The organism is Sphingomonas sp. CFBP 8765, assembly GCF_014841445.1.
In the GTDB taxonomy this organism is placed as follows: domain Bacteria; phylum Pseudomonadota; class Alphaproteobacteria; order Sphingomonadales; family Sphingomonadaceae; genus Sphingomonas; species Sphingomonas aerolata.
Genome location: NZ_JACYTY010000005.1, coordinates 170,940 through 286,282, shown reverse-complemented (window position 1 = coordinate 286,282; position 115,343 = coordinate 170,940). Strand labels below are relative to the sequence as shown.

Sequence of the window (115,343 nt, the reverse complement as noted above, 5' to 3'; positions counted from 1 at the left end):
GAATACGCGGTCTTGCTGAAATAGGCGTTGGCGGTCGTATCGGACCACACGATCGCGATGCGGTGGGAGGGATCGGCGACGACGCCGGTGTCATTGAACACGGTGAACGCGGGGTTCGAATAGCTGCCGGGCAGGAACGCGGTGTCGTTGACGTCGTAGATCGTGTCGATCGCGTTCGGATTGCCGATCGCAGCCTTGGGGACCTTGAATTCGACGGTGGTGCGATCCGCCGACCACGCCGCCTGCAGGCCGCTGGCGATCAGCGTCTGCCCCGCCGCACCGCTATACAGCGAGACCGTGCCGTCGGCGGCGAAATTGACGTTGAATTCGGCACCGCCTGCGAACCCGAACACCTGATAGCCGGTGGCCGTGTTGCGATCGGTGTTGAGCCACGCGGTGGTGTTTGCGCCGATCGCGGTCGGCGCGGTCATCGCAAAGGCAAAATCCGCGCCGTCGCTGCGGGCATAGATAGCATAGCCGGCACCGAGGCCACGGTCGATCCGGTCGCCTGCGGTCCAGTCGTTCAGCGTGCCATCAACGGTCACCGGAGTTGCGTTCGCCATTCTTTGTCCCCGCTTCGGTCTCGGGCTTCATGCGAGCGCCAGGCTGCTCGTCATCAAGCTCGAGCGTCAACTAGCGAAGACCGTCGGTATTTCGAACAACACAGATGAATGGTTAACGCCGAACTTGTATCACCATGGTACGCGATTACTGGTGGTATGCCCGGTCGCCAGGGCGGAGCGGTAATGCGGGCGAACCGGAAGAATGGCAAAGCGGTGTCAATGGTAACGAACATTGATCAGGTGCGCCTATCGGGTCGGGTTAACCCAGTTTAGTCGAGGTGAATTCAATTCGCTGCATGCGAATGACTGGCCACGCCTTGTTGGCCTTGTCCTTGGCCGGCGCGTAGCGATAATGCTTTATCATCGACGAACACGCGCCGGTATCGAATGGCGCAGAGCCGCTCGACGTTATAACCGAACAGCGTCGGATCGCGCCGTCTTCCCCGACCAGATAGGCCAGGGTGACAGCAACGGACTTCTGCCCCGCCGGCAGCTTCGCCACTTCCAGCACGATGTCTGCCGGCACCTTGGGTGTAGGGGTAGAAGCATCGAAGAAGAGCTCCATGTGCCACCGAACCCGCATTCGGTAGACACCGTACATGGGCGACCCGGTCTCGTCCGTAGCCGGCGCATATTTACCCCGCAGCACCCCGGCGGCACACGCCTTCAGGTCCAGATCCTTGGATCCGCTGGTCGAGACAACGCCGCACGTCTGAGGTTTTCCAGTCGGATCGATCAGGATCTCGACCACCGTGTAGCCGCTCTTGCCCGTACCGACTGCGCGCGAGACGTAATCGTCGGACGTGAGCATCTCACTCGCGTTGCGGACGATCACGGGCGTCAGCGTGCCCTGTCCCCCGAGAACGAGCATTACCAGCCAGAACATTCGCCTCTCCCCGTTGCGGATAGTGCTTCTTGGTAGCTGGAACCCCAGGCTGGTGACGCTCGTCTCGCGGGTAGGGTCGCCCACCAGACCCGATGCCCGCAGGTGATATTCTTCCCGGCATCGCACCCAATGGCGATCAGGGTTCTGGCAGCTGAAGCATAATCATCTGACCCTGCCGCGAGCCCGGGGCTCCGCCGGACGAACCGATCGCATTCAAAGGGGTGCCCGTCAGGCGCGGGCGGCATGGTGCGGCGTCCCGTAGCGGCGGAAGACATGGCTCTGTGCGACCCGAGACCGGCGGCTACAGACGCCCCGCTATTGGCGTTTAGGCCCAACGGCACGTCATGGAGCCGGATGACCGTGCGCCATCATGACGTCGAGCTTGCTCTTGGGCATATTGATCAAGAGCCCGTCCTTGTTCTTTGCAAAGGACGGAAAGTCCACCTCCACGCTCCCGATCGCACTCGACACCACTGCAAAGCCTTTACCGACGGCCTCGATCTTGCCGACGAGGAGTCCCTTTGCGTCATGAACTTCCAGCCCCTGAATGATGTCCTTGGGTCCGGCCGGGACCGGCCGCATCGTCAATCGATTGGCGTCGGTAACGCTGACTGCGAAATCCCGGAAATTTTGCTGACGGTTGAATTCCCCCGTACCGCTGTCGTTCGCCCCGACCCCCTGCGCCGAAGGAAATTGTTGTCCCTGGGCTCCGGTTGCCGATGCGAGAACGGATGCGATCATGCCAAGAAAAAGCCCCCGCATTTCATCCTCCCATTATCTTATGTCATCAGTTTATCCTTATTTCATACCGCGGACAATACATCGAGTCAGCTTGGTAGTAATATGCGTCAGGTAATTAAATACAAAACAACTGGCAAATTAACCTGGCAATCAACCATCGAAATAGAGTTGGGATGGCGAAGTATCTGATCTGGCAACCGAACCGGGAATTGCCGAGACGTTCTGGCAGCTGCCGACTTTTGACTTAGCGCCGGTGGCGGGAGAAGAACGCCCACATTGCCTCATTGTCGACGACCGACCAGCTATGCTGCCCGCCGCGCGTCACACGCGCCGCGACGCTCGTGCCGTGCTGACAGCGGGCATAGCCCTGTTCGTAAACCGTCGCGCCGAGGTTGCGGGCATAGGGATCCGAGCAGCCGTTCAGCACGGCCCAGCGTTGCAGCGCGGCGGCCTGTGAATATTGCCAATAGGGCGCGCCGCCGCCGGTGATGGGGTTGGTGGTGTCGGCATCGCCGGCGAAGGCGAGGAGGGGCAGCGGCGCTGTCGAGCGACACGTCGCGGGATCGGCGCGTGACACATCGGATGCGAGGGAGCGTCCGGCACGCAGTCCGACCACCGGCGCGATCGCGGCGAAACGTCGTGCGGCGACGCAGCCCAGCCAGGACGTCATCCGTCCACCACCCGACAAGCCGGTCGCGTACACCCGCGCGCCGTCGACGCAACCGGTTGCGACAAGCCGGTCGATCAGCCCCGACAGATACCGGACATCGTCGCGTGCATCGCGTGCGGGGATGCTGCCCGTGACGGTCGGGACGCCGGGGATGTTCCAGACAAAGCCGCGATCCGCGGCGATACCACCATTGGGCGCTGCGACGATGAAGCCGTGGCGATCCGCCGTCTCGGCGAGGTGGCTGTCGCGCAGCATCTCCGCCCCCGTGCCGGTGCTGCCGTGGAGCAGGATCACGAGCGGTACGGGCCCGGTCATGCCCGCCGCGGGAAGGTGAAGCATCGCGCGTTCAGGCAGGGCCTCGATGCTGCCAGGACGGCACTCGGCGCGCGCGACACCCGCAATGAAGCAGAGGCCGAAGGTAATAAGCAGACGAAAAACCACCATGTGTCCAATCTCCGACATCAGCCGTTCGCGCTGAAAAGTCCCTGTAATAGCAAGGGACGCGTGCCCGACGCGCATCACCTCCTGCGTCGTCGGTGGATCGAAACCCCAGCGCTAGGATTGCGGCAGGTTGGCGAGGCGGCGCTCCACGCCGTTCCAGAACCGCTCGAGCCGATCGAGCGCGTGTCGCTTGATACGGTTGACCTCGTCGTCGGACATGACCTGTACCCCGGTTGCCTGAAGGCTGCCGAAATCCTCCAACATGCGATGCGCCGTAGCCTGACAGGCCCTGACCGGATCAGCGTCGCTGGCGAGCAGCAAGGCATACAGGTTTTCCAGCACGAAGCCCTGTGCGGCCAGTGCGCCGGCCACGGCTTCGGCAAATTCATCGTTCACTGGGTATCTCCGTCCGCCGTGCCGCGGTGTGTAGCGAAGCGCTTGGCGTTCGGAAACGGCGCAGATCGAGTGTGTTGCAGCGATGACGTCGTCGTCACGACCGCCGCGGCGGAATGTGGGAAGTGGAGAAGGGCAGGGGGCTCCTGAACTCGGGCGTTCCGGTGACATCGCGCCGCTAATCATCACCCCCGCAGCTGACCAGCATCCGGCAGAGTGGCTCGACCGTGCGCACGACCCGCGCCACGGGTTCGTCGCAACCCCGCGCTACCCAGTCGCGCGCCACCGCGAGCAGCCCGTGCATGGCGCCGGCACGGCACAGCGGCTCGATCGAGCCGGGAACGTGGGTCGGCACCAGCGTGCCGGCGATCAGGTCGGCGAAGCTGGCCATCGAGCGTTCGAACAGTTCGTCGACCTGCGGGTCGATGCCGGACAATTCCGACAGGAAGACGCGCGCGCTGGCCGGCTCGTCGCTTAGCAGATCGTAATATGCGGTCAGCAGCGCGATCAGCCGATCCCCCGGCGTGCCTCCCGCCGCATCGGCGGCCGCGGCGACCCGCTGCGTCACGAACTGCGTGACCTCGCCGAACGTCGCGAGAAGCAGCGCGTCGCTATTGGCGAAGGCTTCGTAGAAGTAGCGCGGGGTCAGCCCGGCCGCGCGGCAGACCGCGGTCACCGTCGTATGACGATAGCCCTGCTCGCCATAGAGCGCGATCGCGGCGCGGATCAGCCGGCTGCGCCGCTCGACGCGGCGCTCGCTCGCCGATGCACCGCCATAGCGCCGTCCGTCCTGGCTTGCCGCCCCTGATTTCAAGTGATAACTCCTGTTTCCAGATAACGGCGATTGCTGTCGCATCCTTCTATCGGAGCACTCTGGCATGGCAATTGAGACTGCGTCCATCCCCTCCGGCTCGGGCACCGCGGAAGAGCTCGACATCGTGATCGTCGGTGCGGGTCTGTCGGGGATCGACGCGGGCTATCGCTTCCAGACCGAATGCCCGGCCAAGAGCTACGCGATCCTCGAGGCGCGCGATGCGATCGGCGGCACCTGGGACCTGTTCCGCTATCCCGGCATCCGCTCGGATTCGGACATGTATACGCTCGGCTTCCCCTTCCGCCCCTGGCCGAGCGACCAGGCGATCGCCGGCGGCGACGCGATCCGCGACTATATCGCCGCCACGGCGCGTGAATTCGGGATCGATGCACATATCCGCTTCGGCCGTCTTGTCGTTCGCGCCGCCTGGTCGTCCGCCGATGCGCGCTGGACGGTCGAGATCGAGCGGGATGGTGCCGCGTCGGAGCGGATCGTCTGCCGGTTCCTGTACATGGGCAGCGGCTATTATGATTATGACGCCGGCTTCACGCCGCCCTTCGAGGGTGTCGAGGACTACGCGGGGCAGCTCGTCCATCCGCAGCACTGGCCCGCCGACCTCGATTGGACCGGCAAGCGCGTGGTGGTGATCGGCAGCGGTGCGACCGCGGTGACGCTGGTGCCGTCGCTCGCCGAAAAGGCCGCGCACGTCACGATGCTGCAGCGCTCGCCGACCTATATCGTCTCGCGCCCGTCACAGGACGGCTTTGCGCGGTGGACGCACCGGGTGCTGCCCAAAAGCATTGCCGACAGCGCGACCAAATGGAAGAGCGTCGGACTCGGCATCGCCACCTACGCCTATGCGCGCAAGCGCCCCGATCACATGAAGGCGCTGATCCTGAAGGGCGTCCGCGCGCAGTTGCCCGAGAATTACGAGGTCGAGCGCGATTTCGAACCGCGCTACGATCCGTGGGACCAGCGTATCTGCCTCGTCCCCGATGCCGACCTGTTCGAGGCGATGCGCGGCGGCAAGGCGGAGATCGTGACCGATCACGTCGCCCGCTTCACACCGACCGGCATCGCGCTGCGATCGGGCCGCGAACTGCGCGCCGACATCGTCGTCACCGCCACGGGCCTCGTCCTGCGCCTGCTGGGCGGCGTCGAGCTCGTCGTCGACGGGCAGGTCGTGAACCCCGCCGACCGGCTGATCTACAAGGGTATGATGGTGAGCGACGTGCCGAACCTGGCGCTCGCCTTCGGCTATACCAATGCATCCTGGACGCTGAAATGCGATCTGTCGGCCCGCTACGCCTGCCGCCTGCTGCGCCACATGGACGCGAACGGCTATGATAGGTGCACGCCCACGCACGACGATCCGTCGGTGACACCCGAGCCGATGCTCGGCTTCACCTCGGGCTATGTCCAGCGCGCCAACGCCATCCTGCCACATCAGGGGTCCAAGGCGCCGTGGAAGGTGCACCAGAACTATGCGCTGGATCTTGCCGCGCTCAAATTCGGCAAACTGGAGGACGGAACGATGCGGTTCGACAAGGTGCGCGGTGCCGCCACTCCGGTGCCAGTCGAAACATCGCGCTCCGCCGTTTCGATCGGCGCGGTGACGGCCGCGGCGGCGATCGCAGCAGTCGGCGGTCTGGCGCTGTTCGCGAAGTTGAGCCAGCGGCGGACCGAGCGAATGATACCCGCCGACGGCGCCTTCATCGACGTCGATGGCCGCCGGATGCACTATCTCGACCGCGGCACCGGACCGACAATCGTGATGATCCATGGCCTTGCCGGGCAGATGCGCAACTTCAGCTATGCGCTGCTCGACCGCCTCGCGACCGAGTACCGCGTGATCCTGATCGACCGGCCCGGCTCCGGCTATTCGGCGCCCGGGGAAACGGCGAATATCCGCGCGCAAGCCGCCCAGATCGCGCGCTTCATCGCGGCGCTGGAGCTCGAGAAGCCGCTGGTTGTCGGCCATTCGCTTGGCGGCGCGGTGGCGCTCGCGCTGGCGATCGACCACCCGGAAGCGGTCGGTGGCTTGGCGCTGATCGCGCCGCTCACCCAGCCGCAGGACAGCGCGCCGAGCGCGTTCGCGGCGCTCGCGATCGTCTCTCCCGCCGCGCGCAAGGCGGTGGCCTGGACGCTCGCCGCACCCGCCGCCATCCTGGCGGGCGAGAAGGGCGCAGCCGCGGCGTTCGCGCCCGAGGCCGTGCCCGCCGATTTCGCGACGCGCGGCGGCGGCGCGCTGGTGTCGCGGCCGGCAAATTTCGAGGCAGCCTCTGCCGATCTCGTCGCTGCCAATGACGACCTGCCCGACATGGTCGCGCGCTATCACGGCCTCTGGCTCCCGATCGCGATCCTCTACGGCCGCGACGACCAGATTCTCGATCCCGAGGTACATGGCGCCCGCTTCGCCGACATGGTCCCCCACGCCGAGCTGACGCTGATCGACGGCGGCCACATGATCCCGGTGACGCGGCCCGACGAGACTGCTGCGTGGATCAGGACTCAGGCCGATCGTCTCGGCTGATCGAACCAGTCGAGGACTCGCCTCGACCTCAGAACAGACCGTCGCAGTCGTCCGCCTCCTCTGACAGCGCAGCGACCTCGGCTTCGGGCTGGTCCTGGGATGGCGAAAAGCGGGCGTGCACCTGGCGTTCGCGTGCCATCGTGTAGAAAGCGTTTATCGCGTGAAAAAGCTGCTCGCCGGTGGTCGAGATACTCTGGCTCGCTTCGACCAGCGGCATTGCCAGTGCATCGAGTTTCGCATTGATGCGCGCCAGCGGCTCGGCAAAGGCGGTTTCACAGTCCAGCGTGCTGGTCATCGCCGCGACGATGTCGTGGATCGCCCCCGCATCACGGTCGAGGCCGGACATGCCCTGACGCGTGAGCAACGCCCCCGCGCGAATGACCGCGAGCGCCTCGGGCAGCGACCCTGCCGTCGCTTCGTCGCCATCGTGGGGCGAGCCGATCGCGTCGGCGGCGTCGCTCAACTGTTCGAAGGCGCTGGCGATCGATGCCGAGACAGCCTCCAGGGTGTTGACGGCACAGCGGATCTCGGTCGCGATACGGGCCAGCCCGTCGCCCTCGCGGCCCATGCGGAACGAGCGCAGATCGGAATTCCACGCCATGATCCGCACGCCGCTCGTGACCCGGTGGATCGTCGTCAGCCGGTCGCCCAGGCGTCTGACGGTGGCGGAGGCTTCGGATCCCAATTGCGTCGACCGCATGTCGGCGTCGCGCAACTGCGCGGTGACCGCATCGACATCGGCGACGCTTTGCTCGAGCAGCTGCAGGAATGCGCCATCGCTCGTCCGCTCGACGCCGCTCGATTCATGCGGTGCCACCATCGTCGCGACCTGCGTTGCGATCGCGCGGAAATTGCCGCCCAACAGACGCGATTCCTTCTGGAGATCCGCGGCCGCGTCGGCGACCTGTGCCGCGAGCATCGCCATCACCTGGCCTTCGAGCGCGCTGGCGGCAGCCGGATCGCCCGCGCGATTGAGCTCGTCGACCGCCGTACCGAGCAGGCTGCAGGCCTGCGCGACATGTTCGAGCCGCTGCCGGGTGATGTCGCCGATCTGCAATGCGCCGTGCGCCGCGGACAGCTTGCTGCGAATGTCCCGGGCAATCGTCGCGATCGTCTCGGCACGCCGCGCGGCCTCGATCTGGTTCTGCTGGAGTCCGATCGCGTCCGCGGCGAGTTTGTCGGGAACATGCGGGCACAGGCGCGCGCATTCGGACGCCAGCACGCGATTCACCTCGACGACGCAGGGAACCGTCGATGCGAGCTGCCCGACCTCCTTGCTGATCTCGTGGATCTCGCGTTCGCTGACGTCCAGTTCGGCGACCATCGCGTCGGCGAACTCGGCAAAACCGTGCGCACCGGCGGCCGCGACTTTCAGATACTGCCCGCAGATCTTCAGCAGATCGAGCGTCCGGTCGACCCGCCCGATTTCCGTCTGCACCGTTCCGCTCGCCTGCTGAAGGATGTCGAGCGAATGCTGCCGCGTCTTCTGTCGCGCGGGCAGGCTGGCGAGCTGGTCGGCATTGGCCTGCATCGTCGCGACCGCGCGGTCGGCGGCATCCCGGTCGAGCGCATTGGTGACGCTTTCGAGGCTGCCGATCAGGTTTCCGACCGTGTCATAGGCGCGTTCCAGCGAACGCCCGGCATCGACGAAGCGCTGGTCGAGCCCGCTCGCCACGCTCTCGAGCTCGGTTGCCAGCACGCTCCAGGCCGGCATTTCGTCGCCGTCCCGATCGGACTCGACAGCCCTGTGTTCGACCCATGTCATCGTCCTAGCCCCTATTGTGCCGTTGCGTGCAAGACGTCGCGGGCGATGTGATGCAACGGGACGACCCGATCGACGCCGCCCAGCGCGATCGCTTCCTTGGGCATGCCGAAGACGATCGACGTCGCCTCGTCCTGCGCGAAGGTGCGGCCGCCCGCCTGTTTCATCTCGAGCATCCCGCGCGCGCCATCGTCGCCCATGCCCGTCATGATGACGCCGATCGCGTTCGTCCCCGCAGCGGTCGCCGCCGAGCGGAACAGGACGTCGACCGATGGCCGGTGACGCGAGACCAGCGGCCCGTCGCGGACCGCGACGAAATAGCGGGTCCCGCGCCGCTCGATCATCATGTGCTTGCCGCCGGGCGCGATCAGGACGGTGCCCGGCAGGACGGGATCGCCGTCCTCGGCTTCCTTGACGGTCACGACGCACAGCGTGTTCAGCCGATTGGCAAAAGCGCGCGTGAAGTTTTCCGGCATGTGCTGAACCACGACGACACCGGGCGTGGTCGCGGGCAGCGCCGTGAGGACTTCGCGTAGGGCCTCGGTTCCCCCGGTCGATGCGCCGAGGCATACCACGCGCTCGGTCGCGCGGTTCATCACGCGACCGCTCGGGGGCGGCAGGACGGCGTCCGCGGTGAGCTTCTGCTCGAGCCGGCCCGGCCGGCTGCCATTGGACGACCGGAGCGAGACCCGCACGCGCGCCGCCGCCTTGATCACGTCGCGGATCTGGAGATTGTGATCGGCGAGATGCTCGGCGAGACCGGCACGGGGCTTCACGATGACGTCGACCGCGCCCGCCTCCAATGCCTGCAGCATCGCGTCGGAGCCCTTTTCCGTGACCGACGAGCACATCACCACGGGAAGCGGGCATTGTGCCATCAGCTTCTTCAGGAAGGTGATCCCGTCCATGCGCGGCATCTCGACATCGAGCATCATCACGTCGGGCACTTCGTCCTGGATGCGGCGGGCTGCGCTGAACGGGTCGGCGGCAGTGCCCATGACGGTGATCTCTGGATCCTCCTCTAGGATCGCCGCAAGGGCATGCCGCGCGACCGCGGAGTCGTCGACGATGAGCACACGGATCTTTCCGGAGATGGCCATGGATCAGCTCCGCTGGAAAACGGTGTGGGCGACGGGCACGAGCGGGAGGTCGTGCCCCGTGATCGATTCCGAATGCCCCAGAAACAGGTAGCCACCCGGCGCGAGCCTGCTGACGAGCTTCGAGACGACCTCATGCTGGGTCTGCTTGTCGAAATAGATGAGGACGTTGCGGCAGAAGATCAGGTGCATCGGCTCGCCGACCGGATAGACCTCGTCCATCAGGTTCAGCCGGGCGAACGCGATCGCCCGGCGCAACTCGGGTATCACGCGGACTTCGCGGCGCGCCGGATCACGCGATTCCATCAGATATTTGCGCCGCAGCGCCGCCGGAACGGGCTCTGCGAGATCGGCGGGGTAGATGCCGCGCCGGGCGATCTCGAGCACCTCGGTGTCCAGATCGGTCGCCAATATGCTGTAGGCGATGCCGCGGCGCGTGGCGGCAAACTGGTCGAGCAGCATCGCGATCGTGTAGGGCTCGGGCCCGGTCGAGCAGGCGACGCTCCAGGCACGGATCGTCCGCAGATAGGTCGCTTCCAGGCCGGGGAGGGCGACGTCGCGCAGAAAGTCGAAATGGACCGGTTCGCGGAAGAAGTCCGTCTTGTTGGTCGTCACCGCGTTGATTAGGTGGATGCCCTCCTGATCGAGATTATTGTCCGTCAGGACATGGCGACAATAGGCCTCGAGCGTATCGAACCCCAGCGCGCGTTGCCGACGCCGCAACCGCCCTTCGAGCATCGTCCGCTTGCTCGCCGGCATCCGGATCCCGGCATAGTCGAAGATATAGTCGGCGAGCTTCGCGAACTCGCGCGGGCCGATCTGGTCCGAGGCGCTCGGCGTAGATTTGACGATCGGGGAGATGACGGACACGGGAGCCAGCTCCAGAAATGACGAGGGACCGGTCGAGGCGGCACCATGAGGATTGGGTGTCAGGGGTCGCGACGCGACCCCGTCATGCGGCGCTGGCGTGCAGGGCGTTGACCTCGGCGCTGGAGAAGATCTGCGCGACATCGACCAGCACGACGAAACCCTCGGTCCGCTTGACCACCCCCGCAATATAGCGCGACGGCCAGCGGACGCCGATATCGGGCGCCGCGCCGATCTGGCCGCGGTCGAAGGTGCTGACCTCCAGCACCCGGTCGACGACGAGGCCTAGGACCAGGTTGCGCCCATCGACGGGGACATCGATCACGAGGATCCGCGTGCTCGGCGTCGGCGCGACCGGCGGCAGGCCGAGGCGGCGTCGCAGGTCGATCGTCGTTACGCCCTCGCCGCGCAGATCGGTCAGCCCCAGCAGATAATCGGGGCCGTTCGGAATGTGGAAGGTCTCGCTCCAGTCGAGAATCTCGCGGACCAGCGTGACGGGCACCGCAAAGGTCTCGGCACCCAGCCCGAAGGTCACGGCCTGCAGCTCTCCGGCGACGCTCATGCCGCGCACCCAGCACAGGCTGCGGAGCGGGGGCGTGCCGCACCACCTGGCCGGGACCCGCGGGACCGATCAGTGGCCGTCGCCGAGCATCGTTCGATTGACCCGTACATGTCGGTCCTTCCAGCGTCAGAGGAGTGCCGGCGCGAGCACGGCGGGGGTGGCGCGGCCACCGAGCAGCGGGTCGAAGATCCGCGCGATATTGACGAGGACGATGACGCCCTGCGGCGTACGCACCAGTTCGCGGATGAAATCGCGACGCCAGCGCAGGCCGACCGTAGGCGGGGTCTCGCTGGCATCGTGGTGCAAGGTCGCGACCTCGTGCACCTTGTCGGTGCGGATGCCGATCTGCGTCGGGACACCGTCGACGTCGAGCTCGACCACCACGATCCGGCTGTCCATCGTCGATTCCGCCGAGGGCAGGCCGAACGCCAGGCGCAGGTCGGCGATCGGGATGATCTTGCCCCGAAAGTTCGCGACGCTCGCGACCAGCCGGTCCGCACCCGGCACGACCGTTTCGGGCAGCAGGTCCAGGATCTCCCGGACAAGGACCGCCTCGACCGCGAACTTCTCGGCTTGCAGATCGAACGTCAGCACCTCGAGCCGGCCGTCTTCGTCCCACTGGGTTTCCGTCGTGTCTTCCATGGTCATGCAACGGCGCGAAGCCGCTCCTCCTGATGCTGGCCCAGCGCGACGAGCTGGACGACGTCGAGAATCAGCGCGACGCCGCCATCGCCGAGGATTGTCGCGCCGGCGAAGGTCGGGACGTTGCAGTGCACCGCCGACATCGGCTTGATCACGGTCTGGTGGCTGCCGATGATCTGATCGACCACCAGCCCGACCCGCTCGGTGCCGGTCGCGATGATGACGATCTTCTGGTGGACGCTGGGCTTCGTCCCCGTCGCGAACATCTCGCGCAGCCGGACGAACGGAACGAGCCGATCGCGCAGCGTGATGAAGCTCCGCCCGCGCGAACGCAGGTCTTCCTCGAGGCTGAGTTCGATGCATTCCTCGACCACGGCGAGCGGAATGACGTAGCGACCGTCGCCGACCCGGATCAGCAGCCCGTCGATGATCGCGAGGGTCAGCGGGATGCGCAGCGACATCGCCGATCCCTGGCCCGATACGCTCGCCACCTCGATCGTGCCGCGCAGGCTCTCGATCGTGCGTTTGACCACGTCCATCCCGACGCCGCGACCCGACAGGCTGGTGATCTGCGGTGCGGTCGAGAAGCCGGGATGGAAGATCATCTGGAGCAACTCCTGGTCGCTCACGATCTGTCCCGGCTGGAGCAGGCCGTGCGCCTCGGCCTTGGCGCGCACGCGCTCGCGGTCGATCCCGTGGCCGTCGTCGCGGATCGTGATGACGACCTCGCCACCCTCCTGACGCGCGGACAGCCGAACCTGCCCGACCTCGGGCTTCCCTGCGGCAAGGCGCCGCTCGGGCGGTTCGATCCCGTGATCGCAGGCGTTGCGGATCAGGTGGATCAGCGGATCGGCGAGCCGTTCGATCACCGTCTTGTCGACCTCGGTCGTCTCGCCGTCGGTCGACAGCTCGATCGTCTTGCCGGTATCGCGCGCGATGTCGTGGACGAGGCGGCGGAAGCGGCCGAACAGCGTGGCGACGGGCACCATGCGGAGCACCATCACCGTGTCTCGCAATTCGCTCGCCAGCCGCTCGATCTCCTCGGAGATGGAGCGAAGCGCGACGTCCGTCGCGTTGCTGCCGCTGCTATGCGCGAGCTGCGACAGCCGGCTCTGGACGATGACGAGTTCGCCCACCCGGTCCATCAGCAGGTCGAGGCGTTCGGCTGGTACCCGAACGCTTTCGCCGGTCTTGGGCGCGCCCCGGCCGTTCTGGGTGGTGGCCGGGTCGCGATCCTGCACCGGTGGCATCGTGTCGACCCGTGCGGGCGGGAGCGCAGACGGCGTCGTGCCCGCGTCGGACGGCGGCGCGGCGTCATCCACAGCGTCGCACGACGTGTCGCCGATCGCCTTGATCTGAAGGTCCAGGTCGTCGAGCACGAAGATGAAGACGTCCTCGAGGTCATCCCGCGACACCGCGCCGCGCACTTCGATATCCCAGCCGATATGGCATTCGGTCGGCACCAGCTCGGCAAGCGGCGGCACCTGGTCGGTCCGCGCGACGATCCGGCAGTCGCCGAGCGTGCGCAATTCATCGAGCAGCGCGAGCGGGTTGATGCCATTCTGCATCGCTTCGGGGGGCAGGCGGAGCGACAGCTGCCACCCCTGCAAAACGGGCGGCGCCTCCGGCGTCGGCGCGGGTGCGCCGTCCAGCGCCGCCTGCAGCTTTGCCAGGATCGCGTCACCCTCCGCCTTGCGGTCAGTCGCGTCGCCCTCGATCAGCGCGCGCATGTGATCCTGCGCGGACAGAATGACCGCGATCAGCTGTGGCGTGGCGGGGGTCAGGTTCTTGCGGACGCGGTCGAAGGCGGTCTCGCAGTGATGCGTGAAGCTGGCCAGCGCGTCGAAGCCGAACATCGCGCCCGAGCCCTTGAGCGTGTGCAGCCCGCGGAACACTGCGTCGATCAGCTCGTGATCGTTCAGCCGGTGACCGAGATCGAGCAAGCCCTGCTCGACCTGTTCGAGCACTTCGCCCGCCTCGACGCGGAATGCGGCGACGGGGTCGTTCTGGCTCACCGTCCGAGGACCTTGCGCACGACCCGGACCAGCTGTTCAGGAACGAACGGCTTGACCAGCCAGCCGGTCGCGCCGGCGGCCTTGGCCTGCTGCTTCATCGCATCCTCGGATTCGGTGGTGAGGAACAGGATCGGGGTACCGCATTGCGCGGGGTTCTTGCGCAGCGCGCGGATCATCGACAGCCCGTCCATGTTGGGCATGTTGAGATCGGTGATGATCATGTCGAAGCGGCTGCCGCTGGCCTTGCTCAGGCCCTGCGCGCCGTCGGCGGCCTCGCTGACGGTGTAGCCAGCCCCGGTCAGCGCCATGCGGATGGCGACGCGTATGCTGGTGGAATCATCGACGATAAGGATGGATGCGCTCATCGCGGCAAATCTCCGTGAAACCAGAAATTCTGATCGGCTGATGGGATATCGGTGAGGAAGCCCGCGCGCTCGAGCAGCGCCGCCAGCGCGTCGTGCACCGGCATTGCAAGGCGCAGGGACTTGCCGTCGCGTTCGGCCTGACGGCGCGCCGCGCAGACGAGCTGCAAAAGGCTGACATCGGCTTCGGCAACGGCGGAGAGATCGAGTTCGATCGCGTCATGCTGCTCGAGCTGTGACGCGAGGTCCGCGGCGAAGGGCACCACCGAGCTGGTCGTGACGGTGGCCGGTACAAGGATGATTTGCGCCATGCGTTCCCCCATTCTCTCCGACCGGCAGCTTCGCGCGGCCGGGTCCGCTGGTTCATTATAGACGGCGGCCAAGAGGTCCGTTCCGGACCCATCGCTTATTTTCGATCAGGTCGTCATTAACGCCGCAAGGCGATCGCGCCCGACGGCGCGATCGCCTCACCACAGCGTCAGCGGTTGCGTCTGATTACCGGCTAGGCCGCCCGTTGAAGCAATCCGCGCTCAGGCCGCCTGCGCGCCGAAAGCATCGTCGTCGGCGTCGGTGCCACCCTTGATCAGATCGAGCGCGAAGCCGTTCACGCGGGCCTGCTGGTCGGCGATAGAATTGGGCTTTGGCCGCTTGGCCTTGGCGCTTGGCCGTGCGGCGATCGGGCTGCGCGCGCTCACCTTGCGCTGCACCGCCGGGGCCGGCCGGCGATGGCCAAGGTCCGCCCCGCCGCCGGTCCGGAAATAGGCGATGCTGGCCTGGAGTTCCTCGGCCTGCGAGGCGAGCTCCTCCGACGTCGCGGTGATCTGTTCGGACGCACCGGCATTCTGCTGACTGATCAGGTCGAGCTGCTGGATCGCTTCGTTGATCTGTGCCGCGCCGATGTCCTGTTCACGGCATGCCGCGCTGATCTCGGCGACGAGTTCGGCGGTGCGGCTGATGTCGGGCACCAGCTTGGTCAGCATGTCGCCGGCTTCGGTCGCCGCGGCGACGGTCTGCGAGGACACCGATCCGATCTCTGCCGCTGCGACCTGACTGCGTTCCGCGAGCTTGCGGACTTCCGAGGCGACGACGGCAAAACCTCGGCCATGTTCACCGGCGCGCGCCGCCTCGACCGCGGCGTTCAGTGCTAGCAGATCGGTCTGCCGGGCGATCTCCTGGACGATACCGATCTTCTCGGCGATCGTCCGCATCGCGTTGACCGCGCGCTGGACCGCGATCCCGCTGAGTTCGGCGTCCTTCGCCGACTGGCGGGCGATCTTTTCGGTCTGCGCGGCATTGTCCGCGCTCTGCTTGATGTTGGCGGCAATCTCTTCCATCGCCGAAGACGCTTCTTCGGCAGCCGCCGCCTGCTCGGTCGCGCCTTGCGAGACCTGCTCGGAACTGGCCGACAGCTCCTGGCTTCCGGCCGAGACGTTGTCGGCGGCGCCGCTGGCCTTGCCGACGACGTTGCGCAATTGCTCGATCATCCGCACCAGCGCCTGGCCGAGGACATCCTTGTCGGACATGGGCTGGTGCGACACCGCCAGATCGCCATCGGCAATCTTGTCGGCCAGATCGGCACTCACCCGCAGATTGTCGACCATCCGCACGATCGCCTGTCCAAGCGTATCCTGATCGGACAATGGCTGATGTGCAAAGCTCAGATCACCGTCGGCGATCTTGTCGGCGAGACTGGCGCTTACCCGCAGATTGTCGACCAGCGCGTTGATCGAATCCTTCATGCGGCGGTGGTCGCCCTGGCAGGGGATCTCGACCATCTCGCGCAGGTCGCCGACGCTGGCGAGGTTCAGGACGCGATTGCCCTCCTCGATCGGCAGCAGCGTCGCGTCGAGCATCGCGTTGATCCCGCAGACCAGTCCGGCGAAATCGCCAACGAAGCGCGTCTCGTCACCGCGCTGGCCGAGCTCGCCCGCGGTCGATGCCTTGATCAGCCGTTCCACCTCGCCGATGATGTCGCGCAGGTTGCGCCGCAGCGTCTCGACGGTGTCGTTGATGAACGCCTTCTTGCCGGGAAAGGCTTCGAGCGGCGCGTCGAAATTGCCTTCGCCAAACGCCTTGATGCAGGCCATCGCCTTCTTTTTTACGGCGATATGGTTGGCGACCATGGTATTGACGCCGCGCGCCATGGTGCCGAAGTCGCCCTTGAACCGGTCGGCCGCGACGATGACGTCGATGTCGCCCTTGTCGTGCTCGGAGGACATGTGGTTCAGTTCGCTGATCAGGCCCTGCAGATTTGCGCGCAGCGTCTCGATCGTCTCGTTGATGAACGCCTTCTTGCCCGGGAAACGCTCTAGCGGGGCGGCGAAATTACCCTCGCTGAATTCCCTGACGCAGGCCATCGCGGATCTTTTGACCGCGATGTGGCTGCCGACCAGAAGGTTGAGCCGCTTGGCCATGACCGCGAACGTCCCGTGAAACTCGTCGATCGGCAGGATGGCGTCGATATCGCCCTTGTCATGCGCAGCGCTCCAGTCGTCGATCCGGGCGCTCAACTGGCCAACCGGGCGCAGCGCGCGATCGAGCATCTGGTTGATCGCGCAAAGCACCGTCTGGGTCTGGCCGTTGGCGAGCGAAGTATTCGCCCGTTGCGAAAAGTCACCATCGGCAAACATGCTCTCGAGGCGCGCCAATTCGGACGTGAGGACGTCTGACGAGACGCCGCCGAGGATCTTTGCCAACATCAACGGATTCCTTTGTGCTGCATCATGTGAATCGATAGCTCAAACAAACTGGCGGCGATTTGCCGTCGTCTAAATCTCACACGTCACGCCGATCTGGCCGCCAGCCGCGGAATCGGGGGACCGCCCATCAAGGTCAGCTTGATTATAGAGCGGTCAGGGCAGGGACGGTTTGGAGCGCGCGACAATTTTCGAGATTGCGATCCGGTGCGCCAAGAGGCTGCCACCCGCACGTCGATGCGTGCCGGATCATGGACGTGGTCTGCGCCTGTAAATCCTGACCGGTTCTGCTAGTGGACGGCGATGCTCAAAATACGAACCAAGCGCCAGGGGATGGTGACGGCGCGCGCGCTCGATCGGCTTGCGGCCGTCGAGGACTCGGTGAATGCTCTCGGCGACGAGGATCTGCTCGACCTCGCGGACATTTTCGCTGCGGGCGAGGCGACCCCGCTGCGCGAGATGGCGCAGGCCGAGATGCGCCGCCGCGCGCTCAGCCTGTGAAGCGATTCCCGTCGCGCTTCCGGCGCCTCGATGGCGCGCTCGCCGATCTCGCCGTCGAGGAACCGATGTTGCTCATCGAGCTCGACGGCTTCCTCACCGGGCTGCTGATCTCCCCGGAGGCGATCGCGCCGGGCGAGTGGATGACGGTGATCTGGGGAAGCGAGTCCGATGGCACGCCGCCCTTCGAGGATCCGCTCGACGTGCAATGGTTCGCCGATGCGGTGGCGGCGCGACGTGATGAGATCGCGCGCGACCTTGCCCGCGGCAAGCTTCAACCGATCTTCGACGTCGATGAGCGCGATGGTGAAGTTCTGTGGGAATATTGGATCGACGGCCTGACCGATGCGGTCGCGTTGCGCCCCGCGGCCTGGGATGCGCTGGCCGACGACCCCGCAAGGGCGGCCCCGTGGTCGCAGCTGGCAACGCTGATCGCGGTCGCGGGCAATGAGAGCGACCTCGACAGCGTTGAGATCAACGCGCTTCAGGACCGGGCGCCGGCCGAACTGACCGACGCCGTTCAGCGCTTGTACGCAGCGCAGGTGAGCGTCGCCGGCCCGTCGTCACCCGACGCATCGGCGACGACGGCATCGAAAGTCGGCCGCAACGATCCGTGCCCTTGCGGGTCGGGGAAAAAGCACAAGCGCTGCTGTGGCTGATCGGGGACGAGGGCGGCACGATGTGTGCCGGCCCCGCGTCCCCTCGGTCACCTCAGGCGCTCTGCCGCATTACGCGAGCTCGATCTTCCCGTTCATGCCGGGCCAGTCCGAATAGCCGACGGCGCCGCCGCCATACCAATATTGCTTCGGCGCCTCGGCCAGCGGCGCGCCGGTGCGCAGCCGGTCGACGAGATCGGGATTGGCGAGGAAGGGGCGACCGAAGCTGAACAGGTCGGCATTGCCTTCTGCCAGCGTCTTTTCGGCAAGCTCCAGCGTATACTGGTTGTTGGCGATATACGCGCCCGAGAAGCGTTTGCGCAGCGCCTGGAAGTCGACGCCGTCCGGCACGTCGCGCGTCTGCTGGGTCACGCCTTCGATATCGTGGATGTACAGCAGCCCGATCTCCGACAGGGCATCGACGAACGTGTCGAAGGTCCGCCCGACCTGGCTGTCGAGCGGGGTCTTGCCCGGCTCGGTCGTCGCGGGCGAGATGCGGATCCCGACGCGGTTTGCGCCCCAGACATCGACGACGGCGCGAACGACGTCGAGCGGGAAGCGCAACCGGTTCTCGATCGTGCCGCCATAGACGTCGCTGCGCTGGTTGGTGCTGTCGCGGATGAACTGTTCGAGCAGATAGTTGTTCGCGGCATGGACCTCGACGCCGTCAAACCCCGCGGCCTTCGCCTGTTCGGCAGCGCGGCGGTAATCCTCGACGATCGCGGGGATCTCGTCCGTCTCCAGCGCGCGCGGGGTGACGAAATCCTTCATCCCGTCGTTCGTGAAGGCCTGGCCCTCCGCCTTGATCGCGGACGGCGCGACGGGGAGCGCGCCGTCGTGGAGATCGGGATGCGAGATGCGGCCGGTGTGCCACAGCTGCAGGAAGATCGCCCCGCCACGCCGATGGACGGCCTCGACGATCGGCGTCCATGCGGCGACCTGCGCGTCCGACCAGATGCCGGGCGTCATCGCATAGCCGCGCGCCTGCGACGAGATGTTGGTCGCTTCGCTGATGATGAGGCCGGCATCGGCACGCTGCGCATAATAGTCGGCAACAAAGTCGGGCGGTACACCCTCGTCGCTCGAGCGGCTGCGCGTCAGCGGCGCCATGACGATACGGTTCTGCAGTCGCAGTTCGCCGATCGTGACGGGCTGCAGGACGGGGCTGTCGGTCTGGTCGGACATGATCTGATCTTCCGTTGGCGTGGGGGAAAAGGGGGGCAGGAAGCTGTAACGCGCGAGCAGCCGCTAGATCCCGGCACGGCGGTAAGGGGAAGTGTCATCGCGACAGAACAGGACGACCTTCCGTATCCGGTTATGAGACACGGGCGCGGGTGTCGATGCTCGACCCCAACGGGATTTAGGCGATCACGGGCGGCTGTTGCTTCGGGGTCATCCGAAATCGCGTCACGAAGGCGCTCGAGGCCGCAAACGGTTCGCAACGCGGCGGGTGGGGCAGCACAGCGCCGGTCGGCGACCGCCCGACCGGCGCGTGTCGCGCTTCCCCTAAAGGGCCACCCTATAGCAGCTTGTCGAGGGTGATCGGCAGATCGCGGACGCGCTTGCCGGTGGCGTTGTAGACCGCGTTGGCGACCGCCGCCGCGACGCCGGTGATGCCGATCTCGCCGATCCCGTGCGCACCCATCGGTGTGTGGGGATCGGCGATATCGGTCCAGATGACGTCGATTTCCGGAACGTCGAGGTGCACGGGGATGTGGTATTCGGCGAGGCTGGGGTTCATGACCCGGCCGTTGCGCTCGTCGAACTGCGTCTCCTCCATCAGCGCCATGCCGAGCCCCATGATGATCCCGCCGCGGAACTGGCTCTTTGCCGTCTTGGGGTTGAGGATGCGCCCGCAGTCGAACGATCCGAGGATGCGGCTGACCCGTGTCTCACCGGTAATCGCATTGACCCGCACCTCGCAGAAGATCGCGCTGTGCGAGTGCATCGACCAGTGCATCAGTTCGAGCGGTTGCGACGCCGCCGCGGTGACGGTGACGCTGTCGCGCTGCGCACGCGTCAGGATCGAGGCGTAGCTTTCACGCTGCGACGGGTCGTCGATCTTCGCCAGCCCGGCATCCTCGCTGCCAACCGTATCCGCCGACAGCCCCGCGAGGGGCGAGTCGTTGCCGGCCAGCTTGAGCAGCTCGGCGACCAGTGCGTTATGCGCCGCGATGACGGCCGCGCCGATCGCCGCGGTCTGCTGCGATCCCCCCGCCATGATCGCGCCCGGGATCGAAGAGTCGCCATAGCCGACCTGGACCTGATCGAGCGACAGACCCAGTCGTTCCGCGCCGACGATCGCGGTGGTGGTCGAGGTCCCCATGCCCATTTCCGCCGCCGCGACCTCGATCAGCGCGCGCACGGCGTCGCCGTCCCGCGTGAGGGTGATGCGCGCCTGTGCGCCGGGCATCCGGTAATAGGGATAGGTCCCTGTCGCGCAGCCCATGCCGATCTGCCATTCGCCATCGCGGCGCGTGGCCGGTTCGACACTGCGATCCGCCCAGCCGAAATGATCCGCACCGTTGCGCCACGCCTCGACGATATGGCGCGAGGAGAAGGCGAGGCCCGACGTCGGGTCCTTCTCCGGCTCGTTGCGGATTCGCAGCTCGACCGGGTCGATGCCCAGATCGACCGCGAGTTCGTCGACCGCGCATTCCAGCGCGAAGGTACCGACCGCCTCGCCCGGTGCGCGCATGAAGGTGTTGGCCAGCATGTTCATCCGCGCGATATCGACCTGCAGGCTGATATTGGGGCAGGCATAGGCGGCGCGCGTGCCGAGGATGAACGGCTCGGGCATGTTGTTGTGCGGCGTCATGATCGACAGCCCGGTGTGGACCAGCGCATCGAAGCGGCCCTCCGCGGTCGCGCCGATCGCCACCCGCTGCTCGGTGAGGGATCGCCCGCCGACGACGCGGTACACGCCCTCGCGCGACAGCGTGATCCGCACCGGGCGGCCTGCCAGCTTCGCCGCGGCGGCACCGATGATCTGGTGATCCCACAACCCCTTGCAGCCAAAACCGCCGCCGACATAGGGCGAGGTCAACCGGACGTTGTCGGGCTTTAGATCGAAGACCTCGCCGATCGTCTGCGCCTGGGCGGTGACCATCTGGCTCGCGTCGTGGATCACCAGCGCGCCGTCGATCCATGCGATCGTCGCGGCATGCGGTTCGATCGGGTTGTGGTTGTGGCGCGGGGTGCGATAGATCTGATCGACGACATGCGGCGCCGTGGCGAGCGCGGCGTCGGCATCGCCGATCCGGTTGTGCAGCGGCTGGCCCATGAACAGGCCCGGTTCGCGACCGTTCGCCTTCGCGCCCTCGAGGCTGGTCGTCGACGGCTCCGCGGCATAGGTGAAGCCGAGCAGCGAGGCGGCATGGTCGGCCTGTTCCTGAGTCTCGGCGAGGACGCAGGCGATCGGCTGCCCGTTCCAGTGGATGCGGTCGTCCTGCAGGATCGGCAGGTCGGCGGGGCCCACCGCGGTCGGGGACGAGCCGAACACGCCCGGCGTGTTCATCCGTGGCGCGTTGAGGTGGGTCATCACCAGGACGACACCCGGCGCGGCTTCCGCGGCCGCGCTGTCGATCGCCGTGATCCGGCCGCGCGGGATCGTCGCATAGGCGAGTGCCGCATAGGCCAAGTCGTCGAAGCGGAACTCCGCGGCGAAGCCTGCCTCGCCCTTGACCTTCAGCGCGCCGTCGCGCCGCGATACCGGCGTACCGATCAGCCCGTGCTTGTGTGCGATCAGCGGATCGGGCCGGCCGCCGGGAATCCAGCTGTCGGGTGCCAGCGGAACGAGCTTCTCCATCGCGCCCTGCATCAGGCCCTGCGCCGCCTGCTTTGCGCTATCGATGATGCTCATGCCACGTCTCCCTTCGCCAGCTCGGCCAGCACCGCGGCCAGCGTTCGCGTCGCCAGTTCGGGCTTGAACGCATTGTCGCGAAGCGGCCGCGCATCGGCGAACTCCGCGGCTGCGGCCGCCCGGAAGGCGGCCTCGTTGGGCAGCTCGCCGCGCAGCGCGGCCTCTGCCTTGGTCGCGCGCCATGGCTTGTGCGCGACGCCGCCGAACGCGATCCGGACGTCGGCGATCCGGTCGCCGTCCATCTCGATCGCCGCCGCGACCGAGATCAGCGCGAAGGCGTAGCTCGCCCGGTCGCGCACCTTGCGATAGGTCGAGCGCGCCGCGACACCGAGCGGCGGCAGTTCGATCGCCGTGATCAGCTCGCCTGCCGCCAGCACGGTGTCGAGGTCGGGCCGATCGCCGGGCAGGCGGTGCAGCTCGCCAAAGGGCAGCGTCCGCGCGCCGTCGCGTCCCTCGATATGCACGACTGCGTCGAGCGCGGTCAGCGCAATGCACATGTCGGAGGGATGCGTCGCGACGCAGGCATCGGATGCGCCGAGAATCGCGTGGATGCGGTTGAACCCTTCGCGGGCATCGCACCCCGTACCGGGCACGCGCTTGTTGCAGTGCGATCCGTCGGTGTCATAGAAATAGGTACAGCGCGTACGCTGCAGCAGGTTGCCGCCGACCGTCGCCATGTTGCGGATCTGCGCAGACGCCCCCGCCAGGATCGCGCGCGACAGCATGGGATAGCGCGTTCGCACGCCGTGATGCTCGGCGACCGCGGTGTTGGTAGCGGCCGCGCCGATCAGCAGTCCGCCCTCTGCCGTCTCGGTGACCGCAGCGGACAGGCGGGTCACGTCGACCAATGTCTCGTGGCGGGCGACGGTCTCACGCATCAGGTCGACGATATTGGTGCCGCCGCCGAGAAAGGCCGCGGTTTCGCCCGCACCCAGTCGTACGGCATCGTTCACGGTATCGGCACGCAGGTAAGTGAAAGGCGTCATGCCGCCATCTCCGCGCTCGTCTCGGCTGTCGCCTGTGGCGCCATCGTCGCCTGGATCGCATCGATGATGCCGTTATGCGCGCCGCAACGGCACAGATTGCCGCTCATTCGTTCCTGGATCTCGTCGCGGGTCAGGACCACGTCGGCGGCGAGGTCGGCGCTGACATGGCTTGGCACGCCGCGGCGCACCTCCGCGGCCATGCCGATCGCTGAGCAGATCTGCCCGGGTGTGCAATAGCCGCACTGGAACCCGTCATGCTCGATGAACGCCGCCTGCAACGGGTGAAGCGCCGCGGTCTCGGCCAGGCCCTCGATCGTCGTGATCTCACGTCCGTCATACTGGACCGCCAGCGCGAGGCAGGACAGGATCCGCTCGCCATCGACCAGCACCGTGCAGGCCCCGCACGCGCCCTGATTACAGCCTTTCTTGGTGCCGGTCAGGTGGAGCGTCTCCCGGAGGTGGTCGAGCAGCGATACACGGGGATCCGCCGGTCCCGGGACGGCGTTTCCATTGACAACGAACGACATGGCGATCTCTCCTGTGGCGCACCGCGCCTAGGGGCAGCGTACACCAGTTTATGTGTCGTGCTGATGTCTTTCAGGGCTCGGGGTGCAGCGCAAATCTAAAAAGATCAAACAGCGTGCTCGTCCATGCGGTGCGGCGGCGGCCAAGAGAGGCGCCGCTCGATAACCTTGGTCGAGATCGGCCGCCACGTCATCGTGGCGCAGTGCCGCGAGCATCCCCGATCTCCAGCCAATAGCCATCGGGATCCTGCGCATAGATCTGGCGGACGCCGTCGAACCGGAGCTGCATCGTGTGCGGTGTGCCCGCAAGGTCGGTCCAGACGCGTCCGTGCCGGTCGAGCCAGGCAATGACGGTGGCGAGATCGTCGACGTGCAGCGCCAGATGCTCGTTCCGGTTCGAGGGTTTCGGCGTCGTACGGCCGTCGAGGATGTGGAGCGCGAGGCCGTTGCCCAGATCGAGCCAGCGGCGGTTCTTGAGCGGCGTCGGGATGATCCGCAGGCCGAACGCCTCATGATAGAAGGCCGCGCTGCGGTCGATGTCCGCTGCCTGGATCGCGACATGCTCGGCGGTCGCCGCTGGCGCCGCTGTCGTTTGCAACGCTGCAAGCGCGAGTAGAATGGATGGCACGATCATGAGGCCCGATCCCTGAAATATGTGTTCAGCGCGTTCGTGACGATGAAGGCCCGGACCCATGCGGCGCGCCGTCGGCACCGTCGTCAAAGAAAGAACCGGGTGCGCCGCACGTGACGTGCAGCGCACCCGGAGATCGGGTCGACATCGGCAGGGGGGGGCGCGCCGATATCGACCAGAACCATGAAGTCCTCAGAACTGGAAATTGACCGCGAGCGCGTAGGTACGGCCGAAATAGGATGTGTAGAGCGGATCCTGACGCACCGTGTCGACGGTCAGGCGGTTGGTTTCGTCAGTGATGTTAGATACTTCGGCGATCAACTTGATATGCTCGTTGAGATTGTACGAGGCCGAGGCGTCGACGAAGATCGAACTCGCATTGGCGGTCGAATCCGCGTCGACCGAGCCGCTGGGGACGGCGGTCAGGAAGGCCGCGCGATAGTTGACCGTCGAGCGGATGCTGAACTTGTCGTCTTCGTAATAGAGCGTCCCGCTTGCCGTTTCGGGCGACAGCCCGACCAGCGGCGCGGTCCGGGACAATGTCGGCGAGATGACGTAGTTGATGTTCGACCGGACCCGCGTGAAGTTGCCGAGTGCGCCGAAATTGCGCAGCACGCCGGGCAGGAAGGTGAAGGGCAGCTGGACGTTGACCTCGAACCCGCGCAGTGGCCCGCCCTCCGTGTTGTTGCTCCGCTGGACGGTGAACACGTCGGTCGGGCGCAACTGCGTTCCGTTGAGCAGCGTCAGCGGCAGGCCGATATCCTGGAACGCGACCGCCTGGCTGGTCGTCTGGATGTAGCTCTCGATATTCTTGTAGAAATACGCGACCGAGATCAGCGAGCCCTTGGCGAAATACCATTCGAGCGCCGCGTCGAACGTGTTGGCACGGATCGGCTCGAGGAAGGGATTGCTGAAGGTTGCGGTCTGGATGACGAGGTTCGCGGAGCCTGCGGGGATCAGCTGGCCATAGGCTGGCCGTGACATGACGCGGGCGACCGAGGCGCGCGCGATCAGCTCGGGCGTGATGTCGAGCGCGAGGTTCGCCGACGGCAGCCAGTCGTCATAGCTGCGGCCGACCTCCGATATCACGAACCGCGAGGGATAGAGCGACCCGGCAGGCGCGGCCGAGGTGATCGGGCCGTAGGTGTCGAGCTTGGTATGGACGTATCGTACGCCCGCATCGCCGCGCAGTGCGAAGGGCAGCGAGTTGGCGGTGTTGAACTTCACCATCGCATAGCCCGAGGCATATTTCTCATCGACGCCGCCATACGTGCCCTTGGCGCATTCGAGGCTGCAATAGACATAATTGTCGAGCCCGACCGCGTCGCGGAACTTCTCGGGATCGATCGAGACGAAATCCTGCAACAGCCCGTCCAGGTTGCTGCCGATGCCAGTCGTCACGGTGGTGAGGCTGGCGAGCGTCACGCCCGACGGGAGCGCGAGTGGCGTGTTGGTGGCGAGCTGCCGTTCCCGCGCGGTATATTTGTTGGTGCGATACTGGCCGCCGATCTGCAGCGTGAAGTCGGGGGCGGCCTCCCATTCGCCGTTGAGTTCGAAGGTCTTGCTCGTGATCGTGTTACGACGGATGAAGTTCGACAGCTGACCGCGCTGGTCGCCGTTGGCGAGCGGCGGGCCATATTGGAAGAGCGCGGGATTGGTCGTGTCGATTCCGTAGCCGATCTTCGGAATGTCGGGATTGTCGCGGAAGTCGATCGAGAAGTCGCGCGTGTCGTTGGCATCGATTGCGACCTGTAGGCGGTCGACGTCGAGCCGCGACTGGTTGATGCCGGCCAGACCATAGACCCGGACGGTGTCGGAGAAGCGGTGGTCGAGGTTCAGATTGACCTGGCGGTAGGTCGAGGTGAACTTCTCCTGCTGCATCTCCGACCGCAGATCGACGCCGTCGAACAGCCCGTGGATCAGCGACCCATTGTCATCGACCTCGATCTCGCGGACCGACGTCAGCGGCTGGCCGTTGTTCGAGATCGCGCGCCCGAACGAGCGTGCATCGAAATAGGTGTCGAGCCGATCCACCTTGAACCGCGAATACAGCCCGTCGAGCGAGATGTCGGTATTGTCGCCAGGCTTCCATTGCAGCGTCAGGGTGCCCGCGAGACGCTGCTGCTCCTGGTCGCTTTTCGCGGGTCGCGGCAGGCGGGGGAGATAGACGCCGCCGCCCGGACGACCGTTCACCCCGGTCCGGCTCATGACATAATCATAGGCCGCCGCCGTGCTCGTGCGCGGATTTCCAGTGCTGCAATTATTGGCGTCCGCGCCGATCGGCGTACCGTTCGGCTGGGCGTAGCCGGCGGTCGGACTGTTCGTCGCGGCCCCGCGAAAGCTGTAGCCGACCGGGGTGCAGAAGGGGAAGATCACGCCGGCATTCGCGGTGCCCGCAGGCTGCGCCTGGCCATAGACCGTGGTCGGCACGACATCGGCGGCCGAATAGGCATATTCGGCGATATGTCGCTTCGAATAGGCGATGCTGCCGAGGATGCCGAACGTGTCGCCGAACTGCTTGGAGACCAGCGCGGACAGGCGCGGATCGGCCTTCTTGCTGATGTCGTTGTAGATACCGCGCGCAGTGCCGGTGAGCACGAAGCTCTTCTTCTGGTCGAACGGCTTGGGCGCGCGCAGGTCGACCGTCGCACCCAGCGAACCTTCCTCGACATCGGCCGACAGCGTCTTGCGGACCGACAGTGCCGAGAAGATTTCGGTCGGGAAGGTCACGAAGTCGAACGAACGGCCGGTCGCGACGCCGCCGCGAATGTCGGTGCCGCTGACCTGCGACACGCCTTCCATTCCGTTGATGCGCACGCGCGTGAACTGCGCGCCGAGGCCGCGGACCGAGATATTGCGGCCCTCGCCGCCGTCACCGCGCGAGAGCGCGACGCCGGGGATGCGCTGCATAGACTCGGCGAGGTTGGAGTCGGGGAACTTGCCGATATCCTCTGCGACGATGCTGTCGATCGCGGCGGTCTCGTTACGCTTCTGGTTCAGTGCGTTGTTCAGCGAGGCGCGGAACCCGGTCACGACGATATCGGCGTTTTCCGGCTCGGACGTCTGGGTTGGGTCGACAGGATCGGGTGAACTCGTCTGGCTGTCGGCTGGTTGCGGCACCTGGCTGCCCGCGGTTCGCTGGGCCATGGCCGGCGCGGCGACCAACAGACCAATGACGCTCGTCGAGATAAGCAGCATGCGCTTATCGAAGCTCTTGTGGCTCAAGGACCCTCTCCCGATAGGCCGGTCGCGCTGAGTCGGCGCGGCCCGACATTTTGCCGCCCCAGTTTTCTAGGGTCGGCGTAGGTCGTCAGGTATCAGGGCCACAGAAATATGACAATATGGAATCATTTGGTCAGACAATTAGTTTGACCAATATTTTGAGGCGCATCCGTAGCCGCGATTTGACAGCATGCACCTCTAGACGCCGGGGCGGGTCAGACCGAGCGACGGGCCAGGGCACGGCGGCGCTGGACGGTCGCGGCCCGCGCGCGTTCGACCGCTTCGGTCTCGGTGACGTCGAGCAGGTGGTCGATCACACGCGCAAGGTGATCGCGCATCGCGTTGCGCGCGTCGACCGGCGAGCGCGCCTCCAGCGCGGTCAGGATCCGGCCGTGCTCGGCCATGCGGTTCTCCGTGCCGAGGCTTCCCGCCTTCGCCAAGACCTCGCGCGCGAGCGGCGAGCGGAAGCGCATGTCCCAGAAGTCGGCCACCGCGGAGATGATCACCGCATTGCCGGTCGCCTCGGCGATCGCGATGTGGAACCGGCGATCCGCGTCCTCTGCCGCGATCGTGTCGTCCTGATCCATCTGCGCCAGCAGACCGCGTAGCTCGACCAGCTGCTCCTCCGTGATCTCGGTCGCGGCGACCGCGGCGACTTCGCCTTCGAGCAGGCGACGCGCCTCGGTGATCTCGAACGCGCCGATATCGAGTTCCTGCTCCGAGTCGTTCGATGACGATGCCAGCACGAACACGCCCGAGCCCTTGCGGGCCTCGACCATGCCCTTCATCTCGAGTGCGATCATCGCCTCGCGGATCGTCGGGCGACTGACCTGAAACCGCTCCGTCAGATCGCGTTCGGCGGGCAGGCGACCGCCGACCTGGAATACCCCGTCCGCGATGTCCGTCATGATCGCCTGCACGATCTTGCGGTAGAGTTTACCGCCGCCTTCAGCGTCCTGCATTGCATTCCTCGTTCGATAGACGGCAGCCTGAACGTCGGCGCCGTCCCCTACATCGCGCGGACACCGGCATCGTCAAGTCCGGTAAGCCCCGAACCAGCGGAAACATCGATAAAATGCCTTACAATCTGTTTGCATGTGGCCCGACCACAAATTAGGGTCGGTTTTGGAGAGACGTACGGCAGCGACATGTCGGCGGTGAAACGATGCGAGACGACCGGACCTGTCCGGATAGGGCTGCCCAGCCCGTGCTCGCAGAAAAGAGAAAAGGGGAGGCGAATGGTTCGAGCACTCGCAATTCTGACCTTGGCGGCCGCACCGTTGCTGCTGCTGCCGTCGGTCGACGCGGCCCCTGCGTCTCAATCCTCCACAGATCAGGCAAAAGCACCGTGGCGCGACGTGACCCCGCGCGCGGGGCTGGCCGGCTGGCGCGCGACCGGCGGCAACGCGACCTACGCGTTCGAGAATGGCGAGCTGATCGGGCGCGCCGAGCCCGGCAAGACCAATAGCTGGCTCGTGTCCGAGGCGCAGTATGGCGACTTCATCGTCGAGTTCGATGCGAAGACCGACCCTGCGCTCAATTCGGGGATGATGATCCGCGGACAGAGCCGGCCCGATTATCGCAGCGGCGTCGTGCACGGCTATCAGGTCGAGATCGATCCGTCGGCCCGTGCGTGGAGCGCGGGCATGTATGACGAACAGCGCCGGCAATGGCTGTATACGCTCGGCCGCAACGCGCCCGCGCGGCAGACCTTCCGCTCGGGCGACTGGAACCACTACCGTGTCGAGGCGATCGGCACGCGGTTGCGCAGCTGGATCAACGGCGTGCCCGCGACCGATACCGTCGACGATGTCGATGCGCGCGGGTTCATCGCGTTCCAGGTCCATGCGATCCCCGACGCGGACGCCGCGCGGCATCCCGAGGTGCGGTTCCGCAACGTCCGCGTGATCACCGATGCGCCGGCGCGCTACGCGATGCCCGCGACCGCGCTGCCGCAGCAGGGCTGGCTGAGCAATAAGCTGTCCGCAGAGGAGCAGCGCGAAGGCTGGAAACTGCTGTGGGACGGCAAGACCGGTGCCGGCTGGCGCGGCGCGAAGGGGACAGTGTTTCCAACGACGGGCTGGACGATGGCGGGGGGCGTGCTGCGCGTAGACGGCGGCGGCGGCGACATCGTCACGACGCGCGAATATCGCGATTTCGAGCTCTCGGTCGATTTCAAGCTGGCACCCGGCGCGAACAGCGGGATCAAGTATTTCGTCGATGCCGGCCTGCTGAAGCGCAAGGGCGAGGCGCTCGGGCTGGAATATCAGCTGCTCGACGATGCGCGGCATCCCGATGCGAAGATGGGTCGCGACGGCAACCGGACGCTCGGCTCGCTCTACGATCTGATCGCGGCGAAGAACCTGTCCGACCCGGCAAGCCCGGGCAAGCGGATCAATCCGCCGGGCGAATGGAACCGGGCGGTGATCGTGGTGCGCGGCGCGCGTGTCGAGCACTGGCTGAACGGCTTCAAGATGGTCGAATATGACCGCGGGTCGCCGGCGTTCCGCGCGCTGGTGGCACAAAGCAAATATGCCGGGATCGCCGGGTTCGGCGACGCCGTGCAGGGGCCGATCCTGCTGCAGGATCATGGCGACCGGGTCGAGTTCCGGTCGATCAAGCTGCGTACACTCTAAGGGGGATCAAGCGATGGACCGTCGGACGCTGATAAAGGGCGCGGGCGCGACGCTCGGCATGGCGATGACCGCGCGCAGCTATGCACGGATCAAGGGCGCGAACGACCGGCTCAGCGTCGCGATCGTCGGCGTGAACAGCCGCGGCCAGGCGCATATGAGCGCGTTCACCAAGGTCCCGAACGTCGAGGTCACGCATTTCTGCGACGTCGACTCGGCGGTGCTGGCCAAGCGCGCGGCGGCCTTTGCCGCGAAGGGCCATGCCGCGCCGCGGACCGAAGGCGATTATCGAAAGCTGCTCGACAACAAGGCGATCGACATCATCACCGTCGCGACGCCCGATCACTGGCACGCCAAGCTGGCGGTCGACGGGATGAAGTCGGGCCATCACGTCTATTGCGAGAAGCCGATCGGCATCGCGCCCGCCGAGGGCGAGGCGATGATCGCCGCGCAGAAGAACACCGGGCGCCAGCTGCAGGTCGGCAACCAGCAGCGGTCGAGCCCCGAGACGCGGCAGCTGCTCGCGCTGGTCCAGGCGGGCGAGCTGGGCGACGTGTACGAGGCGCAGACCTGGTACGCCAATAATCGCGGATCGATCGGCAAGGGGCAGCAGGTCGCACCGCCCGCGACGCTCGACTGGGACATGTGGCAGGGCCCGCGCCCGCGTGCGGCGTACCGGTCGAACCTGGTGCCGTATAACTGGCACTGGTTCTGGCAATATGGAACGGGCGAGCTGTGCAACAACGCAATGCACGAACTCGATATCGCGCGCTGGCTGATGGGCCTGACCTATCCGACGAAGGTCGAGGCGAAGGGGGCCAAGCGCTTCCACGCGGGCGACGACTGGGAGATGTACGACTCGCTGTCGCTCGACCTGAATTACGACAAGGACCGCGTGATCCGCTGGAACGGGCAGAGCTGCAACGCGATGCAGACTTATGGCCGCGGCCGCGGCGTGCTGCTGCTCGGGACAAAGGGGTCGGCGGTGGTCGATCGCAACGGGTTCGAACTCTATGATCTGGCGGGCAAGTCGATCCGGCAGGTAATGGCCAAGGCGACGTCGGAGACGACCGGCACGGTCGGCGAGGGGGTGCTCGACGTCTATCACGCGAACAATTTCGTCGATGTGATCCGCGGCAAGGCCACCACGCTCAACTCGCCGATCACCGAGGGGCATATCAGCACGACTCTCTGCCATCTGGGCAACATGGCCTATCGCACCAACAGCGTGCTGACCGTCGATCCCGCGACCGGCAGGCCGAGCAGTGCCGAGGCGATGAAGCTGTGGTCGGTCGCCTATGAACCTGGCTGGGAGGTCAAGGCCTGACGTGGGTATCGCCGCGCGGGTCGAGCGCTTCGTCGCGATGGGGACGCGGATCGAGCTTCACGTCTTCGGTTCAGGGTCTGCGGATGTGATGGTCGCGGCGCGGCGCGCGATCGAAAGCGTCGACGACGCGCTGACGATCCACCGGCCGTCGCCGACGACCGCGCTCAACGACGAACTGCTCGCTGGGCACGGCGTCGCGATCGACGATCCGGTATTGATCGACGCGCTGGTCGCGATCGACGAGGCGCATGCGCTGACCCTAGGCCTGTTCGATCCGGCCGCCGATCGGCGGTTCGCCGGGGCGGGCTGGGGCGATCTCGTGTTCGACCGCAGCACCGCGCGGATCGCCGCGACCCGGCCGCTCGCGCTCGATTTCGGCGGATTCGGCAAGGGCTTCGCACTCGACCGCGCGAGCGCCGCGCTGCGCAAGGCGGGCGTCGTCTGCGCGTGCCTGTCCGCGGGTGAAAGCTCGATCGCGGTGATCGGGGAGCATCCGCTGGGCGGCGGGTGGCCGTTCGCGATCCCCGATCCGTCGTGCACTGACGCGGTGCTGGTCGAGGTCGAGCTAGTCGACGAGGCGCTCTCGATCTCGACGACGGTCGGCGCCGGCACGCAGGCGCCCGAGCGCGCGGCGATGATCCGCCCCACCGATGGCGGGATCGTGACCGCGGCGCGCTGTACCGTGGCGATCGATCGCAGCGGCGGCATAGCGGAGGCGATGAGCACCGCGCTGCTCGTCGCCGATGCGGCACGCGCGCGACGCCTGCTCGACGCGGCGCCGGCGCGGCGGTTCCTGTACGATCTTTCCAAGGCGGCGGCGCCGACCGACGACACAGCAAGGATGCAAGCGGCATGACCGACAAGGATTTCGACCTCTCGCGGCGATCGTTCATCGATCGCGTGCTGACGGCGACGGCGGGCGCGGGGATGGCGGCCGCCGCACCCTGGGCGGTGTCCGCAGCCTCCGCCGCGGCGGGCGCCGAGCCGGTCAAGTCGAACCCGGTGCGGCTGGGCGTGATCGGCACGGGCGACCGCGGCCGCGCGCTGATCCAGAACATCGCCAAGTCGCGCAACTGCACGGTCGTCGCGATCTGCGACAGCTATGCGCCGAACCTCGTCAAGGCGCAGCAATGGGCGCCGACCGCGCGGCGCTTTGCCGATCACCGCGCGATGCTCGATGCGCGCGGGATCGACGCGGTGGTCATCGCGACGCCGCTCGACACGCATGCGAAGCTCTGCTTCGACGCGTTCGACGCCGGGCTGCACGTCTGGTGCGAAAAGGCGATGGCGCGGACGATCGCCGATTGCGGCGCGATGATCACGCACGCCAAGGCGGCGGGCAAGATCCTTCAGATCGGGCATCAGCGGATGTTCCACCCGACCTACCTCAACGCACTGAAGCGCGCGCGCGCGGGCGAGATCGGCACGCTGACACAGATCCGCGCGAGCTGGCACCGCAACAATGCCTGGCGCCGCGCGGTGCCTGCCGATGCGAACGACCGGCAGATCAACTGGCGGCTGTACCGCGACCGGTCGGCAGGGCTGATGACCGAGCTCGCGACGCATCAGCTTCAGGTCGGTAACTGGTTTCTCGACGCGGTGCCGACGCGGGTGATCGGGTCGGGCAGCATCTGTTTCTGGAAGGACGGCCGCGAGGTCTATGACCATGTCGCGCTGATCTACGAATATAGCGGCGGGCGGAAACTGATCTACACCTCGCTGCTCAACAATGCGCGTTATGGCTGCGAGGAGCAGATCCAGGGCAGCAAGGGGACGATCGAGCCCGAGCTGGGACGCATCTATCAGGAAGTGCCTGCCAAGGTTCTGGCGTTGCAGCGGATGCACAAGGACGTCGCGCGCGGCCACAAGCGCACGGTGCCGATCGGCGGCGCGACCTGGTTCCCCGAGCTGCCCGTGACGACACCCGGCGAGTCGCTTGGCTGGGGCGAATATGACGAGACGATGCTGCAGTTCGAGGGCTTTGGCGAGGCGGTGCGCGCGGGCAAGCCGCTGCCCGGCCTGTTGCGCCAGGCCTATCAGGCGAGCGTCGCGTCGCTGCTCGGCGAGCAGGCGATGGACAGCAACCAAGCAATGACCTGGCCGACGAACCTGGTCGCGATCTGAAAGGGGATAGAGCTGTGAGCGACACCAACCGCCGGGGACTTCTCGGGCTCGGACTGACCGCCGGACTGGCCGCGGGCTTCGCTGCCGACGCGTTCGCGCAATCCGCCACGCGCGGCGACGCGCCGACCGAGGGGGCGGTGGCCAAGCCCGCGCCCGAAGCCAAATACCGCGTGCCGTTCGCGGTGATCGGGATGGACCACAACCATATCTATGGCATCACCGACGCGGTGATCCGCGGCGGCGGCGTGCTGACCGCCTTCTACGCGACCGATCCCAAGCAGATCGCGATGTTCCGCAAACGCTATGGCGACATCAAGCTGGCACGGTCCGAGCAGGAGATCCTCGACGACCGCGCGATCAAGCTGGTGTGCAGCGCAGCGATCCCCGTGCTGCGCGCGCCGCTGGGCATCCGCGTGATGCGCGCCGGCAAGGATTATCTGAGCGACAAGGCCGCGGTCGTGACGCTCAAGCAGCTCGCCGATGTCCGCCGCGCGATCCGCGAGACGGGACGCAAGTTCGCGATCATGTATTCCGAGCGGCTCGAGGTGCCCGCCGCGGTGATGGCGGGGCAGCTCGTCCATGACGGCGCGATCGGGCGCGTGATCCAGACGATCAACCTCGCGCCGCACCGCCTGTCCGCACCGAGCCGTCCCGACTGGTTCTGGGACCCGGCGCGCAACGGCGGCATTCTGACCGATGTCGGCAGCCACCAGGCGGACCAGTTCGTCTATCTGACGGGCAGCAAGCGCGCGCAGGTGCTCGCGTCGCAGACGGGCAATTTCGGCAATCCCGCGCATCCCAAGTTCGAGGATTTCGGCGACATGATGCTGAGCGGCGATGGCGGTGCGGGCTATGTCCGCGTCGACTGGTTCACGCCCGACGGCCTGTCGACCTGGGGCGACGGCCGCCTCTTCATCCTCGGCACCGAGGGCTATATCGAGCTCCGCAAATACGTCGACATCGCGGGACGTCCGGGCGGCAACCACCTGCTGATCGCGGACAAGAAGGGCACGCGCTATCTCGATTGCTCGAAGGTGCCGCTGCCGTTCGGACCGCAGTTCGTGACCGACCTGGTCGAACGCACGTCGGTCGCGCAGGATCAGGAGGGCGCGCTGCTCGCCGCCGAACTCGTGCTGACCGCGGAGGCGCGTGCGACTCCGGCGAAGCGATGACGGCGCGCCGCGGCGCGGCGGCCTGCACAGTGCTGCGCGCGATCGGCATCGGCGTGGCGCTTGCGGCGGCCGCACCAGCCGCACCGGGGCCGGGTCGCGATCCCCTGCCGCTCAGCGACTATGTCGATCCCCTGATCGGTACCGGGGACGACGACGAGGGCGACACGATCCCGGGGCCGACGCTGCCCGCGGGGTCGATCCACCCCAGCCCGAACACGATCACCGCGGCGACCAGCAATGCAGGCTATGACCGCGCCGCACCGCTGAGCGGGTTCGCGCAGCTGCATACGCAGGGGTCGGGCGGGGTGCCGAGCTATGGCACGTTCCTCGTCTCGCCGCAGACGGGGCCGCTCGCGACGACCGAGGCGGAGCATCTCTCGCCCAAGCGCGACGAACGCGCGCGGGCGGACGGCTACCGCGTGACGCTCGCGCGCTATGACACCGACGTCGAGATCGCGCCCGCGCACCATGCTGCGCTGTACCGCTTCACCTTTCCGGACAGCGGCGACGCGCATCTGCTGTTCGACGTGACGCGCAAGATCATGGGCGAGCTCGGCACCGCGGGATCCGAGGTGACGCTATTTCCCGAGCAGGGCAAGATCGTCGGCCGCGTCCGCACCCGGCATTACTGGTCGCCCGCGGAGGTCGATATTTGGTTCGTCGCCAGGGTCGACGCGAAGCCGACCGCCTGGGGAGTCGAACGCGCCAACGTCCGCACCCCCGGCGCGACGCGCGCGAGCGCGCCCGCCGACCAGCCGCTGCGCGCCTGGTGGACGTTCGGCAGCGCGGGTCGCGAGCCCGTGACGATGAAGATCGCGGTTTCCTTCGCCAGCGCGGCGCGCGCCGAAGCGCTGCTCGCACAGGACCTGCCCGGCTGGGACATGGCCGCGGTTCGCAGCGCGGCGGGCAAGGCGTGGAACGACGCGCTCGGGCGGATCACGATTGACGGGGCCGGCCCGGCGGACCGGCGGCGCTTCTACACCGCGCTCTACCACAGCGTCATCCAGCCACGCGACCGGACGCAGGACCAAGCGGACAGCGAGCGCGCGTCGCCGCTCTATGACGATCACTATACGCTGTGGGACACGTATCACACGCTCTTCCCGCTGATGTCGCTGATCCGGCCCAAGGCCTATGCGGGCGTGATCGGATCGTTCGTGCGGACGTGGGAACGCTATGGCGCGGCGGATACCGCGTTCATCGCCGGGCGCAATTTCCATGTCGGCCAAGCGGGCGACGAGGTCGACAATGTGCTCGGCGAGGGGTTCCTGCGCGGTGTCCCCGGCGTCGACTGGAAGAAGGCGGCGGACGTCGTCCTGTTCAACGCGTTCGAGCGGCGCCGGCCGCGCTATCTGGTCGACGGCTATTTCGCGGTCGACGATCGCAGCCCCGAGGGGACGCCGCAGCGGTCACGCTCGGGGTCGGCGACGATGGGCATGGCGCTCAACGACTATTACGCGGCGAAGGTCGCGGCAGGCACGGGGCATGCGGCCGAAGCCGCGCTGCTCGAGACGCGCGCGCGGAACTGGCGCAACGTCTGGGATCCGCGCGCGGCGAGCGACGGCTATACCGGGTTCGTGGGGCCACGCTTTGCCGACGGACGTTTCCAGCCGAACGATCCCAAGCGCGGCTGGGACGGCAAGACGCACGACAATTTCGGCTTTTACGAGGGGACGGGCTGGATCTACTCCTATGCCGCGGTCCACGACGTTCCGGGCATGGTCGCGATCATGGGCGGGCGCGCGGCGTTCACGCGGCGGTTGCAGCATGCGTTCGATGCGGGGCTGATCGACTTCACCAACGAGCCGTCCTTCTCGACGCCCTGGCTGTTCAGCGAGGTCGGCCGGCCCGATCTGGCGAGCAAATATGCCGATATCGTCTTCCGGCGGTTTACCGCGGACGCCTATCCCGGCGACGAAGACAGCGGCGCGATGAGTTCGCATTACGTGTTCAACCGCCTCGGTCTGTTCCCGAAGCTCGGCAGCGACCTCTATTATCTTCACGCGCCACACCAGCCGCGGAGCCGGATCACGCTCGAGAGCGGTCGGACGTTCACCATAGTCGCGCGCGGACAGGGGACGGGGACGCGCTATATCCGCGCGGCGCAGCTCAACGGGCGACCGCTCGACACGCCGTTCGTGTCGCAGGCCGCGATCCTGCAGGGCGGGACGCTCGAGCTCGATCTGGGTTGCACGCCGAACGACTGGGGTCGCGCGGCGTCGTCGCTGCCCTGAGACCCGATCGGCGTCAGCGCCAATGTGCGCCGGGTTCGCCGGGAACCACGGTCTTTGGTGCCGCGCTCAGCCGGCGGATCAGGTCGGTCTCCGCCTTGCGATACGGCGTGCCGTCGGTGCGGAAGACCTCGTGGAACCAGATCGTCGGCTCCTCCAGCACATAGGGCTTCTTCCAGCTGTCCAAGGGCAGCCGCGTCTGCGTCTTTCCATCGACGAACCCCCAGTTCATCATCGCGACATTGTAGCGCTTGGCGATCGGCAGCGAGCCGTCGAACGTCGATCCGTTGCCGCGCGCCATATATTCGGTGCACAGGATCGGCCGGTTGTACGGCAGCAGCTGACGCACGCGCGCCTCGAACGTCTCTGGCCAGCTGTAGTCGTGTAAGCTGATGACGTCGGACTGGCCGAGCTGGAGCGTCTCCATCGGCGACAGCTTGCCACCGGTCGGGGTCCAGTCGTCATGCTGCCACACGCCCGACGTCAGCGGCTGTGACGGGTCGGCATCGCGCGCCCAGTCGAACGCCTGCGCCAGAAGCGCGCGGACGAGCGGTTCCTTGCCCTCCTGGCCCTTATACTGATCGGCGCCATTGTCGGGTTCGTTCCAGACGTCCCAGCCCAGGATGCGATCGTCTTTCGCGAACGCCCCGACGATCCCCTGCACATAGGCCTTGTACGCGGGGTAGCGGCTCCGGTCGCGCAACCCCGGCAGGCCCGGACCCTGCACCCAGCCCGAATTGTGGACGCCGGGAATCGGCGGATGCTGTGGCCCGAGCTTCGGATCGGGATCCCAGCAGCTGTCGAACAGCACGAACAGCGGGCGGATGCCGTGCGCCTGCGCGATCGTCAGGAACGCGTCGATGCGGCGCTTGAAGCCTTCGGGATCCTGGACCCAGAGCTGGTCGTGGAGGAACACGCGCATCGTGTTCATCCCGATCCCTTGGGCGAGGCCGAGTTCGTGATCGATCCGCTTGGGATCCCAGGTCGCCGCCTGCCACATTTCGAGCTGGTTGATCGCGGAGGCGGGGGTGTAGTTCGCGCCCACCAGCCAGGGCTGCCTCGCGTACCAGGCCCTGGCCTGCGCCTCGGTCCAGCGCGGGCGGGCATCGGCGGTGCCGACGCCTAGCACACTCGTCGTCGCCGCGAGCGCGGCCAGCAATAGCTTGCCCATGTCTTCCTCCCCTGTCGGTCATTCTCGTTGCAGATCAGGTACGTCAGGCCGAATTGAACGTGGGCCAGGCCGGTCCATTGCGAGAACAGCGAGGCAATTGCTTCTTCGTCGCACATAATTATAGGATTAGTAATAGGCGTCGCGCGGATCAGCGTCGGCTGCGAACGGGAGCCCGGTTCTGGAAAAGCGTTTGATTTCGCCCGATCGGGTGATCGCAACGGGTTCGCCATTCGCCCTCAGCCACCTCAGGCGCGGTCGATGAGCTATACCGTCGCTGGCGACTGGGGCACGAGCAACCTGCGGCTCTACCGGATCGAGGACGGTGCGGTCGTCGATCGCGCGGCGGGGCCCGGTATCGGGGACCTTGGCGACCAGACGCCCAAGCAGGTGCTGCGCACCGCGCTCGCACGCTGGCGCGTGATATCGGATCCGCGCGCGATCCATCTCTGCGGCATGGTGGGGTCGCGTAACGGCTGGATCGAGATTCCCTATGTCGACTGTCCTGCGGATCCGGCGATCTGGGCGGCGGGATCGGCGCGTGCGATGGTCGACCGGATCCCCGTCACGATCGGCGCGGGGCTTGCCTGCACGCGCGGGGCTGGCGCACCCGATGTGATGCGCGGCGAGGAAACGCAGATCTTCGGTGCGATGGCGCTTGTGCCCGGTCTTGCGGCCGGACGTCATCTGATCGCGCTGCCCGGTACGCACAGCAAATGGGCGACCGTCGAGGATGGCCGGGTGACCGGGTTCCAGACGTTCGTGACGGGCGAGCTGTTCGCGCTGCTGCGGCGGCATTCGACGTTGACGCGTGCGGCGGCGGATGATGGCGCGCCCGAGGATGAAGCCATCGGTTTCGGTGCGGGCCTCGACCGCATCTCGGAGGGCGGGCATCTGCTCGGCGCGCTGTTCGAGACGCGGGCAGCGCAACTGCGCACGGGCGCCAGCGGCCGCTGGGCGCTGGGGTTCCTGTCCGGGCTGGTCATCGGTGCCGAGATCGCCGAGATCCTGCCCGCGGCCACTGGCACCATCACACTGATCGGTGATCCGGCGCTCGCCGACCGCTACAACCGGGTGCTCGCGGCGCGCGGCCTCGGCGCTACCGTTCATACCGGCGAAGCCTGTGCGCTTGCCGGCCTTGCCTTGCTGGAGACACCATGACCGTCGATGATCTGCTCGCATCGGGCACTGCGCCCATCGTCGCCATCCTGCGCGGTGTGGCACCCGACGAGGTGCTGGCGATCGGCGAGGCTCTGGTCGACGCCGGCATCCGCCTGATCGAGGTGCCGTTCAACTCGCCAGACCCGGCGACGAGCATCCGCATGCTGCAGCAAGCGTTCGGCGATCGGGCCGCGATCGGCGGGGGGACGGTGCTCGACATCGCTGCGGTCGAGGCGCTGGCCGCGACCGGCGGTACGATCATGGTGACGCCCAACACGAACCCCGCCGTCATCGCCCGCGGCGTCGAACTCGGGCTCGAGCCCATGCCCGGGTTCGCCACGCCGACCGAGGCGTTCCAGGCGATCGCCGCGGGTGCACGACGCCTGAAGCTGTTCCCCGCGGTCGCGTTCGGGCCCGCCTATCTGAAGGCGGTGCGCGAGATCCTGCCGAAGACTGTCCGCGTCTGGGCGGTCGGCGGCACCGGGGCGGACAATCTCGCCGATTGGCTGGCGGCGGGTGCCGAGGGGATCGGCGTCGGTGGCGCGCTCTACAAGCCGGGCGACACCGCCGCCGTCGTCGGCACCCGCGCCCGCGCTCTCGTCGCAGCGTGGCAGGCGGCGCGGTCCGTGTAACGCGGGGCTTGGGTAGCGCGGTCGTCCGCAATCCTAGGCCAGGATGGTCCGATCGATATCGGCGATCCGGCGGACGCCCGTCAGCGCCATCGCGACGCGCATCTCGCGTTCGATCAGCGTCAACAGCAGGTCGACCCCGGCCTCGCCCCGCGCGGCCAGCGCATAGACCCAGGCGCGGCCGAGCAGCACGCCCTCCGCGCCGAGTGCAAGCATCCGCACGACGTCTAGCCCCGACCGTACGCCGGAGTCCGCCAGCACCGTGACCTGGCCGCGGACCGCGTCCGCGATCGCCGGCAGTGCGCGTGCAGTCGACAGCACGCCGTCGAGCTGCCGGCCGCCATGGTTCGAGACGATAATGCCGTCCGCGCCGATCTTCACCGCCTCGCGCGCATCCTCGACGTCGAGGATCCCCTTGATGATCAGCGGCCCATCCCAGGCCGAGCGGATCCATTCGAGATCGGCCCAGCCGATCGACGGATCGAAGTTCGCACCGAGCCAGCCCATATAGTCGTTGAGCCCGCTGTTGCTGCCGAGCACGGGTTCGAGGTTGCCGAGCTTGTGCGGCCGCCCGCGCAACCCGACGTCCCACGCCCAGCCGGGCCGGCCCATCGCCTGCAGGACGCGCTTCAGGGGCGCACCCGCGCCGGACATGCCGGAATGCGCGTCGCGGTACCGCGCGCCCGGGACCGGCATGTCGACGGTGAAGACGAGCGCTTCCGCGCCGATCCGTTTCGCCGTGGCGATCAGGTCGCGCATGAACGCCCGGTCGCGGATGACGTAGAGCTGGAACCACAACGCGCCCGTGCCGCTCGCCTGCTTCACCTCCGACAAGGGACAGATCGAAACCGTCGACAGGCAGAAGGGCACGCCCGCGTTGGTCGCGGCACGGGCTGCCTGGGTTTCGCCGCGCCGATGATACATGCCGCTGATCCCGACCGGGCCGAGCGCAACGGGCAGCGCCATCGTCCGCCCGAACAGCGACGTCGTCAGATCGATGTCGGCGACGTCGCGCAGCACGCGCTGGCGCAGCGCAATGTCGGCAAGGTCGTCGACATTGCGCCGCAGCGTCTGCTCCGCATAGGCACCGCCATCCGCATAATCGAACAGGAAGCGCGGCAGCCGCCGTCGGGCGGCCTCGCGAAAGTCGTGCGTCGAGGCGATGATCATGACGCCATCAGTATCGCACTTCCGCCGATACCGCATAAAGTTCGAGCGATGCGGGCTTCATCTCGATCGAATAGCCCGGCTGCGTCGGCGGCATATAGGCGGCATCGCGGATGACGCAGGGATCGACGAAATGCTCGTGCAGATGATCGACATATTCAATCACCCGACCCTCGCGCGTGCCCGAAAAGCACAGATAGTCGATCATCGACAGGTGCTGGACATATTCGCACAGCCCCACGCCACCGGCATGCGGACAGACCGGCAGGTCGTGCTTGGCCGCCATCAGCAGGACCGCGAGCACCTCGTTGACGCCGCCGAGACGGCACGCGTCGATCTGCACGACGTCGATCGCGCCCGCGTCCATGAACTGTTTGAACAGGATGCGGTTCTGGCACATCTCGCCGGTCGCGACCTTGACCGAACCGATCCCGCGGCGGATCTTGGCATGGCCAAGCACGTCGTCGGGGCTGGTCGGCTCCTCGATGAACCACGGGTTCGCGAAGGCGAGCGCGTTGACCCATTCGATCGCCTGGTCGACCTCCCAGATCTGGTTGGCGTCGATCATCAGCTTGGCGTGCGGACCGATCGCCTCGCGCGCGATCCGCAGCCGGCGGATATCGTCGTCCAGATCGCGCCCGACCTTCAGCTTGATATGATCGAACCCGGCATCGACCGCCTCGCGCGCCAGCCGGTAGAGCTTCTCGTCCGAATAGCCGAGCCAGCCCGCCGACGTCGTGTAGCAGGGAAAGCCCTCGGCCTTGAGCGTCGCGACGCGCTCCGCCTTGCCCTCGGCCCGCTTGGTCAGCAGCGCGAGCGCCTCGTCGGGCGTGATGCAGTCGGTGATGTAGCGGAAGTCGATCGTGCGGACGAGTTCCTCGGGCGTCATGTCCGCGACCAGCTGCCAGACCGGCTTGCCGACGCTTTTCGCCCACAGATCCCACACCGCGTTGACGACGGCGCCGGTCGCCAGGTGGATCGCGCCCTTGTCGGGGCCGATCCAGCGCAACTGGCTGTCATTGGTGACGTGGCGCCAGAACCGCCCGGCATCCGCCGCGATCCAGTCGAGGTCGAGCCCGATCACCCGCTCGCGCAGTGCGCCGATCGCGGCGACGCAGATCTCGTTGCCGCGCCCGATCGTGAAGGTCAGGCCGTGTCCTTCGAGCCCGGCCGTGTCCGTTTCCAGCACGACATAGGCGGCCGAGTAATCGGGGTCGGGATTCATCGCGTCCGAGCCGTCGAGCGAAAGGCTGGTCGGGAAGCGGACGTCGCGAATGCGCAGCCCGGTGATCGTCGTCATGCGCGCGCTTCCACGACGCGCTGGGTCTGCTCGCCAAGGCCGTCGATGCCAAGCCGCATGACATTGCCCACCGCCAGATATTTGGGCGGCTTCTGGCCGAGGCCGACGCCGGGGGGCGTGCCGGTCGAGATCACGTCGCCCGACTGGAGGCTCATGAAGCGGCTGAGATAGGACACGATCTCGGCCACCCCGAACACCATCGTCGCGGTCGTGCCGTCCTGATACTTGTGACCATCGACCTCGAGCCACAGACGCAGCGCCTGCGGATCGGGCACCTCGTCGGCCGTGACCAGCCACGGGCCGATCGGGCCGAACGTGTCGCAGCCCTTGCCCTTGTCCCAGGTGCCGCCGCGCTCGAGCTGGTATTCGCGCTCGCTGACGTCGTTGATGACGCAATAGCCGGCGACGTGCGCCATCGCGTCGGCTTCATCGATATAGCGCCCGGGCTTGCCGATCACGACGCCGAGTTCGACTTCCCAGTCGAGCTTGGTCGAGCCGCGGGGCATTTCGACCGCGTCGTCGGGGCCGCAGATCGCGCTGGTCCATTTGTTGAAAATGACCGGCTCCTTGGGCACATCCATCCCGCTTTCGGCGGCGTGATCGCTGTAATTGAGGCCGATGCAGATGAACTTGCCGACCGCGCCGACGCAGGCGCCGTAGCGCGGCGTGCCGTCGACCAGCGGCAACGTCGCCGGGTCGATCACGGCCAGCGTCGCGATCCCCTCGGGCGTCAGCGTGTCGCCGGCAATGTCGCCCACGACCCCCGACAGATCGCGGATCGCACCATCGGCATCGAGCATGCCGGGCTTTTCATGGCCGATCGGGCCGTAGCGTAACAGTTTCATGGAGCGAACGTCCTCTGGTTCTAGGTCGTGGGGAAGGGGGTGGTTAGTTGACCCAGCCGCCGTCGATGACATGGGTCGTGCCGGTGGTGAATGCACTCTCGTCGGACGCAAGGTACAACGCGAGCGCTGCGATCTCCTCGGGGCGGCCAAGGCGGCCGACGGGCTGGCGCGCGACGAAGGCGGCGGTCGCCTCTTCGAGCGGAATACCGGCCGCGCTCGCCTGCTCGGCGACACGCTGGCGCAGCGACGGGGAGTCGATCGTGCCCGGGCAGATCGCGTTGCAGCGGACGCCGCGCAGGACATAATCCGCCGCGATCGCCTTGGTCAGCCCGATCACCGCGGCCTTGGTCGTGCCATAGGCGAAGCGATTGGGAATGCCCTTCACGCTCGATGCGATCGACGCGAGGTTGACGATCGATCCGCTGCCCTGCGCGAGCATGCCCGGCAGGAAGGCCCGGCACAGCCGGTACATCGACGTGACGTTCAGGGACATCGAAAAGGCAAAGGCGTCCTCGTCGCAGGCCAGGATATCGCCCGCATGGACATAGCCTGCACCGTTGACGAGGATGTCGATGTCGCCGATCTGCGCCGGCAGCGCCGCGACCGCTTCTGCATCGGTGACGTCGAGCATGATGGGCGTGACGCCCGGGACCGTCGCGAGCAGTTCGCCGTTCAGGTCGGCGGCGTAGACCGTCGCGCCCTGTGCGACGAACGCCTCCGCGATCGATCGGCCGATGCCCTGTGCCGCAGCGGTCACCAGCGCGCGTTTACCGTTCAGTCTCAATGGATCGTCCTCATGGTAGGGGAAAGGGGGGCGTCGGTCGCGCCGCGCGCGAACAGTGCGACGACCGCGAAACAGATCAGCGGCAATGCCATCGCGACGTGCAGGCCACCCGCTGCGCCGGCGATCAGGCCCATCACCGGGGGCACCAGCGCCCCACCGATGATCGCCATGATGATCAGCGAGGAGCCGATCGTCGCGCGCGGTCCGAGATCGCGGACGCCGAGCGCGAAGATCGTCGGGAACATGATCGACATGAAGAAGCTGGTCAGGCCGAGCGCACCGACCGCGATCCCGCCGCCCGACAGCATCGCGACCGCGCAGAGCGCGATGTTGGCGACCGCGCACCCGAACAGCAACCGGGTCGCCGGCAGCCGGTGCATCAGCGCCGCGCCGATGAACCGCCCCGCCATGAACAACACAAGGCTGAGCGACAACAGATAGGCGGCCGAACGCTCGGGCGTGGCGGGCAGGCTGTCCTTCACGAAATCGACGAAGAAGCTCCAGATGCCGACCTGTGCGCCGACATAGAAAAACTGTGCGACGACCGCGCGCCACAGCCCCGGCGCGTGCAGGACCGTGAACAGCCCGTCATGCGCGCTGTCGTCGGTCTTGGTGTCGAGCGCGGGAAGGCGGACCAGTGCGATGGCGACGCCGACCAGCACAACGATGATCGCCAGCAGCAGATAGGGCACCTGCACCATGCGCGCCTCGGCGACGCGATAGGCAACCAGCTGCGCCTGCGGCATCGTCGTCAGCGTCGCCGCGTCATGCTCGACGCCTGAGAAGATAAACAGACCGCCGATCGTCGGGGCAAGCACCGCGCCGAAGCCGTTGAACGCCTGGGCGAGGTTCAGACGCTGCGAGGCGCGCGCCGGGTCGCCGAACGCGACGATATAGGGGTTGGCGGCAGTTTCCAGGAAGGCAGCACCCGAAGCCAGCACGAACAGCGCGCCGAGAAAGGCGGCATATTCGCGGACTTCGGCGGCGGGCCAGAACAGCAGTGCGCCGATCGCGTACAGCGCCAGTCCGGTCAATATGCCTGCGCGGTATCCGAAGCGGCGCATGACCAGACCCGCGGGCAGCGCCATCACGAAATAGCCGACATAGAAGACGAACTGGATCAGGCCGGCCTGCGCGCGGTTGAGGTCGAGCGCCTTCTGAAACTGGCGAATCAGGATGTCGTTGAAGTTGTTGGCAAGCGCCCAAAGGAAGAACAGGCTGGTGACGAGGATGAAGCCCGTCCGAAATCCCGGCCGGATGAAGCGCCCGGTGCTCGTCGCGGTGTCAGCTATGTCGCCCATGTGGCTCGAGCCCTTCGCAGCGTGTGCCATGACATCCTCTCATCGTCGCCTCTGGTGCGATTGCCGCCATCATAGGCCTTGAGAGAGGTTTGCATATATAAAAAATCATGTCACAGGTGAGCAACAAGTGAAGGGATGCAAAAGCCCGATGGTGAAGAGGATCGATGCGCACCAGCATTTCTGGCGCTATCGCACGGCGGAGTATGACTGGATCCAGCCCGGCAGTGCGCTTGCGCGCGACCGGCTCCCGGTCGACGTCCGGCCCGCGCTGGAGGCCGCCGCGTTCGACGGCTGCATCGCGGTGCAGGCCTGCCACAGCGCGGCGGAGACCGACTGGCTGCTCGCGCTCGCGGACGCGACTCCTTGGATCATGGGTGTCGTCGGCTGGGTCGACCTGACTGCGCCCGACGTCGCAGCCCGGCTCGACCGTCACGCATCGCGGTCGCTTGTGGGCATACGGCACATCGCGCAGGACGAACCCGATCCGCGCTATCTGCTGCGCGAGGATGTCCTGCGCGGCGTGCGGACGATCCTGGCGCGCGGTCTCGCCTATGACATACTCGTCCGCGGGCCGGCACAACTGGGATGCGTTCCCGACATGCTCGCAGCGGCCGGGCCGGGGGCGCTGGTGCTCGATCATGGCGGCAAGCCCGACATCGCGGGTGGCGAATGGGGCCCCTGGGCCCGGACGATCGCAGCCATCGCCGCCTTTCCAGGCGTCACCTGCAAACTATCGGGGCTGGTGACCGAGGCCGATCACGCCGCCTGGTCGCCGACCGACATCGCGCGGTATCTCGACCATCTGCTCGCCTGCTTCGGACCGGACCGGCTGATCTTCGGATCCGACTGGCCGGTGTGCCTGCTTGCCGCCGAGCATGCGGCGGTGGTCGACCTGGTCGAAACCTTCGTCGCGCGCGCCTGCCCGGGGCATCGCGATGCGATCTTTGGCGGCACGGCGGCGTGCGTCTACCGCTTATCAACTATCGAGGATGGACTATCATGAAGCTCGGACTCGACGGTAAACTGGTGATCGTCACCGGCGGTGGCGCCGGGATCGGCGGCGCGATCTCGACCCTGCTAGCGGAGGAGGGGGCGATCCCCGCGATCCTCGGGCGCAGCGCGCTCGACCCTGCGTTCGAGGCGAATATCCGTACGCTTCAGCCCGCAACGATGTTCATCCGTACCGAGATGACCGACGACGCCGCCTGCGCCTCGGCAGTCGCACAGATCGTCGCGGCGGGGCACGGCATCCACGGCCTGGTCAACAATGCGGGCGCCAATGACGGGATCGGGCTGGACGCGGGAACGGCGGCCTTCCTCGCGTCGCTGGTCGCCAATGTCGGCCATTATTACGGCATGGCGCATCATTGCCTGCCGCATCTGAAGGCCAGCCGCGGCGCGATCGTCAACATCTCGTCGAAGACCGCGCTGACCGGGCAGGGGCAGACCAGCGGCTATGTCGCCGCCAAGGCCGCACAGCTTGGCCTGACGCGCGAATGGGCGGCGGCGCTGGTCGGCGACGGCGTCCGCGTCAACGCGGTGCTCCCCGCCGAAGTGATGACGCCGCTCTACCGCGCGTGGATCGACACGTTCGACGATCCGCAGGCCAAGCTCGACGAGATTGCGGGCAACATCCCGCTCGGCCGCCGGTTGACGACCGATCGCGAGATTGCCGATACCGTGGTGTTCCTGCTGTCGGCGCGGTCTTCGCACACGACCGGGCAGTGGATCATCCCCGATGGCGGCTACACGCATCTCGACCGTACGCTGACCTGACCGGTCAGCCCTGCTCGTCGAGCGCGAAGATCCGTTCGGCGGGCAGCCATTTCTCGCCTGGCTGCGCGCTCGGCAACGGACGCTGGAGGCGCGACATCGCGGCTTCCCACGCGACCACGGCGGGATCGGACGCGTCGGCCGCGGCCTTCGCCTCGGGGTCGAAGCCGGGACCGGTCCGCATCATCATCACCAGCCGGTCATCGCGCTGATAGATGTCCATCGCCTCGATCCCCGCCGCCCGGATCGAGGCGAGCACGGCAGGCGGCACCGCACGGTGGCGATCGCGATACGCCGCGATCAGCGCGGCATCGTCGTGAAGGTCGAGGAAGAGGCAGTGCCACATGGTATCGTGTTCCAGTTCGAAAGGGGTAGGCGGCGCGCTTGCAGCGATCAGCCGTCGGATGCCGCGTCCGGCGCGCCATGGTCGACGACCCGCTGATACAGCCCGTCGCGGACTTCGGGGGACAGTTGCTCGGCGATCGTCGCGGCGGCGTGGCGCAGCACCGCCTGCGACGCGTCCAGCGTCACGCGCGCGCCCGGGCCATCGACGAACGGCACGGTCAACGCCGCCCGCGCGGACCCCATCACCAGAATGGGCACCGACATGTCGGTGATCGCATTCAGGACCGGACTTGGGGTGGTGTGCAGACCCTTCGCCGCGATCGCGTCCAGCTCCGCCGCCAGCGCGGCCGTGTCGAAATCCGCACCGGCCAGACGCACGTCGTCGAGCATGGCCTGGCGCACGTCCGCCGACTGGAACGCGAGCAGGACGCGTCCCGACGCCGAGCGATGCAGCGGTCGGCGATAGCCAACCCGGATGGCAAAGCCCGACAGGCTGGGGGCCTCGACGCCGACGATCACGACCATCTCGGCACCCGACGCCACCGCCATGTGACAGCTTTGCCCGGTCCGCCGCGCGACCTCGCTCATCACCGGGAGCGCGATCCCGACGAGGTTGCGGACCGGTGGCTGGCTCATGCCGAGCGCGAACAGCCGGTTGGTCAGGCGGTAACCGTCATCGCCCCGCGCGATATAGCGGTGTTCCTCGAGCACCTGCAGCATGCGGAAGATCTCACTGACCGACCGGCCGAGCGCGGTCGAGATATCCGACATGTTGAGCGGCGCGGTGGCGGCGGCCAGCAGCTCGAGGATCTCAAGCCCCTTTTTGAGCGCGGGCGCCTGATAGCGCGATTTCGTCGTCATGGCTCCCCCGGTGCGCTTTTTGCGGCTTCTACGATCACCCACGCCAAGAACATAGCGGCTCCGTCGCAGGCTAGTAATTCAGGCCCCGCTATGGCGTGCGATCAGACGCATGGCATGCCGTGACAGACCTGCTAAGGCGGCGGCATGTCGAAAAATCTCAGCACTTCCGGTACCATCGACGTCGATGGCACCACCTATGACTGGCGCCTCGAGAGCGAGCCGCAATGGTCGGACGACGACGGGTGGAAGGGGATGGTCCTTTCGCTGCTCGAAAAGGACTGCCAGCGTGAGGCGATGCTCGAATTTCCCGCCCCCAAGCGCCTGCTGAAGGGGTTGCCGCGCGGACGGCTTCAGATCGACGATCCGACCATTTCGCGCGGTATCCGGGCGGCGTTGGGCGCAGGCTGGGAGCCGATGTCGCGCGGCAAGCCCGTGGTGTTCGTTGTCGACGCCGAGGGCAATTAAGCGCGCCTCCGCGCTAGCCCTTCGGTGGGGGCGACACCTGATCCAGGACATAGCGCGTGAAGCGGGGGAGCGGGCAGGGGTCGCCGCAGCCGGGGACCGGGATCGCGACGGTTTCGGGCGGAGTCTGCGCCGATAGCGGGATGCGGTAGCGCATCTGGTCGAGCCCCTGCGCGACATAGCGGACCCGCACGACGCTCTTGCCGGTCGTGCCACGACGCCACAGTTCGAACACCAGTCCGCCGCCGGGGGCGGCTTCGCCGGCGCCGTAATCGGGCAGCGTCCAGTCGAGACCGAGCAGCCCGGCGAGCATCGTTACCGTGCCGTCATGGCCGCTGACGACGACGATCTTCTCCGCGTCGCCGATCGGGTCGGCCAGCGTGGTCGCGCCAGCGCCGCGCTGGAGCGTCGCGAGCAGCCGCATCGCGAGATAGCTGCTCGTCTGGCGGCCGACTTCCGTGGTGCGCGTGCGCAGGTCGATGCCGGCCCCATGGACGGCGAGCGCCTTGCCGATCGTCGCTGCGTCGATCCCGCTCCAGCCGGGGAAGGCGAGCCCGTCTGCATAGGCCATGACGAGGCTCTCGGCGATCCCGGCAACCTGCAGACTGGGCGAGGTGAGGTCGGGCTTGCCCGTCGCGTCGACGCGCATCGTGATCGGGGTATCGCCCAGCCGGCGCTGGACCCGGGTGCGCTCGGTCGACGAGCACGCGATACGGCGGCATTGCAGCATCAGCGCCTCGAACCGATCGCGGCCGGGGGTCTGGCGCGCGTCCCACGCCGCCAGATCGCCGTCGACCCGCGCGGAGATCGCCGCGAGCATCCGCGGGGCATCGAGCGGCGCGAGCGGGGTCTGCGGCGCCTCGAACAGCGGATCGGGCTCTGCCGCGGACTGGTGGATCGGCGCCGCGCATCCCGGCGTCAGGCCGGCGGCGAGCGCGGTCGCGGTCGCCTCGGTGCGCTGCGTGTGGTTCGCCCAGTAATAGACCGCGCAGTCGCCCGCGCCGAGCAGCCCCAGCTGCCGGTACTGCGCCGCGTACCAGCCGCCGAGCATCGTCACGAGCGTCGCGCCATTCGCGGTCAGGTGTCCCGCCGGCACCGCGAAGCGCGGCCAGGCGCGGCGGCTGTAGCGGCCGAGGTCCTCCGGGCTCGACATCGCGCTTCGGACGCCGTGGCGCATGACGATGACGACGCGTTCAAGTTTGTCCTCTCGCGACGGCGGCGTTTGAGCCGGCGCGAGGGACGAGGCGACAAGCGCAAGGCCGGCCGCCAGCGAGGCGATCCGCATCAGAACTTCGCCCTGACGCCGGCCATGAACGTCCGCCCGTAATCGGTATAGCCCGCAAATTGGTTGTCGCGGACATATTGCCACTGGACGCCGCCGGCCATGTTGATCCCCTGCACGACGAAGGTCACGTTCGGCGTCACCTTGTACGACATGTCGAAATCGAGGCTGCCGAACGCGCTGTCGTTGTTGGCGGCGAGCCCCGCGCCGCCGACGTCGCGCAGCACGTTGCCGCGCCAGCTGTAGCTGACGCGCGCGCCGACGCGCTCCTTTTCGTAGAAGGCGGTCAGGTTGAAGCTGTCCTTGGCGACGTCGACCAGCGCATCGCGGAAAATGCCGCCGGTCGCCAGTGCATAGGTGCCGCCGGTCTTGGTGTGCGTGTAGTTGGCCTGCGCGCCGAGGCCATCGAACGGCGCGGGGAGCATCTTGAACAGCTGCTGATACGCGATCTCGACGCCGGCGACATAGGCGTCGCCGCCGTTCTTGGGCGCGGTCAGCCGATAGGTCTGGCCGTCGAGGACGAAGTCGCGCGTCTGCTGGAACACGAAGGTCGTGATGTCCTTGTAGAACACGCCGCCGACCAGCGCGCTGCCCGGCGCGAAATACCATTCGACCGTGCCGTCATATTGCCACGCCTCGAAGGGTTTCAGCTCGGGATTGCCGCCGACCGCGGTGAGGACGGCCGGGCTCGAATTGATCGTCAGCCGCGGCGCCAGATCGGCGAGCGAGGGCCGGGTGATGACCTTCGACGCGGCGAAGCGCATCTGCAGATCGGATGAGACCTCCGCGACCAGATTGAGCGAGGGCAGGATATTGTCATAGGTCTTGTCGTAGCTGACGGGCAGCGCGACCTTGCCGTCATCGGCATAGCCAGACGAGGTCTGGCGAGTCCGGGCATAGCGCACACCGATATCGCCGCGCACTGCGACCCCGCCGATTGGGAACGCGAAATCGGCCATGCTATAGCCTGCGACGATCTCCTCGCCGATCGCATAACTGTTCCGCAGATCGCCGCGCGCAAGCGGTGCGGCGAGCAGCGCCTCCTTGCCGGTGGCGGCGGCGAGGAACTTGGCGGGATCGGGCATTGCCCAGCTGGTCGGCAGGGTGCCGGTCGCGCCCTTCAGAAAATCATCGACCGGGAACGGGACGAAATAGCTCGCGTCGAAATATTTGCCGGCGATGCCGCTGGTGAAGTTGATGTCGCGACGATCATAGGCGCGTGTTCTTTTCTGGTATTTCACCCCCGCACGCAGTGCGCTGACCACGCCGGTCAGGTCGCGCGTGACGTCGAGCTTCGCGGCGCGTTCGCGGTCCTTCGAGTCGTTGACGCGGTATTCGATGCGCCGTCCGGGCAGCAGCGCCGGGTTCGACAGGTCGGCGTTCAGCAGCGTGACGTTGGGCAGCCGGTCGCCCGCCTTGCCGAAATCGAACGTCGTCGGGCCCACCGTACCAAGCAGCCGCGTGCGGTAGATCGGTTCGGGCGTATTCGAATAGGCCTGGCCGATGCTGCCGTCCGCGGCGATCGTCCAGCCGCCCGCCTGCCAGCGGGCATTGGTGCCGACCAGCCAGTTCTTGTACTGGAGCACCGACGTCTCGCGGCCGATCTGCGTGGTCGAGGCGGTCGTCGTCGCGCCGGTCAGCACGCCGTTCTCGATCGCCGCGCTGCCCGGCACGATCCCGCGCGGCAGGTTGGAGCCATCCGCCGCCGAATAGGTCAGCTCGTCATAGGCGACGTTCAGCCGGCTCCAGAGCCCGTCGACGTTCAGCTCGAACCGGTCGTCGGGCTTCCACTGCACCGCGCCGTTGATGCCGATCCGGTCGCGGTTCTCGCGCTCGAGCGTCGGGCGGATCGCGGTGGGGATCAGGATCGTTTCGCTGTCGAGCGAGCCATTGCCGTCGGTGTCGATCTTGCCGTCCGCCCAGCCGACGCCGGTGATCCGGTCCTGCCGCGTGGTGCGCTCGTCATAGACGCCCGCGATCAGCGCGCCGAATGTGCCGTCCGGGCTCGCCCAGCTCGCCATGCCCGACAATCGCGGATCGACCGCGTCGGCGAGGCGCGGCGAACTGGCCGTGGCGGAAAGCGACAGCACGGGCTTTTTCAGGTCGAGCGGCCGGAAGGTGCGCAGGTTGATTGTGCCGCCGATGCCGCCTTCGTCGAGGCTCGCGCGCGGGCTCTTGATCACCTCGACCGCGGACATGAGTTCGGACGGCAGCGTGTCGAACCGGAACTGGCGCCCGCTCTGGCCGCTGTCGCGAACATTCTCGTTCACCGCGACCGAGCGATCGTTGAGCGTCACCACCTGGAAATTGGCGCCGAGCCCGCGGATCCGGACGAACACGCCTTCGCCGCGATCGCGGACGATCGAGACGCCGGGCACGCGCTGGAGCGCTTCGGCGATGTTCTGCGCGGGAAACTTGCCGATATCCTCGGCCTTGACGACGTCGATGACGTTGGTCGCCTTGCGCTTCTGCGCCAGCGCGCCGGTCAGGCTGCTCGCATAGCCCGTCACGACGATCTCGCGGGTCTCGTCGTCCGGCGTGGTCGCTGCGGTCTGCGGCGCTGCGGTCTCGACCGTCGCGGCAACGATCAGCGCGCCATTGGGCTGCTGGCGGACCATCAGCCCGGTGCCGGCGATCAGCCGCTCGACCGCGGCGTGCGGTGCCATCGTGCCGTCGATCGCGGGTGCGGTCCGACCGGCAACCGCAGCGGGCGTGAACAGGATGTCGATGCCGCTTTGGCGGGCGAGCGCTTCGAGCGACCGGCCGAGCGACTGGGCACCCAGATGCACGCGTACCATCTTGGCCTGCGCGATCGCCGCGGCGGGTGCAAAGGCGGTCGACAGCGCGGCGCAGGCTGCGCCCATCACGAACGAACGGCGCAGGCGCCGGCGGTTGGTCGTCACGGTGTTCATCCCCCCAAGGAAGGCGGCGATACTGCCGCACCTCCTCGACGGGCGAGCCGCGATCTACCCCACCCCGCTGACGCGAATTTTTATCCGCCGAGCAGGACGGCACCGTCCATCGTTCGCAACCGCAAACCGAGCAGCGTCGCGAGCGCACGCCCCAGCGCGCCATTGTCGCCCATCCGGTACATGCCGCTCACCTGCAGTCCGGCGGCCGCGGGATCGGCGATCACCAGCCGCGTCGTGCTGTACCGGTTCGCCTCCTCGGCAACCGTCGCGAGCGTATCGTCGTGGAACGCGGCACGACCGCTGGTCCAGGCCCGTGTTGCCGCGAGGTCGGGACGATCGATCACATCGTTTCGTAACCGCGCTCCGTCGGTCAGGAGCTGCGCAACGCCAGTCGACGTCGTGGCAGCGATCGTCGCCCGCCCCTCGATCGCGGTAAAGGCCACCCCGTCGCGCGCGTCGCAGCGCAGGTCGAACCGGCCCGCGCCGGCGGTCATCGCGCGGTCGGCCGCGGTGATCGTGAACGGGGTCGCGGATGGCGCGACCGTCAGGTCGATGCGACCTTGCGTCAGCCAGAGCCGCCGCCGCCGCTCGGTCGCGACCACATGAAGCCGGGTGACCGCGTCGAGCAGCAGGGCCGAGCCGTCGGGCAGCACGATTCGTCGCTGCTCGCCGATCCCTGTCCGATACGGCGTCGCGGCATAGGCTGCCTGGAACACACCGGTTCCCGCGACCGCGGTGACCGCGAGTGCCGCGACCCCGCCCAGCGCGCGGCGGCGCGTCACCACCGGTGCGCGCGACGGTGCGGTTCCCGGGACCATGTCCCAAAGGTCGGTCGCGCGCTCGAACCGTTCGGCATGTTCGGGGTTCGCGGTCAGCCACTGTCGGAAGACCGCCGAGTCCTGTGCGCTGACGTCGTCCGCGTTGAGCCGCGCGATCCATTCCGCCGCGGTGCGTTCGGGCGCCGCCTTGTCCGAAAACATCCGGTCTAGGGATTTGCGGCCATGCATTGCGTGCTCACCAATCCTCCGTCCAATCGACCAGGAAGGTCATCGCCTTGGCCATGTGCTTTTCGACCGCACTCTGGCTGATTCCCAGACGTGCAGCAATCTCGCGATATTTATACCCGTCGAGCCGCTGCATCAGGAAGATCTCGCGGGTCCGCGGGCTGAGACGATCGAGACCCTCGCGCACCCGGTCGAGCCGCGCCTTCGCGATCAGCACTTCGTCCTGGATCGGCGAACAGTCGCGCAGCCATTCGATCGTCCCCGCGTCTTCGCTCGCACCGCGAACCGCCTCGCGCCGGAACGCATCGCGCCCGCGATTGACCGCCGCATGGACGAGGAACGCCTCGCCGTTGCGCGGCGCCGCGGGCAGCGTCGCCAGGCTGACATAGGCGTCGTGGAGCAGATCCTCGCCATCCGCCCGGCGCGTCAGCCGTTCGACCTGCGCGCGCAGACGCGTCCAGCCCGCCCAGAGGCGACCGGGCCCCGTATCGACCACGCTGAGCTCGGACGTCCCCATCGGCCCAGGCGGTATGCGCCCGCCGGTACAGTTTGATGACGTGTCGGGGACGGATCCGTGACATGCGACGATGCCGCGCCGGTGTCAGCCCGCGGGGCGGCCCGGCGCCTGCCATCCCCCGCCGAGCGCACGGAAGAGGTCGACCTGCGCACCCGCGATCCGCGCGTCGGCCGCGGCAAGCTCGGTATCGGTATCCGCCAGCGTCCGCTCGGCATCGAGGACGTCGAGAAAGTCGATCTGGCCTTCCCGCTGGCGCGCGCGGGTGATGCGCGCGGCGGTGGCGGCGTTGTCATGCGCGGACTGCAGCTGCGTTCGGCCATCGAGCTCGCGCGCATAGTTGGACAGCGCAGTCTCGGTCTCCTCGAGCGCGGTCAGCACGCTGCCGTCGAAGCTGGCGAGCGCACCGCGCGTATCGGCCTCGGCACCGGCGATGCGCGCGCGCGCCGCCGATTGATTGACCGACCAGTTGAGCAGCGGACCGAGCAACCAGCGGATCGGCCCGCCGGTGAACACGTCGCCGACGCTCAGCGCGGTCGAACCGATCGACCCGCCGAGCGCAATCTGCGGATAGAGCTGCGACGTCTGCACCCCGATCCGTGCCGTGGCGGCGGCGAGGCGGCGTTCGGCGGCGTGGACGTCGGGGCGCCGTGCGAGCAGACTCGCGCCATCGCCGATCGGGATCGGCCGGTCGAGACGCGGCGTGGTCGTGCGCGCGCCGGCGCTGGCGGGCAGATCCTGCGGGGTGCGGCCGGTGAGGGTGGCGAGGCGGAAGAGCGCGGCCTGACGTTCGGCTTCGATCTGCGGGATGTTCGCGGCGCGCTGATCGCGCAGCGCAGCGATCCGGACCTGATCGAGACGCGCGGCGCGACCCGCGTCGACCCGCTTGCCGGTCAGCGTCTTCGATTTCTCGAGCAGGTCGACGATCCGCCGGGCGACCGCGAGGCGTTCGGCGGACGAGGCGGCGTCTACATAGGCGCGCGTGGTGGCGGCGACGATCGAGACCCGCACCGCATCGGCATCGGCCTGCGCCGCGCCGACGTCGCCGCGCGCGGCCTCGACGTTGCGGCGGACGCGGCCGGCCAGATCGACCTCGTAGCTGACGTCGAGCCCGACATCGTAGGTGGCGCGCTCTCGGTCGAAGCCGGGCAGGTTCTGGAGTTGCGAGGTGCGCGCGTAATTTCCGCTGCCGCTGGCGTTCACCTGCGGCTCGCGATCGGTCTTGGCGCCGCGCAACGACGCGCGCGCGCTGTCGAGCCGGGCGACCGCGACGCGCAGGTCGGTGTTCGCCGCGAGTGCATCCGCGACGAGGCCGTCGAGGACCGGGTCGCGGTACATCCGCCACCAGTCGTTATCGGGCGCGGTCGTGATCGTCGCCGTGCTGACGGTGACGAACGACGCGGTCGCCTTGGGCGGGGTGATCGGCGCGACGTAATCGGGGCCGGCGGCGCACGCGGCGAGCGTCAGCCCCGAGAGGCTCGCGAGAAGCAGGGACTTCATGAGGCTGGTCCTATTCGGCTGGCTGAAGCGTCGGCTGGGCAGCGGCTGGCTTGCGGCGTTCGAACCGCATCGCCAGCGCCCGAGCGACGACATAGAAGGTTGGGGTGAAGAGCAGCCCGAAGCCGGTCACGCCGATCATCCCGAAGAACACCGCGGTGCCGAGCGCCTGGCGCAGTTCGGCGCCGGCCCCATCGGCGATCACCAGCGGCACCGCGCCGAGAATGAATGCGAAGCTCGTCATCAGGATCGGCCGCAACCGGTCCTTCGCCGCGCGCACCGCCGCCTCGACCGGCGACAGCCCGTCCTGCTCCTCGGCCTGCTTGGCGAACTCGACCACGAGGATCGCGTTCTTGGCGGCGAGCGCGATCAGCACGACCAGCCCGATCTGCGTGAGGACGTTGTTGTCCATCCCCCGCAAATTCACCCCGGTCATCGCCGCGAGCAGGCACATCGGCACGATCAGGATGATCGCGAGCGGTAGCGTCAGGCTCTCATATTGCGCGGCGAGGACAAGGAAGACGAACAGCACGGCCATCCCGAAGACGAGCGCAGCGGTGCTGCCGGCCGCCTTTTGCTGATAGGCGATGCCGGTCCATTCATGCGCATAGCCCGCGGGCAGCGACGCATCGGCGAGCTTCTCCATCGCCACCAGCGACTGGCCCGAGGAATAGCCCTTCGCGGTGTCGCCATCGACCTCGACCGCGGGGAAGAGGTTGTAGCGGACGACGCGGTACGGGCCGGTCTTGTCGCGGAACGTCGACACCGAGCCGACCGGGACCATCTGGCCCGAATTGGAGCGCGTCTTGAGGTTGGCGATGTCCGCGGTGGTGTTGCGGAACGGAGCGTCGGCCTGCGCGGTGACGCGGTAGGTGCGGCCCAGCAGGTTGAAGTCGTTGACGAACGCCGAGCCGAGATAGACCTGCAACGCCTCGAACACGCGCTCGGGCGGAACGCCGAGGAGGTTGGCCTTGGCGCGGTCGACATCGGCGAAGATGCGCGGCGTGGCGGTGTCGAAGAAGGTGTAGACCTGCGCCAGGCCCTTGGTCTGGTTCGCCTTGCCGATCAGGTCGTAGCTCGTCTTGCCGAGGTCGCCATAGCCGTGGCCGCCTTGGTCCTGCACCATCAGGCGATAGCCGCCGGCCGAGCCGATGCCCTGGATCAGCGGTGGCGGGACGATCAGCAGGCGCGCTTCGGTGATGTCGCCGGTCGCCTTCTGCGACTCCGCCATGATGCTGGCGAGCGTGACGCCGAGCTTCTTGCGCTCGGCAAAGCTCTTGAGCGGGATATAGGCGGCGGCCGAGTTGGGGGCGAGAGTCTGCGACGGGCCGTCAAACCCGGCGAGCATGACCGCGCCCTTGACGCCGGCGAGCGGCAGGATGCGTTTCGCGACCTTCTGCATCACCGCATCGGTACGCTCGACCGACGAGCCGGGCGGAAGCTGGATGACGGTCAGGAAATAGCCCTGGTCCTGCGCTGGGACGAAGCCCGACGGGGTGACCATGAAGACGCCGACCGTGACCGCGATCAGCGCGGCATAGGCGACCATCATCCGCTTCGGCGCGGCGACGAGGCGCGCGGTGAGGCGGGCATAGCTTTCGCTCATCCGCTCGAACCCGCGGTTGAACGCATCGCCCGCGCGGCGCACCGTGCGGGTCAGGCGATTGCCCGAGCCGGCAGGGGCGGTGGGCTTGAGCAACATCGCGGCGAGCGCTGGCGACAGCGTCAGCGAGATGAGCAGCGAGATGATCGTCGCGGTCGAGATCGTGACCGCGAACTGGCGGTAGAACGCGCCCGACAGTCCGGTGAGGAACACCGTCGGGATGAACACCGCGCACAGCACGAGCACGATCGCGACGAGCGCACCCGACACCTCGTCCATCGACGTGCGCGCGGCCTCCAGCGGCGAGAGCCCGTGTTCGAGGTTGCGCTCGACATTCTCGACCACGACGATCGCGTCGTCGACGACGATCCCGATCGCGAGGACGAGGCCGAACAGCGACAGGTTGTTGAGGCTGTAGCCGAATGCGGCGAGCACCGCGAAGGTGCCGATCAGCGAGACCGGGATCGCCACGATCGGGATGATCGCCGCGCGCCATTTCTGGAGGAAGACGAGGATGACCAGTACCACGAGGATCATCGCCTCGAACAGCGTATGCTTCACCGCGTCGATCGACTGCGCGATGAACTCGGTCGGATTGTAGATGACCTTGTATTCCAGGCCCTTGGGAAAGCGCTTCGACATGGCTTCCATCTCGGCGGTGACGGCCTGCGCGGCGCCGAGCGCGTTCGAGCCGGGACGCTGGAAGACCGCGGCGATGACGGTGGGCTTGCCGCTGAGATAGGTGTTGGCGCCGTAATCCTGCGCACCGAGCTCGACGCGCGCCACGTCCGAGACGCGGACCTGGCGGCCCTGCGCATCGGTGCGGATGACGACGTCCGCGAACTGCTTGGGATCGGTCAGGCGGCCCTGCGTCTCGACATTGAGCTGGAAGGCACTGTTGCCCTTGTCGTACGGCGGCTGGCCGAGCGTGCCGGCGGCGACCTGGACGTTCTGTGCGCGCAGCGCCGCGACGATCTCGCCTGCGGTGAGGTCGAGCGCGGCCGCGCGTCCGGGGTCGATCCAGACGCGCATCGAATAATCGCGCGCGCCGAACAGCTGCACGTCGCCGACGCCGTCGATGCGGCTGAGGCGATCGCGGACCTGCGTCAGCGCGTAGTTGGAGATGTAGCCGCGATCGAGCGAGTTGTCGGGCGAGACGAGGTTCACGACCATCAGGAAGTCGGGCGAGGTCTTGCGCGTGACGACGCCCAATCGCTGGACGTCCTCGGGCAGGCGCGGGACCGCGACCGCGACGCGGTTCTGGACGAGCACCTGCGCGGCATCGAGGTCGGTGCCGATCTTGAAGGTGACGGTGATCGTCACCTTGCCGTCGCCGGTCGATTGCGACGACTGGTAGAGCATGTTGTCGACGCCGTTGATCTCCTGCTCGATCGGCGCGGCGACGGTTTCGGCGACCGTCTCGGCCGACGCGCCCGGATAGGTCGCGCTGACGGTGACGGTGGGGGGGACGATGTCGGGATATTGCGACACCGGCAGCGACATATAGGCGATCGCACCGACGATCGTGATGATCACCGCGATCACGCCCGCAAAGATCGGCCGGGTGATGAAGAAGCGCGAGAAGCGCATGGGAATTTCCTCGGTAGAGGGGGGCGCGACCTCGCGGACGAGACGCGCAACACCAGCCGTTCCCCGGCGGAGGCCGGGGTCCAGTTGGGCGAACCGCAATGATTACATCGAAAAGCTATGCCACCTGGGCCCCGGCCTTCGCCGGGGAACGGTGGTTATCTGGCGAGCGTGGCCTCACCCGAGATGGGCTGGACCGACGCCGGAGCAGGCGCACCGGTCGCGACCGCGATCCGGCCTGCCTTCGGCGCAACCGTGGCACCAGGCATGGCCATCTGGGTCCCCTGGATGATGACCCGGTCGTTCGGCCCGATCCCCGAGCGGACGATCCTGAGGCCATCGACTACCGGCCCGAGTTCGACCGGTTTCTGGCTCACGACGTTCTTCGCATCGATCGTCAGCAGCACTTTCCGCGCCTGATCGGTCTGCACCGCGTCGTCCGGCACCAGCAGAGCCTGCCGCGTCCCCGCACTCGCGAGGCGCATGTTGCCGAACATCCCCGGCGTCAGGAAATAGCCGGGGTTGGCGAGCACCGCTCGGCCGCGGATCGTGCCCGAGCGCTGGTCAAGACCGTTGTCGGTGAAGTCGAGCTTGCCCTTCCAGCGATGTTCCGTCTCGTCCTGCAACTGGATCTCGACCGCCGCCGGGGTCGCGCCGGGCTGCCGTGCGCGCTGCGTCTTGAGGTAGAGCGCCTCCGACCCGTCGAAATTGAAGTAGATCGGATCGAGCGCGTTGATCGTCGTCAGCACGGTGCCGCCGGTGCCTTCGCCGCCCGCGACCTGGTTGCCGGCATCGACGCGGCGATCGGAGATGCGCCCGCCGATCGGCGCGCGAACCTGCGTGAAGCCGACGTCGAGTGCGCGGGCACGTTCGCGCGCCTGCGCGGCGGCGAGTGCGGCGCTGGCGGCTTCGAGCTTGCCACGCAGCGCGTCGACCTCACCCGCCGAGACGGCTTCGTCCGCGACCAGCCGCTGCGCACGGCCGAGGTCGGTCCGCGCAAGCGACAAGGCGCTCTTGGCGCTCGCGACGTTGGCGTGCGCCTCGGCCAGCGCGGCGGCGAACGGGCGCGAGTCGATCGTGAAGAGCAGCTGTCCCTTGCGGACGATATCGCCGTCATGGAAGTGGACGCCGGTGACTTCGCCCGCGACACGCGGCCGGATCTCGACGCTGCGGCTCGGCGCGAACCGGCCGACATAATCGTCCCATTCGCTCACCTGCCGTACCAGCGGGGATGCGAACGTGACCGAGGCGGGCGGGGGCGCCGCCATCGCCGCATCGGGCTGATCGAGCAGCCGGACGCCGATCGCACCTATTAGCGCGACCGGCACGAGCAGCATCGCGCCGCGCTGCCAAACGGGTCTGCGTCGGGGGGCAAGGGCCTCCACCGGCGTGGCGTCGGCCGCCTTGATCGGGGTGAACACGGTCATGCCGCATCGCTCCGTGATCGATCGGCTGACGTGCATGTGAAGCTGGGATATGCCATGGGATTGCCCCCCGTTGTAATGGACATGCGTCACCGATCGTCGGTGCGCGCGGCATCGACAGTCCAGATGACAAGCGTGGACGATATCCGGTCGCCGGCATTACGCCGTAACCGGTCTGAAAACTGCGGAATTCTTGGCGTTCGACTAGGACAGTGTCGGCAACTTCGCTGGCCGGAAGACGATTGACGGACGACAATTTGACCGACCATCGGCCGGGACTGTTTGTCTACCGGCTGGTATATAAAGCGCCGCGGAAACCTGTCAACCAGATTAACATACCGGCTGGTAGTTTAATCGCGACGGCCGGGGATCGGCTATTGGTCGACAAACGCCCAGCGTAATGTTCTCGCCAGATTGCGTGCGCCCGACGTGACGACGGGCCGCATCAAGGCCGGCGACCCCGCCAGCCCATGCATTCGCCGCGCCCATGCGGGCAGCAGGTCGACCGCGGCCTGCATCACGATACGCTGGACGGGCAGGGCGAGCGGGTTCGCGGGCGTCTGCTCCAGCACGAACCGGGCAACCTCGCGCGTCCGGGCATCCGCGACGAGCTGCGGGCGCATGGTCTGCAGATAACGGTCCGTTCCCGCCCGATCCCGCGGCAGCGATGCGGCGCCGAGCAGTTCGCCGACCTCGGCGAACGCGGCATAATAGGCGTCCTGCTCGGCCATGCCGAGCCGGTGCTCGCCGAAACGCTGCCACGCGGCGAGGAAGCACCAGGCCTCCGAGACATGGACCCAGGCGAGCAGCGTGGGATCGTCCGCGCGGTAGGGCGTGCCGTTAGGGAGCGTACCGGCGATGTGCGCGTGCACCGCGCGGACACGCGCGATCACCGCCTCCGCATCGGTGCGCTCGCCATAGGTCGTGACCGCGATGAACCGGGCGGTGCGCCGGAGCCTGCCGAGCATGTCTGTGCGGAAATTCGAATGATCCCAGACGCCCGCCAGAACCGCCGGGTGCAGCATCTGCAGCAGTAGCGCCGCGACGCCGCCGACCATCATGCTGACCACGTCGCCGTGGACCCGGCCGATAACCGCATCGGGCGAAAACATCGCCGCAGTGCTGCGCTCGACCGGCGCCTCGCCCCGCGCCTGGTCGTTGAACAGTGCACGCACCTGCCCGACGATCCGGGCCTTGGCGCCGGAGCTGGCCCGCTCTCGCAGCAGAGTAGGAAGGTCTTTCATCATGGCATGAACGCGCGATCGCCAATTTCGCGCCTGACGACGGAGCGGCGACGGAATTGGCGGTCCGTGATTGCGCTGACGGGATCCGCGCGCGACAAGCACGCATTCGACAGGAGAATGTAATGCGTCTTGCCTTTGCCCTATTGCTGCTGCCCACCGTGCCGATCGTCCTCGCCGCCGCCCCGGCGCCGGTGGAGACCCAGCGCGTCGCGGCGCAGGATGCGGCACTGCTCGCATTCCTCGACAAGGCCTATGACGAACAGCTTGATCTCAGCCCAGAATCGCTGACCCAGCTCGGTCTGAAGACGCATTATGACCGGCTCGACGATTATACCGACGCCGCCGCGGTTCGCGCGCAGGCCCTGTCGGAGCGGCAGCTGAAGGCCATGCGGTCGCGGTTCCGCCCCGACGATCTGGGCGAGAGTGCGCGGGTCAGTTACCGGCTGTTCGAATATGAGGTCGACCGCGGGCGGCAATCGCTGCGGTTCCGCAAGCTGCGCTTCCCCGTCACGACCAATGGCAGCCCCGCGGGCGACATCCCGGTGTTGCTGATCAACAACCATAAGGTCGATACGCTCGCCGACGCGCAGGCCTATATCGCACGGCTGCGCGATACCGAGCGCGTCATGCGCGAGGTCAGCACGACGATGCGCGAGCAGGCGGCGGCGGGAATCATCCCCAACAAAGTCAATTTCGCACCCGCCCGCGCCGATGCACGCGCCGTGCTGGTCGGTGCCCCGTTCGACGCGGGCGCGGATTCGACGGTCATGGCCGATTTCCGCAAGAAGGTGACCGCGTTGGCAGTGCCCGCGGCGACCAAGGCGACGTTGCTGGAGGAGGCGCGCGCGGCGCTGACGGGGCCGTTCCGTGCCGGCTATGACCAGCTGTTCGCGACGCTCGACGCGATCGAGCCGCAATCGAAGGGCAATTTCGGGGCCTGGAATCTGCCCGATGGCGCGGCCTATTATGCCGACCGGCTGAAGATCTCGACCACGACCGCGCTGACCGCCGACCAGATCCACGATCTGGGCCTGAAACAGGTCGCCGCGATCCGGCAGGAGATGGAGGCGATCAAGCGCGAGGTCGGCTTCACCGGCACGCTCGAACAGTTCTTCGACAAGATCCGCACCTATCCCCAGTTCAAATATCCCAACACCAGCGCGGGGCGCGAACAGTATCTCGGCGACGCGCGCGGCGTGATCGCATCGGTAATGGCGGCGGCCCCCCGCTATTTCCGGACCCTGCCCAAGGCGCCGCTCGAGGTGCGCGCGGTCGAGAAATGGCGGGAGGGCACGGCGTCGACCGCTTTCTACAACCCGCCGTCGGCGGACGGATCGCGGCCCGGCATCTATTACGTCAACCTGGTCGACATGAACCAGACGCAGAAGGTCCAGGTCGCCGGCATCGCCGCGCATGAGGGCGCGCCGGGCCATCATTTCCAGATCGCGCGCCAGCAGGAATTGACCGGCATCCCGAAATTCCGCAAGTTCGGCGGCTATGGCGCCTATATCGAGGGCTGGGGGCTGTATTCGGAGCGGCTCGCGAACGAGATGGGGGTCTATAAGGATCCCTATGCGCGGTTCGGCATGCTGTCGCTCCAGGTGTGGCGCGCGATCCGGCTGGTGCTCGACACGGGCATCCATGCCAAGCGCTGGAACCGTGACCAGGCGATCGCCTATTTCAAGGCGAACAGCTCGGTGTCCGACAAGGACATCGCGCGCGAGGTGGACCGGTATTTCAACTGGCCGGGGCAGGCGACCAGCTACATGGTCGGCCAGCTCAAGATCGCCGAACTGCGCGCGCGCGCCGAACGCGAACTGGGGTCGCGGTTCGACATTCGCGATTTCCACGAAGCCGTGCTCGACCAGGGCGCGCTGCCGCTCGACGTGCTCGACGAACAGGTCGGTCGCTACATCGCCTCGCACCGGCAATAAGGGGCGCGACGATGCATCCGGACACGCCGCGCGAAGCGGACCGCCGCGCCCTTCTGAAGGGCGCGCTCGCACTGCCGGCGATCGGCTGGCCGGGCATGGCGCAGGCGGCCGTCGCCGCCGATCCGCTGACCGGGCCGGGGATATCGCTCGCACTGGCGCAGCGGCGGGCGGCACAGATCGCGCGGGTGCGCTACGCAATCTCGCTCGACGTCACCGCCGCCGACCGTGCGGTCGGGTCGGTCGTGATCCGGTTCGACCGGGTCAGGGACAGCGGCGACCTCGTCCTCGATTTCCGCGGAATGATGCTCACCGGGCTGGAGGCCAACGGTGTGGCGATCCCGGCCACTGCGCGACGCGATGGTCATCTCGTGCTGCCCGCGCGCGTGCTGAAGACCGGAGCCAACAGCGTGTTGGCGCGCTTCGAGACCCCGATCGCCAGCGCAGGCGCCGCGATCATTCGTTTCAAGGACCCGGCCGACGGGCGGACCTATCTCTACACATTGCTGGTGCCGTCGGACGCCAATCTGCTGTTTCCGTGCTTCGATCAGCCCGACCTGAAGGCGCGCATCCGCTGGGACGTCGTCGCGCCCGATGGCTGGACGGTGATCGCCAACGGGCCGGTCGCCGCGAAGACCCCGCAAGGCGCCGCGACCCGCTGGCGGTTCGCCGAGACCGCGCCGATCTCCACCTATCTCGCCGCCTTTGCCGCCGGGCCCTGGGTCGGCACGACGTCGGCCCCCGCCGGGGAGCAGCCGATCACGCTCTACGCCCGCCATTCGCGCGCCGCCGAGGTTGATGCCGAGACACAGCTTGCGACCAACCGCGCAGCGGTGCGCTGGCTCGCGGACTGGTTCGGCATCGCCTTTCCCTTCGCCAAGCTCGATCTGGTGCTCGCGCCGGCCTTTCCCTTCGGCGGCATGGAGCATGTCGGCGCGGTCTTCTACAACGAGGACCGCTTCGTCTTCCGCGAGCCGCCGACGCTGCCGCAGCGGCTGGCGCGCGACCAGACCATCTATCACGAGATCAGCCACCAGTGGTTCGGTGACCTCGTCACGATGCGCTGGTTCGACGATCTGTGGCTGAAGGAGGGGTTCTCGACCTTCATGGCCGCGCGGATCCAGGCGGACCTGCAGCCGGACAGCAACGCCTGGACGACGTTCCTTCTGTCGATCAAGACGCCGGCCTATCGCGCCGACGCGACCAGCGGCACGGCACCGCTCTGGCAATCGCTCGACAATCTCGACGCCGCCAAGAGCAATTACGGACCGATCGTCTACAACAAGGCGCCGGCGGTCATCAAGCAGCTGGCGTTCTTCGTCGGCGAGGACGGGTTCCGGCGCGGCCTGCACCTGTTCCTCACCCGGCATGGCTATGCCAATGCGACCTGGCAGGATCTGCTCGGCGCGGTGGGTGAGGCGTCGGGCATCGATCTGGCTGCGTTCGGTCGCAACTATGTCCTGCGCGCAGGGCTGCCGCGGATCGAGACCGCGCTGACGCTCGCGCAGGGGCGTATCGACGCGCTCGTTTTGAAGCAGCGACCGGAGAGCAGGCTGCCGGGTGATCCGGGTGGCGCCTGGCCGATGAAGGTGCGCGTCCGCCTCGGCTACCACGACCGCGAGGACATCGTGCTCGACGCACGCTTCGAGGGGGCGGTCGCGACCGTCGACAAGGCCGCCGGACTGCCCGCGCCCGACTATGTCTGGGCGAATGACGACGACCAGGGTTACGGCCTGTTCATGCCCGACGACCGGACCGTCGCGTGGATCGCGGCGCGGGTCGGCAGCGTGACGGACAGCCTGTTGCGCGCGATGCTGTGGAGCGCGCTCTGGGACGTCGTCCGCGACCGCCGGCTGCCGCCCGAACGCTATCTTGCGGTGCTGTTGCGCGCGCTTCCCGCCGAGCGCGACGAACAGATCTCGCGTGCGATCCTGTCGCGCGGGGCGGCGGCGCTCGACGTCTACCTCACCGAGGCGCGTGGCGCGGGGCTCCGGGCGGGCTGGGAGACCGCGCTGCTCGCGCGGATCGACGATGCGGCGATCGGCTATGGACTGCGCAAAGACGCGCTCGATCGACTGATCGCGACCGCGCGGACGCCGCTCGCGCTCGACCGCCTCCGCGCCCTGCTTGACGGCCGCGCGCGACTGGCCGGCGAGCCGATCCGCCAGCCGACGCGCTGGGCGATCGTCCGGCGGCTGATCACGATCGACGCGCCCGACGCGGGCACGCGCTTCACCGCCGAGCGCACGCGCGACACCTCGACGGAGGCCGCTAAGGATGCGTTCGTCGCCGAGGCTGCATCCCCGCGAGCCACGGTGAAGACCGCCTATTTCAAGCGCTATTTCGACGATGCCGCGCTCAACGAGGCATGGGCGAGCGAAAGCCTCGGCGCGTTCAATGCGGACGGGCAGGCGGCGCTGACGATCGGCTTCCTGCGACCGGCGCTCGATCGGCTGCTGTGGATCCGGCAGAATCGCCGCATCTTCTTCCTGCCCGCCTGGATCGACGCGTTCATCGGCGGGCAAGTGAGCCCGGAGGCGCTGCGGATCGTCGACGATTTTCTTGGCGAGCAGCGGTCGCTGCCGATCGACGTGCGCCGCAAGATCCTGCTGGCGCGCGACGAACTGGCGCGCACCGTCGCCATTCGAAAGACCTAGCCGCCGGGACGATATCGCCGGGCGACATGCCCCTTGAGCTCGTCGGGATGGAAATAGACGGGACGCAGTGTGCCGCCGGCGTAGCGCGCGGTCTGGTCGGCGAAGTGTGGGGACGTGATATCGCCGCTCTGGCCGCCGACCATCACCGCCGTCGCCTTCACGCGCGGTCCGAATTCGACGACCGCGACGAAGCTGTTGCCGCTGGTCCCGTAATAGCGCTTCGTCCCCGGCCAGCGCTTGGCGCCGAACGATGCGAGGCTGCCCCATTGCGCGGACGTGAAGGGGATGGGCGTCGATGCGCGCGCATCGTCGAAATGCGGCTGGATCGCGTCGTCGAGCCGCTGGAAGCGGTTGATCGCCTGCCACGGCGTTCGCCAGTCGCCAAAGTCGCGGGTCAGCTGATCGACCGCGGCCGACAGCGCGGCCAGCTTGGCCTCCGGCGTGACGCGCGTGGCGATGTAGTCGGGCACGTTCATCCGCTCAGCCTGTGCGAACCCGCCAACCTCGCGCCACAGCTGATCGCCCCAGAACACCGCAAGGCTGGTAGCCACCGAGCCATAGCCCCAGCGGTGATCCCAGCGATCGAGCAGCGCGATCGGCGCCGCGAGTTTCGCCCGCCGTGGATCGCTGGCAGGCAGCGTCCGCCAGGCGTCGACCAGACCGGGGAGAAGCCGCGCAAAGGCGGGGAGGTAGGGATCGTATGCCGCCGCACGCAGCGTCTCCGCGGTCCAGCCGCGTTTCCCGGTCAGCAACAGATCCGCATGGACGCCGCGCGCATTGCCGCCGACCTGATCCATGTAGCGAGGATAGTCCGCCGCCCGCGGACTATCGGGTCCGGCCGCGCTCCAGGGCCAGTCATTGGTGTTGTGCACCCAGCCGGTGCGTGGGTTCGCAACGCTCGGCAGCGTGGCGAGCCCGTGCAGCCCTCGCCAGTCGGTCGCCGGGTCACTGCCGTCGACGGGCCGGGTATAGTCGAACCGGTCACTTCTGATCGGCATGAACTGCGGCATCAGGAACGCGATCTCGCCCTTGGCGTCGGCGAACAGCGTGTCGTTTGACGAATTCGCCTTGCGCTGTGCAACCGCCATATAGCCTGCCAGGTCGGTCGCCTTGGTCCGCAGATAGCTTTGCTCGAGCGCAGGCACGGGCTTCCACATCAGCGCGGTCGCGATCCAGCGCCCCGCCTTGCTCGCGACGATCGGGCCGTGATGCGTGCGATAGGTCGTGAAGCGGCGCGTGCCCGACGTCCCGTCGGCGTTGCGGACGCGCAAGGTGACGACCTTCGTGGTGACCGGCCGCAGCGCCTTGCCGTAGCGATAGCGGTAGCCGGTGTCGCCGCGGACGACCCGTTCGGCAAAGTCATCGACATTGTCGACCGTCGACGAGGTGTGCATCCAGCCCGCAGACGGGTTGAACCCCTGATAGACGAAGAATTGGCCCCAGGTACTTGCGCCATAGGCGTTGAGCCCCTGGTCGCTCGTCATCTGCGCCTCGGAGCGGAAATAGAAGCTGGTGTGCGGGTTGATCAGCAGCAGCGCATGACCGTTCGCGGTCAGGCGCGGTGCGATCGCGATCCCGTTCGACCCCGACGGTTCGCGCGGCACCATGCCCAGCTCTTCGGGGCTGGGCGGCGTCGGCGTACCGTAGAAGGTCTTGAGGTCGCTCAGCGATATCCGCTCGATATCGCCGCCGATGCTGCCCTCGGTAAAGCTCAGGGCCATCCACGGCTCGAACCGGGTGAGGACCCTTGGCTTCCGCTGCGGATTGGTCGCCAAATAATAGTTCAGCCCGTCGGCCCAGGCCTGCATCAACGTCCGCAGCCAGCCGGGGCTTGCCGCATAGTCGCGCTGGAGTTCAGCTGGGTCTACGAACAGCCGCTGCCGCAAGTCGGCCCAGACCGCGTCCTCGCCGTCCGCCTCCGCGCTCCGGCCGAGCGCGGTCAGGTAATTCGCCTCGATCCGCGCAAAGTCATCCTCGGCCTGAGCGTAGATCAGCCCGAACACCGCATCCGCGTCGGACCGGCCGCGGACATGCGGGATCCCCCAATCGTCGCGGGAGATCGTCACGCGTGCCGCCTGCGCCGCCCACCGTGCCCGCTCGGTCGGTGGGGCACTGGGCGCCGTCGTCAGCATCGCCAACAGGATCACCGGCATGCGGGCGTGTCGAAGGATCATGGCCATCGCGGCAGCCTAAGCTGCAAACCGGGGAATGACCATGCGTCGCCCCCCGCCGTCACGACGGGGTCGACACGGTGCTCCGCGGTCAGGCGGCCTGGGCGGCCATACGCGCGGCGAGCTTCTCTTCCTCGGTCCACACCTTGCGCTCGCGTGGCGGCTTGGGCGCCTTGACCTGCTTGACCGGGCCACCGCCCAGCACCGGTGCACGCTTGGTCGAGTGACGCGCGACTTCGCAATGCCATTCGTGATCGTCATGCACGGTCAGCGTGCGCCCGATCTCGCGCTCGACGTCGTGGAGCCATGCGCGCTGTTCGGCGTCGCACAGCGTGACCGCGAAACCGCTGCGGCCCGCACGCCCGGTCCGGCCGATGCGGTGGACATAGCTTTCGGGCAGGCTCGGCAGGTCGTGGTTGAAGACGTGGGTCACCGTGTCAACGTCGATCCCGCGCGCCGCGATGTCGGTCGCGACGAGCACCTGGACGGTGCCGGCACGGAACGCGTCGAGCGCGCGCTCGCGCTGGCCTTGCGACTTGTTGCCGTGCAGCGCCTCGGCGGTGATCCCCGCTTCGCCGATGAACGCGCAGACGTCGTTGGCGATGTTCTTCTGGAGCGTGAACACGACCGCCTGACCGATGTCGGGCGTGCGCAGCAGCGCGAGCAGCGCGTCCTTCTTGTTCGCGGCGTCGAGGAACATCACCGATTGCTCGATCCGGTCGACCGTGGTCGAGGGCGGGGCGATCTCGACCTTCGCCGGATCGCGCAACAGGCTGTCGGCCAGCGTCGCGATCGACTTTGGCATCGTCGCCGAGAACAGCAAAGTGTGCCGGTCCGCGGGCAAGGTTGCGACGATCCGCTCGATCGGCTTGGCAAAGCCCATGTCGAGCATCTGGTCGGCCTCGTCGAGCACCAGCGCCTCGAGCGCCGACAGGTCGCAAAGCCCCTGTTCGACCAGATCGAGCAGACGGCCGGGCGCCGCGACGATGATGTCGACGCCCGCCTCGAGCGCCTTGACCTGGTGGAACTGACTGACGCCGCCGAAGATCGTCATCACGCTCGGCTTCAGGTGGCGGCCGAAGCTCTCGAACCCGGCGGCGATCTGCGACACGAGTTCGCGCGTCGGCGCGAGGACGAGGATGCGCGCGCCCCCCTTGGGGGCAGGGCGGGGATCGGCGGCGAGCCGGTGGAGCAGCGGCAGCGCGAACGCGGCGGTCTTGCCCGTGCCGGTCTGCGCCATGCCGAGCATGTCGCGGCCCTGCAGCAGCTGCGGGATCGACTGCGCCTGGATCGGCGTCGGGTGGGCATAGCCCTGTTCGGCGAGCGCCTCGAGCAGGAAGGGCGCCAGGGCGAGGTCGGCGAAGGTCGTGGTCATGGTAAAGCGGCGCCTCCGGCGCTGGGCAAGGCCGCGCCTGGTCGGGCTTAGCATTTCGGGAGCGCGCGCTGGTAGGTTTTATGCTGCACTGCGTCAACGCGGAATAGCGGCAGGGTGCAGGGGCATTAGCTTACCGGCGGCAGCGGGCGACCTTTGAGAACAAAATGCGCCACGGACCGCTCCGATCAGACGTCCTCGCGGTCTCCGGAAAGGCCCTAAGGGATTGGCCAAACCAAAACCGGCTTGACTCGCTAACCAATCATGGCGAGATACCGGTAACATCAGACTGCGTCAGACGGTTTCATGAGGGATAGGATGAGTGACCATGAAAGTGTCCGGCCAATGTCGCGGCCGCCAGATCGGCCGGCAGATGCCCCAGGCGGGCGTGCCGCTACGGCGCTTCCCCTGAGTCAGCTCGGGTAGCCCTGCGCGCCTACCGGCTGATCAAATACGCAAACAGCACCACGTTTTAGCCAAACCGGGACCCGCTTTCCGCGCCCCAGTACCGATTTCGTATGCCGCAACGAACGGCAACGACCCCACAGAGAGGACCCTGATCATGAAGGCATTTCGACAGCCGCGTTTGACGCGCGCAGCCTTGTTATGCGCTACCACCCTGGCCGTGTTGGCGCCGTCGATCGCGCTGGCGCAGACGGTGCCGCCGCCGCAGGAGCAGGTGCCGGACAATGGTCAGGATCCCGCCCCGGCAACGCCGCCCGCGCCGCAGACCGAGGACACGCAGGGCACGCCCAGCGAGGACATCGTCGTCACCGGCTACCGGTCGAGCCTCGCCAAGTCGACCGACGCCAAGCGCGCGTCGACCGGCTTCACCGATTCGATCTTTGCCGAGGATATCGGCAAGTTTCCCGACACCAACATCGCCGAATCCTTCAACCGCATTCCCGGCATCACGATCACCCGCGACGTGACGGGTGAGGGGACCAATGTCGCGATCCGCGGGCTCGGGTCGAATTTCACCAACGTGACGCTCAACGGCGCGACGATCGCGGTCGCGTCATCGGGTGCGACCGACGCGCAGGGCACGGACCGCTCGGTCGACCTGAGCTTCTTCCCGACCGAATTGTTCACCAAGCTGACCGTCAACAAGAGCTATACGGCCGACCTGCTCGAGGGCGGCGCGGCGGGCAATATCGATCTGCGCTCGGCACGTCCGCTCGACCGCGCGACCGGCTTCCTGAACTATAACGTCCAGGGCACGCGCCAGTCGCCCGAGGACCGGATCGGCGCGCGCGGCGCGCTGATCGGCAGCTGGCGGACCGACACGTTCGGAATCCTGGCCGGCGTGTCGGCACAAAGGCTGTTCACCGATACGCGCGGGTTCGAGACGATTGGCTATACCAATCCGGCGCTGACCGCGGCGCAGTGCGGCGCCGCGTCGGGCTGCAACACGACCGGTGGCGGCAACTGGACGATCCCGGCGGTGGTGCCGGCCGGCGCCGGCGCCGGGCTGGTCGCGGGGACGCCGATCGACCGGGCGTTCTTGCTCGCGAACAACCCCGGCGCGACGATCCAGCAGATCGACAATGCGCTGCTCCCGCGGCTCGGTCGCACGACCAGCATCCGCGGCCCGCGCGACCGGCTCAACGCGATCGTCAGTACCGAATGGCAGCCGACCGATGCGCTGCATTTCTACATCGACGGTTTGTACGGATACAAGAAGAACGAACTCACCCGCGAGAACATGGCCTGGATCGTCCGCAACGGCGCGATCATTCCGACCAACCTGACCTTCGACAATCCCGATTGCACGATCGGGTGCGTGGTGACCGGCGGGACATTTGCAAACGCGCAGTTCTTCAACGAATTCCGCCCCTATACCGAGACGACGAAGCTGGTCAGCATCAACCCGGGCGGCGAATGGGAGATCTCGCCGACGCTAAAGGCCTCGCTGCAGGGCAATTATGCGCGGTCGACCTTCCACCGCGAGAGCCCGACCGTGGGCCTCACCACCCCTCTCGGCGTCGGCAATACGGTCACCTACAGCAACACCGGCGGAATCCCGACGATCCAGAGCGGGCTCGACCTGAACGATCCCGCGAATTTCGGCTGGAACGCGGGCAGCCGGGTCGGCATCCAGGACGAGCGGCGTCTCAACAAGAGCAAGGGCGCGCGTGGCGATCTGACCTGGGGCGGCAAGGCGCTCAACCTGAAGATCGGCGGCGCATTCGACGACGTGTCGCGGCGGATCCGCGGGTTCGACAACAGCCAGGCGTGGCAGAATGCCGTTTGCGGCAACAATCCCAACGTGTTCGTCGCATCGCCCAACACCCAGCCGCCCTGCGAAGGCCTCAACGCGCCCGGCGCCGCGCCGGCGGGCTATCCGAGCTATCCCGGCTATGGCACGGGGGCGACCACCGGCCTGGCGGGGCCGGTCAGCTATGGCGGCTCGCTGGTTCCCAATGCGGCGGTGCCCGGCTATCTGAAGCCTGGTCCGGCAGGGTTCGTCACGGTCGACTGGCCGGCCTTTGCCGCCGCCACCAACTATGACAGCTTCCACGACGCGGCGCCCGAAACGGGGGCTGCCAACACCGGCGCCAGCGGCGGTGCGATCCGCGAGGTCGTAAAATCCGCCTTCGCCACGCTCAACGGCGCGCAGCAGATCGGCGACAACACGCTGCGGTTCAATGTCGGTGTACGCTACGTCAACACGATCCAGACGATCACGGGTCGCGTCTCGCTGCCGGATCCGCGCAACACGACCAGCACGGGCGCGAGCCTGCCCGACGGCAGCCGCTACGTGAATATCGTCAGCGAGGTGTCGACGCGCAACGTCTATTCGAAATGGCTGCCCGCCGCGACCTTCGCCTATGACCTTGGCGACCAGGCGGTGGTGCGCGTCGCCGGCTCGCGTACGATGACGCGTCCGGACCCCTCGGCCCAGCTGCCCGGCGTCAACTTCGGTGCGCCGTCGGCGGATCAGGCGAACATCGGCAACCCGGCGCTCAAGCCGTACATGTCGACCAACCTCGACCTCGGTTTCGAATATTATACCGGCCGCGAAGGCGTCGTCAGCTTCAACGCGTTCCGCAAGTCGATCGAGGGGTTCACCAACACCGCGATCAACACCGTGCCGTTCGCGGCGCTCGCGCAATACGGCATCACCTTCGACACGCTCAACGCCAACCAGCAGTTCGCGATCCAGTCGCGCGGCGGCCCCGGCGTCGCGCAGGTCCAGGTCACGTCGCAGGTCAACGTGCCCAACAAGCTGACGATCAACGGCCTCGAATTCCAGTGGGTCCAGCCGCTCGACTTCCTGACCCGGATGATCGGCGTCACGGGCTTCGGCTTCAATGCCAATGCGACGATCGTCGACCAGCGCAGCGATGGCCCGGCAACCGCGTTCGGCGTGTCGCCCTTCACCTACAACATCACCGGCTTCTACGAGAAGAACGGCGTGATGCTCCGGGTGGCGACGACCTCGCGTCAGGGCGCACAGAATAGCGGCGCGGCGCAGAACGGTATCCCGGCGGCGGCGCTGTTCGGGACGGACTATACGACCTACGACTTCTCGTCGTCGTTCGACCTCGACAAGATCTTCGGCCTGGCGGGCGCACCGCAGCTGACGGTCAACGTGTCGAACTTCACCGACGCGACGCTGCGGTCCTATTTCCAGTTCGAAAATGCGACGTTCACGCAGTATAAGCCTGGACGTCAGTTCCTGATCGGCCTGCGCGGCACCTTCTAGGACCGACGGTCGGGACGGTCGCCATCGCGCGATCGTCCCGGCGGCCGCTTAAGGACCCGACGACCAGTCTGTACGCCGCCCGCTCCGGACAAAGGATTCCCCCTCATGCGCATCCTCACCCTCGCTCTCATCGCGCTCGCCGGCACCAGCGTCGCGCAGGGCAGCCCGGCGCAGACCGCCGCTGCGCCGTCCGACGCATCGCCCCGGTTCAGCCGGTTCAGCTATGAGGGGCGGTCGCCCGGTGCGGCACCGTTGCAGCGCAACCAGTATCGCAACCCGATCCTGTCGGGCTATTATCCCGATCCGTCGGTCACGCGGGTCGGCGAGGACTATTATCTCGTCAATTCGTCGTTCGCGCATTTCCCCGGACTGCCGGTCTTCCATTCGCGCGACCTCGTGAACTGGACTCAGATCGGCAACGCGATCGACCGCCCCGATCAGCTCGACTTCACCGGCATGCGGACGTCGCAGGCGGTCTTCGCGCCCGACATCTCCTATCACGATGGCGTCTTCTACATCGTCAACACCTGCGTCGAGTGCAAAGGCAATTTCGTCATCACCGCACGCAATCCGGCCGGCCCCTGGTCCGCGCCGATCTGGCTGCCGTTCGAGGGCATCGACCCCTCGATCTTCTGGGAAGGCGACAAGGCCTATATCGTCAACAACCGCGCCCCCGCCGAACCGCCGCGCTATGACGGGCACCGCGCGATCTGGATCCAGGAATATGACTGGCGCAAGGGGCAGATGGTCGGCGAGAGCACGCAGCTCGTCAATGGCGGCGTCGACCTGTCGAAGAAGCCGGTCTGGATCGAAGGGCCGCACATCTTTCGCAAGGATGGGTGGTATTATCTGACCGCCGCGGAGGGCGGCACGAGCGTCAACCATTCTCAGGTCGTGCTCCGGTCGCGGACCTTGCGCGGCCGCTATGAGCCCTATGCCGGCAACCCCATACTGACGCAGCGTGATCTCGACCCCGCGAGGTCGCGGCCGATTACATCGGCGGGGCATGCCGAACTGGTCCAGACTCAGACGGGCGAGTGGTGGGCGACCTTCCTCGCGGTCCGGCCCTATTCAGGCGACTATTACAATATCGGTCGCGAGACGTTCCTGCTCCCCGTGACCTGGAAGGATGGCTGGCCGATCATCCTGCCCAAGGGGCAGCGCGTCCCCGAAGTCGCGGCGTCGCCCAGACTTCCTTCGCAGCGCCCGGGGCCAGTACCGACGGCCGGCGCCTTTTCCTATGTCGACGAGTTCGACGGCGATCGTCTGGCGATGCAATGGGTCGGTGTCCGCACCCCCAAGGCGCCGTTTTATCGCCTGACCGGGGGCGAGCTCGTACTCGGCCGGGGCGCGCCGATGGGCGATCTCGCGGGCGTTCCCGCCTTCGTCGGCCGGCGCCAGCAGCATCACGACACGACGATCTCGACCACGCTGCGCTTCTCGCCAAAGACCGGCGATCGTGCCGGCCTCGCCGCGATGCAGAGCGACAAAGCGCATCTCTTCTTTGGGCTGACGCGGATTGCGGAGAAGCCCGTCGTTGCCCTCTATACGACGCAGGAGGGCAAAGAGCAGCTCCTGGCCAGCGCGCCGGTCGATCCGGCAGGCCCGGTCACGCTGACGATCGACGCCACCGGGGGTACGATGCGCTTCAGCTACACGACCGGCGCAACGCCTCGCACGCTCGCATCAGATGTCGACGTCCGGTTCTTGAGCACGCGGATGGCGGGCGGTTTCGTCGGTACGCTCATTGGCCCCTATGCCTGGACCCGCTGATTTCGCGCGTTACCGCTACGAAGACAGTGTGGTTCTGGCCACGGCGGGCCAAATGCCGGAATAGGAAAAAGGCGCGGGCCGGCTGATTTGCCGGCCCGCGCCTGAAACTCAGGCCTTCTTGCGCGCGCGCTTCGGGCTTGCGGCTGCGGCGACGTCCTCTTCCTCGTCCGGGCTGTCCTCGCCCGCCTCGGTCAGCGCCTCACCGAGCGCACGCAGCTTGTCCTGCGACGTGTCAGCCTTTTCCGCGATCTTGGTCGTCGCGGCACCAAGCCGGTGCAGCAGCGCATGGACGCGGTCGGCGTCCGGCGTGTCCTTCTCAAGCTGCTTGCGCAGCGATGCCAGGTCGCGAAGAATGCCCTTGGCGCCGGGTGTCTCGATATCGGCGAGTGCGGCTTCCCAATCCTCGACCATGTCGGCGCCCTTGGCGGGCTTCGTCGCGTCGAGACCGCGATTGATTGCGTTCATCGTTCCTGCAAATTTGACGGCCATGTCTGCTCTCTCCTAGCCGGTAGCGGCGAGCATCAACGCGGTCGGGCGGCGCGAATGTCCCGCCATTCCTATCAACCTGCATCAACATGATCGCATTTTGTTCGCGGACCCGCCGCGCGCGTCAGCGCAACCAGTTGCGCAGCAGGGCGGTGACCTCGCCCGGCCGTTCGAGCGGGGCGAGATGGCCGCAGCCCCGCAATTCGTGAAACCGCGCGCCCTCGATCAGCGTGGCCAGCGCACGCGCATCGTCGGGCGTGCAGATTCGGTCGCGATCGCCCACCGCGACGAGCGTCGGCACGTGGATCGCGGCGATCGCATCGCTGATGTCGGGCCGTTCGAGCAGCGCACGTTGCTGGCGTTCGAAGACCGCCTTGCCGACCCGGTCCGCCATCGCCTGCACTGGGCCCGCCACGATCGCGGTCAGCCGCGGATCGGCATGCGGCGCGGTCGCGAGCAGCCCCTGGCCGTCGACCGTCCGCGGACGCATCGTCATCGACGCGCGCGTGCCGAACAGCGCGACACGCAGGACCCGGTCGGGCGCCTGCCGCACCATCTCCATCGCGACATAGCCCCCCAGGCTGACCCCCGACACCGCGAAGCGCGGCGGCGCCTTGGCGAGCACGCGCGCGGCCATCGCCGACAGCGTGTCGTCCTGCGACAGGTCATGAAACTCGGGCTCGGCGAGCGCGGCAAGATCCATGATCTGCCGTGCCCAGAGTCGCCCGTCACACCCCATGGCAGGCAGCAGCACGAGCGGGATCGGCGAACGGGTCATGCGGTGTCTCCGGTGGCGGGAAGCAAGGGGCGGATGGCGGGGGGCATCATCGGGCGGCCGGACCGATCAGGCGACGAACGGGAAGGCGAGCGCGATCATGCCCACCACCGTCATCACCGCGCAGACCAGGATCGCCGGCACCAGCGTGAACCGCTGATGATCCGCCAGATCGATCCCGACCAGGCTGACGAGCAGATAGGTCGACGGCACCAGCGGGCTGAGCAGATGGACCGGCTGGCCCATCAGCGACGCGCGCGCGATCGCCTCGGGTGCGACGCCGTAATGCGCGCCCGCCTCGGCGAGGATCGGCAGCATCCCGAAGTAGAAGGCGTCGTTCGAGATGAAGAAGGTGAAGGGCAGGCTGAGCGCTGCGGTGATCGGCGCCATATAGGGGCCCATCGCCGGCGGGATCACGCCGACCACCGCCTTGCTCATCGCCTCGACCATCCCGGTGCCGCCGAGAATCCCGGTGAAGATGCCCGCCGCGAAGATCAGCGACACGACCGCCAGCACATTGCCGGCATGCGCGGAGATGCGCTCCTTCTGGTCGGCGACGCCGGGATAGTTGACGATCATCGCGATCGCGAAGGCGAGCATCATCAGCACCGACAGCGGCAGGATGCCCCAGACCAGGAGCGTCAGCAGCGTGACAACGAGGGCGGCGTTGAACCAGATCAGCTTGGGCCGGCGCGCTTCGGGATATTGCGACACCGCCATGCCGGTGAACGTGTCGGTCGCGGTGATGCCCGCTTCGCCCATGCGCGCGCGCTCCTTGCGGCCGAAATACACCGCCAGCCCGACGAGGAAGGCGAGCCCTGCGATCATGCCGGGGATGAGCGGCAGGAACAGCGTCGCGGGATCGAGCTTCAGCGCGCTTGCCGCGCGTGCGGTTGGCCCGCCCCACGGCGTCAGGTTCATGATCCCGCTCGTCGTCATCAGCAGGCAGACGAGATACAGGCGGTTCATGTCATAGCGCTTGTACAGCGGCAGCAGCGCGGCGATCGTGATGATGTAGGTCGTCGAGCCGTCGCCATCGAGGCTGACGAGCGCGCACAGCACGACCGTGCCGATCAGGATCCGCATCGGGTCGCCGTGCACCATCCGGATCAGCCGTCCGACCAGCGGATCGAACAGGCCGGTGTCGGTCATCGTCGAGAAGAACAGGATCGCGAACAGCAGCATCACGCCGGTCGGCGCGAGGTTCTTGATACCGTCGATCATCATCGGGCCGAGACCCGCGGCCTCGCCGGCGAAGACGCCGAAGATCGAGGGGATCACGATCAGCGCGACCAGCGGCGTCATCTTCTTGGTCATGATCAACGTCATGAACGTGGCGACCATCAGGAAGCCAAGCAGGGCAAGGTTCATCGCATCGTCCTAGAAAAGGGCGTGAAAAAGGGGGGTGGGGGCAAAACCCCCGTCATCCTGACGAAAGTCAGGATCCAGGGTTACGGAGCGCCATCCTGCCTCGCTCTGGATCCTGACTTTCGTCAGGATGACGGAGCGAGAGATGCCGGAGACGGCGCGCCGCATCAGAACGTCACACCGACGCGCGCGCTGACCGTCTGGCCGCTGTCGTTGCCGACATAGTCGCCCGCACGATTGTCGGTGTTCCACTGGATCGCGTTGACCTGGAACCGGGTGAAGCTGTTGAGATACCAGTTCACCCCGACCGTCGCGGCCCAGCCGTCGCCGCCGGTCAGCAGGTCGCTGTAATCGAGGCTCTCGTACCGCGCGGTCAGTTCGATCGCGCCGACGCCGCCATCGAAGGTGGGTTTGAGCACCTTGGGCTGGCCGAAGCTGCCGAGCCGCGGGTTATAGGGTGGCAGGTCGCCGGTCAGGAACAGACCACCCGACACGCTCCACGCCTTGCTGACGAAGTCGGGCCGTCCACCGTCGAGCCGCGCATTGCGCTGGCCGGCTTCGCCCATCACCCACAAGGGCCCGCGATAGCCCCCGAGCTCGACGCCGTAACCCGTCGTCCCGGTGCCGCCCGTCAGCGGTCCGCTCGACACGCGCAGCGCGCCATTGAAGCGCCCGCCGATCACCGTGTTGCGGGTCAGCGTGCCCGCGACGGACGACAGCGATTCGTCGAACCCCCAGAGCCCGACATGAAGCACGCCGGTGTCGGACTTGATCGGATTCCAGTGCGCGCGGCCGAGCACGGTGCGGCTGTCGCCGACCGTCTGCGTGCCGTCGATCCGGTCGCCGGTGACGGTGACCGACGCGTGGCCGGTCTTCCAGAAGATCCGCGGCATGACGCCGATGCCGTAAAAGCCGCGCTGCGGAATGATCGCGGTGGCGACCGTCGTGCGCTCGAGGAACGGGGTCGAGTCCGACCCGGTCGATCCTTCGAAGCTGCGGTCGTTGAACAGATGGCCTGCGCGCACGTCGTAATCGAGACCGGGCGTGATACGGTTGCGCCAGCCGACGAACGCGGTGACGACGTCGACCTCGTTTTCTGAAAAGTCGCTTTCGAACTGATAGAAGAAATGCGTGCCGACGCCGCCTTCGAGACCGAGGCGCAGCGCGCGCATCCCCGTCGTCGTGATGTTGCGGCCGTCATATTTCGACCCGAAGCTCGAACTCACATCCGTCAGGATCCGGCCGCGCGGCTTGAAGGTATAGACGCCGTCCGCGGAGTGGAAGACCGGCAGGCCCGCGCCCCATTCGGTCGTCAGGCCCGATGGATTGTCGCGTGCCGCCACGGCCTGTGCGACGCTACGGTCGGCGGGGCCGGGGGGCGCGAGCTGCGGTGCGAACGGCACGGTCCGCCGGGGCTCGCCCGTCTGCGCGAGCTGCGGCTGCGGCGCGGCGGCGGTCGGCTGGACGGGGGCCGCGGGCGCAGCCGCCTGTGCGACGACCGCATTGGTCTCGAGCCGGTCGAGCCGGGACTTGAGCGTGGCGATCTCGGCCGCCTGCGCGCGGACCAGTGCGGCGAGGTCGGCGTCGCTGGGCGCCGGTGCCCCGGTCTGGGCGAGCGCGGGTGTCGCGATGATCAGCGCGACGAGAGCGCAGCCGGTACGAAATGGGGTCATCGGGAAGAGGCTCCGTTGGCAAGAAGGGCGGTCCAGTCGCGCAGGAAGCGCTGGCGCTTGAGATGATCGAGCGTGACGAGAAGCTGCGGTCCGACCCGGATCGGCCGGGCCTGCGCGGCGGGAAGGCGGCGCGCGGGGACGTCGGTGCGGACCGGCCAGAGGCTGCGCTTTGCGAGCAGCGACTGGCCTTCGCGCGACAGCAGGAAGTCGAGGAACAGCTTGGCCGCGGCGGGATGCGCGGCCTCGCGGGCGATGAACGCGATCCGCGACGTGACGATCGTATAGTCCTTGAGAAACGCCACGCCGATCCGCGGATCGGTGCTCGCGCGCTCGAGCGCATAGGAGCCGATGACGTTGTAGGCGATCGCCTGCCGGCCCTCGGCGACGCCGCGCAGCATCGGCTCGCTGGTCCGCGACAGGACCGGCTTGGTCGCCGCGATCGCCTCCAGCAACGACCGCGTGTCGCGCGTGATTGCCATGTCCTCCGACAGATAGAGATAGCCGACATTCGAGCGTGACGGATCGAAGGTCGTCACGCGCCCGGTCAGCGCGGTGCGCTGCGTCCGCAGCAGCGCCTCCAGCGCGGCATGCGTCCGCGGCACGCGCGCCGGCGGCAGCAGCCGCTTGTTGTAGACGATCCCGATCGGCTCGGCGGTGACGCCGAAGCCCATGTTTTTCCAGACCGAGACGGCGGGCAGCGCGGGTTTTTCGGGGCTGGCATAGCTTTGCGCGAAGCCGTCGTTGATCAGCTTGACCTGCAGATCCATCGCCGACGACCAGACCAGATCCGCGGACAGGCGCCGCGCGCGCGTCTCGGCGACGAAGCGGCGATACATTTCGGTCGACCCGAGATCGGCGTAGAGGACGGTGATGCCGGGATAGCGTTTGCGAAACGCGGCGACCACCGGCAGCAGCTCGGCGCGATCGGCATTGCCGTAGATCCTGACCTGCCGCTCGGCGCGTGCGCTTTCGATCAGCGTGTCATAGGAGCGGGGATAGCCCGCCGGACGCTGCGCCGACACCGCGGTCGCCGCGAACCCGGTCAGCGTGGCCAGCAATCCGATCGTGAGAACCATTCGTGCCATCGTCACCTCTCCTCGCCTTCCGTCTCTGTGTTCGGATAGGCAGTAGCGGTGGAATACGAATCGAAGCTGTCACCAACCTTTCACGCCCTTTTGAATCAACGAGGTAAGCCGATTTGCGCATTCTGTTGATCGAGGACGACGCCGCCCTCGCGCGCAGCATCGCGGCATTGCTGCGGGCGGGCGGCAATGCGGTCGATCATGTTGCGACCGGCGAGGAGGCGCTCGGCATCGTCGCGGGCGAGCCCTATGCGCTCGTCATCCTCGATGTCGGGCTGCCCGGGATCGACGGTTTCGCGGTGCTCGAGACGCTGCGGCGACGCGGCGAGCGCGTGCCCGTGTTGATGCTGACCGCACGCGATGCGCTGGACGACCGCGTGCGCGGGCTCGATCTGGGTGCCGACGACTATCTGCGCAAACCGTTCGACCCCGAAGAGCTCGAGGCGCGGGTCCGCGCGCTGGGGCGGCGACGCGGCGGCGATCCGCTCCCGGTGCTGAGCGTGGGGACGTTGACGATGAACCGCTCGACGGGCGATGCGGATATCGCCGGCCGGGTCCTCGATCTGCGCCGTCGCGAACGCGCGGTACTCGAGGCGCTGGCGATGCGCGCGGGCCGCGTCGTGCCGCGCGAGCTGCTGATCGGCGAGGTGTTCGGGTTCGACGAACCCGTCGGCGGCAACGCGATCGAGGTCCATGTTACGCGGTTGCGGACCAAGCTTGCCCCCGACGGACCAGGTATCCGCACCGTGCGCGGCGTTGGCTATATGCTCGATGCCGGCTGAGGCGCGTGCCCCCGCGCTGCGGACGCGCCTGCTGGTGGCGGTGCTCGGTCCGCTGCTCGCGGCGGCGATCCTGATCGGCGTGGTCGGCGCGACGCTGATCACCGATGTCGTCCGGCGCACCAGCGACCGCGTGCTCGGCGGCGCGCTCGGCGCGATCGCGGAGACCGTGCAGGTCGAGCGCGGCGAGGTCACGCTCGACCTTCCCGCCGCCGCGTTCGGGATGCTCGAGAACGCCGAACGCGACAATGTCTATTACCGCATCGCGGTCGGCGGGGACCTGCTCACCGGTTATGCCGACCTGCCCGCACCCGATCCCGCCGGGCTCGCGGTCGATGTGCCCGCCTACCGCTTTGCGCGTTATCGCGGTCAGCGGATCCGCATCGCCGAGGTCCGTCGCGACCTGCCGCGGATCAACCGGCCGGTGATCGTGCAGATCGCCGAGACGATCGACAATCGGTCAGCCCTGACCCGCCGTCTGATGATCGCGCTGCTCATCGGCGAGTGCGTCCTGGTCGGTGGTGCCGCGCTGCTGCTCCGCCCGGCGCTGGGGTGGAGTCTGCGCCCGCTGGCCCGGCTGCGCGGCGCGATCGAGGCGCGCGACAAGCGGGCGCGGCCCGACTTCTCGCCGCTCGACACGGGGCCGCTGCCGCGCGAGCTCCGCCCGCTTGCCGGCGCGTTCGACCGACTGCTCGCGCAGCTCGATACCGCGACGGTCGGCGTGCGCCGCTTCACCGCCGACGCGTCTCACCAGATGCGCACGCCGCTCTCGGTCCTCAAGGTTCAGGTGGCGCTCGCGCGGCGCGGTTCGGGCGCCGAACGGCACGAGGCGCTCGACGAGATCGGCGATGCCGTGACGCGGCTCGAACGGCTCGTCACCCAGTTGCTGGCGCTGGCACGGGCGGAGGAGGCGGGGGTGTCCGCCCCGCTCGAAACCGTCGACCTGCGGGAGGTGGCCGCTGCGGTCATCACCCGCCAGATCAACCAGGCGATCGAGGCGGGGATCGACCTCACGCTCGAAACCGACCCGGTCGAAACCTACCAGGTACCCGGCCACCGGACGCTGATCTTCGAAATCCTGTCGAACCTCGTCGACAACGGCATCCGCTATAACCGGCGCGGCGGCACGGTCACGGTCAGCCTCCAGACGTCGCAGGGGGAGACCGCGATCGCGGTGATCGACGACGGACCGGGCATCGCCGACAACCAGCGCGACGTGGCGTTCGACCGCTTCGTCCGTCTCGGCGCACCGGGCAGCCCGGAGGGCAGTGGCCTAGGGCTAGCGATCGTCCGCTCCGCCGTTGCGCGGTTGAACGCGACCGTCGGCTTCGGCGCAGCGGACCGCGGCACGACGATCGTCGTCCGTTTTCCCGGCACCGCCGCAAAGGGGTAACGCCGCGCCCGTCAGTCGCGCAGCTTGCCCGGCGCGAAGGATTTCGGCGCCACCGCCGGGGCCGCATCCCCGGCGCCGCGATCGAACAGATGGTCGAGCATCGCCGCCATCGCCCTGTGGCCGGTATCGGTCAGGCTGACATGCACGCGTCGGTGATCCGCGGGATCGACATGGCGGCGCAGCAGCTCGGCCTGTTGCAGCCGATCGATCCGCCGCATCGTCCCCGCTGCACTGCCCCCCGACATCAGCGTCAGATCCTTCACGCAGAGCGTCTCGCCGGTGGCGGCCGCAATGAACAGGTCGATCATCATGTCCCAGGCCGGATCGACCAGCAGGTCCTGCGGCAGGAACGCGCTCATCGTCGCGCGCAGCTGGCGAGCCTGGCGCGCGCGGGCGAGCAAGGCGGGTGCGATCGGTCGCGGGGCGCCAGCGCCGGGTGTGCGCAGGTTGCGGCGTGCGACATCGGTCATCGTTCGCGCAGCGCCTCCCGCGCCCGGTTGAGGGGTTTGACGAGATACTGGAGCACCGTCTTGCTGCCGGTATGGATATCGACCGTCGCAACCATGCCGGGGGTGATCGCAAACCGTGCGCCGGCCTTGTTCGTCAGCGAATCCGCCTTGGTCCGCACGAACACACGGTAATAGAGGATGTCGGGCTTCACCTCGTCGCGGATCGTGTCGGGCGAGATGCTGACCACGCTGCCCGTCAGGCCGCCATAGATCGAATAAACATAGGCGGTCACCTTGACGCTCGCGGACTGGCCGGGGCGGATGAAGGCGATGTCGCGCGGCTGGATCCGCGCCTCGATCAGCAGCCGGTCGTCGAGCGGGACGATCTCCATCAGCTTGCCATTGGGCGGCACGACGCCGCCGATCGTCGACACCTCGATATTCTTGACGACCCCGCGCACCGGCGAGCGCAGTGTGAGGCGCGAGAGCGTGTCGGACCGCCCCCGAACCACCGGTGCGAGCGAGTCGACCTGTTCGGTGACCTTGGCCAGATCCTGCCGCGCCTCGACCATATATTGCGACCGCAGATCGGCCTTTTTGAGCTCGAGCTCGGCCCGCTGGCGTTGCAGCCGCAACACCTCGACGTTGCTCGCCGCGCCGACCGCGATCAGCGATTCCCCGATCCGCACCTCGCGTCCGATCAGCGCCAGACTCTGGTCGATCAGCTGGATCGACGATTGCAGGCTGCGTCGCCGGGTGTCGTGGAGCCGCGTCTCGGCGGCCTTGAGCTCGGGATAGCGGTCGAGCTCGGACGCGAACGTCAGCGGCGTGCCGTTCGCCTCCGCCTGAAGGCGGGCGACGCTGGCCAGCGCGGCGCGGTATTTGGCGGCGGTTTCGTCGACGGTCGACCCCGCCTGCGTCGGATCAAGCTGTGCGAGCAGCTGACCCGGGGTGACGATATCGTCCTGGCGCACCGGAAGCTTGGTCAGGATCCCGCCCTCGAGCGACTGGATCACCTGTTCGCGGCTGGTCGGGACGACGCGCGCTTCGCCGGTCGCGACCTCGTCGAGTGCCGCGAACCACGCCCAGCCGAGTGCTGCCACGAACAGCGCGGCGAGGATCCAGACGAGCCGCGTCGCGGTCGCGAGCCGGGCGCTGCCTTCGCCGCCGAACAGATGGTCGTCGTCGATCGCCCGCGCGCTCATGCCGCGGCACTCCGCGTCCCGCGCATCTGCGCGAGGATCTGGTCCTTGGGGCCGTCGAGGACGATTGTGCCATTGTCGATCACGATGATCCGGTCGACGATCTCGAGCATCCGCATCCGGTGCGTTGCGACGATCAGCGTACGCGTACGGCTCCACGCCCCGAGCCGCGCGATGAAGTGTCGCTCCGTCCCCTCGTCCATCGCCGCGGTCGGCTCGTCGAGCAGCGCGACGCTCGGCTGACGAAGCAGCAGCCGCGCGAGCAGCAGCCCCTGGATCTGCCCACCCGACAGGCCTCTGCCCCCCTCCTGCACGACATGGCCGAGCCCGTCGCGCAGCCGGCGGACCATGGTGTCCGCGCCGACCATCGCGAGCATCTCGCTGATCTCCCTGTCCGACGCCATCGGCGCGCCGAGCGTCAAATTCTCGCGCAGCGTCCCGTGAAACAGCCGCGAGGTCTGCGTCAGCAGGCCGATGTCGCGGCGGACATCGGCGGGATCGACCTGATGCAGCGCGAGGCCGTCGAGCAGCACCTCCCCCGACACCGGCTGCAGCATCCCCGACAGGCCCTGGAGCAGCGTCGACTTGCCCGCGCCGTTGCGCCCCAGCAACGCGATCCGCTCGCCCGCCGCGATGTCGAGCGTCTGGACCGTCAGGGCAGGGGGGGCGTTGGGGTCGGCATAGGTGAAGACGGCGGACCGCAGCGCGAAGTCGCCCTGGACGACGGGCAGCGGGATGCGGTGATCCGCGTCGGCGGTGTCGACGGGCAGCGCCATGATCTGGTTTAGGCTCCCCATCGCCACCTTGGCATGCTGGAACCGGCTGAGCAGCTGCGTGACCTGGGCCATCGGCGCCATCATCCGCGAGCCGAGGATCGAGGTCGCGACCAGCACGCCGGTGGTGATGTCGCCCGCGATCACGAGCGGGGCGCCGACGAAGATGATCGCGGCATAGACGCCGTTCTGGACGCTCTGGGTCCACACCGACAGGCCGTTGGTCAGCCCGCGCAGCCGCAGCTGCGCCTCACCCGCGACCGCGGTATAGTGGTTCCACTGGTGGTGGAACCGGTCCTCCGCCTGCAGCGCCTTGATGTCCTCGATACCCTGTACCGATTCAACCAGCATCGCGTTGCGCAGCGAGGATTCGCGCATCGATTCGGTCGCGTACATCCGCAGCCGGCGTTGCGCGAGCAGCCCCGGCAGCAGCAGCAGGACCAGCGCCGCGAGCGGCACGAGCGCCAGCGCGCCGCCGACATACCAGAGCACGCCGAGGAACAGCAGGAAGAAGGGCATGTCCGCGACCGTCGCGACGGTCGTCGAGGTCAGCATGTCGCGCACCTGGTCGAGGTCGCGCAGCTGCGAGATGAACGTCCCGGTCGAGGTCGGGCGGGCGCGGTTGCGGACCCGCAGCGCGTGACCGAAGACCCGGTCCGAGATGCGCAGATCGGCCCGCTTGCCAAGCACATCGACGATGTTCGTGCGGAGCCGTCGCAACACGAAATCGAAGCCGATCGCGATCAGCACCCCGACGAACAGGATCGTCAGCGTCGGGATCGAGCCCGCCGGCACGACGCGGTCATAGACCTGCATCGAGAACAGGACCCCTGCGAGCCCCAGGCAGTTGGTCACGACCGACGCGACCATGACATGGCCATAGGAGGGGGCGTCGGCCATCAGGATGTCGCGCAGCCAGTGATCCTGGAACGGCCGGATATAGGCGTCGATACGCGTGTCGGGCGCCGAGCGCGACGGCCGTGGAATGACATAGCCAGTCGCGCCGGCGGTCAGCTGGTCGATCGGCAGGTGCGTCGCTCCACCCCGGTCGCCCGGCACGATCAGCCGGGCCTGGCCCTCCGCGTCGATCCCCTCGATCAGCGCGATCTCACCGTCGCGCAGCCGGACGATCAGCGGCAGCCGCCAGCTCGTCAGCCGCATCCCCGCGGCGGGCACGAACTGCACGCCGAGCCCGGTCGCGCGCGCGAGCGTGCGGACCCGTACCTCGTCGTCGGCGCCCAGCTCCCAATGGGCCGCGAGCCGCGCACGCTGTTCGGACAGCGGCAGGCGATAGTGGCGGGCAACGCGGCCAAGCAGGTCGAGCCACGCGTCGATGCCGCCGCCCGGTCCGCCCGCCGCCACCGCGATCGGCACCCGGTCGGAGGTCACAGCGTCACCCCGCGCACCGTCGCACCGGACAGCGCGAACGCGTCGCGCATCCGTCCCGACAGATACAGGCAATCCACCTGGAGGCTGCGCAGGGTCTGCGCGACGTTCACGGCCTCGAACCGGACCTGCTGGAATTCCTGTTCGGCGTTGAGCAAATCGACCAGCGTGCGTGTGCCCATTTCGAGATACTGAATCCGGTACAGCCGGCCGGTCTCACGCATGTTGGTCTGGCGCGACTGCAGCGTGGCGACGACCTGCGACAGGCTTTCGATCTGCTGGCGGGCCTCGGCCAGCCGCTGGCTGCTCTCGTTGCGGACCCGGCGCGTGGCCGCCTGCGCCGCCTCCAGCTCGAACGCCGCGCCGCGCGCACGCGCGCGCGTGACCCCGCCCGCGAAGATGTTGCTCGAGACGCGCAGGCCGACATTGTAGATGCTGCGATTGCCGAGCGGCGCGGTCACGTCGGTCGAGGCGTCGCCGCCGATCGACAGCGTCGGATAGCGGTCCGCGCGGCTGCGGCGCAGCGCGGCGGCGGCGCGGTCCGCCTGCGCCTCGGCGGCCATGACCAGCGGCACCGTCTCCCAGGCGGGCACCGGACCCGAACAGCTCCGCATCAGCCAGTCCGGAACGTCGGCGGACACCGCGGCGGGCGGGGCGTCGCGACCGAGCAGGAAGGCCAGATTGCTCGCCCAGCGGCGCTCCGCCGCCTCGACCGTCGCGAGGCTCGCCATCGCTGCCTCGACCCGCGCCTGCGCCTGCAGCGCATCCGATCGCGTCGCGGCACCAAAGGCGGTGCGCTTGCCGACAAGCTCGCTGATCTCGCGGATCCGGTCCGCCTGTTCGGCCGCGATGATCCGCTGGGCCGACGCGCGCTGATATTCGATCACGGCATAGGCTGTGTCGCGGATCAGCGTGTCGACCGCGAGCAGCATCTCGGCACGCCCGACCCGCGTCCCGGCGCGCGCGCCCGCGATCTCGCTCGACACCTTGCCGAAATCGAACAGCATCTGCGACGCGCCCAGTTGCGGTCGCGGCCGCAGGGTGCCCGATACGCGACTGTCAAACCCGCTGCCGATCCCGGCGCTGATGGTGGGAAGATAGCCCGCGCGTGCCGCTTTCACCTCCTCGCCGCGCGCCGCCAGCGCGCCCGCTGCCTCGGTCAACGACGGATGCCAGGCAACCGCTTCGCGTGCCGCGGTTTCGAGCGTCACCGGACCCGGCGTTGCGGGGCGAGGGGTGTCGACCGCTTGCCCGGCGTTGCACGGTACAGCCGCCAATAGGACGCCCGCGGCCAGCGATCGCATCGCGCTCATAGTGGAAGTGATCATTGCGTCCCTGTCCTCTGCTGGCACCAGCAAAGGACAGGGGTGCTTAACGAAACGTATAGAGTAAACAGTCTTTAAGTTGCTGAAATGGTTCTAGAAAAGACCAGTTTCGAATGCTTATACAACATGACTGGTGACAAGTCCGTTCTGATCCTGATCCGGGATAGTGGCGAGGTAATCGAACGGATCGACGACGGTGGCGATTTCCGTGACGACGATCGGATCAAACGAAACCGTATCGGGCTCTTCTCCAGTCAATGCTTGTGGTTCCTCTGCAAGATACTGTGACAGCACGTCCTCCAATTCGCCCTGACCCTCGAACAGATCATAGGTGGCGAGCCCGATCACCGGCCCGGCCGCCGCGAACGCGCCCGATTCGACGCTCTGTGCCGTCAGCGCGTCGAGCGGGATGACGTCGAGGTCCCCGGTCTCCACCAGCGCCGTCAGCTCCGCGAACCCGTTTGCGTCCGATGCGACCGACGCGAAGCCTGCCGCGGCGGCGGGTCCGTCGCCGGGAACGTCGATCGTCACGGTCAGCGTCGCGGTGGACAGCACGCCATTGGGCTGGACGAGCTGATAGGTGAAGCTGTCGGTGAGATCGACTGCGGAGAAGCCGAGCGTCGCGCTGGGCTGATAGGCATAGCCGCCGGTCTCATCGATTTGCAGCGTGCCATATCGGCCGGTCAGCGTGACCGGAGTGTCGCCGATCTCGGCAAACCCGCTGCCGCGATCAACGCGGATCGCCGCGAAGCTGGTATTGGTCGTGTCATTGTCGAGCAGATTGCCCGTCGCGGTCTCACGCGTCGCCAGCGTGTAATCGTTGAGGAACAAGGTGCTTGAGCCGAGCGAGACCGTGGTGCCGTAACTCCCGACGCTAAGCGGCGCGTTGCTGCTGACCTGGTAGGAATAGCTGCCGCTGGGCAGGTCGTCGAAGGTGAAGGTCGCGACGCCGCCGAGCCCCAGGTTCAACGCCGTATTGATGGTGCCGGTGCGAACGACGACTCCCTCGGCGTTCCGCACGCTGACGGTGTAGGCCGGCAGTACGGAGAGCAGCCCGCCCGTTCGCGCGGCGACGATCGTGATATCCGACACCGCGGCGGGGGCGACGGTGAAACTGCCGGTGCCCGTGCCGGTGACCTGCCCCGTCAGGATGGTCCCGGTCGACGGGAAGTCGAACGTCCGTGCGGGCGGCAGCGTCGTGACGACGTTCTGGAACGTCACGTCGGCAAACGCCTGGTCGGCGACCGCAAGCGGTGCGCCGGTGATGTCCGGGCTGCCGATCGCGATCGTCAACGTCGCGGTTTCACGCTCGCCATCGGTCGGGTCGACCAGCGTGTAGGTAAAGGTCTCGGTCCGCCCGATCGCGCCGGCATTCGCGACGGGGGTGTAGCTGTAGCTGCCGTCGGGGTTGATCCTCAGGCTGCCCCAGACGCCGGTCACGCTGCTCCCGTCCGGTCCGACGTCGGTCGTCACGCCGTTGACCGTGACGCTGGCGACGCGCGTTCCGGGGCCCGTGACGTCGATCTCGCCACCCGGGCCCGCGTCGGTGATGACGTTGCCGACCGCCGCGATGGGCGTTGCACCGGCAATATCGGTGAAGTCCGAATCTATCCCGGCAACCGACAGATCGCCGAGCAGCCCGACGCCCGTCGTCCCCTGGAAGGTCAGGAAGGCCCGGTACACGCCCGGCCCCAGCGTCTCGCTGGCGCTGAGATTGTCGTTGAGCAGGCCGATCTCGAGCAGTGAGGCCGGCCCGCTGCCGGTGACCGCGACCCACTGTGTCCCCACCAGCCGCTGCACGACCACCGCATAGTCGCTGGCGACGCCGATCGACACCGCCGCGTCATAGGTGAACCGTGCATCCAGGCTGTGGCCCTCCGCCACCGAGAAGCGGACGTTGCGGACCGCGAGCACCTCGGCGTCGAGGTCGACGAGGCCCAGCGAGACAAGGGCGAGATAGCGGGCACTCCCCAGATCGACCGGGGCCGTGGTCGGCAGGAGATCGAGGCCGGCGGCGTCGACATTGCCGAACGCGGCGATGTCGAACGGGGCGGCGATGCTGGCCGAGACCGAGACATTGCCCGTGGCATCGGCCTGGGTGACGCTCAGCGTCCCGCCCGCCGCCTGTGCCGGCGCCAGCGTGACCGTATAGCGGCCATCGGCATCGACGGTCGCGACACCGATCAGCGTGGCATCGGGACCGCGAACCTCGACCCGTGCGCCGACCTCGCCCGTCCCGGTCAGCGTCGTGCCGTCGTTGGTGATCGCCGAAATGATCGGCGGCGGCGGGGCGGTGATGTCGGGCGCCGCGACGGTCGCGACGGCCGAGACATTGCCCGTGGGATCGGCCTGGCTCGCCGACAGCGTCTCACCATTGACCGGCGCAGGGCTCAGCTGCGCGGTGTAGCTGCCATCCGCGGCCACCTGCGCGGTGCCCAAGATGACGGCACCGAGACGGATCGTCACGGTCGCACCCGGCTCGCCGATCCCGGTTGCCGTGCTGCCGTCCGGTGCGATCGTGACGACGGGCAGGGCGGGGGCGGTGTAATCGGGCGCTACCAGCGCGATTGGCGTCGAGACATTGCCCGCAGCGTCAGCCTGTGTCGCGGCCAGCGTCTGGCCATCGGTCTGCGCCGGCGTCAGCGTCACTGCATAGGCGCCGTTCGCGCCAACGATCGCGGTGCCCAGACTGGTCGTGTCGGCCGCGCGGATCGTGATCGTCGCGCCCGGCTCGCCCGTGCCCGTGACGACGCTTCCCGTCAGATCGAGCATTGCCGTGGGGGCGGCGGGGGCGGTCAGGTCGGGCGCGACCGCGGTGGCGGGCGGCGAGACATCGCCGTCCGCATCGGTCTGCGTGACACGGACCGTCTCGCCGTCGATCCGGGCGGGGGCGAGCGCGACACGGTAGCTTCCGTCCGGACCGGCGACGCCGGTGCCGATGATCGTCCCGACCGCGTCATAGACGATGATCGCGGCACTGGCATTCGCCGTCCCCGCCACCGCAGCGCCATCCGGGTCGACCGCGGCGCTCGGCGCATCGGGCGTGGTGTCCGCGACGAGGTCCGGTGCGATCGCGGTCACGATGGGCGAGCCGTTGCCGGCCGCGTCCCGCTGGCCGACCCCCAGCACTTCGCCGTTGGTCTGCGCCGGATCGAGCGGCACTATATAGGTGCCGTCGCCCGCGACGACGACCTGACCCACCACGCGGCCCAGCGGATCGCGGACGGTGACCGTTGCCCCCGCCTCGCCCGTGCCGGTGAGCGTGAGTCCATCGGGCGCGACGGTGGCCAGCGGCGCGGCCGGCGCGGTCAGGTCGGCGGCGGTCAGCGTGGTCGCGGGCGACGGATTGCCCGCGGCATCGGCCTGCGACACGCTGAGTGTCTGGCGGTCGATCTGCGGGGTCGCGAGCGTGACACTATAATCGCCTTGCGCGGTCACGATCGCGGTTCCCAGCAGCGTGCCGGCGGCATCGCGGACCGTCAGCGTCGCGCCGGGCTCGCCCGTGCCCATGACGACCGATCCGCTCGCGTCGAGCATCGCGAGCGGCTGAGGCGGCGCGGTGATGTCCGGGGCCGTCACGCCGGTCGACACGGAGACATTGCCCGCCGCGTCGGCCTGCGTCACGCCGAGCCTCTCGCCATTGGCCTGCGCCGGGCTCAGCGCCGCGGTATAGCTCCGATCCTCCGCGACGATCGCGGTACCGATCACTATGCCCGCCGCGTTGGTGACGCTGATCGTCGCACCAGGCGCGCCGGTACCGGTCGCGAGACTGCCGTCGCCGCTGATCGTCGCGGTGGGGGCGTCGGGCGCGGTGGTGTCGGGGGCCAGCAGACCCACCGGGGCCGAGACATTGCCTGCGAGGTCGGCCTGGACAACCGACAGCGCCTCGCCGTCGCGCTGCGGGGGGGTAAGCGCGACGGCATAGGCGCCGTCAACGGCGACGATGGCGGTCCCGAGCGTCGCTCCGCCGGGCGCAGTGACGGTAACAGTGGCGCCGACCTGGCCCGATCCGGTGACGACCGAACCGTCCACGTTGATCGTCGCGGTCGGCACGCCCGGCGCGGTGATGTCGGGGGCGATCGCGGTGGCGGGTGCGGATACATTGTCCGCCGCGTCGGTCAGCGTCACGCTCAGCGTCTCGCCATCCGCCTGGACGGGATCGAGCGCGACGCGGAAACCGCCATCGGCGGCGACGGTCGCGGTACCGATCGCGGTGCCGGATGGATCGCGCACGGTGACGATCGTACCGGCCTCGCCCGTGCCGACGAGCAGGCTGCCATCGCCCTCGACGGTCGCCGTCGGCGCTGCAGGGGCGGTGACATCGGGCACCGCGACCAGCGCAGGCGCCGAGACATTGCCCGCGGCGTCCGCCTGCGTCACCGCAAGCGTCCCGCCATCGCGCTGCGCAGGATCGAGGATTACCGCAAAGGCGCCGGTGGCGTTGGCTGTAGCGGTGCCGATCACGGTGCCGTCGGCATCGCGCACCGTGATCGCCGCGCCGGCGTCGCCCGTCCCGGTCAGCGCTGTGCCCGTCTGGTCGAGCGCCGCGCTGGGGGCGTCAGGCGCGGTCAGGTCGGGGGCGATCGCGGTCGCGGGGGGCGAGACATTGCCGTCCCCGTCGGTCTGGGTCACGCGGATCGTCTCGCCGTCACGCAGCGCAGGGACGAGCGCGATGCTATACTGTCCGTCGCCCGCGGCGAGACCCGTCGCGATCACCACGCCATTGGCGTCGAACAGCGTGACCGTCGCGCCCGCCACGGCGCTCCCCGTCACCGCGCTGCCGTCGATGGCGATCGTCGCGGTCGGTGCATCGGGGCCGAGATCGGCGACCAGATCGGGCGCGACGGCGGTCACCTCGGGCGAGGCATTGCCCGCGCCATCGACCTGCCGCACGCTCAGCGTTTCCCCGTCGGTCTGCGCCGGCGTCAGCGTGACGGTATAACTGCCATCGCCCGCGACGATGATCGTGCCGATCACCGCCCCGACCGGGCTGCGCACCGTCAGCGTCGCACCCGCTTCTCCGGTCCCGGTCAGGCTCGCACCATCGGCGGTGACGGTCGCAGTCGGCGCGGCCGGGGCGGTCTGGTCGGGTGCGATCAGCGCGGTGGCGGTCGAGACATTGCCCGCGGCATCCGCCTGCACGACCGAGATCAGCTGGCTGTCGATCTGCGGCGGGACGAGCACGACATCGTAATTGCCGCGCGCATCGACGATCGCCGCGCCGATCTCGGTATCGGTGGTGTCGCGGACCGAGATCCGGGCGCCGGGCTCGCCGGTGCCGCTCACGATCGTCCCTGTCGCATCGAGCGCGGCGGCCGGGGCCGCCGGCGCAGTCACGTCGGGGGCGATCAGCGACAGTGGGGACGCGGCATTGCCTGCGGCGTCCGTCTGGATCACCGCGAGCCGTTCGCCATTCGCCTGTGCCGGGTCGAGCAGCGCGCTATATTGCCCGTCGACCCCGACCTGCGCGATGCCGATCGTCGTGCCGGCAAGGTCGCGAACCACGATCTGCGCGCCAGGTTCGCCCGTCCCCGTCACCAGCGTACCGTCCGCGTTGATCGCGGCGACCGGCTGCGCCGGCGCGGTGAAGTCGGGCGCGATCGTGCTCGCCGTGCCCGACACATTGCCCGCGGCGTCGCTCTGGACCGCCTCGACCCGCTCACCATCGGTCTGCGCCGATCGCAACGTGATTTCATAGCGTCCGCCGGCGTCGACGCTTCCGCTTCCGAGCACAACGCCGTCCTCGCCGGTGATGGTGACGGTCGCACCCGGCTCGCCCGTGCCGGTCGCGATCGTGCCCGTGCCGTCGAGCGCGATCGTCGGTGCCGCCGGTGCGGTGAGGTCGGGCGCAACGACCCCGACCACGGGCGAGGCATTGCCCGCCGCATCCGCCTGACTGACGCCCAGCGTCTCGCCATTGGTCTGCGCCGGCGACAGCGGCACCGCAAAGCCGCCGTCCGTCCCGGCGGTCGCGGTGCCGATCACCACGCCATTGGCGTCGGTCACCGTCACGGTCGCGCCCGGCTCTCCGGTCCCACTGAGCAGCGTCCCGTCGCCGTTCACCGCAACGGCGGGGGTCACCGGCGCGGTGAGGTCGGGCGACGCGATCTGCACCGCAGCGGAGACATTACCCGCAGCGTCGGTCTGCGTAACGGCGAGGCTGCCGCCACTCGCCTGCGCGGGTGACAGCGGCGTCGTAAAGCCGCCGTCCGCCGCCACGACGACGCTGGCGATCACAATGCCCGCAGCATCACGCACCGTGACGGTCGCACCCGCTTCACCGCGCCCGGTGACGGTCGCACCACCAGCGTCTATCGCTGCCTCGGGCGCGCCGGGAGCTGTGGTATCAGGCGCTGTGATCTGCACGGCCGGGGAGACATTGCCCGCAACGTCGGTCTGCGTGACGGCAAGGCTGCCGCCATCGGCCATTGCGGGCGACANACCGCGCCCGGTGACGGTCGCACCACCGGCGTCGATCGCCGCCTCGGGCGCGCCGGGTGCGGTGGTATCGGGCGCAGCGACCTGCACGGCGGGGGAGACATTGCCCGCGGCGTCGGTCTGCGTGACGGCAAGGCTGCCGCCATTAGCTTGCGCCGGTGACAGTGGCGCAACGAAGCTGCCGTCCGCTGCCACGACGACGCTGGCGATCACATTGCCCGCAGCATCACGCACCGTGACGGTCGCGCCCGCTTCGCCCCGACCCGTGATCGTCGCGCCACCAGCATCAATCGCCACTTCGGGTGCGCCGGGTGCGGTGGTATCGGGCGCAGCGATCTGTACGGCGGGGGATACATTACCGGCAGCATCGGTCTGCGTGACGGCAAGATTTCCACCATTGGCCTGCGCTGGCGACAGCGGTGCCGTGAAGCCGCCGTCCGCCGCGACGACGACGCTGCCGATCACAATGCCCGCGGGATCGCGCACGATGACGGTCGCGCCGGCCTCGCCGAGCCCGGTGACGGCCGTGCCGTCACTTGCGATCGTGACGCTCGGAGCGGCGGGAGGTGTCGTGTCCGGCGGGGTGATGACAGGCGGGGTCGTCACAGGGGGGGGCGTGACGGGCGGGGTGGCCGGATCGGGTTGGGTCGCGGGGGTATCCGAGCCGCCGCCGCCGCCCAGTGCCGCCGCCGCGCCGCCTGCCGCGACCACCCCGCCCAGCAGGGCAGCGGGCAGCGCGAGCGAGGCGCCACCGCCGCCGCCCGCCGCCGCGACCAGATCCTCGGGATCCTCAAGCGGGACGAAGCGCGGCGTGCCCGGCGCGACGCGCGCCTGCCACATGGTGCCGCCGGGTTCGTTCAGGACGAGATCATGCGGTGCGACCCCGGCATCTTCAGGATGGAAATTGGCGACCTCGACATGGTCGCCATTGGTCAACCGGACGATGAGCGCATTGCCCTCACGCTCGAACCCCGCGACTTCGGAGCGGGCAAGATCGAGCCGGATGACGCTCGGCGCATCGAGGCTGACGGCGTCTCCCGATACGCGCGTGACAGCCCCGGTTGCCTTCGAGATGACGTGTACGTCCATGCTTCATCCTCCTGTGCGGGTCAGCAGCGCCGCGGCGCCGACGGCCCCAGCGGGCACGTCGACGACCTTCGAAACTGCTGACTTCTCGAGAGGGACAAAGCGCGGCGCGGTCGGGGGGCCGCAACCATTCCGCTATCGGAATCAATTCCGCGGCCAAGGTCATGGCACGGCAGCGCGCGGGCCAAAAAATAAGGCGCCGCCGGAGGATCCGGCAGCGCACGAGATAGGATCGGTTGATCGCGATCAGATGCGGCGGCGCGTCGCGGCGGTCGCGCCGGCCCCTGCGGCGGCGGCACCGATCAGCAGCGCGATCACGACCATGAACGACGTGCCCGCAGCGGCGCCGGCGGCGGTGTCGGTCGCCGACTTGGCGGTCGCGATCGTCTCGTCCTTGGTCTTGACGAACTGTGCCTTGGCGCGCGTTACCTGAGCCTGGGCTTCGGGACGGGCGATCTTGCGCTGCGCGGCGACGATGTCGACGATGCGGCTCTCGGCACGCGCGCCGTCCGGCCCGCCGCGGGCGAGTGCGGGAAGCTGCTTGGCGACTTCCTTCTGCGCCTGTTCCGACGTCATCTGCGCAGGATCCGACGGTGCGTCCGACAGATAGGCGGCCGCCTCTTCGCGGACGTCGCCCGTATCGACGCCGGCGACGTCGGCGACCTTGGGCGCAGCAGCCCCGATCCCGGTCCCGGCTGCGGTCGCGACCGAGCCGACGGTACGGAAGGCGCCGCCGATGATCCCGCCGACCGCCGAGGTCAGCAGGTACAGCGTCAGGATCAGCGTCACGCCCCAGACCACAAGGCCGTGAACGAGCCCGTCGAACCGGTCATGCACGCCGGCAACGCGCGCGGCGGCATAGCCGCCCGCACCAAGCGCGATGATCGTCGTGACGACCCAGTACAGCCCGGCACCGATGCCGAAGCCCGCAGCGCCCGGCGTGGTCCCCTCGACCGGATCGACCAGCGTCAGGCCGATGCCCGTGCCGAGGATGCCCAGCACGAGCTGGACCGCGATCGCGAGGACGACGCCCGCGAAGATCGCCCCCCAGGATATGCGGCTGGGCGTCTTCGCAAGACGCAGGTCGTCGGCCGGCAGAACGCCGGGTGTCGTGGTGATCGTCATAGATGCTCCTGTTGAATAGTGTTCGCGACGGCGTCAGTCGGCTCCGTCGCGGTCGATGGAATGGTCCGCTTCATGCGGCTCGGCCTGGGCCTGCTGCGCGCCGGCCTTGCTTTCGCGGCGGCCGCTGCGTTCGACACCGGGGTCGCCGATAATCTTGCCGATCGCCTCCTGGACAGAGCCTTTGGCCTGGCGTGCGCGTCCGGTCCTGCTGCCGGTCTTGCCGCCGGGTGTCGTGTCGTCGGTCATGCTGCGACCTCCTTGCTTGCCGCATCGGCTGGATGACGCGCAGGCAGCGAGTCCCCGTCAAAGCCGCGCGCGCGCGCCCAGGCTGCGGCGGCGTTGCGGCGGTTGACCCCGATCTTCGAATAGATCCGCGCGACGTGATTGCGCACCGTGTTGCCCGAGACGTCGAGCGTCCGCGCAATCGACTTGTCATCGAGCCCGCGACAGATCAGCGCCAGCACCTCGCGCTCGCGCGGAGTGAGCTCGTCGAGCCCGACGCCGACCGGATCGGCCTGCGGCGTCCGGATCCGCGCCAGCTTCTCCATGATCGACCGGCTGAGCCAGCTCGTATCCTGCATCACCGCCTCGATCGCATGGACCAGCTCGCGCTCGGATGCCTTGCGCGTGCTGATGTCGCGCATCGCCCACAGCATGCACGGTTCGCCGCCGAGCTGGATCGGTTCGCTCGAGACGATCCCGTCGATCACCTGACCCGATTTGAGCCGCAGGCGGAGCTCGCGGTCGCGGATCGGGCGGTCGGCGGCGATCTCGCCCTCGATCTCGTGCTGGATCGCACCGGTCTCCCACAGATCGACGACCCCAAGCGGCTGGTCGACGATGTCCGCCGCGGTATAGCCGGTCAGCTCGGTGAACGCCTCGTTGACGTCGCACAGCCGGTGGCCATCGCGCGTCCCGATCGCCAGCGCGACCGGCGCCAGCGAGAAGGTACGCGTGAACCGGTCCTCGCTGTGGCGCAGCGCGGTCTCCGCCTTGCGACGCGGTTCGAGGTCCGCGAAGGTGAACAGCATGCACGCCTGCTCGGCCAGATCGATCGGCTGGCCCGCGACGATCACCAGCTTGGTGCCGCCTTCGGGCAGGTCGAGTTCGGCCTCCATCTGCGGGATCGTCCGCCCCTCGCACAGCCGCTGCTTCGCGACGTCGCGCTTGTCGGCATGCGCGAGGATGTCGAGATCGTAGAGCGTGCGCGCAAGCACCCCGTCGCGCTCATGCCCGGTCATGTCGAGAAAACCCTGATTGACCTTCACGAACCTCAGATCGCACAGCCGGCATATCACCGCGGGTGCGGGGTTCGCGTTGAACGACTGCTCGAACCGGTCTTCCGCCTCGAACTGCGCCGAGACATCCTGGATGACGAGCACGAGGCATTCGGGCTCGTCCTGGTCGTCGGTCAGGACGAGGCTGCGGACCTGATGGACCCAGCGCGGGCTGTCCTCGCCGGCGACCGCCACCTCGACCACCACCTGCGAAAATGCCTCGCCCGACACGACGCGCTCGATCGGATAGTCATCGTCGCCCAACCGGTGGTTGTTGCGATAGCGCAGCTGGAACTTCGCCCGATAGGCGTCGACCGTCGCCCCCAGATCCTCGACCGCGTCGACCCCGTGCATCGCGAGCGCCGCAGCGTTCGCCCACAGGATCGACTGGTCCGGATCGATCAGGATCACGCCCTCGTCGAGCCCCGCGATGATCTGGCGCAGATGGCGCAGATCGGCGGAGTCGCGGAGCGACTTGAGGGCGGGGACGGCGGTCATCCGATCAGTCGCGCTGGCCGTGGACGAGCCAGGCCAGGCCATAGCCGATCGCGGCGGCGCCGAGTGCCCAGAGCAACGGTGCGTCCTCGGCGGATTCCTGCACGGTCCGCGCGCCCTGTCGCGCCAGCTGGCCGGCGCGGTCGGCGGCCTCGCGGGCGTCGCTGCCAAGCTTGTCGGCGAGCTCCGGGGCGCCATCGACCGCATCGGCCACCGCGGACTTCGCGCGGCCGTAGAGATTCTGTGCGCCGCCCGCGACCTGATCGACGACGCCGTCGACCTGCCAGTCACGGCTGCTGACGGTATCGCCGATCGTCTTCTCAACCTTGCCGCCGACATAGCGTGCGCCGCCCTGGAATTCGTCCTTGTTCATCGTCTTGTCCTTCTCGAAAGTGGGGAAACGTCAATTCGACTCAGGGCAGGACACGGCATGCCGCCGCGGCCTTGCCGACCTCGAGTGCGATCGCCGGGTCGCGCAGTTCGGAGGCGACACGGATCAGGTCGGACGGCGTCAGCGCCCCCGGCGTCGTGTCGTTCTGCCGATACGCCGCGGCCGCCTTGCCGAGCCGCTGGAGCTGCCCGAGCGACAGGCGCGACTGGAGCCGTTCGCCGACGCAATCCGCGCGCGGCGCGTCGAGCCCGTAGCGCTGCAACCCCGAGGATATGCGCGTCGCCGGTGCCGCACAGCCGACGACTCCCGTCATCAACACTAGCGAGGCGATCGTCGCAGACAGGCTCTTCATGATCGGGCTCCCGACATTCCAGGAGCGCAACTGCTTCCGGATCGGACGCATAAAGCGTGAAACGGGACGTAAGTTCCTGGTATTTATGCGCTAATCATGGGTACTCATATACTAGAGGATCGGCCGCCCGCGCCCGGTACAATCGCGCAAACCGGCGATGCAGCGTCACCGTGCTGGCATCGGTCGCCACGCTGGCGCGCCGCTCGTGCCAGTCGGCGCGCGCGTCAAAATAGGCGGCCTCTCCGGTCCCCCCGGTCTGCGGCGGCCGGTCGTCGTCCTGATCCGTCATCGTCCTGCTTTTCCCAATGGTCGTCGCCGCGACCTTAGGCCGTCAGCGGAGCCGCCGCTTGATCGGAAAGGACCAGTGCACTGGGTAGATATCCCAGTCGGCGCCGCATGCCTCCGGGGGGAGGGAGGACTCATACGCGGAGGAACCCACCAGGCCGGGCGATCATCCCGCCGGCTTGGCGTGCGCGGCGTCCTGGTGCGCGATATAGCTGTCGAGCGCGCTCGCGGCGTTGAGCATGTGCGCGCGCATCCGCCGCGCCGCCTCGTCGCCATCGCCCTCGGCGATCGCGCGCATCACTGCGTCATGCTCGGCGCGCGAGCTGGCGAGGCGGCGGTCCTGGCGCAGCTGCATCCGGCGGAAGGCGTTGAGCCGCGTCCGCACCGCGATCGCCTGGTCGGCAAGAAAGTCATTGTGCGCCGCGCGGTAGATCGCCTCGTGGAACTCACGGTTGAGCGCGTCGTAGGCGTCGACATCGGCCGCCACGACCGCCGCCTCGCTCGCCTCGTGGACCCGCAGCAGACGGCTGCGCTCGAGCGGCGTGATCCGGTAGGTGGCGAGCCGGACGCACACCGCCTCGAGCTCCGCCATCGTCTCGAACATGTCCATCACCTCCTCGGCGGTGACATGACGGACGATGACGCCGCGACGCGGGCGGACCTCGACCATCCCGCTGGTCGCGAGCTGGCGCAGCGCCTCGCGGACCGGGGTACGCGAGGCGCCGTAGCGGTCGGCGAGTTGCTGTTCGTCGAGCATCGTACCGGGCGCGAGCTCGCCCGACGAGATCGCATCGGTCAGCGCGTTGCGGATCCGGTCGGACAGCAGCCCCGTGTCTTCGCTCTCGATATCCGCCACGCTGTCAGCCCCCCACGATCGCGCGGACGATCAGATAGAGGATCGACGGCGCCACCAGGCATCCTAGCCCGGTATGGAAGGTCGCGGTCAAGGCACCATAGGGGACGAGCCGGCGGTCGGTCGCAGCAAGCCCGCCCGACACGCCGCTGACCGTCCCCATCAGCCCGCCGAACACCATCGCACTGCGCGGGTTGTTGAGCCCGATCAGCCCTGCGACCAACGGCGTGCCGACCATCACCATCACCGCCTTGAACACGCCCGTCGCGATCGACAGCGCGATCACGGGCGAGCTTGCCCCGATCGCGGCCCCGGTGACCGGACCTACGATATAGGTCACCGCGCCCGCGCCGATCGTCGTCATCGACACCGCATCGGTATAGCCGAACGACGCCGCGACCAGCGCGCCGACGATGAACGGCAGGATCGTGCCGAGCAGCAGCGCGACGACGCCGATCAGCCCCGCCTTCTTGGCCTGTTCGACATCGACCTCGCACGCGGTCGCGACGATCGCAAAGTCGCGCAGCATCGCGCCGCCCATCAGCCCGATCCCCGCGAGCATCGGCAGATCGGCGAGCCCCTTGTGCCCGCCCGTCGCGATCCCGCCCCAGAAGGCGAGCGCGAGGCCGATCAGGATCGCGATCGCCGAGCCATGGACCCGGCCCATCGTCAGCTTGGCGGACAGGATGTTCGACAGCCACATGACGATGCCGACGACCGCGAACGCGGTGAGCAGTGCATTGGCGGTCAGGACCTTGGTGATCATTTCCATGCGTTCGGTCCTCAGCGCGGGGTGATCGGGGCGGGGGATCCGGCGGCGATCGTTATCTCGGCTTTACGCGTCTCGCGTGCCTCAATCTCGTCCATCGTCTCGGGCGTGCCCGAGAGCCGGCTGATGATCGCGACCGCGCTGAAGCACAGCAGCAGCGCGCCGACGCCCGCGATCAGCACGATCGGGCCGCCCTCGACCGCGGCGACGACATCCTGCTGCGCCGCCATCGCGACGACGATCGGGATATAGAGCGCGCCCCAGAATCCGATCCCGCGCGATACGCCCTCATTGTAGCGGCCGCGGGTCTTCAGCCACATCCGCGCGGCGATCAGCAGGATCATCGCGATGCCGACTCCGCCGACATTGGCCTTCACGCCGAGCAGCACGCCGAGGCCTTCGCCGAGCAATTGCCCGATCAGCGTACAGATCGCGAGCAGCGCGACTCCGGCGATCATGCGCCGCGTCCGGCGTCTGTGGCGGCAACGGGTAGGGACTCGCTCATGGCATATCCTCTCAATGTATTCGATCTGGCGTCTTATACGTCGTTAAGTATGCACAGGGTTGCGTTTGGAGCAATAGCGAATACAAGAGAGCCAGAATAAGCGTCAGGAGGCGATGCGGTGCGGCAATGGAATACGCGCAAGCAGATGCGCGAGGAGCGGATCGCGGCGGGCCGGGGCTTTGCCACCGGCAAGCTGGTCGATCCCGAAACGCTCGTCGACTTTCTCGAAGCGGTGCTCAGGCCCGGCGACCGGGTCTGTATCGAGGGCGACAACCAGAAACAGGCGGACGTGCTGGCCCGGGGGCTGGCCGCGATGGATCCCGAACGGATCCACGATCTGCACATGGTGCAATCGGGCGTCGTGCTGCCCGAGCATCTCGACGTCTTCGACAGCGGCATCGCGAAGCGGCTCGATTTCTCCTATTCCGGCCCGCAATCGGCGCGGATCGCGAAGATGCTGTTCGGCGGCAAGATCAAGCTCGGCGCGATCCACACCTATCTCGAACTGTTCGCGCGCTATTTCGTCGACCTGACGCCGCAGGTCGCGCTGATCGCCGCGGTCAGCGCGGATCGTCACGGGAATCTGTATACCGGCCCCAATACCGAGGACACGCCGACCGTGGTCGAGGCGACGAGCTTCGGCAGCGGCCTCGTGATCGCGCAGGTCGGCGAGATCGTCGATACGCTGCCGCGCGTCGACATCCCCGGCGACCAGGTCCATTTCGTGCTCGATGCGGGCAAGCCCTTCTATGTCGAGCCGCTGTTCACGCGCGATCCGGCCGCCATGACCGAGACTCAGATCCTGACCGCGATGCTGGCGATCAAGGGGCTGTATCAGCCTTACGGCGTGCGCCGGTTGAACCACGGCATCGGCTTCAACACCGCGGCGATCGAGCTGCTGCTGCCGACCTATGGCGAGAAGCTCGGGCTGAAGGGCAAGATCTGCACGCACTGGGCGCTCAACCCGCATCCGACGCTGATCCCCGCGATCGAGGCGGGCTGGGTCGAGCAGGTCCATTGCTTCGGCTCCGAAGTCGGCATGGAGGATTATCTCGCCGCGCGGCCCGACATCTTCTTCACCGGACCCGACGGCTCGCTCCGCTCGAACCGCGCCTTCAGCCAGACCGCAGGGCTGTATGCCTGCGACATGTTCATCGGCTCGACGCTGCAGATCGATCTTGCCGGGCACAGCTCGACGATCACCGCGAACCGCATCGCCGGCTTTGGCGGCGCGCCCAATATGGGATCGGACGCACGCGGCCGGCGCCATCCGAGCGCTCCCTGGTTGCAGGCCGGCGCGGAGGCGGATCCCGACACCGCGGCACCCTTGCGCCGCGGCCGGAAGCTCGTCGTGCAGATCGGCGAGACGTTCGGCGAGGGCAATGCGCCGCTGTTCGTCGAGAAGCTCGGCGCGCTCGAACTCGCGGAGAAGCTCGATCTCGATCTCGCACCGATCATGGTCTATGCCGACGACACGACGCACATCGTCACCGAGGAGGGCATCGCCAACCTGCTGCTCTGCCGCAATGCGGACGAGCGCGAACAGGCGATCCGCGGCGTGGCGGGCTTTACCGAGATTGGCCGCGGCCGCGACAGGGCGATGGTCGAGCGGCTGCGCGAGCGGAAGATCATCCAGCGGCCCGAGGATCTCGGCATCGACCCGCTCGACGCGAACCGCAACATGCTGGCCGCGCGTTCGATCAAGGACCTGATGCTCGCCTCGGGCGGGCTCTACCGGCCGCCGAGCCGGTTCCGGAACTGGTAGGGGATAGAAGCATGGAAATCCTGCATTTTGATATCGCCGCGCCCGTGCCCGCGGGCGGCACACGCGCGATGGCACTGGTCGGCGTGGTCGCGTCGGGCAATCTGGAAGTGCTGGTCGAGCGCGGTGCCGCGGCCGATCGGTGCGCGATCGAGATCAGCACCGCGGCGCACGGCTTTCGCGATCTGTGGGACGCGGTGGTCGCCGATTTCGTCGGCCGGCGCGCCGCCGGCGGCCTGCGGATCGCGATCAACGATGGCGGCGCGCGCCCCGACACGGTGTCGCTGCGCCTCGCCCAGGCCGTCCGCATGATCGAGGAGCCCGAAGCATGAGCAACCTTCATCAGAGCTGGTACGAGGCAGGCGCGCGCGAGCGGATCGCGGCGCTGGTCGATACCGGCAGCTTCACCGAGTATGTCGGCCCAGAGCGGCGCGAGACCAGCCCGCATCTCGGCATCTTCGACCTGCCCGCGCAGTTTGACGACGGCATCGTCGTCGGCGCTGCGACGGTCGACGGCACGCCGATCCTGATCGCCGCGCAGGAGGGCCGCTTCATGGGCGGCGCATTCGGCGAGGTGCACGGCGCCAAGCTGACCGGGCTGCTCCGAGCCGCCAAGGCCCTTAACCGCGATGTCGTGATCGCGTTCGACACCGGCGGCGTCCGTCTGCAGGAGGCCAATGCCGGCGAGATCGCGATCGCCGAGATCATGCGCGCGGTCACCGAGGCGCGGATCGCCGGCGTGCGCGTCGTCGGCCTGATCGGCGGGCGCGCGGGCTGCTATGGCGGTGGCGGGCTGATCGCCGGCTGCTGTTCGACGCTGATCATATCCGAACAGGGGCGGATCAGCGTCACCGGCCCCGAGGTGATCGAGACCAACAAGGGCGTCGAGGAATTCGACTCCCGCGACCGCGCCCTGGTCTGGCGGACGATGGGTGGCAAGCACCGCACGCTGATCGGCGGCGCCGACCTGTTCGTCGACGACGATGCGGCGGCATTTCGCGCGGCGATGCTCGCGGCGCTCGGGCGACCAGCCAGGGCGGGTTCCGTCCGGAACGCCGCCCCCCTCCCGTTCGGGAGAGGGGAGCGACCCGGTCTCGATATCGACACGCTGGCGGCCGAACAGGACCGCCTCGAACGCCGCATCGCCCGGTTCGGCGACGCCGCCGACGCGACCGACATCTGGCGCACGCTCGGCATCGACGACCCGCAGGCGATCCCCGACATGCCTTCCGCCGCGTTCGCGACCCTAGCCGCCCAGTACCGGGAGAGCGCCGATGACGCCCGCTGAGATCCTCGATTCGCTGTTTCCGGCCGGCCATGCGGTCACCGCGGAGGGCGACCTGCTGTTCGGTCGCGGCACGTCGCCCGACGGACGGGGCGTGCATGTCATCGGCGCCACCGCCCGCGCGCCGATCGGCATCGACCAGGCGATCCGCCTGTCCGCCGCGGTGCTCGCGATCGCACGCAGCGACGACGACGCGCCGATCCTCTTTCTCGTCGACAGCGCGAGCCAGCGGATGAGCCGGCGCGACGAACTGCTCGGCCTCAGCGAATATCTCGCGCATCTCGCCAAGTCGCTGCTGCTCGCCGAGGCGCGCGGCCACCGCACGATCGGCCTGCTCTATGGCGGCGGCGCGGCCGGCGCGTTCATCGCCACCGCGCTCGCCTGCGACACGCTCGTCGCGCTGCCCGGCGCACATCCCGAAGTCATGGACCTCGCCTCGATGGCGCGCGTCACCAAGCTGTCGATCGATCTGCTCGAGGACAAGGCGAAGACGACCCCGGTCTTCGCCCCCGGCCTCGACAATCTGGTCAGCGTCGGCGGCGTCGCCGAGCTCTGGGATCCGCAGCGCAGCCTGGCGGATCAGCTCGCGGTGCTGCTCGCCACGCCGCGCGACCACGATGCGCGCGCGACGCTCGGGGCAGAGCGCCAGGGCCGGCCCAAGGCCGCGGCGATCGCGGACGAGGTGGATATGGCGGCGCGACGCTGATGCGGTTCGACCGACACCGGCTGGTCTGGATCGACCCGCAGCGCTGGCCCGCCATCCTCGCCGCGCACGGGCTCGCCAACGCCCCGGCGCTGCTGGCCGATTGGGCCAGGGACGACCGCCCGCTGATCGCGCGGCGGCCGGTCGTCGGCGAACTGCCGTGCCTGGTCCCGCTCGGGCTGCCGCTGCCGCCGTCGATCGGCAAGCAGCGGCTCGCTTTCGCCGTGCCCCCCGACGCGATCCGCGCCGACGCCCCGCCGCCGCTGCTGCGCGATGCGGCGGCGGCGGCACCCCCCGCCTGGCAGGACAGCATCGCCGCGCTCGTCACGCTGGACCCGGACACGCGCTGTTTCGGCAGCCTCGCCTGGGCGCATCTGACAGGGCTGGCCTATCTGTCGCCGGGTTCGGATCTCGACCTGCTCTGGACGGTGGCGGATCAGCGCACCGCGACCGCACGTGCCCGCGCGCTTCTGACCATCGGAGCGACCGCACCGATGCGGATCGACGGCGAATTGCTCACCCCACAAGGGCATGCGGTACAATGGCGCGAATGGGCGTCGGACGCACCCGAGCTTCTCGTCAAGGCGGCGCACGCGAACGGCGTCACCCCGCGCGCGTCGGTGTTCGCATGACCGCGCTTGTCGCGGCGACACCCGCGGTCGACACCGACGCGATCGGCCACGCCGCCGCCCTGTGCCTCAGGCGCGAGATCGCGACCTATCCCAAGCCCGGCCTCGTCAGCCCGGTGGATCCGGGCGCGCATGACGACATGGATGCGGCGATGATGAACCGCAGCGCCGACGCACTCGCCCCCTATCTCGCCGCTCTGGCCCAGGCGGGCGCCGCGGGCGCGGGGATGGACCGCCTGCGCGCGATCGGGATCGCGGCGGAGGCGGCGATGATGGTCGCGACGGGCGGCGTGAACACGCACCGCGGCGCGATCTTCGGCATGGGCCTGCTCTGCGCCGCTGCGGGGTTCCGCGCGCGCTATGGCATCGCCGCACCGCTCGGGACGATCGTCGCGCAGCACTGGGGCGCGGAGATCCTGCGCGGCCCCGTCGCGCTGCACAGCCATGGCACCACGGTCGCGCGCCGCCATGCCGCGGGCGGTGCACGCGCCGAGGCCGCCGCCGGCTTCCCCGCGCTCTACGCCACCGCGTTGCCCGCGCTCGCCACCGCGCGGCGCCTGCGGCGCGACGACCGGAACGCGCAGGCGGTGCAGGTCCTGATGGCGCTGATCGTCGGCGTCGCGGACACCAATCTCCTCTATCGCGGCGGCCCCGCGGGTCTCGCCTTCGCGCAAAACGAGGCCCGCGCCTTCCTCGCAGCCGGGGGCATCGCCGCGGCGGACTGGCGCGCGCGCGCGATCGCGGTTCATCACCGCTTCGTCGCCCGGCGGCTCAGTCCGGGGGGCTGTGCGGACCTGCTGGCGATGACGTTCTTCGTCGCGGCGCACGACGCGTGACGCTCGCGCTGCTCTGTTCGGGGCAGGGGCGGCAGGACCGCGCGATGTTCGACCTGTTCGTCGACGAGCCCGCCGCCGCGCCGATCCTCGCAGAGGCCGCCGCGATCCTCGGACAGGACGTCCATCACCTCGTCCGGACCGCCGCGGACGACCGGCTCCACGCGAACGCGACGAGCCAGATCCTGTGCGTCGCGCGCGGGCTGGCGGCGGCGGCGTGTCTCGAACCGATCGGTCCGGCGCTGGTCGCGGGCTATAGCGTCGGCGAGATGACCGCCTGGGGCATTGCCGGCCGGTGGTCGCTCGCCGCCACGCTGCGGCTCACCGCGGCGCGAGCGGCGGCGATGGACTCGGCCGGCGGCGCGGAGGATGGCCTCGGCTTCGTCCGCGGCCTGCCGCGCGCGGCGGTCGAGGCGCTCGTCGCTCGGTTCGACTGCGGTATCGCGATCGTCAATCCCGGTCTGCTCTTCGTGATCGGTGGCACCCGCGCGCAGGTCGCCGCCTGTTGCGACGCGGCACTGTCTCAGGGCGCAGCGACCGCTCGCCCGATCGCGGTCCGCGTCGCGTCGCACACCCGTCGCCTGTCCGCTGCGGTCGCCCCGTTCCAAGCCGCGCTGCTCGAAGCTCAGCCCACGCGGCCGATCCGGGGGCGCACGCTGATCGGAGCGACCGATGCCGCGATCGTCCGCGGCGCCGCCGGCATCGCAGGGCTCGCGGCCCAGCTCGACACGACGATCGACTGGGCCGCCACGCTCGAGGCCCTCGTCGAACGCGGCGTCGACCGTCTGCTCGAACTGGGCCCCGGCACCGCGCTCGCCGACATGGTCCGCGCCGCCTATCCCACGCTCGACGTCCGCGCAGTCGACGACTTCCGCAGCCCCGCCGGAATCACCGCCTGGATTGCCCGCTGAACGTCGGGAGAGACAAGGGGAGGGTGCCGTTCGATAGGGCGGGCGGTGATGCCAACCCTTTGTTAGCTATTGCTTTATATCGTCATAGGCCGGGCAAACGGACGCTTAGGCTCCCTATCTGCTCGATTGGGCACATAGGGCTAGGATATGATATGTCGATCTCGTTCTACATCATGGCGGATAAGCCGGAGAATGAACGCGAGCGCGAAAGGGCCATTGCGACAAGCAATCTCATCGCAAGTCCGCATGTCGGCAGATTCCGGCCGATCTTGGATGCTGTCCGCGATACCCTGAAGGCAAAGTCCGCAGCCATCACCATCGTCTATCAGGACTCGACCTATGTATTGTCGGCAGCGGGTTTCGAGGCCGGTGTATATAAGAGGTCAACGTCCTTCTGTGCGCATGCCATTCTATCCCCCGACGAACTGACAATCGTTCCGGACGCGGGCGCAGACGAGCGTTTCGCCGGTAACCCCTTCGTCGACACGATCGAGGGCATTCAGTTCTATATCGGTGCGCCGCTACGCGACGAAGACGGCACCGTACTCGGAGCCTTGTGCGTCTTCGATGAAAAACCCCGTGACTTCATCACGGACGACGACAGGGCGCGGATCATCGCGTTGAAGAAGGAAGCAGAGGCGATTGTCCACGCCATAAGCAAGCAGACCGACGTCGATCGCGAAGGCGATAAGGAAGTCCAGCCTTCGATGCAAAGCCAGCGACCGTGATGGCCACGTGTGCGCAACAACGTAGACTGCCCGGACGTGCCTCGAAATGAATATGTATCGCAAAATCGCGAGCGATATCTCGCCGGCGCTGATCGAACGTCGTTGCGCATCCCGGCATCTCGTCAACCTGGGGGCGCTTCTGATCACCCCTCTGGGCGAAATGATACCCGCGACCGTGACGGGCGTCTCCACGCGTGGTTTTCGGGTGAAAGCGGATTATGGCGTGACGATCGGCCGATCGGTCGGCCTCGCCATTCCGGGCCTGCCGAGATATGTCGGGTGGGTCGCCTGGTCCTATCTCGGCGAATTTGGGCTGGAGGGTGCCGAGGAAATTACCGAGGACGCCGTCGAGCATATTGTCGCACTCGGCACCCCTTCGGCGATTATGTAGTCCAGCACGCTGCCTGATCCTCGACGCCCTTACTCTGGGGTAAGATATCAGACGAAGATGACGCTGGACTGAAAGGCCGCCGACCGATGAAGGGCGGCGGCTCTATTTAGTATGAACTGTCATCGGGATCAGGCGTAAGTAGTACCCGTGACGACTTTACCGATGCGCCGGCGGAGACTGAAGCCGACGCCCCCGAAGCCGACGAGCATCATGAGCCACGTTGCCGGCTCTGGAACCGCGCCGATCGAAACGGTCGCATTTTCAGGTGCAAAATCTGTAATCTGGTTGACGTTACCCACACCGTTTCGGGGCCAGAGATTAAACCCATATTGCGTTGGCCCAAAGCCCGTGCTCGGCAACAAGGCGAGCGGAACCCGCGCTGTCAGCATGTTTCCCGCGATGGAAATACCAGCTGGGTCCAAGGCGTTTGGACCGACCGATCCGGTGCCGTTCTTCTGTATCACGATGGCCTGATTGAAGATCACATCGGGTTGACCGATCGAGGCAAAAGGTCTGGCGATGCCTGTACCGGTGTTGACGCCGAAAATGTACAGACCCGCCGTCTGCGGATCGATATTCCCGGCGAAAGTGGCGCCTAGCGTGAACAATTGCGACATACCGTCGTAACTGACCGAGAAGCCTGTGACGTCGAGATCTGCAAAACGCGGACCCGCAGTATATGACGGAATGAAGTCGTCGGTCGGATCCATGATTGATACAGCTGCAGCGGGTGTCGCACAAATTGCCGTAAATCCAAGCATTCCGACTATGATTGCCTTGTTTATCATGGGACTATCCTCGAAAGTCGGCAACCAGCGTCGCCATTCCTTCCTTATCATACTCCGGAATTCTCGACGATAATCCTAATGGCTTAAGACGCACTACTCCAATCGGATTATAGGAGACCTCCGTATATCCTTGGATACGTCGCTTATTTGATGCGAATTGCCCTGAGCAAGCGGCGGGAGTGGTCCAGCTTCCCCTACCGATCGGGAAAGGCGCAGGTGCTCCACTTCCCGACGGAAGTTTTCCAGCCCGATCGTGACGGATGCGGTGTCGCAACTGGCGGCGGTCGCCGCGCCTTATGATTTTACGGATGAAAAGCGCCATCGGACATGCATGATCGTGATCGATGACCAGAAATCGCATCGCGTTTGGCTAGGCAGCCGAAGGTGCGATCGGAAGCTCCGAACGTCTCAGCGAAGGAGACAAGGGTGCTCATCGACGGACCCGGCCTTGCCGCCACGCGCGACATAGAGGCGGCGTCCGCTTCTTCCGATCAACTGTTCGGTAGGTGCAGGTCGGCCCGTCGTCAGTCGCTCGACGCTCTCGAGCGGCTCCCCGATCGAGCCCGTCCTCGTCCGGATAAAACGCGGGTGGATCCTAGCCCAGTCCCCGCTTCATACGTGTTTGAGCTTGTGAGCGGCGTACCCGAGAACGAGAAACGCTGCGACGGAAGAGCCGGCCCAGCCCACCAGGATCATTACCATTGAAACACCCTCTGCTCCGCGGCGCGTTTCGCACCGTCGAAGCGCGCAATAAGTCCTGTTTTCTTATGGTTAACAAGACATGAAGAGTGACCCAACCGTCGTTTATTTGATGACGGGCTATGCTGGCCACCGGCCTACGTCGAGGCTCCCCGAGCTCCTTGATTGTCCCAATCTTCCTGCGCTCGCAGCTGGCGGGTAGTTGCAAACTGATTGAGAACCAAAACGGCACGATGGAGTTCAGGTGCGATCCTGATTCGCTGCCCGGATGCGTTCAATAAGAATGTAATCCCCACAAGATCGACTGCCCGAGCACGCGAAAGAGCAGGCAGGAGCCTCGCTAGCCTCCCTACGATGATAGGGCGAAACGCCGCCTAGCTGAACCAGTCCGTCACGCGCGGTTCGCCGCGACGCCTGCCAGAAGAGGAACGCCGCCACCGCGCGATTGTCCTCAACGCCGACGAGCGGGCACTGGGCGCGCGCGATCGTTGGTCACCGGGAGAGCCTCCGGATCCTGTCAGATCGCGCGAGACAAGGCGTTGCCGCGCATCAGGTGCGGCAACGGCCGGAAGGTTTGGGAATCGCCAGCAGCATGTTCGGATGGCCTTGCGGGGATATTGGGCGAGGGTAATTCGAAATACCCCCTGAGCCGCCCCCGGAACGCCTAATCTGCGACGGTTATGCGCGGCCGAAGTGTCGGGAATCCGCCGCTTCGTGCCAGCATGACTAAAGCGGCGTTGTGCGCGCGCAATGAGCAGCTTCTCTCGGCGCTCAATCAGATTGCGGCATCCGATTCCACTGTCAGGCGGCGGCATTGCAGGAAATCGCCGCTGCGGCCCTCGCGGCGCATGCGAGCGGCGCATGATCATCGACACCCTCAATCCTAAATGCAGGAGTGCTGCAGCTCGTGTACATAGCCTCGGATCTTGGGGGCGCGGGGAAGTGCTATGCGGGTTTTAATGCTAGTCGCGATGCCGCTGGCGCTGATCGGATGTAAGGAACGGCAGACCGCGCACGATGCAACGATGGCGATCGCAGAAGACGTATCAGAAGACGCCATCTCCCCGCTCAAGGACAAGGTTACGAACCTCGAGGAGCGGCTGGCTGCCCTTGAGGCCGACCTTCGGGCGGAAGAAACCTATTCGAAAGCGGTGCACGCCGCGCTCGACGAAGAACGCGAAAACCGCGTCAAGGACGTGAACGCGCTGCGGGACCACTACAACGACCACCTCAGCCGATTCCACGGCGCGCCGTGAACGGCCGGAGCGCTGGACCCGCCTCGATCAGATGGTCGGAGAGGGCGTTCTGACACTGAACGAGTCTACGCGCCAGAACCAGGAGCCCCCTTTGGACGCGATGCCCCGAACTCCGGCCCTTCCTCATCCAACTCAGTGCGGCACGCCGGTCGTGGTCATTCGATACACATCCCGGGTCTGCTGCGCGCCGTCAGCAGTAATCCCATCAAATTTGCGCCACGCTGCAGCCGAATTGCAGACGCGCGTGGCCATGAAGGAGCCCGTCGGCGTCATTGACCGGCAGATCTTCTTCTCTTTGGCTGGCGCCGCTACGGCCGTGGCAGGGGCTTCTGACGTTTGCGCCTTTACGCCAATGGGGGTGAGGATCAGCGCAACTGCAACGCGATATTTCATCGTTCGACTCCTGCAATTCGACCGAAACTATACGATCGACCTTCGTATGCAAGAGCGTCACTGGGACTGACGTTTTCTGACCTAGCTAGCGCGCTGCTCCGATCCAAACTCACCGCCTCCCTCAACAGGAGGCGAGCGATCTCGGTCACTCAGTATCGTCCTGCCGTGGATCAATACCCGGAACGATCTACCGCCACTGGTCGCTGATTCTTCTACGGGAGAATTGGCATGCTGCGTACCTTGCGTCCGGAAATTCTGAACGTTTCAGCGAACCAGGGGAGGGTGCTGATTGATGGGCCGGGCGTTGCTGTCACGCTCGACATCGAAGCGGCATCAGTCCTATCCGATCAGTTGCTCGCTGGGTGCACCTCGGCACGCCGGCAACAGCGTGACGCAATCGGTCAGGTGCCCCATTCAGATCCCTGCTCACCAGTATAGCTGGCAGCGGGTTCAGTCAGGCTGGCATGGGTCCTGACGGAAAGTAACCTAGGTTAATCTTAACCTTGTATGCTGAACGCGAGCTTGGCTCCCAAGAATTCGCTTTGTAACAAGCCGCCCCATGAACACGCCCTTTGGACACGACGCAGAAATCTTGCGCTCCGCGATCGCTTGGGCGCTTCACGTAGCCGACGTATCTAACAATCCGCTTGTGGCCTCTTTCTTAGCCGATGCACTTCACCATACCGAGAATGACGCCTACCGCTCTTGCGCGGCCACTGGCGCTATCTTGCCAGGGTTGAACGTGTTTGCAGTGTCTGCGGACAGTTCAGCTGGATCGAAAGTTCGGTAACCAGAGTGCGATTCAGGCACCATCTCGAGCAGTGCGGCACGCATTGCTTTGAGGGCGTTCCGTTTCCCAAATTTATCTTCGCGGGCCTTAGCGATCGTGCCGCGTTCGTCAGCCCCAGCGTTTGCCCTGGCAGTCGATCATAGTACGGAACGAACTTGCTAAGCTTCATATTGGTCAGACCGGGCCGCAAGCCCGATGTTACGCGCGGAGTTCGGCGTCTTCCTTGTCAGGGTAAAAGGCGTGGGGATCGCAGACTGGTCGCGGCGCCGGCCGAGCCTGGCGGGGAGGTGGGCGCTTTGGAGCATCGGAGACCGGGTCGGGCAGGGTAAGCACCCCGCTACCGTGCATCGTCTGAAAGACGCCGATCGCCTCGCCTTCCTTTATCCGCTTGCCGATCAGCGGCGCGCGCTCTGCGCTGACATAGCCCAGTTGGGTGCCGCGCTCGCTAAATTTGGCAACGGCGTTCTCGTCGTATGGGTTGCTCGGCTCGAAGCGTTGCTCGACCGCTACGCCAGGCGCGCACAGCATGCACTCCATGCGCCGGTTGCTCTTGCTCGTGTCCTCGTTCGGAAAGTCGATGCGATCAACGAAGGGCCGTCGCAGTAGTTCGGCGTAACGAACGCCTTTGATGGGGTATCTGGTAGGCGGGCGGTTTAAGACTGCGCACACAGCTATGCAAAAAGCAGTGAAACCTCTTGGGCTTGCTTTTTCGCACATGCGCCGATGAGATTTCGGCAAAGGATATGACGCGGTCGTGAACACAAAAAATGCCCGGCTCGGAAAGCCGGGCATTTTAAGCTTCAGCCGTTGTAAGGGTCACCATTGGCCTAGTAACGCATTGCTTTGCGCCCTGCAGGATGCGTCAATGACGCCAATAGTGATCCCCAAGCTGATGGCAAAGTTAACCCCGAATGGGCTTGCCGATTGGCCAGTAGCGCATTTGAACCCCCAGATTTGAAAGTGCTTATCTTTCGACAAGGGGATTTATGCATTGAATCTGTTTAGTAATTGCAACCCCATGCGGTTAAAGTGGATTAACTGAAAATTCTTGATGCCAATGCCGCCCGCGCATTGCTGACTGCGGTATATGCGTCGGATCGACGCAGCTTCCGCACAATGCCGTTGAATGAGGCCGTCACACTCTGGCACCGACCAATTTCGCTATCCTGCTGCGCGGCTTCCCAAAAAAACACGAGGGGCCAGCGCTCGGGGCAGTGATGTCAGAGACAGCGCAGGGTTAGGCGGACCGCTGGTATGTCTACGCGACCGTTGACGGTCTCGCTGAGCGCGGCTCTTATTGGATTTTCTGCATTGTCACTCCGTCGACGTTTCACCACTTAAACCCGACCCATGCGGTCCCTGGGTATCCGGACCATAGATCTGATCTGTGGCTGTGGACGACATAAGGAAGTCGACTTCGACCAGTTCGCGCCTGACCGTACGCTTAGGTGTCGGTCAACGGCTGTCGTCGCGCCGCATCAATCCCTCCGCAGCCGCAATCGCGCTGGATTCAAATGAAAACAGCCGCCAACCTCGAAAGGTTGACGGCTGCCTTCACACGGCCGGACACTGGGACCGGCTGTGAAATCGGCTTAGGCGAATGCGATCTTCGCCTGGCGACGACGAACGCGCATCGACGAGCCGATACCGCCGATACCGAACAGCATGATTGCCCAGGTACCAGCCTCGGGAACTGCTGCCGTCGGCTCAAAGGTCGCCGTGCCAGCATAGGAGCCGTTACCACGCGAGAGGCCGTTCACGACGATCTGGTTCGTCGCACCTTTTGCGATCGCCACGTTGTTGATCTCGAAAAACTCGGCCTTGCCGACAACAGTCTTCGATGCTGCGAAACCATTGATGAACACCGACAGGATGTCGAGATCGGTAGGGCTGAAGAACCGCGTCGTGCTCGTGCTGAGCGTACCGCTAGCCAGACCGGCCTGGTCGATGATGAAATTGAAAGTATCCGTGAATGTACCACGCTTGATGCCCGCCCGGCCGAAATCTGCCGAAACGGTACCATTCTTTATATCGCCGCTGACGGTGAACTCCGGGTCGTTCGGAGTGAAGTTAACTGCGTGAGCCGCTGGGGCCATCGCGAATGCAGATACGAATGCCATTGTCGAAAGAAGTAAGCGCTTCATGGTGGTCCCTTTTTACGTGTTCCTTGGAAAAAAAGTAAAGGGGGCCAGAGAGTTATGCAATTGCCTGAAAACGGCCACCACCCAAGCATTGTGTGGTTTCGGGACAATCGAGCATCGTGAGCGGAGTGCGATGAGCGTCATGAATTCGCGCGGCCGGATCGTTTGCATCCGGGGGCATTTTCCACGGTAGAAGCGTGCAATAGGCCCTGCTCAAACTTGGTTAACAAGACAAGAAGAATGACCTAAATCTTCAATAGTTGTTGACGGGCACACTGTTCTTCCAGCGACATTCAAACCCCCCCGAGTTACGAGGTTTTCCGAACTATCCCGTGCCTCGTTCCGCCCGGCGATGGCTGGCAGGTTGCGAACAAAAAAGGA

General features: G+C 67.3%; 94 protein-coding genes (1 of these 94 only partly in view). 30 read left to right on the top strand and 64 right to left on the bottom strand.

Translation table 11 applies throughout. The annotated features are described in order from the left end of the window. The 6 genes from IFT87_RS20745 to IFT87_RS14565 all read right to left on the bottom strand — a co-directional run. Window positions 1-563: the 5' end (the start) of a M10 family metallopeptidase C-terminal domain-containing protein gene (locus IFT87_RS20745; RefSeq protein WP_192191029.1), read on the bottom strand. The gene continues 2,833 nt to the left of window position 1, outside the view; only the first 563 of its 3,396 coding nucleotides appear in the window; the start codon lies at window positions 561-563; its stop codon lies beyond the left edge, outside the window. A gap of 259 nt (window positions 564-822) precedes the next feature. Continuing rightward, complete coding sequence (locus IFT87_RS14585) at window positions 823-1,449, bottom strand: energy transducer TonB (protein WP_128082190.1); 627 nt, start codon at window positions 1,447-1,449, stop codon at window positions 823-825. A gap of 342 nt (window positions 1,450-1,791) precedes the next feature. Continuing rightward, on the bottom strand, window positions 1,792-2,211 hold the full coding sequence (locus IFT87_RS14580) for a hypothetical protein (protein WP_031439949.1): 420 nt from the start codon (window positions 2,209-2,211) through the stop codon (window positions 1,792-1,794). A gap of 223 nt (window positions 2,212-2,434) precedes the next feature. Continuing rightward, a complete protein-coding gene (locus IFT87_RS14575) occupies window positions 2,435-3,304 on the bottom strand; it encodes an alpha/beta hydrolase family esterase (RefSeq protein WP_037529920.1) in 870 nt (289 codons plus the stop codon). Between the two features lie 111 nt (window positions 3,305-3,415). Next, entirely contained in the window at window positions 3,416-3,697 is a 282-nt protein-coding gene (locus tag IFT87_RS14570; RefSeq protein ID WP_031439951.1) for a hypothetical protein, read from the bottom strand. A gap of 175 nt (window positions 3,698-3,872) precedes the next feature. Beyond that, window positions 3,873-4,508, bottom strand: coding sequence for a TetR/AcrR family transcriptional regulator (locus tag IFT87_RS14565; RefSeq protein ID WP_192191027.1), 636 nt, complete (start codon window positions 4,506-4,508; stop codon window positions 3,873-3,875). A 64-nt stretch (window positions 4,509-4,572) separates the two neighbouring features. Between IFT87_RS14565 and IFT87_RS20895 the strand changes: the two genes are divergently transcribed. Continuing rightward, window positions 4,573-7,041, top strand: a complete 2,469-nt coding sequence (locus IFT87_RS20895) for an alpha/beta fold hydrolase (protein WP_192191025.1) — start codon at window positions 4,573-4,575, stop codon at window positions 7,039-7,041. Window positions 7,042-7,069: 28 nt separating this feature from the next. Here IFT87_RS20895 and IFT87_RS14555 read toward each other — a convergent pair whose 3' ends face one another. From IFT87_RS14555 to IFT87_RS14515, 9 genes are all read right to left on the bottom strand, one after another. Continuing rightward, window positions 7,070-8,806, bottom strand: coding sequence for a hypothetical protein (locus tag IFT87_RS14555; protein WP_128082100.1), 1,737 nt, complete (start codon window positions 8,804-8,806; stop codon window positions 7,070-7,072). An 11-nt stretch (window positions 8,807-8,817) separates the two neighbouring features. After that, window positions 8,818-9,903 carry a protein-glutamate methylesterase/protein-glutamine glutaminase gene (locus tag IFT87_RS14550; RefSeq protein WP_031439689.1) on the bottom strand — a complete coding sequence of 362 codons (1,086 nt, stop codon included), beginning with the start codon at window positions 9,901-9,903 and terminating at the stop codon, window positions 8,818-8,820. Between the two features lie 3 nt (window positions 9,904-9,906). After that, window positions 9,907-10,761, bottom strand: coding sequence for a CheR family methyltransferase (locus tag IFT87_RS14545; protein ID WP_042466613.1), 855 nt, complete (start codon window positions 10,759-10,761; stop codon window positions 9,907-9,909). A gap of 91 nt (window positions 10,762-10,852) precedes the next feature. Beyond that, a complete protein-coding gene (locus tag IFT87_RS14540; protein ID WP_031439691.1) occupies window positions 10,853-11,329 on the bottom strand; it encodes a chemotaxis protein CheW in 477 nt (158 codons plus the stop codon). Between the two features lie 126 nt (window positions 11,330-11,455). Next, entirely contained in the window at window positions 11,456-11,971 is a 516-nt protein-coding gene (locus IFT87_RS14535; protein WP_152555405.1) for a chemotaxis protein CheW, read from the bottom strand. A gap of 2 nt (window positions 11,972-11,973) precedes the next feature. Then, entirely contained in the window at window positions 11,974-13,986 is a 2,013-nt protein-coding gene (locus tag IFT87_RS14530; RefSeq protein ID WP_192191021.1) for a chemotaxis protein CheW, read from the bottom strand. After that, entirely contained in the window at window positions 13,983-14,351 is a 369-nt protein-coding gene (locus tag IFT87_RS14525) for a response regulator (RefSeq protein ID WP_037528806.1), read from the bottom strand. The genes IFT87_RS14530 and IFT87_RS14525 overlap by 4 nt, the downstream gene beginning before the upstream one ends. Then, a complete protein-coding gene (locus IFT87_RS14520; protein ID WP_128082099.1) occupies window positions 14,348-14,731 on the bottom strand; it encodes an STAS domain-containing protein in 384 nt (127 codons plus the stop codon). Before IFT87_RS14520 ends, IFT87_RS14525 begins: the two co-directional genes overlap by 4 nt. A gap of 147 nt (window positions 14,732-14,878) precedes the next feature. After that, the gene (locus tag IFT87_RS14515; RefSeq protein WP_052149022.1) at window positions 14,879-17,047 is read right to left on the bottom strand and encodes a methyl-accepting chemotaxis protein; all 2,169 of its coding nucleotides are present in this window, start codon (window positions 17,045-17,047) and stop codon (window positions 14,879-14,881) included. Between the two features lie 300 nt (window positions 17,048-17,347). Here IFT87_RS14515 and IFT87_RS14510 point away from each other — a divergent pair, with 300 nt between their 5' ends. Both IFT87_RS14510 and IFT87_RS14505 read left to right on the top strand, forming a co-directional pair. Next, window positions 17,348-17,545, top strand: coding sequence for a hypothetical protein (locus IFT87_RS14510; RefSeq protein ID WP_037528805.1), 198 nt, complete (start codon window positions 17,348-17,350; stop codon window positions 17,543-17,545). Next, on the top strand, window positions 17,542-18,201 hold the full coding sequence (locus tag IFT87_RS14505; protein ID WP_192191020.1) for a UPF0149 family protein: 660 nt from the start codon (window positions 17,542-17,544) through the stop codon (window positions 18,199-18,201). Before IFT87_RS14510 ends, IFT87_RS14505 begins: the two co-directional genes overlap by 4 nt. Before the next feature lie 69 nt (window positions 18,202-18,270). Here IFT87_RS14505 and IFT87_RS14500 read toward each other — a convergent pair whose 3' ends face one another. From IFT87_RS14500 to IFT87_RS14470, 7 genes are all read right to left on the bottom strand, one after another. Beyond that, the gene (locus tag IFT87_RS14500) at window positions 18,271-19,383 is read right to left on the bottom strand and encodes an alkene reductase (RefSeq protein ID WP_192191018.1); all 1,113 of its coding nucleotides are present in this window, start codon (window positions 19,381-19,383) and stop codon (window positions 18,271-18,273) included. A 334-nt stretch (window positions 19,384-19,717) separates the two neighbouring features. Next, window positions 19,718-22,060, bottom strand: coding sequence for a xanthine dehydrogenase family protein molybdopterin-binding subunit (locus tag IFT87_RS14495; protein ID WP_192191016.1), 2,343 nt, complete (start codon window positions 22,058-22,060; stop codon window positions 19,718-19,720). Continuing rightward, window positions 22,057-23,046 (bottom strand): FAD binding domain-containing protein, encoded by a 990-nt coding sequence (locus IFT87_RS14490; RefSeq protein WP_192191015.1) that lies wholly within the window; start codon window positions 23,044-23,046, stop codon window positions 22,057-22,059. Before IFT87_RS14490 ends, IFT87_RS14495 begins: the two co-directional genes overlap by 4 nt. After that, window positions 23,043-23,573: a 2Fe-2S iron-sulfur cluster-binding protein gene (locus tag IFT87_RS14485; protein WP_051916497.1), complete on the bottom strand. Its 531-nt coding sequence runs from the start codon at window positions 23,571-23,573 to the stop codon at window positions 23,043-23,045. Before IFT87_RS14485 ends, IFT87_RS14490 begins: the two co-directional genes overlap by 4 nt. Before the next feature lie 187 nt (window positions 23,574-23,760). Continuing rightward, window positions 23,761-24,204 (bottom strand): VOC family protein, encoded by a 444-nt coding sequence (locus IFT87_RS14480; protein WP_052149280.1) that lies wholly within the window; start codon window positions 24,202-24,204, stop codon window positions 23,761-23,763. A gap of 189 nt (window positions 24,205-24,393) precedes the next feature. Then, window positions 24,394-27,399, bottom strand: coding sequence for a TonB-dependent receptor (locus IFT87_RS14475; protein WP_192191141.1), 3,006 nt, complete (start codon window positions 27,397-27,399; stop codon window positions 24,394-24,396). A gap of 239 nt (window positions 27,400-27,638) precedes the next feature. Next, complete coding sequence (locus IFT87_RS14470; RefSeq protein ID WP_031439703.1) at window positions 27,639-28,385, bottom strand: FadR/GntR family transcriptional regulator; 747 nt, start codon at window positions 28,383-28,385, stop codon at window positions 27,639-27,641. Between the two features lie 276 nt (window positions 28,386-28,661). Between IFT87_RS14470 and IFT87_RS14465 the strand changes: the two genes are divergently transcribed. Genes IFT87_RS14465 through IFT87_RS14440 form a run of 6 tightly spaced genes read left to right on the top strand, consistent with a single transcriptional unit; the run spans window position 28,662 to window position 36,913 of the window. Further along, on the top strand, window positions 28,662-30,059 hold the full coding sequence (locus tag IFT87_RS14465) for a 3-keto-disaccharide hydrolase (RefSeq protein WP_081874157.1): 1,398 nt from the start codon (window positions 28,662-28,664) through the stop codon (window positions 30,057-30,059). Window positions 30,060-30,072: 13 nt separating this feature from the next. Beyond that, window positions 30,073-31,383: a Gfo/Idh/MocA family protein gene (locus tag IFT87_RS14460; RefSeq protein WP_192191013.1), complete on the top strand. Its 1,311-nt coding sequence runs from the start codon at window positions 30,073-30,075 to the stop codon at window positions 31,381-31,383. Between the two features lies 1 nt (window position 31,384). Further along, window positions 31,385-32,239, top strand: a complete 855-nt coding sequence (locus IFT87_RS14455; RefSeq protein ID WP_042466612.1) for an FAD:protein FMN transferase — start codon at window positions 31,385-31,387, stop codon at window positions 32,237-32,239. Then, the gene (locus IFT87_RS14450) at window positions 32,236-33,507 is read left to right on the top strand and encodes a Gfo/Idh/MocA family protein (RefSeq protein ID WP_192191011.1); all 1,272 of its coding nucleotides are present in this window, start codon (window positions 32,236-32,238) and stop codon (window positions 33,505-33,507) included. Before IFT87_RS14455 ends, IFT87_RS14450 begins: the two co-directional genes overlap by 4 nt. 14 nt (window positions 33,508-33,521) lie before the next feature. Beyond that, a complete protein-coding gene (locus IFT87_RS14445) occupies window positions 33,522-34,679 on the top strand; it encodes a Gfo/Idh/MocA family protein (RefSeq protein ID WP_031440490.1) in 1,158 nt (385 codons plus the stop codon). Further along, window positions 34,676-36,913, top strand: coding sequence for a GH92 family glycosyl hydrolase (locus IFT87_RS14440; protein ID WP_192191010.1), 2,238 nt, complete (start codon window positions 34,676-34,678; stop codon window positions 36,911-36,913). The genes IFT87_RS14445 and IFT87_RS14440 overlap by 4 nt, the downstream gene beginning before the upstream one ends. Before the next feature lie 13 nt (window positions 36,914-36,926). Here IFT87_RS14440 and IFT87_RS14435 read toward each other — a convergent pair whose 3' ends face one another. Continuing rightward, window positions 36,927-38,081 (bottom strand): cellulase family glycosylhydrolase, encoded by a 1,155-nt coding sequence (locus tag IFT87_RS14435; RefSeq protein WP_192191008.1) that lies wholly within the window; start codon window positions 38,079-38,081, stop codon window positions 36,927-36,929. Between the two features lie 258 nt (window positions 38,082-38,339). Here IFT87_RS14435 and IFT87_RS14430 point away from each other — a divergent pair, with 258 nt between their 5' ends. Together IFT87_RS14430 and IFT87_RS14425 are read left to right on the top strand one after the other, a co-directional pair. Further along, complete coding sequence (locus IFT87_RS14430; RefSeq protein ID WP_037530028.1) at window positions 38,340-39,239, top strand: 2-dehydro-3-deoxygalactonokinase; 900 nt, start codon at window positions 38,340-38,342, stop codon at window positions 39,237-39,239. After that, window positions 39,236-39,871: a 2-dehydro-3-deoxy-6-phosphogalactonate aldolase gene (locus tag IFT87_RS14425; protein WP_192191006.1), complete on the top strand. Its 636-nt coding sequence runs from the start codon at window positions 39,236-39,238 to the stop codon at window positions 39,869-39,871. Before IFT87_RS14430 ends, IFT87_RS14425 begins: the two co-directional genes overlap by 4 nt. A gap of 33 nt (window positions 39,872-39,904) precedes the next feature. Here IFT87_RS14425 and lldD read toward each other — a convergent pair whose 3' ends face one another. From lldD to fucP, 5 genes are read right to left on the bottom strand one after another with little or no spacing between them, the layout of a single operon-like run. Beyond that, window positions 39,905-41,038 carry an FMN-dependent L-lactate dehydrogenase LldD gene (gene lldD / locus IFT87_RS14420; RefSeq protein WP_192191005.1) on the bottom strand — a complete coding sequence of 378 codons (1,134 nt, stop codon included), beginning with the start codon at window positions 41,036-41,038 and terminating at the stop codon, window positions 39,905-39,907. A gap of 7 nt (window positions 41,039-41,045) precedes the next feature. Next, window positions 41,046-42,335, bottom strand: a complete 1,290-nt coding sequence (locus tag IFT87_RS14415) for an L-fuconate dehydratase (protein ID WP_192191003.1) — start codon at window positions 42,333-42,335, stop codon at window positions 41,046-41,048. Then, window positions 42,332-43,180 (bottom strand): fumarylacetoacetate hydrolase family protein, encoded by an 849-nt coding sequence (locus IFT87_RS14410; RefSeq protein WP_192191002.1) that lies wholly within the window; start codon window positions 43,178-43,180, stop codon window positions 42,332-42,334. The genes IFT87_RS14415 and IFT87_RS14410 overlap by 4 nt, the downstream gene beginning before the upstream one ends. 43 nt (window positions 43,181-43,223) lie before the next feature. Next, window positions 43,224-43,964, bottom strand: a complete 741-nt coding sequence (locus IFT87_RS14405) for an SDR family oxidoreductase (protein ID WP_192138841.1) — start codon at window positions 43,962-43,964, stop codon at window positions 43,224-43,226. After that, a complete protein-coding gene (fucP, locus tag IFT87_RS14400) occupies window positions 43,961-45,295 on the bottom strand; it encodes an L-fucose:H+ symporter permease (protein ID WP_192191001.1) in 1,335 nt (444 codons plus the stop codon). Before fucP ends, IFT87_RS14405 begins: the two co-directional genes overlap by 4 nt. Window positions 45,296-45,413: 118 nt before the next feature. On the opposite strand from fucP, the gene IFT87_RS14395 reads away from it, so the two are divergent. Beyond that, on the top strand, window positions 45,414-46,268 hold the full coding sequence (locus IFT87_RS14395) for an amidohydrolase family protein (protein ID WP_192191000.1): 855 nt from the start codon (window positions 45,414-45,416) through the stop codon (window positions 46,266-46,268). Beyond that, window positions 46,265-47,041, top strand: a complete 777-nt coding sequence (locus tag IFT87_RS14390) for an SDR family oxidoreductase (protein ID WP_192190999.1) — start codon at window positions 46,265-46,267, stop codon at window positions 47,039-47,041. The genes IFT87_RS14395 and IFT87_RS14390 overlap by 4 nt, the downstream gene beginning before the upstream one ends. Window positions 47,042-47,045: 4 nt before the next feature. Here the strand turns inward: IFT87_RS14390 and IFT87_RS14385 are convergent, their stop codons facing one another. Together IFT87_RS14385 and IFT87_RS14380 are read right to left on the bottom strand one after the other, a co-directional pair. Next, window positions 47,046-47,384, bottom strand: a complete 339-nt coding sequence (locus tag IFT87_RS14385) for an L-rhamnose mutarotase (protein WP_031441679.1) — start codon at window positions 47,382-47,384, stop codon at window positions 47,046-47,048. Window positions 47,385-47,431: 47 nt separating this feature from the next. Beyond that, the gene (locus IFT87_RS14380) at window positions 47,432-48,244 is read right to left on the bottom strand and encodes an IclR family transcriptional regulator (protein ID WP_192190998.1); all 813 of its coding nucleotides are present in this window, start codon (window positions 48,242-48,244) and stop codon (window positions 47,432-47,434) included. A 144-nt stretch (window positions 48,245-48,388) separates the two neighbouring features. Between IFT87_RS14380 and IFT87_RS14375 the strand changes: the two genes are divergently transcribed. Continuing rightward, on the top strand, window positions 48,389-48,709 hold the full coding sequence (locus IFT87_RS14375) for a hypothetical protein (RefSeq protein ID WP_031441677.1): 321 nt from the start codon (window positions 48,389-48,391) through the stop codon (window positions 48,707-48,709). A gap of 13 nt (window positions 48,710-48,722) precedes the next feature. On the opposite strand, the gene IFT87_RS14370 is transcribed toward IFT87_RS14375, so the two are convergent. From IFT87_RS14370 to IFT87_RS14335, 8 genes are all read right to left on the bottom strand, one after another. Continuing rightward, entirely contained in the window at window positions 48,723-49,991 is a 1,269-nt protein-coding gene (locus tag IFT87_RS14370) for a histidine-type phosphatase (protein WP_192190997.1), read from the bottom strand. Next, window positions 49,991-52,891: a TonB-dependent receptor gene (locus IFT87_RS14365; RefSeq protein WP_342211166.1), complete on the bottom strand. Its 2,901-nt coding sequence runs from the start codon at window positions 52,889-52,891 to the stop codon at window positions 49,991-49,993. Before IFT87_RS14365 ends, IFT87_RS14370 begins: the two co-directional genes overlap by 1 nt. An 89-nt stretch (window positions 52,892-52,980) precedes the next feature. Next, entirely contained in the window at window positions 52,981-53,907 is a 927-nt protein-coding gene (locus IFT87_RS14360; RefSeq protein WP_249403361.1) for a FecR family protein, read from the bottom strand. A 7-nt stretch (window positions 53,908-53,914) separates the two neighbouring features. After that, window positions 53,915-54,421, bottom strand: a complete 507-nt coding sequence (locus IFT87_RS14355) for an RNA polymerase sigma factor (protein WP_042467674.1) — start codon at window positions 54,419-54,421, stop codon at window positions 53,915-53,917. Window positions 54,422-54,505: 84 nt separating this feature from the next. Next, window positions 54,506-55,918, bottom strand: a complete 1,413-nt coding sequence (locus IFT87_RS14350) for an efflux transporter outer membrane subunit (protein WP_192190995.1) — start codon at window positions 55,916-55,918, stop codon at window positions 54,506-54,508. Window positions 55,919-55,928: 10 nt separating this feature from the next. Beyond that, window positions 55,929-59,108 (bottom strand): efflux RND transporter permease subunit, encoded by a 3,180-nt coding sequence (locus tag IFT87_RS14345; protein WP_192190994.1) that lies wholly within the window; start codon window positions 59,106-59,108, stop codon window positions 55,929-55,931. 155 nt (window positions 59,109-59,263) lie between these two features. Next, window positions 59,264-60,532, bottom strand: a complete 1,269-nt coding sequence (locus IFT87_RS14340) for an efflux RND transporter periplasmic adaptor subunit (RefSeq protein ID WP_192190993.1) — start codon at window positions 60,530-60,532, stop codon at window positions 59,264-59,266. Window positions 60,533-60,903: 371 nt separating this feature from the next. Continuing rightward, window positions 60,904-61,776: an oxygenase MpaB family protein gene (locus IFT87_RS14335; RefSeq protein WP_031440715.1), complete on the bottom strand. Its 873-nt coding sequence runs from the start codon at window positions 61,774-61,776 to the stop codon at window positions 60,904-60,906. Window positions 61,777-61,895: 119 nt separating this feature from the next. Here IFT87_RS14335 and IFT87_RS14330 point away from each other — a divergent pair, with 119 nt between their 5' ends. Continuing rightward, on the top strand, window positions 61,896-63,707 hold the full coding sequence (locus tag IFT87_RS14330; RefSeq protein ID WP_192190992.1) for a DUF885 domain-containing protein: 1,812 nt from the start codon (window positions 61,896-61,898) through the stop codon (window positions 63,705-63,707). Between the two features lie 11 nt (window positions 63,708-63,718). Then, window positions 63,719-66,361, top strand: a complete 2,643-nt coding sequence (locus IFT87_RS14325) for a M1 family metallopeptidase (protein ID WP_235188370.1) — start codon at window positions 63,719-63,721, stop codon at window positions 66,359-66,361. Here the strand turns inward: IFT87_RS14325 and IFT87_RS14315 are convergent. Beyond that, a complete protein-coding gene (locus IFT87_RS14315) occupies window positions 66,358-68,541 on the bottom strand; it encodes a penicillin acylase family protein (protein WP_031440718.1) in 2,184 nt (727 codons plus the stop codon). The two genes, IFT87_RS14325 and IFT87_RS14315, sit on opposite strands and share 4 nt — an antisense overlap. Before the next feature lie 82 nt (window positions 68,542-68,623). Then, the gene (locus tag IFT87_RS14310; protein ID WP_031396629.1) at window positions 68,624-69,907 is read right to left on the bottom strand and encodes a DEAD/DEAH box helicase; all 1,284 of its coding nucleotides are present in this window, start codon (window positions 69,905-69,907) and stop codon (window positions 68,624-68,626) included. 559 nt (window positions 69,908-70,466) lie between these two features. Here IFT87_RS14310 and IFT87_RS14305 point away from each other — a divergent pair. Both IFT87_RS14305 and IFT87_RS14300 read left to right on the top strand, forming a co-directional pair. Beyond that, window positions 70,467-73,613 carry a TonB-dependent receptor gene (locus tag IFT87_RS14305; protein ID WP_197975284.1) on the top strand — a complete coding sequence of 1,049 codons (3,147 nt, stop codon included), beginning with the start codon at window positions 70,467-70,469 and terminating at the stop codon, window positions 73,611-73,613. 105 nt (window positions 73,614-73,718) lie between these two features. Continuing rightward, complete coding sequence (locus tag IFT87_RS14300) at window positions 73,719-75,386, top strand: glycoside hydrolase family 43 protein (protein WP_192190991.1); 1,668 nt, start codon at window positions 73,719-73,721, stop codon at window positions 75,384-75,386. A 108-nt stretch (window positions 75,387-75,494) separates the two neighbouring features. Here IFT87_RS14300 and IFT87_RS14295 read toward each other — a convergent pair whose 3' ends face one another. The 5 genes from IFT87_RS14295 to IFT87_RS14275 all read right to left on the bottom strand — a co-directional run bounded on the left by IFT87_RS14295 (window position 75,495) and on the right by IFT87_RS14275 (window position 80,773). Further along, window positions 75,495-75,875: a hypothetical protein gene (locus tag IFT87_RS14295; RefSeq protein WP_235516467.1), complete on the bottom strand. Its 381-nt coding sequence runs from the start codon at window positions 75,873-75,875 to the stop codon at window positions 75,495-75,497. A 121-nt stretch (window positions 75,876-75,996) separates the two neighbouring features. Beyond that, the gene (locus IFT87_RS14290; RefSeq protein ID WP_031440721.1) at window positions 75,997-76,650 is read right to left on the bottom strand and encodes an alpha/beta fold hydrolase; all 654 of its coding nucleotides are present in this window, start codon (window positions 76,648-76,650) and stop codon (window positions 75,997-75,999) included. Window positions 76,651-76,716: 66 nt separating this feature from the next. Further along, complete coding sequence (locus IFT87_RS14285) at window positions 76,717-78,018, bottom strand: CitMHS family transporter (RefSeq protein ID WP_056408458.1); 1,302 nt, start codon at window positions 78,016-78,018, stop codon at window positions 76,717-76,719. A 164-nt stretch (window positions 78,019-78,182) separates the two neighbouring features. Further along, a complete protein-coding gene (locus IFT87_RS14280) occupies window positions 78,183-79,688 on the bottom strand; it encodes an OprO/OprP family phosphate-selective porin (RefSeq protein WP_192190990.1) in 1,506 nt (501 codons plus the stop codon). Then, window positions 79,685-80,773 (bottom strand): ABC transporter substrate-binding protein, encoded by a 1,089-nt coding sequence (locus tag IFT87_RS14275; protein ID WP_192190989.1) that lies wholly within the window; start codon window positions 80,771-80,773, stop codon window positions 79,685-79,687. Before IFT87_RS14275 ends, IFT87_RS14280 begins: the two co-directional genes overlap by 4 nt. Window positions 80,774-80,886: 113 nt before the next feature. On the opposite strand from IFT87_RS14275, the gene IFT87_RS14270 reads away from it, so the two are divergent. After that, a complete protein-coding gene (locus tag IFT87_RS14270) occupies window positions 80,887-81,552 on the top strand; it encodes a response regulator (RefSeq protein ID WP_192071003.1) in 666 nt (221 codons plus the stop codon). Beyond that, complete coding sequence (locus IFT87_RS14265; RefSeq protein WP_192190988.1) at window positions 81,542-82,942, top strand: sensor histidine kinase; 1,401 nt, start codon at window positions 81,542-81,544, stop codon at window positions 82,940-82,942. The genes IFT87_RS14270 and IFT87_RS14265 overlap by 11 nt, the downstream gene beginning before the upstream one ends. A gap of 11 nt (window positions 82,943-82,953) precedes the next feature. Here the strand turns inward: IFT87_RS14265 and IFT87_RS14260 are convergent, their stop codons facing one another. From IFT87_RS14260 to madL, 15 genes are all read right to left on the bottom strand, one after another. Next, window positions 82,954-83,412 (bottom strand): MarR family transcriptional regulator, encoded by a 459-nt coding sequence (locus IFT87_RS14260; RefSeq protein ID WP_192190987.1) that lies wholly within the window; start codon window positions 83,410-83,412, stop codon window positions 82,954-82,956. Beyond that, window positions 83,409-84,596: an HlyD family efflux transporter periplasmic adaptor subunit gene (locus tag IFT87_RS14255; protein WP_192190986.1), complete on the bottom strand. Its 1,188-nt coding sequence runs from the start codon at window positions 84,594-84,596 to the stop codon at window positions 83,409-83,411. Before IFT87_RS14255 ends, IFT87_RS14260 begins: the two co-directional genes overlap by 4 nt. Then, window positions 84,593-86,755: a type I secretion system permease/ATPase gene (locus IFT87_RS14250; protein WP_192190985.1), complete on the bottom strand. Its 2,163-nt coding sequence runs from the start codon at window positions 86,753-86,755 to the stop codon at window positions 84,593-84,595. The genes IFT87_RS14255 and IFT87_RS14250 overlap by 4 nt, the downstream gene beginning before the upstream one ends. Then, entirely contained in the window at window positions 86,752-88,080 is a 1,329-nt protein-coding gene (locus IFT87_RS14245; protein ID WP_249403360.1) for a TolC family protein, read from the bottom strand. Before IFT87_RS14245 ends, IFT87_RS14250 begins: the two co-directional genes overlap by 4 nt. A 114-nt stretch (window positions 88,081-88,194) precedes the next feature. Further along, window positions 88,195-94,506, bottom strand: a complete 6,312-nt coding sequence (locus IFT87_RS14240) for a BapA/Bap/LapF family large adhesin (protein ID WP_206757231.1) — start codon at window positions 94,504-94,506, stop codon at window positions 88,195-88,197. Window positions 94,507-94,518: 12 nt separating this feature from the next. Further along, window positions 94,519-95,604 (bottom strand): Ig-like domain-containing protein (locus tag IFT87_RS20200; protein ID WP_206757230.1); only part of this gene is annotated, 1,086 nt, incomplete at its 3' end. A 243-nt stretch (window positions 95,605-95,847) separates the two neighbouring features. Further along, window positions 95,848-96,726: a hypothetical protein gene (locus tag IFT87_RS14235; protein ID WP_192190983.1), complete on the bottom strand. Its 879-nt coding sequence runs from the start codon at window positions 96,724-96,726 to the stop codon at window positions 95,848-95,850. A gap of 33 nt (window positions 96,727-96,759) precedes the next feature. Further along, complete coding sequence (locus IFT87_RS14230; protein WP_192190982.1) at window positions 96,760-96,972, bottom strand: CsbD family protein; 213 nt, start codon at window positions 96,970-96,972, stop codon at window positions 96,760-96,762. Next, window positions 96,969-98,501 (bottom strand): PAS domain S-box protein, encoded by a 1,533-nt coding sequence (locus IFT87_RS14225; protein ID WP_192190981.1) that lies wholly within the window; start codon window positions 98,499-98,501, stop codon window positions 96,969-96,971. Before IFT87_RS14225 ends, IFT87_RS14230 begins: the two co-directional genes overlap by 4 nt. A 4-nt stretch (window positions 98,502-98,505) precedes the next feature. Beyond that, window positions 98,506-98,871, bottom strand: a complete 366-nt coding sequence (locus IFT87_RS14220; protein WP_031395490.1) for a CsbD family protein — start codon at window positions 98,869-98,871, stop codon at window positions 98,506-98,508. A 40-nt stretch (window positions 98,872-98,911) separates the two neighbouring features. Then, a complete protein-coding gene (locus tag IFT87_RS14215; protein ID WP_031440051.1) occupies window positions 98,912-99,241 on the bottom strand; it encodes a hypothetical protein in 330 nt (109 codons plus the stop codon). Window positions 99,242-99,335: 94 nt separating this feature from the next. Continuing rightward, window positions 99,336-99,530 (bottom strand): hypothetical protein, encoded by a 195-nt coding sequence (locus tag IFT87_RS14210; protein ID WP_192190980.1) that lies wholly within the window; start codon window positions 99,528-99,530, stop codon window positions 99,336-99,338. A gap of 162 nt (window positions 99,531-99,692) precedes the next feature. Continuing rightward, window positions 99,693-100,382: a GntR family transcriptional regulator gene (locus IFT87_RS14205; RefSeq protein WP_159510552.1), complete on the bottom strand. Its 690-nt coding sequence runs from the start codon at window positions 100,380-100,382 to the stop codon at window positions 99,693-99,695. Window positions 100,383-100,386: 4 nt separating this feature from the next. Further along, window positions 100,387-101,151 carry a malonate transporter subunit MadM gene (gene madM / locus IFT87_RS14200; protein WP_056022622.1) on the bottom strand — a complete coding sequence of 255 codons (765 nt, stop codon included), beginning with the start codon at window positions 101,149-101,151 and terminating at the stop codon, window positions 100,387-100,389. A gap of 11 nt (window positions 101,152-101,162) precedes the next feature. After that, window positions 101,163-101,606, bottom strand: a complete 444-nt coding sequence (gene madL, locus IFT87_RS14195) for a malonate transporter subunit MadL (protein WP_192190979.1) — start codon at window positions 101,604-101,606, stop codon at window positions 101,163-101,165. Between the two features lie 165 nt (window positions 101,607-101,771). Here madL and mdcA point away from each other — a divergent pair, with 165 nt between their 5' ends. The 9 genes from mdcA (at window position 101,772) to IFT87_RS14150 (ending at window position 108,895) form a co-directional block, all read left to right on the top strand. Beyond that, window positions 101,772-103,418: a malonate decarboxylase subunit alpha gene (mdcA, locus tag IFT87_RS14190; protein WP_192190978.1), complete on the top strand. Its 1,647-nt coding sequence runs from the start codon at window positions 101,772-101,774 to the stop codon at window positions 103,416-103,418. Window positions 103,419-103,429: 11 nt separating this feature from the next. After that, on the top strand, window positions 103,430-103,747 hold the full coding sequence (gene mdcC, locus IFT87_RS14185) for a malonate decarboxylase acyl carrier protein (protein ID WP_056408413.1): 318 nt from the start codon (window positions 103,430-103,432) through the stop codon (window positions 103,745-103,747). Beyond that, window positions 103,744-104,703 (top strand): biotin-independent malonate decarboxylase subunit beta, encoded by a 960-nt coding sequence (locus IFT87_RS14180; protein ID WP_192190977.1) that lies wholly within the window; start codon window positions 103,744-103,746, stop codon window positions 104,701-104,703. Before mdcC ends, IFT87_RS14180 begins: the two co-directional genes overlap by 4 nt. Continuing rightward, on the top strand, window positions 104,690-105,406 hold the full coding sequence (locus tag IFT87_RS14175; protein WP_192190976.1) for a biotin-independent malonate decarboxylase subunit gamma: 717 nt from the start codon (window positions 104,690-104,692) through the stop codon (window positions 105,404-105,406). Before IFT87_RS14180 ends, IFT87_RS14175 begins: the two co-directional genes overlap by 14 nt. Further along, on the top strand, window positions 105,406-106,035 hold the full coding sequence (gene mdcG / locus IFT87_RS14170; RefSeq protein ID WP_192190975.1) for a malonate decarboxylase holo-[acyl-carrier-protein] synthase: 630 nt from the start codon (window positions 105,406-105,408) through the stop codon (window positions 106,033-106,035). Before IFT87_RS14175 ends, mdcG begins: the two co-directional genes overlap by 1 nt. Continuing rightward, window positions 106,032-106,868 (top strand): triphosphoribosyl-dephospho-CoA synthase MdcB, encoded by an 837-nt coding sequence (gene mdcB, locus IFT87_RS14165; protein ID WP_192190974.1) that lies wholly within the window; start codon window positions 106,032-106,034, stop codon window positions 106,866-106,868. The genes mdcG and mdcB overlap by 4 nt, the downstream gene beginning before the upstream one ends. After that, window positions 106,865-107,776, top strand: coding sequence for an acyltransferase domain-containing protein (locus IFT87_RS14160; protein ID WP_192190973.1), 912 nt, complete (start codon window positions 106,865-106,867; stop codon window positions 107,774-107,776). The genes mdcB and IFT87_RS14160 overlap by 4 nt, the downstream gene beginning before the upstream one ends. A 152-nt stretch (window positions 107,777-107,928) precedes the next feature. Continuing rightward, complete coding sequence (locus IFT87_RS14155; protein WP_192190972.1) at window positions 107,929-108,504, top strand: GAF domain-containing protein; 576 nt, start codon at window positions 107,929-107,931, stop codon at window positions 108,502-108,504. A gap of 52 nt (window positions 108,505-108,556) precedes the next feature. Beyond that, window positions 108,557-108,895: a hypothetical protein gene (locus IFT87_RS14150; RefSeq protein WP_192190971.1), complete on the top strand. Its 339-nt coding sequence runs from the start codon at window positions 108,557-108,559 to the stop codon at window positions 108,893-108,895. 128 nt (window positions 108,896-109,023) lie between these two features. Here the strand turns inward: IFT87_RS14150 and IFT87_RS14145 are convergent, their stop codons facing one another. Then, window positions 109,024-109,683: a PEPxxWA-CTERM sorting domain-containing protein gene (locus IFT87_RS14145; protein ID WP_249403359.1), complete on the bottom strand. Its 660-nt coding sequence runs from the start codon at window positions 109,681-109,683 to the stop codon at window positions 109,024-109,026. A gap of 1,658 nt (window positions 109,684-111,341) precedes the next feature. Between IFT87_RS14145 and IFT87_RS14140 the strand changes: the two genes are divergently transcribed. Further along, the gene (locus IFT87_RS14140) at window positions 111,342-111,638 is read left to right on the top strand and encodes a hypothetical protein (protein ID WP_192190970.1); all 297 of its coding nucleotides are present in this window, start codon (window positions 111,342-111,344) and stop codon (window positions 111,636-111,638) included. A 132-nt stretch (window positions 111,639-111,770) separates the two neighbouring features. Here IFT87_RS14140 and IFT87_RS14135 read toward each other — a convergent pair whose 3' ends face one another. The 3 genes from IFT87_RS14135 to IFT87_RS14125 form a co-directional block, all read right to left on the bottom strand. Further along, a complete protein-coding gene (locus IFT87_RS14135; RefSeq protein WP_192190969.1) occupies window positions 111,771-112,031 on the bottom strand; it encodes a hypothetical protein in 261 nt (86 codons plus the stop codon). 988 nt (window positions 112,032-113,019) lie between these two features. Continuing rightward, the gene (locus tag IFT87_RS14130) at window positions 113,020-113,358 is read right to left on the bottom strand and encodes an HIRAN domain-containing protein (protein WP_192190968.1); all 339 of its coding nucleotides are present in this window, start codon (window positions 113,356-113,358) and stop codon (window positions 113,020-113,022) included. Between the two features lie 1,055 nt (window positions 113,359-114,413). Then, window positions 114,414-114,965 carry an FxDxF family PEP-CTERM protein gene (locus IFT87_RS14125; RefSeq protein ID WP_192190967.1) on the bottom strand — a complete coding sequence of 184 codons (552 nt, stop codon included), beginning with the start codon at window positions 114,963-114,965 and terminating at the stop codon, window positions 114,414-114,416. Window positions 114,966-115,343: the final 378 nt, after the last annotated feature.

What these genes read in the sequence shown, in the direction of transcription:
- IFT87_RS14585 (WP_128082190.1), bottom strand. Translation starts at nt 1,449, where the DNA reads ATGTTCTGGCTGGTAATGCTCGTTCTCGGGGGACAGGGCACGCTGACG.
- IFT87_RS14580 (WP_031439949.1), bottom strand. Translation starts at nt 2,211, where the DNA reads ATGCGGGGGCTTTTTCTTGGCATGATCGCATCCGTTCTCGCATCGGCA.
- IFT87_RS14575 (WP_037529920.1), bottom strand. Translation starts at nt 3,304, where the DNA reads ATGGTGGTTTTTCGTCTGCTTATTACCTTCGGCCTCTGCTTCATTGCG.
- IFT87_RS20895 (WP_192191025.1), top strand. Translation starts at nt 4,573, where the DNA reads ATGGCAATTGAGACTGCGTCCATCCCCTCCGGCTCGGGCACCGCGGAA.
- IFT87_RS14555 (WP_128082100.1), bottom strand. Translation starts at nt 8,806, where the DNA reads ATGACATGGGTCGAACACAGGGCTGTCGAGTCCGATCGGGACGGCGAC.
- IFT87_RS14550 (WP_031439689.1), bottom strand. Translation starts at nt 9,903, where the DNA reads ATGGCCATCTCCGGAAAGATCCGTGTGCTCATCGTCGACGACTCCGCG.
- IFT87_RS14540 (WP_031439691.1), bottom strand. Translation starts at nt 11,329, where the DNA reads ATGAGCGTCGCCGGAGAGCTGCAGGCCGTGACCTTCGGGCTGGGTGCC.
- IFT87_RS14535 (WP_152555405.1), bottom strand. Translation starts at nt 11,971, where the DNA reads ATGGAAGACACGACGGAAACCCAGTGGGACGAAGACGGCCGGCTCGAG.
- IFT87_RS14525 (WP_037528806.1), bottom strand. Translation starts at nt 14,351, where the DNA reads ATGAGCGCATCCATCCTTATCGTCGATGATTCCACCAGCATACGCGTC.
- IFT87_RS14515 (WP_052149022.1), bottom strand. Translation starts at nt 17,047, where the DNA reads ATGTTGGCAAAGATCCTCGGCGGCGTCTCGTCAGACGTCCTCACGTCC.
- IFT87_RS14510 (WP_037528805.1), top strand. Translation starts at nt 17,348, where the DNA reads ATGCTCAAAATACGAACCAAGCGCCAGGGGATGGTGACGGCGCGCGCG.
- IFT87_RS14500 (WP_192191018.1), bottom strand. Translation starts at nt 19,383, where the DNA reads ATGTCCGACCAGACCGACAGCCCCGTCCTGCAGCCCGTCACGATCGGC.
- IFT87_RS14495 (WP_192191016.1), bottom strand. Translation starts at nt 22,060, where the DNA reads ATGAGCATCATCGATAGCGCAAAGCAGGCGGCGCAGGGCCTGATGCAG.
- IFT87_RS14490 (WP_192191015.1), bottom strand. Translation starts at nt 23,046, where the DNA reads ATGACGCCTTTCACTTACCTGCGTGCCGATACCGTGAACGATGCCGTA.
- IFT87_RS14485 (WP_051916497.1), bottom strand. Translation starts at nt 23,573, where the DNA reads ATGTCGTTCGTTGTCAATGGAAACGCCGTCCCGGGACCGGCGGATCCC.
- IFT87_RS14480 (WP_052149280.1), bottom strand. Translation starts at nt 24,204, where the DNA reads ATGATCGTGCCATCCATTCTACTCGCGCTTGCAGCGTTGCAAACGACA.
- IFT87_RS14475 (WP_192191141.1), bottom strand. Translation starts at nt 27,399, where the DNA reads ATGCTGCTTATCTCGACGAGCGTCATTGGTCTGTTGGTCGCCGCGCCG.
- IFT87_RS14470 (WP_031439703.1), bottom strand. Translation starts at nt 28,385, where the DNA reads ATGCAGGACGCTGAAGGCGGCGGTAAACTCTACCGCAAGATCGTGCAG.
- IFT87_RS14465 (WP_081874157.1), top strand. Translation starts at nt 28,662, where the DNA reads ATGGTTCGAGCACTCGCAATTCTGACCTTGGCGGCCGCACCGTTGCTG.
- IFT87_RS14460 (WP_192191013.1), top strand. Translation starts at nt 30,073, where the DNA reads ATGGACCGTCGGACGCTGATAAAGGGCGCGGGCGCGACGCTCGGCATG.
- IFT87_RS14450 (WP_192191011.1), top strand. Translation starts at nt 32,236, where the DNA reads ATGACCGACAAGGATTTCGACCTCTCGCGGCGATCGTTCATCGATCGC.
- IFT87_RS14440 (WP_192191010.1), top strand. Translation starts at nt 34,676, where the DNA reads ATGACGGCGCGCCGCGGCGCGGCGGCCTGCACAGTGCTGCGCGCGATC.
- IFT87_RS14435 (WP_192191008.1), bottom strand. Translation starts at nt 38,081, where the DNA reads ATGGGCAAGCTATTGCTGGCCGCGCTCGCGGCGACGACGAGTGTGCTA.
- IFT87_RS14430 (WP_037530028.1), top strand. Translation starts at nt 38,340, where the DNA reads ATGAGCTATACCGTCGCTGGCGACTGGGGCACGAGCAACCTGCGGCTC.
- IFT87_RS14425 (WP_192191006.1), top strand. Translation starts at nt 39,236, where the DNA reads ATGACCGTCGATGATCTGCTCGCATCGGGCACTGCGCCCATCGTCGCC.
- lldD (WP_192191005.1), bottom strand. Translation starts at nt 41,038, where the DNA reads ATGATCATCGCCTCGACGCACGACTTTCGCGAGGCCGCCCGACGGCGG.
- IFT87_RS14415 (WP_192191003.1), bottom strand. Translation starts at nt 42,335, where the DNA reads ATGACGACGATCACCGGGCTGCGCATTCGCGACGTCCGCTTCCCGACC.
- IFT87_RS14410 (WP_192191002.1), bottom strand. Translation starts at nt 43,180, where the DNA reads ATGAAACTGTTACGCTACGGCCCGATCGGCCATGAAAAGCCCGGCATG.
- fucP (WP_192191001.1), bottom strand. Translation starts at nt 45,295, where the DNA reads ATGGCACACGCTGCGAAGGGCTCGAGCCACATGGGCGACATAGCTGAC.
- IFT87_RS14395 (WP_192191000.1), top strand. Translation starts at nt 45,414, where the DNA reads ATGGTGAAGAGGATCGATGCGCACCAGCATTTCTGGCGCTATCGCACG.
- IFT87_RS14390 (WP_192190999.1), top strand. Translation starts at nt 46,265, where the DNA reads ATGAAGCTCGGACTCGACGGTAAACTGGTGATCGTCACCGGCGGTGGC.
- IFT87_RS14385 (WP_031441679.1), bottom strand. Translation starts at nt 47,384, where the DNA reads ATGTGGCACTGCCTCTTCCTCGACCTTCACGACGATGCCGCGCTGATC.
- IFT87_RS14380 (WP_192190998.1), bottom strand. Translation starts at nt 48,244, where the DNA reads ATGACGACGAAATCGCGCTATCAGGCGCCCGCGCTCAAAAAGGGGCTT.
- IFT87_RS14375 (WP_031441677.1), top strand. Translation starts at nt 48,389, where the DNA reads ATGTCGAAAAATCTCAGCACTTCCGGTACCATCGACGTCGATGGCACC.
- IFT87_RS14370 (WP_192190997.1), bottom strand. Translation starts at nt 49,991, where the DNA reads ATGCGGATCGCCTCGCTGGCGGCCGGCCTTGCGCTTGTCGCCTCGTCC.
- IFT87_RS14360 (WP_249403361.1), bottom strand. Translation starts at nt 53,907, where the DNA reads ATGCATGGCCGCAAATCCCTAGACCGGATGTTTTCGGACAAGGCGGCG.
- IFT87_RS14355 (WP_042467674.1), bottom strand. Translation starts at nt 54,421, where the DNA reads ATGGGGACGTCCGAGCTCAGCGTGGTCGATACGGGGCCCGGTCGCCTC.
- IFT87_RS14350 (WP_192190995.1), bottom strand. Translation starts at nt 55,918, where the DNA reads ATGAAGTCCCTGCTTCTCGCGAGCCTCTCGGGGCTGACGCTCGCCGCG.
- IFT87_RS14345 (WP_192190994.1), bottom strand. Translation starts at nt 59,108, where the DNA reads ATGCGCTTCTCGCGCTTCTTCATCACCCGGCCGATCTTTGCGGGCGTG.
- IFT87_RS14340 (WP_192190993.1), bottom strand. Translation starts at nt 60,532, where the DNA reads ATGACCGTGTTCACCCCGATCAAGGCGGCCGACGCCACGCCGGTGGAG.
- IFT87_RS14335 (WP_031440715.1), bottom strand. Translation starts at nt 61,776, where the DNA reads ATGATGAAAGACCTTCCTACTCTGCTGCGAGAGCGGGCCAGCTCCGGC.
- IFT87_RS14330 (WP_192190992.1), top strand. Translation starts at nt 61,896, where the DNA reads ATGCGTCTTGCCTTTGCCCTATTGCTGCTGCCCACCGTGCCGATCGTC.
- IFT87_RS14325 (WP_235188370.1), top strand. Translation starts at nt 63,719, where the DNA reads ATGCATCCGGACACGCCGCGCGAAGCGGACCGCCGCGCCCTTCTGAAG.
- IFT87_RS14315 (WP_031440718.1), bottom strand. Translation starts at nt 68,541, where the DNA reads ATGGCCATGATCCTTCGACACGCCCGCATGCCGGTGATCCTGTTGGCG.
- IFT87_RS14310 (WP_031396629.1), bottom strand. Translation starts at nt 69,907, where the DNA reads ATGACCACGACCTTCGCCGACCTCGCCCTGGCGCCCTTCCTGCTCGAG.
- IFT87_RS14305 (WP_197975284.1), top strand. Translation starts at nt 70,467, where the DNA reads ATGAAGGCATTTCGACAGCCGCGTTTGACGCGCGCAGCCTTGTTATGC.
- IFT87_RS14300 (WP_192190991.1), top strand. Translation starts at nt 73,719, where the DNA reads ATGCGCATCCTCACCCTCGCTCTCATCGCGCTCGCCGGCACCAGCGTC.
- IFT87_RS14295 (WP_235516467.1), bottom strand. Translation starts at nt 75,875, where the DNA reads ATGGCCGTCAAATTTGCAGGAACGATGAACGCAATCAATCGCGGTCTC.
- IFT87_RS14290 (WP_031440721.1), bottom strand. Translation starts at nt 76,650, where the DNA reads ATGACCCGTTCGCCGATCCCGCTCGTGCTGCTGCCTGCCATGGGGTGT.
- IFT87_RS14285 (WP_056408458.1), bottom strand. Translation starts at nt 78,018, where the DNA reads ATGAACCTTGCCCTGCTTGGCTTCCTGATGGTCGCCACGTTCATGACG.
- IFT87_RS14280 (WP_192190990.1), bottom strand. Translation starts at nt 79,688, where the DNA reads ATGACCCCATTTCGTACCGGCTGCGCTCTCGTCGCGCTGATCATCGCG.
- IFT87_RS14275 (WP_192190989.1), bottom strand. Translation starts at nt 80,773, where the DNA reads ATGGCACGAATGGTTCTCACGATCGGATTGCTGGCCACGCTGACCGGG.
- IFT87_RS14265 (WP_192190988.1), top strand. Translation starts at nt 81,542, where the DNA reads ATGCCGGCTGAGGCGCGTGCCCCCGCGCTGCGGACGCGCCTGCTGGTG.
- IFT87_RS14260 (WP_192190987.1), bottom strand. Translation starts at nt 83,412, where the DNA reads ATGACCGATGTCGCACGCCGCAACCTGCGCACACCCGGCGCTGGCGCC.
- IFT87_RS14255 (WP_192190986.1), bottom strand. Translation starts at nt 84,596, where the DNA reads ATGAGCGCGCGGGCGATCGACGACGACCATCTGTTCGGCGGCGAAGGC.
- IFT87_RS14245 (WP_249403360.1), bottom strand. Translation starts at nt 88,080, where the DNA reads ATGATCACTTCCACTATGAGCGCGATGCGATCGCTGGCCGCGGGCGTC.
- IFT87_RS14240 (WP_206757231.1), bottom strand. Translation starts at nt 94,506, where the DNA reads ATGGCCGATGGCGGCAGCCTTGCCGTCACGCAGACCGACGTTGCGGGC.
- IFT87_RS14235 (WP_192190983.1), bottom strand. Translation starts at nt 96,726, where the DNA reads ATGACGATCACCACGACACCCGGCGTTCTGCCGGCCGACGACCTGCGT.
- IFT87_RS14230 (WP_192190982.1), bottom strand. Translation starts at nt 96,972, where the DNA reads ATGACCGACGACACGACACCCGGCGGCAAGACCGGCAGCAGGACCGGA.
- IFT87_RS14225 (WP_192190981.1), bottom strand. Translation starts at nt 98,501, where the DNA reads ATGACCGCCGTCCCCGCCCTCAAGTCGCTCCGCGACTCCGCCGATCTG.
- IFT87_RS14220 (WP_031395490.1), bottom strand. Translation starts at nt 98,871, where the DNA reads ATGAACAAGGACGAATTCCAGGGCGGCGCACGCTATGTCGGCGGCAAG.
- IFT87_RS14215 (WP_031440051.1), bottom strand. Translation starts at nt 99,241, where the DNA reads ATGAAGAGCCTGTCTGCGACGATCGCCTCGCTAGTGTTGATGACGGGA.
- IFT87_RS14210 (WP_192190980.1), bottom strand. Translation starts at nt 99,530, where the DNA reads ATGACGGATCAGGACGACGACCGGCCGCCGCAGACCGGGGGGACCGGA.
- madM (WP_056022622.1), bottom strand. Translation starts at nt 101,151, where the DNA reads ATGGAAATGATCACCAAGGTCCTGACCGCCAATGCACTGCTCACCGCG.
- madL (WP_192190979.1), bottom strand. Translation starts at nt 101,606, where the DNA reads ATGATCGCCGGAGTCGCGCTGCTCGCGATCTGTACGCTGATCGGGCAA.
- mdcC (WP_056408413.1), top strand. Translation starts at nt 103,430, where the DNA reads ATGGAAATCCTGCATTTTGATATCGCCGCGCCCGTGCCCGCGGGCGGC.
- IFT87_RS14180 (WP_192190977.1), top strand. Translation starts at nt 103,744, where the DNA reads ATGAGCAACCTTCATCAGAGCTGGTACGAGGCAGGCGCGCGCGAGCGG.
- IFT87_RS14175 (WP_192190976.1), top strand. Translation starts at nt 104,690, where the DNA reads ATGACGCCCGCTGAGATCCTCGATTCGCTGTTTCCGGCCGGCCATGCG.
- mdcG (WP_192190975.1), top strand. Translation starts at nt 105,406, where the DNA reads ATGCGGTTCGACCGACACCGGCTGGTCTGGATCGACCCGCAGCGCTGG.
- mdcB (WP_192190974.1), top strand. Translation starts at nt 106,032, where the DNA reads ATGACCGCGCTTGTCGCGGCGACACCCGCGGTCGACACCGACGCGATC.
- IFT87_RS14155 (WP_192190972.1), top strand. Translation starts at nt 107,929, where the DNA reads ATGTCGATCTCGTTCTACATCATGGCGGATAAGCCGGAGAATGAACGC.
- IFT87_RS14150 (WP_192190971.1), top strand. Translation starts at nt 108,557, where the DNA reads ATGTATCGCAAAATCGCGAGCGATATCTCGCCGGCGCTGATCGAACGT.
- IFT87_RS14145 (WP_249403359.1), bottom strand. Translation starts at nt 109,683, where the DNA reads ATGATAAACAAGGCAATCATAGTCGGAATGCTTGGATTTACGGCAATT.
- IFT87_RS14140 (WP_192190970.1), top strand. Translation starts at nt 111,342, where the DNA reads ATGCTAGTCGCGATGCCGCTGGCGCTGATCGGATGTAAGGAACGGCAG.
- IFT87_RS14135 (WP_192190969.1), bottom strand. Translation starts at nt 112,031, where the DNA reads ATGAAATATCGCGTTGCAGTTGCGCTGATCCTCACCCCCATTGGCGTA.
- IFT87_RS14130 (WP_192190968.1), bottom strand. Translation starts at nt 113,358, where the DNA reads ATGGAGTGCATGCTGTGCGCGCCTGGCGTAGCGGTCGAGCAACGCTTC.
- IFT87_RS14125 (WP_192190967.1), bottom strand. Translation starts at nt 114,965, where the DNA reads ATGAAGCGCTTACTTCTTTCGACAATGGCATTCGTATCTGCATTCGCG.